General features: G+C 64.4%; 113 protein-coding genes, 1 tRNA gene and 1 pseudogene (2 of these 115 running past the window's edge). 44 read left to right on the forward strand and 71 right to left on the reverse strand.

The genetic code is table 11. The features are described 5' to 3' along the window. Window positions 1-426 carry the 3' portion of a DNA-binding domain-containing protein gene (locus tag GGD67_RS17945; RefSeq protein ID WP_179734650.1) on the forward strand. The gene continues 357 nt to the left of window position 1, outside the view, so 426 of the gene's 783 nt are visible here — the last part of the coding sequence; its start codon lies beyond the left edge, outside the window; it ends in the stop codon at window positions 424-426. Continuing rightward, window positions 423-932 (forward strand): DoxX family protein, encoded by a 510-nt coding sequence (locus GGD67_RS17950; RefSeq protein WP_179734652.1) that lies wholly within the window; start codon window positions 423-425, stop codon window positions 930-932. Before GGD67_RS17945 ends, GGD67_RS17950 begins: the two co-directional genes overlap by 4 nt. A 59-nt stretch (window positions 933-991) precedes the next feature. Here GGD67_RS17950 and GGD67_RS17955 read toward each other — a convergent pair whose 3' ends face one another. The 3 genes from GGD67_RS17955 to GGD67_RS17965 are packed head-to-tail and all read right to left on the reverse strand — an operon-like array spanning window position 992 to window position 3,075. After that, window positions 992-1,837, reverse strand: a complete 846-nt coding sequence (locus GGD67_RS17955; RefSeq protein ID WP_179734654.1) for an SDR family NAD(P)-dependent oxidoreductase — start codon at window positions 1,835-1,837, stop codon at window positions 992-994. A 1-nt stretch (window position 1,838) separates the two neighbouring features. After that, complete coding sequence (locus tag GGD67_RS17960; protein ID WP_179734656.1) at window positions 1,839-2,399, reverse strand: carboxymuconolactone decarboxylase family protein; 561 nt, start codon at window positions 2,397-2,399, stop codon at window positions 1,839-1,841. Further along, window positions 2,377-3,075: a TetR/AcrR family transcriptional regulator gene (locus tag GGD67_RS17965; RefSeq protein ID WP_179734658.1), complete on the reverse strand. Its 699-nt coding sequence runs from the start codon at window positions 3,073-3,075 to the stop codon at window positions 2,377-2,379. The genes GGD67_RS17960 and GGD67_RS17965 overlap by 23 nt, the downstream gene beginning before the upstream one ends. Window positions 3,076-3,242: 167 nt before the next feature. On the opposite strand from GGD67_RS17965, the gene GGD67_RS17970 reads away from it, so the two are divergent. From GGD67_RS17970 to GGD67_RS17990, 5 genes are all read left to right on the forward strand, one after another. After that, the gene (locus tag GGD67_RS17970) at window positions 3,243-4,445 is read left to right on the forward strand and encodes an ABC transporter substrate-binding protein (RefSeq protein ID WP_179734660.1); all 1,203 of its coding nucleotides are present in this window, start codon (window positions 3,243-3,245) and stop codon (window positions 4,443-4,445) included. A gap of 3 nt (window positions 4,446-4,448) precedes the next feature. Then, entirely contained in the window at window positions 4,449-5,342 is an 894-nt protein-coding gene (locus GGD67_RS17975; protein WP_179734662.1) for an MBL fold metallo-hydrolase, read from the forward strand. An 11-nt stretch (window positions 5,343-5,353) separates the two neighbouring features. Continuing rightward, complete coding sequence (locus GGD67_RS17980) at window positions 5,354-6,322, forward strand: tripartite tricarboxylate transporter substrate binding protein (protein ID WP_179734664.1); 969 nt, start codon at window positions 5,354-5,356, stop codon at window positions 6,320-6,322. A 25-nt stretch (window positions 6,323-6,347) separates the two neighbouring features. Next, window positions 6,348-6,887, forward strand: a complete 540-nt coding sequence (locus GGD67_RS17985) for a VOC family protein (protein ID WP_179734666.1) — start codon at window positions 6,348-6,350, stop codon at window positions 6,885-6,887. Between the two features lie 82 nt (window positions 6,888-6,969). Further along, complete coding sequence (locus GGD67_RS17990) at window positions 6,970-7,782, forward strand: class I SAM-dependent methyltransferase (RefSeq protein ID WP_179734668.1); 813 nt, start codon at window positions 6,970-6,972, stop codon at window positions 7,780-7,782. A 34-nt stretch (window positions 7,783-7,816) separates the two neighbouring features. Here GGD67_RS17990 and GGD67_RS17995 read toward each other — a convergent pair whose 3' ends face one another. Together GGD67_RS17995 and GGD67_RS18000 are read right to left on the reverse strand one after the other, a co-directional pair. Further along, on the reverse strand, window positions 7,817-9,373 hold the full coding sequence (locus GGD67_RS17995) for a L,D-transpeptidase (protein WP_179734671.1): 1,557 nt from the start codon (window positions 9,371-9,373) through the stop codon (window positions 7,817-7,819). A 241-nt stretch (window positions 9,374-9,614) separates the two neighbouring features. Then, window positions 9,615-11,051, reverse strand: coding sequence for a lipopolysaccharide biosynthesis protein (locus GGD67_RS18000; protein ID WP_179734672.1), 1,437 nt, complete (start codon window positions 11,049-11,051; stop codon window positions 9,615-9,617). Between the two features lie 332 nt (window positions 11,052-11,383). Between GGD67_RS18000 and GGD67_RS18005 the strand changes: the two genes are divergently transcribed. Then, window positions 11,384-12,451: an endo-1,4-beta-xylanase gene (locus GGD67_RS18005; protein ID WP_179734674.1), complete on the forward strand. Its 1,068-nt coding sequence runs from the start codon at window positions 11,384-11,386 to the stop codon at window positions 12,449-12,451. A gap of 10 nt (window positions 12,452-12,461) precedes the next feature. Here GGD67_RS18005 and GGD67_RS18010 read toward each other — a convergent pair whose 3' ends face one another. The 5 genes from GGD67_RS18010 to GGD67_RS18030 form a co-directional block, all read right to left on the reverse strand. Beyond that, complete coding sequence (locus tag GGD67_RS18010; protein ID WP_018316967.1) at window positions 12,462-13,412, reverse strand: DUF6492 family protein; 951 nt, start codon at window positions 13,410-13,412, stop codon at window positions 12,462-12,464. 108 nt (window positions 13,413-13,520) lie between these two features. Beyond that, window positions 13,521-13,868, reverse strand: coding sequence for a DUF6036 family nucleotidyltransferase (locus GGD67_RS39405; RefSeq protein ID WP_246784374.1), 348 nt, complete (start codon window positions 13,866-13,868; stop codon window positions 13,521-13,523). A gap of 249 nt (window positions 13,869-14,117) precedes the next feature. Beyond that, a complete protein-coding gene (locus tag GGD67_RS18020; RefSeq protein ID WP_179734676.1) occupies window positions 14,118-14,498 on the reverse strand; it encodes a hypothetical protein in 381 nt (126 codons plus the stop codon). 96 nt (window positions 14,499-14,594) lie between these two features. Next, window positions 14,595-15,386, reverse strand: coding sequence for a protein-L-isoaspartate O-methyltransferase (locus GGD67_RS18025; RefSeq protein WP_179734678.1), 792 nt, complete (start codon window positions 15,384-15,386; stop codon window positions 14,595-14,597). A gap of 1 nt (window position 15,387) precedes the next feature. Then, window positions 15,388-18,849, reverse strand: coding sequence for an AAA family ATPase (locus tag GGD67_RS18030; protein WP_179734680.1), 3,462 nt, complete (start codon window positions 18,847-18,849; stop codon window positions 15,388-15,390). A gap of 142 nt (window positions 18,850-18,991) precedes the next feature. Between GGD67_RS18030 and GGD67_RS18035 the strand changes: the two genes are divergently transcribed. From GGD67_RS18035 to GGD67_RS18050, 4 genes are all read left to right on the forward strand, one after another. Further along, window positions 18,992-25,444, forward strand: a complete 6,453-nt coding sequence (locus GGD67_RS18035) for a non-ribosomal peptide synthetase (protein WP_179734682.1) — start codon at window positions 18,992-18,994, stop codon at window positions 25,442-25,444. A gap of 139 nt (window positions 25,445-25,583) precedes the next feature. Then, window positions 25,584-25,757: a hypothetical protein gene (locus tag GGD67_RS18040; RefSeq protein WP_177236989.1), complete on the forward strand. Its 174-nt coding sequence runs from the start codon at window positions 25,584-25,586 to the stop codon at window positions 25,755-25,757. Between the two features lie 234 nt (window positions 25,758-25,991). Beyond that, window positions 25,992-26,723 carry a 4'-phosphopantetheinyl transferase superfamily protein gene (locus GGD67_RS18045; protein WP_018316960.1) on the forward strand — a complete coding sequence of 244 codons (732 nt, stop codon included), beginning with the start codon at window positions 25,992-25,994 and terminating at the stop codon, window positions 26,721-26,723. Further along, window positions 26,720-27,700, forward strand: coding sequence for an LLM class flavin-dependent oxidoreductase (locus GGD67_RS18050; protein ID WP_179734684.1), 981 nt, complete (start codon window positions 26,720-26,722; stop codon window positions 27,698-27,700). The genes GGD67_RS18045 and GGD67_RS18050 overlap by 4 nt, the downstream gene beginning before the upstream one ends. A 136-nt stretch (window positions 27,701-27,836) precedes the next feature. Here the strand turns inward: GGD67_RS18050 and GGD67_RS18055 are convergent, their stop codons facing one another. From GGD67_RS18055 to GGD67_RS18065, 3 genes are all read right to left on the reverse strand, one after another. Continuing rightward, on the reverse strand, window positions 27,837-28,862 hold the full coding sequence (locus GGD67_RS18055) for a histone deacetylase family protein (protein WP_179734686.1): 1,026 nt from the start codon (window positions 28,860-28,862) through the stop codon (window positions 27,837-27,839). A gap of 115 nt (window positions 28,863-28,977) precedes the next feature. Then, the gene (locus GGD67_RS18060) at window positions 28,978-29,919 is read right to left on the reverse strand and encodes an SMP-30/gluconolactonase/LRE family protein (protein ID WP_179734688.1); all 942 of its coding nucleotides are present in this window, start codon (window positions 29,917-29,919) and stop codon (window positions 28,978-28,980) included. Then, window positions 29,876-31,894, reverse strand: coding sequence for a sorbosone dehydrogenase family protein (locus tag GGD67_RS18065; RefSeq protein WP_210286531.1), 2,019 nt, complete (start codon window positions 31,892-31,894; stop codon window positions 29,876-29,878). Before GGD67_RS18065 ends, GGD67_RS18060 begins: the two co-directional genes overlap by 44 nt. Window positions 31,895-32,156: 262 nt before the next feature. On the opposite strand from GGD67_RS18065, the gene GGD67_RS18070 reads away from it, so the two are divergent. Both GGD67_RS18070 and GGD67_RS18075 read left to right on the forward strand, forming a co-directional pair. After that, entirely contained in the window at window positions 32,157-32,390 is a 234-nt protein-coding gene (locus GGD67_RS18070) for a DUF6894 family protein (protein WP_018316955.1), read from the forward strand. Between the two features lie 9 nt (window positions 32,391-32,399). Beyond that, window positions 32,400-32,576 carry a hypothetical protein gene (locus GGD67_RS18075; protein WP_018316954.1) on the forward strand — a complete coding sequence of 59 codons (177 nt, stop codon included), beginning with the start codon at window positions 32,400-32,402 and terminating at the stop codon, window positions 32,574-32,576. Between the two features lie 144 nt (window positions 32,577-32,720). On the opposite strand, the gene GGD67_RS18080 is transcribed toward GGD67_RS18075, so the two are convergent. Beyond that, window positions 32,721-33,494, reverse strand: coding sequence for an enoyl-CoA hydratase-related protein (locus GGD67_RS18080; RefSeq protein ID WP_179734692.1), 774 nt, complete (start codon window positions 33,492-33,494; stop codon window positions 32,721-32,723). Between the two features lie 120 nt (window positions 33,495-33,614). On the opposite strand from GGD67_RS18080, the gene GGD67_RS18085 reads away from it, so the two are divergent. Next, on the forward strand, window positions 33,615-35,204 hold the full coding sequence (locus GGD67_RS18085; RefSeq protein WP_179734695.1) for a gamma-glutamyltransferase family protein: 1,590 nt from the start codon (window positions 33,615-33,617) through the stop codon (window positions 35,202-35,204). A 157-nt stretch (window positions 35,205-35,361) separates the two neighbouring features. Continuing rightward, window positions 35,362-35,592 (forward strand): hypothetical protein, encoded by a 231-nt coding sequence (locus tag GGD67_RS39410; RefSeq protein ID WP_179734483.1) that lies wholly within the window; start codon window positions 35,362-35,364, stop codon window positions 35,590-35,592. A gap of 55 nt (window positions 35,593-35,647) precedes the next feature. On the opposite strand, the gene GGD67_RS18095 is transcribed toward GGD67_RS39410, so the two are convergent. Genes GGD67_RS18095 through GGD67_RS18110 form a run of 4 tightly spaced genes read right to left on the reverse strand, consistent with a single transcriptional unit; the run spans window position 35,648 to window position 39,118 of the window. Next, window positions 35,648-36,934, reverse strand: a complete 1,287-nt coding sequence (locus tag GGD67_RS18095; RefSeq protein WP_179734696.1) for an FAD-binding oxidoreductase — start codon at window positions 36,932-36,934, stop codon at window positions 35,648-35,650. A 12-nt stretch (window positions 36,935-36,946) separates the two neighbouring features. Further along, on the reverse strand, window positions 36,947-37,678 hold the full coding sequence (locus tag GGD67_RS18100) for an amino acid ABC transporter ATP-binding protein (RefSeq protein WP_179734698.1): 732 nt from the start codon (window positions 37,676-37,678) through the stop codon (window positions 36,947-36,949). After that, on the reverse strand, window positions 37,675-38,328 hold the full coding sequence (locus GGD67_RS18105; RefSeq protein WP_179734700.1) for an amino acid ABC transporter permease: 654 nt from the start codon (window positions 38,326-38,328) through the stop codon (window positions 37,675-37,677). Before GGD67_RS18105 ends, GGD67_RS18100 begins: the two co-directional genes overlap by 4 nt. A 31-nt stretch (window positions 38,329-38,359) precedes the next feature. Beyond that, a complete protein-coding gene (locus tag GGD67_RS18110; protein WP_092253893.1) occupies window positions 38,360-39,118 on the reverse strand; it encodes an ABC transporter substrate-binding protein in 759 nt (252 codons plus the stop codon). 179 nt (window positions 39,119-39,297) lie between these two features. Here GGD67_RS18110 and GGD67_RS18115 point away from each other — a divergent pair, with 179 nt between their 5' ends. Further along, window positions 39,298-39,942: a helix-turn-helix domain-containing protein gene (locus GGD67_RS18115; protein WP_179734702.1), complete on the forward strand. Its 645-nt coding sequence runs from the start codon at window positions 39,298-39,300 to the stop codon at window positions 39,940-39,942. A gap of 63 nt (window positions 39,943-40,005) precedes the next feature. Then, window positions 40,006-40,563 carry an SMI1/KNR4 family protein gene (locus GGD67_RS18120; RefSeq protein WP_179734704.1) on the forward strand — a complete coding sequence of 186 codons (558 nt, stop codon included), beginning with the start codon at window positions 40,006-40,008 and terminating at the stop codon, window positions 40,561-40,563. Between the two features lie 284 nt (window positions 40,564-40,847). On the opposite strand, the gene GGD67_RS18125 is transcribed toward GGD67_RS18120, so the two are convergent. Both GGD67_RS18125 and GGD67_RS18130 read right to left on the reverse strand, forming a co-directional pair. Further along, the gene (locus GGD67_RS18125) at window positions 40,848-42,113 is read right to left on the reverse strand and encodes a D-amino acid dehydrogenase (RefSeq protein WP_179734706.1); all 1,266 of its coding nucleotides are present in this window, start codon (window positions 42,111-42,113) and stop codon (window positions 40,848-40,850) included. A gap of 70 nt (window positions 42,114-42,183) precedes the next feature. Then, complete coding sequence (locus GGD67_RS18130) at window positions 42,184-43,512, reverse strand: aspartate aminotransferase family protein (RefSeq protein WP_179734708.1); 1,329 nt, start codon at window positions 43,510-43,512, stop codon at window positions 42,184-42,186. A gap of 148 nt (window positions 43,513-43,660) precedes the next feature. Between GGD67_RS18130 and GGD67_RS18135 the strand changes: the two genes are divergently transcribed. Both GGD67_RS18135 and GGD67_RS18140 read left to right on the forward strand, forming a co-directional pair. Continuing rightward, the gene (locus tag GGD67_RS18135; RefSeq protein WP_008561958.1) at window positions 43,661-44,209 is read left to right on the forward strand and encodes a cupin domain-containing protein; all 549 of its coding nucleotides are present in this window, start codon (window positions 43,661-43,663) and stop codon (window positions 44,207-44,209) included. A gap of 191 nt (window positions 44,210-44,400) precedes the next feature. After that, window positions 44,401-44,553, forward strand: coding sequence for a hypothetical protein (locus GGD67_RS18140; RefSeq protein ID WP_018316943.1), 153 nt, complete (start codon window positions 44,401-44,403; stop codon window positions 44,551-44,553). A 42-nt stretch (window positions 44,554-44,595) separates the two neighbouring features. Here GGD67_RS18140 and GGD67_RS18145 read toward each other — a convergent pair whose 3' ends face one another. From GGD67_RS18145 to GGD67_RS18155, 3 genes and pseudogenes are all read right to left on the reverse strand, one after another. After that, a complete protein-coding gene (locus GGD67_RS18145) occupies window positions 44,596-46,857 on the reverse strand; it encodes a xanthine dehydrogenase family protein molybdopterin-binding subunit (RefSeq protein WP_179734710.1) in 2,262 nt (753 codons plus the stop codon). After that, window positions 46,850-47,904: pseudogene (locus tag GGD67_RS18150) on the reverse strand (FAD binding domain-containing protein). The gene GGD67_RS18145 and the pseudogene GGD67_RS18150 overlap by 8 nt, the downstream one beginning before the upstream one ends. Continuing rightward, complete coding sequence (locus GGD67_RS18155) at window positions 47,901-48,398, reverse strand: (2Fe-2S)-binding protein (protein ID WP_179734714.1); 498 nt, start codon at window positions 48,396-48,398, stop codon at window positions 47,901-47,903. Before GGD67_RS18155 ends, GGD67_RS18150 begins: the two are co-directional and overlap by 4 nt. Before the next feature lie 251 nt (window positions 48,399-48,649). Here GGD67_RS18155 and GGD67_RS18160 point away from each other — a divergent pair, with 251 nt between their 5' ends. Both GGD67_RS18160 and GGD67_RS18165 read left to right on the forward strand, forming a co-directional pair. Then, the gene (locus GGD67_RS18160) at window positions 48,650-49,288 is read left to right on the forward strand and encodes a TetR/AcrR family transcriptional regulator (RefSeq protein WP_018316939.1); all 639 of its coding nucleotides are present in this window, start codon (window positions 48,650-48,652) and stop codon (window positions 49,286-49,288) included. Window positions 49,289-49,354: 66 nt separating this feature from the next. Beyond that, the gene (locus GGD67_RS18165) at window positions 49,355-49,762 is read left to right on the forward strand and encodes a DUF4864 domain-containing protein (RefSeq protein ID WP_179734716.1); all 408 of its coding nucleotides are present in this window, start codon (window positions 49,355-49,357) and stop codon (window positions 49,760-49,762) included. Here the strand turns inward: GGD67_RS18165 and GGD67_RS18170 are convergent. After that, window positions 49,759-50,946 carry an MFS transporter gene (locus GGD67_RS18170; protein WP_179734718.1) on the reverse strand — a complete coding sequence of 396 codons (1,188 nt, stop codon included), beginning with the start codon at window positions 50,944-50,946 and terminating at the stop codon, window positions 49,759-49,761. The genes GGD67_RS18165 and GGD67_RS18170 overlap by 4 nt on opposite strands. Before the next feature lie 225 nt (window positions 50,947-51,171). On the opposite strand from GGD67_RS18170, the gene GGD67_RS18175 reads away from it, so the two are divergent. From GGD67_RS18175 to GGD67_RS18210, 8 genes are all read left to right on the forward strand, one after another. Then, window positions 51,172-51,612, forward strand: coding sequence for a hypothetical protein (locus tag GGD67_RS18175; protein ID WP_179734720.1), 441 nt, complete (start codon window positions 51,172-51,174; stop codon window positions 51,610-51,612). A 75-nt stretch (window positions 51,613-51,687) separates the two neighbouring features. After that, window positions 51,688-51,972: a hypothetical protein gene (locus tag GGD67_RS18180; protein WP_179734722.1), complete on the forward strand. Its 285-nt coding sequence runs from the start codon at window positions 51,688-51,690 to the stop codon at window positions 51,970-51,972. Between the two features lie 9 nt (window positions 51,973-51,981). Then, complete coding sequence (locus GGD67_RS18185; RefSeq protein WP_179734724.1) at window positions 51,982-53,421, forward strand: TolC family protein; 1,440 nt, start codon at window positions 51,982-51,984, stop codon at window positions 53,419-53,421. A 13-nt stretch (window positions 53,422-53,434) separates the two neighbouring features. Then, window positions 53,435-54,766, forward strand: a complete 1,332-nt coding sequence (locus tag GGD67_RS18190) for a multicopper oxidase family protein (RefSeq protein ID WP_179734726.1) — start codon at window positions 53,435-53,437, stop codon at window positions 54,764-54,766. Between the two features lie 31 nt (window positions 54,767-54,797). After that, a complete protein-coding gene (locus tag GGD67_RS18195) occupies window positions 54,798-55,250 on the forward strand; it encodes a plastocyanin/azurin family copper-binding protein (RefSeq protein ID WP_179734728.1) in 453 nt (150 codons plus the stop codon). Between the two features lie 16 nt (window positions 55,251-55,266). Beyond that, the gene (locus GGD67_RS18200; protein WP_179734730.1) at window positions 55,267-55,569 is read left to right on the forward strand and encodes a copper-binding protein; all 303 of its coding nucleotides are present in this window, start codon (window positions 55,267-55,269) and stop codon (window positions 55,567-55,569) included. Window positions 55,570-55,907: 338 nt separating this feature from the next. After that, the gene (flhA, locus tag GGD67_RS18205) at window positions 55,908-58,049 is read left to right on the forward strand and encodes a flagellar biosynthesis protein FlhA (protein WP_179734732.1); all 2,142 of its coding nucleotides are present in this window, start codon (window positions 55,908-55,910) and stop codon (window positions 58,047-58,049) included. A 294-nt stretch (window positions 58,050-58,343) separates the two neighbouring features. Next, window positions 58,344-58,544, forward strand: a complete 201-nt coding sequence (locus GGD67_RS18210) for a hypothetical protein (RefSeq protein ID WP_018316930.1) — start codon at window positions 58,344-58,346, stop codon at window positions 58,542-58,544. 1,196 nt (window positions 58,545-59,740) lie between these two features. Here the strand turns inward: GGD67_RS18210 and GGD67_RS18215 are convergent. The 6 genes from GGD67_RS18215 to fliI all read right to left on the reverse strand — a co-directional run bounded on the left by GGD67_RS18215 (window position 59,741) and on the right by fliI (window position 66,150). After that, window positions 59,741-60,958, reverse strand: a complete 1,218-nt coding sequence (locus GGD67_RS18215) for an NAD(P)/FAD-dependent oxidoreductase (protein WP_179734734.1) — start codon at window positions 60,956-60,958, stop codon at window positions 59,741-59,743. Window positions 60,959-61,092: 134 nt separating this feature from the next. Beyond that, window positions 61,093-62,052 carry an AraC family transcriptional regulator gene (locus tag GGD67_RS18220; RefSeq protein WP_179734736.1) on the reverse strand — a complete coding sequence of 320 codons (960 nt, stop codon included), beginning with the start codon at window positions 62,050-62,052 and terminating at the stop codon, window positions 61,093-61,095. Window positions 62,053-62,301: 249 nt separating this feature from the next. Beyond that, window positions 62,302-63,357, reverse strand: coding sequence for an anti-sigma factor domain-containing protein (locus tag GGD67_RS18225; RefSeq protein ID WP_179734738.1), 1,056 nt, complete (start codon window positions 63,355-63,357; stop codon window positions 62,302-62,304). A 37-nt stretch (window positions 63,358-63,394) separates the two neighbouring features. Next, window positions 63,395-63,940 carry a sigma-70 family RNA polymerase sigma factor gene (locus GGD67_RS18230; protein ID WP_018316925.1) on the reverse strand — a complete coding sequence of 182 codons (546 nt, stop codon included), beginning with the start codon at window positions 63,938-63,940 and terminating at the stop codon, window positions 63,395-63,397. 343 nt (window positions 63,941-64,283) lie between these two features. Further along, on the reverse strand, window positions 64,284-64,703 hold the full coding sequence (fliJ, locus tag GGD67_RS18235) for a flagellar export protein FliJ (protein WP_008138882.1): 420 nt from the start codon (window positions 64,701-64,703) through the stop codon (window positions 64,284-64,286). A gap of 121 nt (window positions 64,704-64,824) precedes the next feature. After that, on the reverse strand, window positions 64,825-66,150 hold the full coding sequence (fliI, locus tag GGD67_RS18240; RefSeq protein ID WP_018316924.1) for a flagellar protein export ATPase FliI: 1,326 nt from the start codon (window positions 66,148-66,150) through the stop codon (window positions 64,825-64,827). A gap of 450 nt (window positions 66,151-66,600) precedes the next feature. On the opposite strand from fliI, the gene ctrA reads away from it, so the two are divergent. The 4 genes from ctrA (at window position 66,601) to GGD67_RS18260 (ending at window position 69,457) form a co-directional block, all read left to right on the forward strand. After that, window positions 66,601-67,302, forward strand: coding sequence for a response regulator transcription factor CtrA (gene ctrA, locus GGD67_RS18245; RefSeq protein ID WP_008138878.1), 702 nt, complete (start codon window positions 66,601-66,603; stop codon window positions 67,300-67,302). 184 nt (window positions 67,303-67,486) lie between these two features. Next, window positions 67,487-67,891, forward strand: coding sequence for a DUF350 domain-containing protein (locus GGD67_RS18250; RefSeq protein WP_026201752.1), 405 nt, complete (start codon window positions 67,487-67,489; stop codon window positions 67,889-67,891). 1 nt (window position 67,892) lies between these two features. Then, a complete protein-coding gene (locus GGD67_RS18255) occupies window positions 67,893-68,294 on the forward strand; it encodes a hypothetical protein (protein WP_179734740.1) in 402 nt (133 codons plus the stop codon). Between the two features lie 2 nt (window positions 68,295-68,296). Further along, window positions 68,297-69,457, forward strand: a complete 1,161-nt coding sequence (locus GGD67_RS18260) for a glutathionylspermidine synthase family protein (RefSeq protein WP_179734742.1) — start codon at window positions 68,297-68,299, stop codon at window positions 69,455-69,457. A 159-nt stretch (window positions 69,458-69,616) separates the two neighbouring features. On the opposite strand, the gene GGD67_RS18265 is transcribed toward GGD67_RS18260, so the two are convergent. From GGD67_RS18265 to chpT, 6 genes are all read right to left on the reverse strand, one after another. Then, on the reverse strand, window positions 69,617-70,489 hold the full coding sequence (locus GGD67_RS18265; RefSeq protein WP_179734744.1) for a protein-glutamate O-methyltransferase CheR: 873 nt from the start codon (window positions 70,487-70,489) through the stop codon (window positions 69,617-69,619). Next, a complete protein-coding gene (locus GGD67_RS18270) occupies window positions 70,486-71,676 on the reverse strand; it encodes a chemotaxis response regulator protein-glutamate methylesterase (protein ID WP_179734746.1) in 1,191 nt (396 codons plus the stop codon). Before GGD67_RS18270 ends, GGD67_RS18265 begins: the two co-directional genes overlap by 4 nt. 75 nt (window positions 71,677-71,751) lie before the next feature. Then, window positions 71,752-72,117 (reverse strand): PleD family two-component system response regulator, encoded by a 366-nt coding sequence (locus GGD67_RS18275; protein WP_007600538.1) that lies wholly within the window; start codon window positions 72,115-72,117, stop codon window positions 71,752-71,754. A gap of 72 nt (window positions 72,118-72,189) precedes the next feature. Beyond that, window positions 72,190-72,663: a chemotaxis protein CheW gene (locus tag GGD67_RS18280; RefSeq protein ID WP_179734749.1), complete on the reverse strand. Its 474-nt coding sequence runs from the start codon at window positions 72,661-72,663 to the stop codon at window positions 72,190-72,192. A 24-nt stretch (window positions 72,664-72,687) separates the two neighbouring features. Beyond that, window positions 72,688-75,480 carry a hybrid sensor histidine kinase/response regulator gene (locus GGD67_RS18285; protein WP_179734751.1) on the reverse strand — a complete coding sequence of 931 codons (2,793 nt, stop codon included), beginning with the start codon at window positions 75,478-75,480 and terminating at the stop codon, window positions 72,688-72,690. A 197-nt stretch (window positions 75,481-75,677) separates the two neighbouring features. Continuing rightward, on the reverse strand, window positions 75,678-76,331 hold the full coding sequence (gene chpT / locus GGD67_RS18290; protein WP_026202749.1) for a histidine phosphotransferase ChpT: 654 nt from the start codon (window positions 76,329-76,331) through the stop codon (window positions 75,678-75,680). A 228-nt stretch (window positions 76,332-76,559) separates the two neighbouring features. On the opposite strand from chpT, the gene GGD67_RS18295 reads away from it, so the two are divergent. Beyond that, complete coding sequence (locus GGD67_RS18295; protein WP_179735089.1) at window positions 76,560-77,342, forward strand: 3'(2'),5'-bisphosphate nucleotidase CysQ; 783 nt, start codon at window positions 76,560-76,562, stop codon at window positions 77,340-77,342. A 6-nt stretch (window positions 77,343-77,348) separates the two neighbouring features. Here the strand turns inward: GGD67_RS18295 and GGD67_RS18300 are convergent, their stop codons facing one another. Then, complete coding sequence (locus GGD67_RS18300; protein WP_179734753.1) at window positions 77,349-77,834, reverse strand: YHS domain-containing (seleno)protein; 486 nt, start codon at window positions 77,832-77,834, stop codon at window positions 77,349-77,351. A gap of 139 nt (window positions 77,835-77,973) precedes the next feature. Here GGD67_RS18300 and GGD67_RS18305 point away from each other — a divergent pair, with 139 nt between their 5' ends. From GGD67_RS18305 to GGD67_RS18330, 6 genes are all read left to right on the forward strand, one after another. Further along, on the forward strand, window positions 77,974-78,579 hold the full coding sequence (locus tag GGD67_RS18305) for a DUF1134 domain-containing protein (RefSeq protein ID WP_018322430.1): 606 nt from the start codon (window positions 77,974-77,976) through the stop codon (window positions 78,577-78,579). Window positions 78,580-78,700: 121 nt separating this feature from the next. Next, window positions 78,701-79,999, forward strand: a complete 1,299-nt coding sequence (locus GGD67_RS18310; protein ID WP_018322431.1) for a hypothetical protein — start codon at window positions 78,701-78,703, stop codon at window positions 79,997-79,999. A 161-nt stretch (window positions 80,000-80,160) separates the two neighbouring features. Beyond that, a tRNA-Val gene (locus GGD67_RS18315) sits at window positions 80,161-80,235 on the forward strand. A gap of 487 nt (window positions 80,236-80,722) precedes the next feature. Continuing rightward, the gene (locus tag GGD67_RS18320) at window positions 80,723-80,950 is read left to right on the forward strand and encodes a hypothetical protein (protein WP_179734755.1); all 228 of its coding nucleotides are present in this window, start codon (window positions 80,723-80,725) and stop codon (window positions 80,948-80,950) included. Between the two features lie 249 nt (window positions 80,951-81,199). After that, complete coding sequence (locus tag GGD67_RS18325; RefSeq protein WP_179734756.1) at window positions 81,200-82,279, forward strand: ComEC/Rec2 family competence protein; 1,080 nt, start codon at window positions 81,200-81,202, stop codon at window positions 82,277-82,279. Continuing rightward, window positions 82,276-83,058 (forward strand): hypothetical protein, encoded by a 783-nt coding sequence (locus GGD67_RS18330; RefSeq protein ID WP_179734759.1) that lies wholly within the window; start codon window positions 82,276-82,278, stop codon window positions 83,056-83,058. The genes GGD67_RS18325 and GGD67_RS18330 overlap by 4 nt, the downstream gene beginning before the upstream one ends. On the opposite strand, the gene GGD67_RS18335 is transcribed toward GGD67_RS18330, so the two are convergent. Continuing rightward, complete coding sequence (locus GGD67_RS18335; protein ID WP_179734761.1) at window positions 83,055-83,507, reverse strand: hypothetical protein; 453 nt, start codon at window positions 83,505-83,507, stop codon at window positions 83,055-83,057. The genes GGD67_RS18330 and GGD67_RS18335 overlap by 4 nt on opposite strands. A gap of 402 nt (window positions 83,508-83,909) precedes the next feature. Between GGD67_RS18335 and GGD67_RS18340 the strand changes: the two genes are divergently transcribed. Together GGD67_RS18340 and GGD67_RS18345 are read left to right on the forward strand one after the other, a co-directional pair. Continuing rightward, window positions 83,910-84,212, forward strand: coding sequence for a hypothetical protein (locus GGD67_RS18340; RefSeq protein ID WP_179734763.1), 303 nt, complete (start codon window positions 83,910-83,912; stop codon window positions 84,210-84,212). A gap of 353 nt (window positions 84,213-84,565) precedes the next feature. Further along, window positions 84,566-85,132 (forward strand): RNA ligase family protein, encoded by a 567-nt coding sequence (locus tag GGD67_RS18345; RefSeq protein WP_312013729.1) that lies wholly within the window; start codon window positions 84,566-84,568, stop codon window positions 85,130-85,132. A 215-nt stretch (window positions 85,133-85,347) separates the two neighbouring features. Here GGD67_RS18345 and GGD67_RS18350 read toward each other — a convergent pair whose 3' ends face one another. From GGD67_RS18350 to GGD67_RS18490, 29 genes are all read right to left on the reverse strand, one after another. Next, window positions 85,348-85,677, reverse strand: coding sequence for a hypothetical protein (locus GGD67_RS18350; protein ID WP_179734765.1), 330 nt, complete (start codon window positions 85,675-85,677; stop codon window positions 85,348-85,350). Continuing rightward, window positions 85,674-85,796, reverse strand: a complete 123-nt coding sequence (locus GGD67_RS39770) for a hypothetical protein (RefSeq protein WP_283814130.1) — start codon at window positions 85,794-85,796, stop codon at window positions 85,674-85,676. The genes GGD67_RS18350 and GGD67_RS39770 overlap by 4 nt, the downstream gene beginning before the upstream one ends. A 79-nt stretch (window positions 85,797-85,875) precedes the next feature. Beyond that, window positions 85,876-86,376 (reverse strand): hypothetical protein, encoded by a 501-nt coding sequence (locus tag GGD67_RS18360; protein WP_179734769.1) that lies wholly within the window; start codon window positions 86,374-86,376, stop codon window positions 85,876-85,878. Then, window positions 86,373-87,281, reverse strand: coding sequence for an N-acetylmuramoyl-L-alanine amidase (locus tag GGD67_RS18365; protein ID WP_179734771.1), 909 nt, complete (start codon window positions 87,279-87,281; stop codon window positions 86,373-86,375). Before GGD67_RS18365 ends, GGD67_RS18360 begins: the two co-directional genes overlap by 4 nt. 68 nt (window positions 87,282-87,349) lie before the next feature. After that, the gene (locus GGD67_RS18370) at window positions 87,350-88,420 is read right to left on the reverse strand and encodes a contractile injection system protein, VgrG/Pvc8 family (RefSeq protein WP_312013733.1); all 1,071 of its coding nucleotides are present in this window, start codon (window positions 88,418-88,420) and stop codon (window positions 87,350-87,352) included. Then, entirely contained in the window at window positions 88,417-88,623 is a 207-nt protein-coding gene (locus GGD67_RS18375; protein WP_179734773.1) for a tail protein X, read from the reverse strand. Before GGD67_RS18375 ends, GGD67_RS18370 begins: the two co-directional genes overlap by 4 nt. After that, on the reverse strand, window positions 88,623-89,009 hold the full coding sequence (locus GGD67_RS18380) for a phage tail protein (RefSeq protein WP_179734775.1): 387 nt from the start codon (window positions 89,007-89,009) through the stop codon (window positions 88,623-88,625). The genes GGD67_RS18375 and GGD67_RS18380 overlap by 1 nt, the downstream gene beginning before the upstream one ends. A 1-nt stretch (window position 89,010) precedes the next feature. Next, window positions 89,011-91,569 carry a phage tail tape measure protein gene (locus tag GGD67_RS18385; RefSeq protein WP_179734777.1) on the reverse strand — a complete coding sequence of 853 codons (2,559 nt, stop codon included), beginning with the start codon at window positions 91,567-91,569 and terminating at the stop codon, window positions 89,011-89,013. Window position 91,570: 1 nt separating this feature from the next. Continuing rightward, entirely contained in the window at window positions 91,571-91,708 is a 138-nt protein-coding gene (locus GGD67_RS18390) for a hypothetical protein (protein ID WP_179734779.1), read from the reverse strand. A gap of 20 nt (window positions 91,709-91,728) precedes the next feature. Then, window positions 91,729-92,013 carry a phage tail assembly protein gene (locus GGD67_RS18395; RefSeq protein ID WP_179734781.1) on the reverse strand — a complete coding sequence of 95 codons (285 nt, stop codon included), beginning with the start codon at window positions 92,011-92,013 and terminating at the stop codon, window positions 91,729-91,731. A 66-nt stretch (window positions 92,014-92,079) separates the two neighbouring features. Further along, a complete protein-coding gene (locus GGD67_RS18400) occupies window positions 92,080-92,583 on the reverse strand; it encodes a phage major tail tube protein (protein ID WP_179734783.1) in 504 nt (167 codons plus the stop codon). A gap of 12 nt (window positions 92,584-92,595) precedes the next feature. Further along, complete coding sequence (locus GGD67_RS18405; RefSeq protein ID WP_179734785.1) at window positions 92,596-94,005, reverse strand: phage tail sheath C-terminal domain-containing protein; 1,410 nt, start codon at window positions 94,003-94,005, stop codon at window positions 92,596-92,598. An 82-nt stretch (window positions 94,006-94,087) separates the two neighbouring features. Then, the gene (locus GGD67_RS18410) at window positions 94,088-94,561 is read right to left on the reverse strand and encodes a hypothetical protein (RefSeq protein WP_179734787.1); all 474 of its coding nucleotides are present in this window, start codon (window positions 94,559-94,561) and stop codon (window positions 94,088-94,090) included. A 15-nt stretch (window positions 94,562-94,576) separates the two neighbouring features. Then, window positions 94,577-95,008, reverse strand: a complete 432-nt coding sequence (locus tag GGD67_RS18415) for a hypothetical protein (protein WP_179734789.1) — start codon at window positions 95,006-95,008, stop codon at window positions 94,577-94,579. A 158-nt stretch (window positions 95,009-95,166) separates the two neighbouring features. Beyond that, window positions 95,167-96,069, reverse strand: a complete 903-nt coding sequence (locus tag GGD67_RS18420; RefSeq protein WP_179734791.1) for a hypothetical protein — start codon at window positions 96,067-96,069, stop codon at window positions 95,167-95,169. Between the two features lie 6 nt (window positions 96,070-96,075). Beyond that, window positions 96,076-99,291 (reverse strand): DUF4815 domain-containing protein, encoded by a 3,216-nt coding sequence (locus GGD67_RS18425; RefSeq protein ID WP_179734793.1) that lies wholly within the window; start codon window positions 99,289-99,291, stop codon window positions 96,076-96,078. After that, window positions 99,291-99,989 (reverse strand): hypothetical protein, encoded by a 699-nt coding sequence (locus GGD67_RS18430; protein ID WP_179734796.1) that lies wholly within the window; start codon window positions 99,987-99,989, stop codon window positions 99,291-99,293. The genes GGD67_RS18425 and GGD67_RS18430 overlap by 1 nt, the downstream gene beginning before the upstream one ends. Further along, complete coding sequence (locus tag GGD67_RS18435) at window positions 99,973-100,824, reverse strand: hypothetical protein (protein ID WP_179734798.1); 852 nt, start codon at window positions 100,822-100,824, stop codon at window positions 99,973-99,975. Before GGD67_RS18435 ends, GGD67_RS18430 begins: the two co-directional genes overlap by 17 nt. Then, window positions 100,824-101,681, reverse strand: a complete 858-nt coding sequence (locus GGD67_RS18440) for a baseplate J/gp47 family protein (RefSeq protein ID WP_179734799.1) — start codon at window positions 101,679-101,681, stop codon at window positions 100,824-100,826. Before GGD67_RS18440 ends, GGD67_RS18435 begins: the two co-directional genes overlap by 1 nt. Next, window positions 101,681-102,094, reverse strand: coding sequence for a GPW/gp25 family protein (locus GGD67_RS18445; RefSeq protein WP_179734801.1), 414 nt, complete (start codon window positions 102,092-102,094; stop codon window positions 101,681-101,683). The genes GGD67_RS18440 and GGD67_RS18445 overlap by 1 nt, the downstream gene beginning before the upstream one ends. 57 nt (window positions 102,095-102,151) lie before the next feature. Further along, window positions 102,152-102,982 (reverse strand): phage baseplate assembly protein V, encoded by an 831-nt coding sequence (locus GGD67_RS18450; RefSeq protein ID WP_179734803.1) that lies wholly within the window; start codon window positions 102,980-102,982, stop codon window positions 102,152-102,154. Window positions 102,983-102,984: 2 nt separating this feature from the next. Further along, window positions 102,985-103,404, reverse strand: coding sequence for a hypothetical protein (locus GGD67_RS18455; RefSeq protein ID WP_246790829.1), 420 nt, complete (start codon window positions 103,402-103,404; stop codon window positions 102,985-102,987). A 109-nt stretch (window positions 103,405-103,513) separates the two neighbouring features. After that, the gene (locus tag GGD67_RS18460; RefSeq protein ID WP_179734807.1) at window positions 103,514-103,867 is read right to left on the reverse strand and encodes a hypothetical protein; all 354 of its coding nucleotides are present in this window, start codon (window positions 103,865-103,867) and stop codon (window positions 103,514-103,516) included. Beyond that, window positions 103,867-104,310 (reverse strand): hypothetical protein, encoded by a 444-nt coding sequence (locus GGD67_RS18465; protein ID WP_179734809.1) that lies wholly within the window; start codon window positions 104,308-104,310, stop codon window positions 103,867-103,869. Before GGD67_RS18465 ends, GGD67_RS18460 begins: the two co-directional genes overlap by 1 nt. Window position 104,311: 1 nt before the next feature. Beyond that, complete coding sequence (locus GGD67_RS18470) at window positions 104,312-105,370, reverse strand: major capsid protein (RefSeq protein WP_179734811.1); 1,059 nt, start codon at window positions 105,368-105,370, stop codon at window positions 104,312-104,314. A gap of 38 nt (window positions 105,371-105,408) precedes the next feature. Beyond that, window positions 105,409-105,771 (reverse strand): head decoration protein, encoded by a 363-nt coding sequence (locus GGD67_RS18475; RefSeq protein WP_312013739.1) that lies wholly within the window; start codon window positions 105,769-105,771, stop codon window positions 105,409-105,411. An 11-nt stretch (window positions 105,772-105,782) separates the two neighbouring features. Further along, window positions 105,783-107,114 (reverse strand): S49 family peptidase, encoded by a 1,332-nt coding sequence (locus tag GGD67_RS18480; RefSeq protein ID WP_179734813.1) that lies wholly within the window; start codon window positions 107,112-107,114, stop codon window positions 105,783-105,785. Further along, on the reverse strand, window positions 107,111-108,727 hold the full coding sequence (locus tag GGD67_RS18485; RefSeq protein WP_312013740.1) for a phage portal protein: 1,617 nt from the start codon (window positions 108,725-108,727) through the stop codon (window positions 107,111-107,113). Before GGD67_RS18485 ends, GGD67_RS18480 begins: the two co-directional genes overlap by 4 nt. Continuing rightward, on the reverse strand, window positions 108,724-108,930 hold the full coding sequence (locus GGD67_RS18490) for a hypothetical protein (RefSeq protein WP_179734815.1): 207 nt from the start codon (window positions 108,928-108,930) through the stop codon (window positions 108,724-108,726). The genes GGD67_RS18485 and GGD67_RS18490 overlap by 4 nt, the downstream gene beginning before the upstream one ends. 247 nt (window positions 108,931-109,177) lie before the next feature. On the opposite strand from GGD67_RS18490, the gene coaD reads away from it, so the two are divergent. Continuing rightward, window positions 109,178-109,672 (forward strand): pantetheine-phosphate adenylyltransferase, encoded by a 495-nt coding sequence (coaD, locus tag GGD67_RS18495; RefSeq protein ID WP_179734817.1) that lies wholly within the window; start codon window positions 109,178-109,180, stop codon window positions 109,670-109,672. Between the two features lie 138 nt (window positions 109,673-109,810). Here the strand turns inward: coaD and GGD67_RS18500 are convergent, their stop codons facing one another. The 4 genes in view from GGD67_RS18500 to GGD67_RS18515 are tightly spaced (at most 15 nt apart) and all read right to left on the reverse strand, a layout consistent with a single transcriptional unit that may run on beyond the window. Further along, the gene (locus GGD67_RS18500; protein WP_179734819.1) at window positions 109,811-110,083 is read right to left on the reverse strand and encodes a hypothetical protein; all 273 of its coding nucleotides are present in this window, start codon (window positions 110,081-110,083) and stop codon (window positions 109,811-109,813) included. A 15-nt stretch (window positions 110,084-110,098) separates the two neighbouring features. After that, on the reverse strand, window positions 110,099-112,045 hold the full coding sequence (locus GGD67_RS18505; protein ID WP_179734821.1) for a phage terminase large subunit family protein: 1,947 nt from the start codon (window positions 112,043-112,045) through the stop codon (window positions 110,099-110,101). Then, the gene (locus GGD67_RS18510; protein WP_179734823.1) at window positions 112,045-112,230 is read right to left on the reverse strand and encodes a hypothetical protein; all 186 of its coding nucleotides are present in this window, start codon (window positions 112,228-112,230) and stop codon (window positions 112,045-112,047) included. Before GGD67_RS18510 ends, GGD67_RS18505 begins: the two co-directional genes overlap by 1 nt. Then, a protein-coding gene (locus GGD67_RS18515) for a terminase small subunit (protein ID WP_179734825.1) crosses the window boundary here: on the reverse strand, window positions 112,217-112,514 show its 3' portion. It continues 287 nt past the right edge of the window; 298 of the gene's 585 nt are visible here — the last part of the coding sequence; the start codon falls outside the window, past its right edge; its stop codon occupies window positions 112,217-112,219. Before GGD67_RS18515 ends, GGD67_RS18510 begins: the two co-directional genes overlap by 14 nt.

Consider the following 112,514-nt stretch of genomic DNA (forward strand, 5'->3'; position numbering starts at 1 on the left):
CGGGCCTGGCTCGACTGCTACCATGCGAGCGATGCCGCCCCGCTGCCGGCGGACCGGCTGTCGGCGGTGACGCCTGGCCGATTGGCAGAGCTGGTGTTCGTTGCTCACCCGGCTGCCCGATGCCTGCGCTCGCAATACGCAGCCGTCACGATCTTTGCTGCCAACCGCGACGGTGCACCGCTTCTGCGCATCGATGCCTCGACGTCGGAGGACGCCCTGATCACGCGACCGGCATTCGACGTCACGGTGCGCCGCCTTCCGCCCGGCGGCGCGGTCTTCGCGAGTAACCTGATCTCGGGGCTATCGCTCGGCGAGGCCGCGGCGGCGGCGCTGGAGGCTGCGCCCGAATTCGACATCGCCGCGAACATCGTCGGACTGATCGAAGCCGGCGCCTTCATCTCGCTCGCTTGCGGAGACCCATCATGATCACGGACCAGCACATGACCACCGAAAGCGGACTGCCCTCGCCCTGGCTGCTCGTCGACAGGGCCAATCGCCTGATCCAGACGCTTGCCACGCCTTCGCTCGTTCAGCTCGTGCTGCGCCTCGCGCTGGCGGTGCCGTTCTGGCGCTCGGGCATGCTCAAATGGGGCGGCTTCCTCAGGCTGAACGACACCGCCGTGACGCTGTTCAGCGACGAATTCATGCTGCATCTGCCGGGCGGGCCCTATCACTTCCCGGCACCGACCGTGATGGCATTCCTGTCGGGCTCCGGCGAGATCCTGCTTCCGATCCTGCTGGTGCTCGGGCTGGGCACCCGGCTGGCCGCGCTCGGGCTGTTGTTCATGACTGTCGTCGTCGAGCTCACGGTGCCCGATGGCTGGCCGATCCACCTCACCTGGGCAGCGATGGCGCTCGGCATCATGGCTCACGGGCCGGGGAACATTTCGCTCGATCATTTGCTTTGTCGCGCGCGATCGCAGCCGCAGTAGATACCCGATTTTGTGTCTCCACATGCATGTGTGGTCAGCAGTAGCCCGAATGGCAGGCCTCACATCCCACTGAGACCACTATCCACTGCGAGTGTCTGCGCGGTGACGTAGACACTCTCGTCCGACAGGAAGAACAGCACCGCATAAGCGATCTCCCAGGCCGTGGCCTGGCGGCCGAACGGGACGTGGCCCTTGCCGCGGTTGGGGCGGCCGGCGCCGGCTTCGCGACCGTTCGGGGTATCGACGAGACCGGGATAGACGAGGTTGGCGCGGATGCCGCGGCGCGATCCCAGATGGGCGATGTTGCGCATCAGGCCGCCGAGTGCGGCCTTGGAGGAATCGTACACCGCCATCTGCGATCCAGCCTTCAAGGCGGCGATCGAGGAGATGAAGACGACCGAGCCGCCATTGTCGAATCGCGGCAGCGCGGCGCGGCAGCACAGCATGGGACCGCGGACATTGACGTCGTAGATCCTGTTCCACTCCTCGGGGCTGACGTTATCGAGGCCGGTCTTGCCGAAGGTGCCGATGTTCAGAACCATGCCATCAAGGCCGCCCATGGCCCGATGGGCTTCCTCGATCATGCGCTGGACGTCAGCCTCGGACGTCACGTCGGCCACGATGGCAAAGCCCTCGCCGCCTTCATCGGTGATGTGCTTGACGGTCTGCTGCGCGGAGGCATGGTTGAGGTCGGCCACCGCGACCCTCGCGCCCTCGCGTGCGCACAAAATGCTCATGGCACGGCCATTGCCGATCGGATCGCTGGCGGCGTCGAACACGCGCTGGCCGCCGCCGACGATCAGGATGCGGCGGCCTTTCAGCCGCCCCCTGCCCGGCGCTTCGCCTAGCGATTCCGCGCTCGGCGGACGAACATAGCGCTCCGGCTTGTTGTCAGTTTCCGTCATCTCAACCACCCGGCCTCTTGCCGCCGTCATAGACCGTCATCCCGGCCGCGGGATCGAGATCGGTTTCGGTCGCCTCGGTGAGACGGGCCATCATCATGTAGAAGCCGAGCGCGACGATGGACTCCACGATCTCCTGGTCGCTGAAATGTTTGCGGGCAGCCGCGAAGGTTGCCTCGGGCACGCGGACGTTCTCGACCACCTCGCGGCCAAACTTGAGCAGCGCACGCTCGGCCTCGCTCAGCGCGGCAGCATCGTAATCAGAACGCTCGACCGCATCGATCTGCGCCTGCGTGCAGCCGACGCCGAGCGCGATCGGCACGTGCTGGCGCCATTCATAGGCGCCGCCCTCGAGCTGAGCGGCCTGGAGGATCAGGAGCTCGCGGTTGACGGCCGAGAGCTTCTGCTTGTGCAGGATCGAATTGCCGAGCCGCATCGCCGGGATCATGTTGGCCTCGGCATGGGCCATCATGCGGAAGATGTTGAGCTTGACCGGCATGCGGTCGAACGAGGCGCGGATATCGCCGCTCGTCGTCTCCGGATCAATCAGGGGCAGCCTTGCCACGGTTCTCTCCCTTGGTTTTTCGTTTCTTGTTGTCGGTGTCCTCGCCTGCCGCGATCAGCGACAGGAAGAAGGCGAGATAGCGCTCGATCGCTTCGATCACCTTGGGCCGCGGCGAAGGTGATGCGCCCATCACGTAATGCTCGAGGCGGATGTAGATCAGGCCGGCCGCGAACAGCCGCGCGGTCTCGCGCGGGTCCGACGTCTTGACCAGGCCGGCGAGCGCGAAGCCGCGAAAATAGTCCGTCATCATGCTCTGCTCGCGCGCGTAGAAATGATCGGCGAATTTGGCGCGGATACCCGGCACGCGGTTACGCTCAGCCGTGATCACCTTCTGGAACTGGTGCTCGCGCGGATCGGACCATTGCTCGACGAGGTCGAGCGCGAACTGCCGGCAGAACGCGGCGGGCTGGCGCGCGAGCTGCTTGTAGCGCGGCTCCTCCAGCCGGCTCGCCGAGCTTGCCGGACCATGCTCGCTGACGATCGCCTCCAGGATCGCGGCCTTGCCGGGGAAATGATTGTAGAGGCTGCTCTCGCGGATGCCGACGCGGCGCGCGAGCTCCCGCATGGAGGCGCCGCCATAGCCGCTCTGGGCGAACAGGTCGAGCGCTTCGGTGAGGATGCGCTCACGGGTCGTGGGCGCAGCCGCTTCCGCCGCGCTGGAGGTGTGGACAGCCATGTCGGCTTGACTAACGAACGATCGTTCGTTAGTCAACCGTACGAACGATCGTTCGTTTGCCAGTCTGGCGACAACGGTCGCGGCCCGCAAGCCCGCTTGCGGGCGCTGTTCTCGCGTTTCAACTCCGCTCCTCGAGAGGCGGAGAGCAATTTTGGGGAGACGATTTCATGGCGCGCTTTGCCCGCCTTCGTGCGGCCTGCATCCTGTTGCCGCTGCTCGCAAGCAGCGCCGCCTCTGCCCAAAGCAAATACGATCCCGGCGCCGACGACAAGACGATCAAGATCGGCACCACCGCGCCGCTGAGCGGCCCGGTGTCGGCGTTTGCGCAGATCGCGAAATCGGCTGAGGCCTATTTCCGCAAGGTGAACGACGACGGCGGCGTCAACGGGCGGCGCATCCAGATGATCATCGCCGACGATGCTTATAGCCCGCCGAAGACGGTGGAGCAGACCCGGCGCTTGGTCGAGAGCGAAGAGGTGCTGCTGATCTTCGGCGGCGTCGGCACGCCGACCAACGGCGCCGTGCACAAATATCTCAACGACCGCAAGGTGCCGCAGCTCTTTCTGGGCTCGGGCGCCGCGAAGTGGGACGATCCCAAGAACTTTCCATGGACGGTCGGCTGGCAGCCGACCTATCGCGATGAGGCAATCGCCTACGCCCGGTACATCAAGGCAAGCCACGCCAATGCGAAGATCGGCGTGCTCTACCAGAACGACGACCTCGGCAAGGATTACCTGAAGGCGCTGGAGGAAGGCCTTGGCAGCGGCGAGGCCATTGTAGCGCGCGCCGCTTACGAGACCTCGGCGCCGACCGTGGACACACAGATTCTGCAGTTGAAAACCGCCGGCGCCGACGTGGTGTTGGTCGCGGCGACGCCGAAATTCGCGGCGCAGGCGATCCGCAAGATCGGCGAGATCGGCTGGAAGCCGGTCACCATCATCTCCAACGTCTCGGCCTCGATCAGCGGCGTGCTGGAGCCGGCCGGCAAGGACAATTCCACCGGCGTCATCTCCAGCCAATATCTGAAGGACGCAACCGATCCCGCCAACAAGGATGACGCCGGCTACCGGGAGTGGCTCGCCTTCATGGACAAGTACATGCCGGACGCCAACAAGAGCGACTGGCTCAACGTCTACGGCTACACCATCGCTCAGACGCTGGTGACGGTGCTGAAGGCCTCCGGCAACGATCTCACCCGAATCAACGTGATGAAGCAGGCGACCACCATGAAGGACGTGAAGCTGCCGATGCTGATCAACGGCACCGCGGTGAACAACTCGCCCGAGCGCTTTACGCCGATGACGAGCCTCCAGCTGATCCGTTTCGACGGCAAGCGCTGGGTGCCGTTCGGCGATCTCCTGAAGAACTGACGCATGCGGCAGGTCAAGATCGGCGGCATGCGGGTCGATCTCGTCAGCGAGATCCCTTCGCTTGCCTTCGACAAGAGCTGGCTGTTCGCCAACGTCACCGACGCGGTGATCGCGGAGAACCGGAGCTGGCTCGATCATCGCTACATCGAGCCAGAGACAGGACGGTTCATCCTCAGCCATCACTCTTATCTCATCCGCACGCCGCGCTGGACCGCGATCGTCGACACCTGCTGCGGCAATCACAAGAAGCGGCCACGCGTGCCGGCGTGGAACAACCTCGACCAGCCTTATCTCGAGAATATGCAGGCGCTGGGCGTTGCGCCCGAACAGGTCGACTTCGTGATGTGCACGCACCTGCATGTCGATCACGTCGGCTGGAACACGCGCCTGGTCGACGGCCGCTGGGTGCCGACCTTCCCCAATGCGCGCTATCTGATGGGCCGCGCCGAATATCGCCACTTCGAAGCCGCGCACAATGCGGCGCCGCGGAGCCCAGTGAACCACGGCTCGTTTGAGGATTCCGTGCTGCCGGTCGTGGCGGCCGGCCTTGCCGAATTCGTCGAGACCGATCATCGCCTGTTTAGCGATCGCGACGCTGCCTTGCGCTTTGCGCCGGCACCTGGGCACACCGCCGGCAACATGCAGATCCACCTCAACGGCGGCCACGATCACGCGGTGATGTCGGGCGACGTCATCCATCATCCGATCCAGTGCGCGGCGCCGTGGTTATCGAATGCCGCCGACGTCGATCCGGCTGCGGCGGTCGCAACGCGCATGGCGCTGCTGGAAGAGCTTGCGGATACGCCGAGCTATCTGCTCACCGGCCATTTTCCGGCACCGACCGCGGGACGCGTGGTCAGGCACGGCGATGCCTACAGATTTCGTTTCGAAGATTAGGGGGAAACATCATGAAGCTGCGCACGGTCACGCTTTCGTTTCTAGCATTGCTGTCGGCGGCCCTGCCGGCACGAGCCGAAGATCCCGCCGCCTACCCGACCCGCAAGATCCGGATGTTGCTGCCCTACGCGGCCGGCGGCGGCGGTGACGTGGTCGGCCGGCTACTTGCGGACAGGATGGGCAAGACGCTCGGACAGAGCATCTACATCGAGAACCACACCGGTGCGGCCGGCACGCTCGGCACGCAGATGGTCGCGCCATCCGCGAATGACGGCTACACCATCACCGTCGGCGGCATGACCACGCATGTGCTGGCTCCCGCGATCTATCCAAAACTGCCCTACGATCCGATCAAGGATTTCACGACCATCGGCCGCGTCGGCACCTCCTCGATCATGCTGGTCGCCACCAGGAATTTTGCCGCCAACGACATCAAGGGCCTGGTCGCGCTGGCCAAGAAGGGCGAGCCGATCCAGTACGGCAGCTGGGGCGTCGGCTCGACCGGGCAATTCTGCGCGGAGATCCTGATGCAGCAGGCCGGCATCAAGATGGACCACGTGCCGTTCAACGGCATCGCAAAACTCGCCGGCGATTTGCTCGGCGGCCACATCTCCCTTGCAACGCTCGACGTGGCGACGGCAACGCCGCTGGTGAAGGACGGTTCGATCAAGGCGCTGGCCGCCTGCGGCGAGCGTTCGCCGAGCCTGCCGGATGTCGCCAGCTACGGGGAGCAGGGGGTGCCGTTCGATCGCAGTCTGTCCTGGGCGATGTATGCGCCGGCGGGCGTCGCTCCGCCGATCGCACAGAAGCTCTCGGCGGCCCTGAAGGACGCGCTCGGTGACGAGGTGGTGAAGCAGAAGCTGCTGGCACTCGGCATCACCCCGCATTTCGTCCCCGGCGACGAGCAGCGCGATCTCAACGCGCGCGACATCGCGGCCTGGAAGCAGGTTGCCAAGGACGCAGGCATTGAGGTCAAGTGAATAGGCAAAGGACAGGAGCGCGGGCATGAGCCGCATCTTCGGCGCGGTGCGCCAGAACGGATATGTGGTGCGGGACATCCACGCTGCGATGAAGCATTGGATCGAGGTGATGGGGGTCGGCCCCTGGTACTACATGGACCGCGTCACCACCGACTGGTTTCGCCATCGCGGCGAGGACTCCGCCGTGGAGATGAGCATCGCGCTGGCAAATTCCGGCGACCTCCAGATCGAGCTGATCCAGCAGCGCAACGACGCGCCCTCGCTGTACAAGGAATTCCTCGACGCCGGGCACGAAGGCCTCCAGCACATGTCGTACTGGAGCCACGACTATCAGGCGCTCTACGATAAGGCGATCGGGCTCGGCTACAGGATTGGCCATGAGGGCCAGATCGGCGGCGAGAAGGGGCGCTTTGCCTATTTCGACACGCAGGACCATCCGGGCACGGTGATCGAGATCTCGGACATCAGCGGCACCAAGGGACCGTTCTTCGAGCGTGTCCGACAGGCGGCGTTGAGCTGGGACGGCACCCGGCCGATCCGCGAGGTCGGTGGCGGGAAATCGTAGGAGCTTTCGCCGGCTGGGCAGGCGCGTTGGCGGACAAACCATGGTACATAAGCCAGGTGTCCGAACCTTCAGCGAGGCAAGCATGTCCGACACTGACAAGGTTTTCGCCGGCTCGATTCCGAAAATCTACGACGAGTATCTCGTCCCGATGATCTTCTCCGTCTATGCGGAGGACATCGCAAGACGGATCGCCGCCCGCTCTCCTTCCGTGCTGCTCGAGATCGCCGCGGGCACCGGCGCAGTGACGCGCGCCGTGGCGGCGGCGCTGCCGCGCGGCATCCGTTACGTAGCCACCGATCTCAACGAGCCCATGCTCGCAGTCGCCGCGCAGCGCCAGAAGGACGATGATCGCATCAGCTGGCGCCAGGCGGACGGCATGGCCCTGCCCTTCGGTGAAGCCGAGTTCGACGTGGTCTGCTGCCAGTTCGGCGCGATGTTCTTTCCGGACCGCACCAAAGCTTACGCGGAGGTGAAGCGCGTCCTGAAGCCGGACGGCACGTTCGTATTCAACGTCTGGGATCGGATCGAGGACAATGTGCTGACGCATGAAGCGACGGTCGCGCTCGGAAAGCTGTTTCCCGACGACCCGCCGCGCTTCATGGTCCGCACGCCCCACGGCTATTACGACAGAGACGTCATCAGAGCCGACCTCGAACGTGCCGGCTTCCGCGATATCTCGATCGAGACGCGATCTGAAACAAGCCGCGCGCCATCGCCCGAATATGTCGCGCTCGCCCTTTGCCAGGGCACGCCACTGCGCAGCGAGATCGAGGCAAGAGACGCCAGCAAGCTTCAGGCCGCGACCGACATCGTCGCCGAAGCGATCCGGACGCGTCATGGCGCCGGACCGGTAGATGGCAAGATTCAGGCTGTGGTGATCGAAGCGCGTCCGTAACTGCAGGCTACGGTTCGGGTTGCCGCCCCGCGTCCTACCACCAGCTCCGCTGCATCGGCTCCGTCGATTGATAGTATTGGTACTGGCCGCGCTGCCGGCGCGGATTGGCCGGCTGTACATAGGGGTCACGCTGGTAGAAGAAGCCGAAGCCGTTACCGCCATTGTCCCAGCCGTCATCGCTGGCGATCATGGCAGGAGCGGTCGGCTTGCGCGTGATGAAGCCGCCTTGCGGTTGGTCGCTCAGCACCGCGACGAATTCAGTCCGGTAATTGGTTTCGCTGCTCAGCGGCTCGTCCGAGATGATGATGGAAGAACGTGGCAATGCAGTCGGCCCGATGCGATCCCAGACGTCCTGCGGGATGGTGATGCGGTCGAGCGCATTCCTCGCCTCATCGCCGTTCTCGATCGTGACCACGCTCCAGCGCAAGCCCGTAGCGGACTTCGCCATCGCCGTGAAGATATGCGTGCCGATCGGCTGCTCGGGATTGCGGATCGTAACGGGGACTTCGATGCTGGTGTCGAACACCTCACCGCCGCCATCGGGTGCTGGCTTGTGCGTGTTTCGCCGCACGTAGAGCTTCTGCGTCGAGCGGCTGATGTAGACCGAGACCGGCTCACCCGCGAGCTTTGCGTCGGTCGCAGCCTTCACGGCGTCGGCCTTCCTGGCCGCGGTGGCCTTCGCGGCCTCCTTCGTCGCGGCCACGGCATCGCGCTTCGGCTGCGCGGCGGCCTTGGCGGCGTCGAGCTGCGTCGCCGCGTCGGCGGCCTTGGTCGCCGCCTTCTGCTTCAACTCCTCGGCCTTGGCGCGGGCCTGATCGTTCTTGGCATTCGCGAGCGTCTTGTCGGCGAAGGCGAGCTCGGCGTCAGCGCGGGCCTTCTGCTGTTCCAGCTTGCGCAGCGCGGCAGGAAGCGACGCAGCTTCCTTGGCGGCGGCGGACGCAGCCTTCTTGGCCTCGTCGGCAGCCCTTGTGGCCTCGTCGGCCTCGACGGAGAGCTTGTCGGCCAGCCTGGGCGCTGCCGCGATCGCTTCCGGCTTCGGTACGAACAGCGAGGGGTGAGCGATATCGGTCGGGACCGTGTCGTGTGGCGAGATGATCACGCGCATCCCGATATAGGTCTTGTCGAACAGGTTCTCGGCAAAGCCGAAGGGCATGCGCACGCAGCCGTGCGAGGCGGCATAGCCGGGCAGCGGTCCGCCATGCAGCGCGATGCCGTTCCAGGTGATGCGCTGCATGTTCGGCATCCAGGCGTCGTCATACATGGTCGAGCGGTGGTCCTTGTCCTTCTCGACGACGGCGAAGACGCCGGCCGGCGTCTCGCGTCCCGTGGTGCCGGTCGACACCGGCGCGCGCAAGATCCAGCCATCGGCATCGTAGAACGTGACCTGCTGGCTCTTGATCGACACGATCGCCATGATGGGATCGCCGGCCTGGCGCTGCGCCACCGCCTCGGCCGGCTGCCGCGCCTGCTTGGCCGCACCGGCCGGCGCGACCGCCGCCAGGGCCGCAATTGCCGCCAATGTCACGATTCCGGGAGGCAACCGACGCCGCATCGCCTTGTTGGGTTGCGCCGTCGTCAGTCGGTTTTTCATGCCATCCTCGGTCGAAATGCCGGCCCGCTCGTGCCGATCATGTATCAGATTGCGGTCATTCAATTAAGAAAGCGCAGCCGCCATACGTTCCGTCTGTGGCGATATTCGGCCCGCTCCGGCGACAAATCCCTCATATACGACGGCCCGAGCCGGCGGAAGGTCGGTTGCAGCCGGGGTTGGTCCGAACCTGGTGGCATTCACTGCGGCAGAATGTCCGCCTCTGCCGGCAAGGACACGCCCGTCAGGCGCCCAGAGCCTTACGGTTGAAGCCTCGCAGGAAGCGCAGCGACAACGTCCGGACATTGGCGACGTTGAGCAGCCAGGCCGCTCCGACATAGGCAAGGCCGCCGGCGAGGCTGACGATGAGGAGCGAGACGAAGCCGGTGCCGCCCGCTTGCGACCGCGCCGCCAGGATTGCAGCCGCCATCGCCGCTGCGGAGGCCGCAATACCGGCGAGGCGGCCGAGGTCGAACGGGACCGGGTGGGCGCGATGCATCAGGACGACGGCGACGACGAAACCGAGCGCCTCGGTCGCAAGCGTCGCAAGCGCGGCGCCGTAGATGCCGTAGCCGGCGACCAGCGCGAACATCAGGACCACGCTGACCACCAGCGTGAGAAAGGACTGCGCCGCCAGCATGAAGGGCCGCTCGGCAAGCTGGAAGCTGATCTGGACGTAGAACTGGTTGGCAATACCTAAGAAGCGGGCGAGCACCAAGGTCGGCAGCAGCGCCGACACGCCGGCGCGGAAGTCGATGCCGACGAGCGTGCCGGCAACCTGATCCGCTGCAAGCGCGAGCCAGATCGCAACGGGGGTGACGACGACGAGCAGAAGCTCGAGGCTCTCGGTCAGCCGCTCCCGCGTCGCCTCCTTGCTATTCTCCGACAACGACCGGAACACCAGCGGCACGGTGGCCGCGGCAACGCTGGATGCGATCATGACCATGAACTGGCGCGGCAGGTCGGCGGCAACGCCGAAGATGCCGGCGGCGTCCTTGCCGAGCAGATACGCGACAATCAGGCGGTCGCAGGCCGAATAGACTGCAACGGAGAGCCCGGCCAGCGTCAGCGGCAGACCGTAACGCGCGAGCTGCATGAACTGGCTGCGCTCAAAGCGGGCGATTTTGGTGCGGTCGCCGACGAGGTTCAGGATGATGCCGGTGAGCGACCCCAGACCAAACGCGGCAAGCAGCCCCAATCCACCCCAGCCGAGCCAGATGCCGAGGAGGCCGAAGCCGACGCTCGACACGCTGCGCACGATCGAGATCGCGGCAAACCGGTAGGGACGCAACTTGGCGCGCTCGAACTCCTGGCCGACATCGACGGCATTGGCCATGACCGCGACGAACATGCTGGCGAGCAGCAGCTCGACACTGAGGTCGCTGCGGAACACGAAGACCAGCGGCGTCGTGGCGCAGAGCACCGCGACGGTGAGCCCGAAAGCCACCATCGCCGTGCCGCGAAAATCCACCTCCGCCGACATCGCCTGATAACGGGACACCGACAGCTTGATCCAGGCGAAGAAGATCGCGCCCAGAATGCCGGCGAGGCTGATGCCGACGACATAGACGCCGTACTCTGCCGGCGTCAGCAGCCGCGTATAGGCCGTGACCGCGAAGAAGCCCACCGCCGCAGGCAGGATGTAGGCGACGAGATAAATCGAAAAATGTCGGTTCAGCATGCGAGCACGGGACCGGCAGCGGTCTTGCGAGTGTGGCGGCCGTTCATCAATGGGGCCTTGAATGGGGCCTTAAATGGGGCCTTTGGCGGGGCAAACGAATGCGCCGCAGCATCGCTCAAGAGTGTCACATAAGTCTGCAGATCGGGCGGCGAATGAAGCCTGGGAGCCGCTTTCGCGCGTTAGCGTTAAATTTGCCCTTCCCTGAACGGCAAGGCGCGATCACGAAAAGGAACCATGACTTCCAGGCGGCAGAGGTTAACCCAACAAGGCGAAACCCCGGCGTCGCCGGGCGCCGCTTGGTACGATGGTGCGTTGGTTCGAAAAGGACGGCCGTGACCAGGCTCGACAGACGCGAATTTCTCCTCGGCAGCGCCGCAGCCCTCGCGGCGGGCGCATCCGCGTCGGCGGCGCCGGCGTCGAAACTTGCGCAGCGCCATCCGGGGTTCGGCGCAGCGGCCACGCTCTGGGACCTGCAGGCCGATCCCAGGCTCGGCGAAGCCATCAGCACTTATTGCACGCAGGTCGTCCCGGTGCTCGAGCTGAAATGGCCGATGCTGCGGCCGAATGCGCACACGTTCAATTTCGAGCGCGCCGACGCGATTCTGGATTTTGCGCGGGACAACGATCTGACGATGCGCGGCCACGCGCTGGCCTGGTATCACGACATTCCGGACTGGGCCAAGCAGATCAAGGACACACGCGGCGTCGAGCGCGCCTATGTCGACCACATCGGCACCGTCGTCTCCTACTACAAGGACAAGCTGACGTCGTGGGACGTCGTCAACGAGCCGATCCCGGACAATCCCCGCAGCCTGAAGGACCGGCGCGACACGTTCTGGACGCAGCATCTTGGTCAGAGCTGGATTCCGCTGGCGTTCCGCACGGCCGCTGCGGCCGATCCGTTCGTCAAGCTCGCGATCAACGAATATGATATCGAGTCGGCCAAGGATTCCTTCATTGCCAAGCGCGCGGCTTATCGCAATCTGATCATGGACCTGCTCGACCAGGGTGTTCCGCTGCACGCCGTCGGACTGCAATCGCATCTGCACGCCGAGCTCGAGATCGACACCCATGGGCTCGCCGAGTTCGTCACCGAGCTGCGCTCGTGGGGACTCGAGGTGTATGTCACCGAGCTCGACGTCGACGACCAGAAGCTGACGGGCAATCCGGCCGAGCGCGACGCCATCGTCGCCAAACGCGTCGACGATCTGCTGACGGCCATTTCAACCAGCGGCCCGGTGCGGTCGATCCTGACCTGGGGCCTCTCGGATCGCTACAGCTGGATCAACGGCACCTTCGCCCGCGCGGACAAGCAGCCGAACCGGCCGCTGCCGCTCGACGGCGAGTTCAAGCCGAAGCCATTCATGGACGTGATCAGCAAGTTCACAAAGGACGTTTGAACGCGCGAGCTTAGCTGCGCGTCTTCACCTCGAACTCGGCCGCGTCACCCATATCTTCGGGAGACAGGCTCGGAGCCCGGCGATCGCGCGAGCTGAGGCGGAACACGTCGCGGATGTCCTCGACCGAGGTCGAGGAATAGGACTGGATGCAGAGCGCGACCTGCCCGGGCGAAGCGGCACGCATCAGCGCTTCGATCGCCGGGCGGTCGAGCGGCGTGTCATCCCAATGCGAGACCGCGATGCTGTCTTCGGTGACCCGGTGGGCGGCGAGATACGCGGGCGAGTTCGCGACGAAATGGCCGTACATCAGATATTCCGAGAACTTCTTCTTCCGGCACAGCGCCAGAACCCAGTTCAAGCCGGTCGCCGACTTGATGGCGGCGGTCATCGCGCGCGCGGTGTCCTTGTCCCAGACCAGCGCATTGCCGACATAATCGTCGGCGGGAAACGAGCGATCCTTGATACCGAGAAGCTGATCGACGGTGCGCAGCCACAACCCGTGCAGCGGGTGGTCAGCGCGGATGTCCTTCGGCGTGACGAACAGAGGCGTCTTCTCAGCCCCGGCATATTGGCCGACGTCGAATTCGCGGAAGAACAGATTGTCCGAATCCAGGATGCAGACGCGCTGCTCGGGCGCATTGAGGACGCCGGCGATCTTCAGGATCTGCTGGATGTGCCAGCCATGCACCGGCGAGGACAGCAGCGACAGCCAGACGCGGCGCTTGCTGATGAACTGGAGCGCCGGCGGCAGCGCAAACAGCCATTTCGGCAAATAGCGCGAGGCCGGAACGATGACCCGCTTGTCGGAGGCGAAGCGCTCGAACAGCGGCACGTCTTCATCGTTAACGAGAACATAATGCCGCGTGTATCCCGAGAGCCATGTGTCGATGCTCTCGCTGAGCAGCGAAAAGCGTTCGATATCCTTGGCATAGCTGGCGGTCAGCAGGGCAACGGAATGCATGGAGCGCGCTCAAATGGCCATCAGGCCGTACTCATAGCGGCGCGGATAGAGACTGGAAACTCTCAACCTGAATCAAGGTAAAGCGAAATGGAGCGCGACACGGGAAATCTAGCTTTTGGATTTCAGGCTTCTGATGTAGGCGACCGCTCGCTCCGCAATAACCGGATCAAGGTCGGTTTCTCGGATTCTCCGTTCGATCAACTCCAGGTCCAACGGATGCGTCTCATGGATCGCGCCAACGAACCGCTTGTCCGTCTCATCCAATCTGGCGATTTTGGACACGACGATGTCTTCCGGCGCAGGCGCCACGCCGATTACCGTCCGTCCTTCGACTTCGGTCTGCTGTAACGGCGCGGTGCCGCCAGCCTCTCGGAAGCTTGGCCGTCGTCTCATCCACGCCGTCGATGTAGAAACCATGTGTTCGGTGAAAGTGGCTTTCAGATCCGAAAAGACCATCGATGTGCTCAGACGCAATAGGCTGCACACCGTCACGCGTGCGCTTGGCCTCCGTCATTTCCCAGACTTTCGCGTTTGCTGGAAACGCATCGATTTCCGGCGATTCCGTCGCCGCCTCCGGCGCGTCCGACATGGAAGCCAGAATCGCCTGGCTACCAACGATGAACACGGTGTCCGTCTTGAACTCCAAGGCAAGTGCCCTCACCACTCTGAGCAAATCCTCGAAATCGCGGAAGGGGCCACCAGGCATCACAGGCCTCGAGCAGAAGCGAGTTGAGTGCTCAAGCCGCGCTCGACGATTCTTCTCGCAGCCCTCCGTAGCCGGATCCTCGTGTCGTAATCGCCGAAATGAATGCCATCGGTGAGAAAGAACGGCGACGAATTGCGCAATCTGACCATCTCGCGATCGCGACTGATCAGTTTCACCGCCAACTCTCCGGTCGGAAGCGCCAGCAATTCCTGCCATTCCTGCACGAATGGCCAGTCGGTGAATTGGCCGGCCTGACGCGTGTGAGCTGCCTTGGCCTTGTCCACCAAAGTTGGGTCACGACGAAGTCTCCGCGCGATCAGCCGATGCATCATCAGCTTAGCGGTGTCGCCAACCACGCCTTCGTTCAATCCGTCACTCATCTGCTTGTCCGTGGACCGGACCAGAATATAGACAACCAACGCGAAACAAAAAAGAGCATGACTTCCAGATAGTTGCCACCTCGATTCCGGCAAGCCCTAATCCGACGGCAGTCCCTGCTCGATCCCGCGAAAGCGCAGCGGGGCCAGAGCCGCGGCGCGCTGCCACCAGTCGGCGACACGGTCGTCGAGCGCGGTCACACCACGGCCCTGGCCGGGGAAGATCCGGATCTGCTGCACCGCCTCGGCTTCGAACCCCCCGCCGCTGCGCGTGATCTTGAGGGCGGCGCCTTCACGGTCCCGCTGGGTCAGCGGCACCAACAGGCGGCCGCGCGGCCGAAGCGCCTCGAGCCAGAGCGGATGCGGATGCGAGAAGCCGGCGTGGATGATGATCACGTCAGCGGGCTCGCGGATCTCCTCACATCCGTCGCCATGGACCACCTCGACGTTATGATAAGTCTGAAGGAAACCTGCAGCGCGGCGCGCCAGACGCTCGTCGCATTCGATGGCGATCACCCTGCCCTTCGGTCCCACGATCCTCGACAACACCGCCGAGAAATAGCCGAGCCCGCAGCCGATCTGGACCACGCGGTGCTTCTCCTTGATGTCGAGCAAATCGATGAAATGCGCCCACAGGCTGGGCAGCCCGGTGTCGAGCTTGCGGCGCGCGTCGATTGCGACCAGCACGTTGTCATAGAGATGGACGGGATCGCCATCCGGCGTCAGCCGATAGCTGCGCGCCGCTTCACTCTTGATCCGCCAGGGCCCTCTCGGCAGAAAGTTTTCGCGCGGGATGGCGGCGAGCGCTTCGAGCAGGCGCTTTGAGACAATCCGCTCGCGCTTTGCAATCCTCTCCACATAGCGCGCACGCGCGGCGGCAAGATCGCTCATGTCAGGGGTCGGCGCGTTCGCGGACCGGCGCGTCCGCACCGAGCTCGTTGACGAGCTGCACCGCCTGCTTCAGGTCCGGCGTGTAAAAACCCTCGCTGAACTTGCCGACAACAGGCACGAGCAGCAGACGCGCGTGCTCGCGCCTGCCGGCTTGATGTGACAGGTGCGCGAGGCTGACGGCGGTGCGAAGCTCCCAGGACAACGCGCCCTGCTTGCGCGCGATCTCCAGCGACAGCGCGAACAGATCGCCGGCCTCCTGTGCCGAGGCCGGGTCTCCGTCCGACAGCGTGATCTCGCCCTGCAGGCGGTAGACTTCGGCGAGATAGGAATGATCGCCGGTCCGCCGCGCGGTCGCGAGCGCACCATCGAGCGCGCGCAAGGCGGCCTCGCGCATCCCGACCTTGGCGTAGGCCTCCGCAAGCAGGCAGCGGAACCAGCAGCCGGCGAGCCAGGAATCCATCGCCTCGTACTCGTCGAGGCCGAAGCGCATCTGGCTGAGGCCTTCATCGGCCTCGCCGAGTTGCGCCAGCGCCCAGCCGCGCAGGATCGCCGCCTGCTGCTTCCAATGCAGAAAATTATGCTCGGTGGCGATGATCATGGCGCGGTTGGCATGGTCGCGCGTGCCCTCGACGTCGCGCAAGTGCTGGCAGAGATACGCACCGAACACGAGCGCGAAGGCGAGCGTGAAAGGATGGCGGATCTTCTCGGCATTCGCGATCGCCTGCTCGCTGTGTTGGCGCGCCGCGTCGGGCCGGCCGAGGAACCACAGGAGGTAGCCGAGATAGGACAGCGAGACGACGCCGGGATCGATGCCATGCCGCTCCATCAGATCGGAGTGGAGATCCGGGCTGTAGAGATTGATGCAGCGGTGCAGATGATGTTGGGAAGCGGCAAAGCGGCCGCGATAGAGCATGGTCATCGCGATCGAGCGGTGCGCCTCGATCAGATAGCCGGTCTGCTGCGCCGGCTGTGCCCGCTCGTTGAGCCGCTCGCGCTTGGCGAATTTCAACAGCTCGACGCTGAGATCGTGCGCGCGGGTGAGATCGGCGCGGATGAAGTGACAGACCCAGAGCCCGCGGGTGGCGGCAAAGATCTTTTCGTCGTCGTCAAGCTGCTGGCCGAGCTCGAGCGCGCGGATGTAGTTCTCCTCGACCTCCTGGACCGCGTAGCCCTTGGCGGCGATCAGCGCGTTGCCGAGCGCAATGCGCAGCTCGAGCTCCATTTCGTCGGCGCCCTGCATCCGCGCATTGGCCTGCACGACGCTGAGGCCGCGGCGCAGATGGCCGATCGCCTCCAGATTGGCGCCGGTCTTGGCCGCCTGCTTGCCGGCCTTGAGCCAGAAGCTCGCGGCGCCCTCGCTCTGGCCGGATTCGGTCATGTGATGGGCGAGCAGCTCCGGTTCGCGCTCGGTCTTCTCCGGATACATCTCGGCAAGCACCTGGGCGATCCGTGAATGCAGCTTGCGCCGCTCGCTGTGCAGCAGGCTCGCATGCGCGGCGTTCTGGATCATGACGTGCTTGAAGGAATAGAGCGCATCGGGCGGAAGACCGCGGCGCATGATCAGCCCGGCCTGCTCCAGATGATTGAGCGCCGCCTCGATCTGTTCCGCCGGCGTATTGGCGACCGCGTGCAGCGTCTCGTAGGAAAACTCGCGACCGATGGTGGCGCCGATCTGCGCGATCCGCTTGAACGGCCCCATCCGGTCCAGCCGCGCCATCAGCGAGTCGGTCAGGGTTGCCGGGATCGCGAGCTGCCGCCACGGGCCCGACAGCACGTAGCGCCCTTGCCGCTCGGTCAGCAGGTTGGATTCGAGGACCGTCTTGGTCAGCTCCTCCAGGAACAGCGGCACGCCGTCGGTCTTGACGATGATCTCCTCGACGACCTCCTTGGGCAGCTCTCTGCCCGCGACGCGCTCCACCAGTGTGGCGCGCAGCTGCCGGCTCAGGCGGTTCAGCACCAGCGTCGTGATGTGCGAATGCGCGTTCCAGCTGGGCTGGAATTCGGACCGCGCGGTGATGATGACCAGGATCGGCCGGTTCTGCACCCGGTCGACCAGGAGGTCGATCACCTCGCGCGAGGTCGGGTCGATCCAGTGCAAATCCTCGAACGCGATCACCAGCGGCATCTCGCGCGCAAGGCCGAGGAAGTGATTGACCAGCGCCCCGACGGTCGCATCCTTCTGCTGCTGCGGCGACAGCTCGAGCCGTGGATAGCGGTCGCCGGTCGGTATCGACAACAGCGCGGCAAACAGCGGCGTGACCTGCTCGATGTCGCCATGAGCGGCGGCGATCGCGCTCTCCAGGCCCGCCAGCGACAGCGCGGACGCATCCTCGCGGTCGAGGCCGAGGTAGAATTTGAGCTGCTCGGCGAACGGATAGAACGCGGTGGACGTGTAATAGGGCGAGCACTGGAACGAGACCTGTCCATGCCGGTCGCCCGATATCCGCTCGAAGATTTCCTGGATGATGCGCGACTTGCCGATGCCGGGCTCGCCGAACTTGACCACGACCTGGCCGTCACCATCCTTGGCCTGCTCCCAGCGGCCCATCAACAGCGCGATCTCCTCCTCGCGGTTGACGAGCGGCGTCAGCCGCGTGCCCATGGCGGCGGCAAAACGGGTCTCCACCCGCGAGGCGCGCACCACGTGCCAGGCCTGCGTCTTCTCGGATATCCCCTTCAAGGCATGGACCCCGAGATTGCGGTAGTCGAACTTCCCCTTCAGCAGCGACTGGGTCGATGAGGAAATCACCACGCCATTGGGTGGCGCGAGGCCCTGCAGGCGCGCGGCGAGATTGACGGTTTCTCCGACCGCGGAGTCGCGCTCTTCGGTGCCCTGTCCGACGAGGTCGCCGACCACGACGAGGCCGGTCGCGATCCCGATGCGGACGGCGGGTGAGTGGCTGAGACCACCGCGCAGCTCGGTCGCGCGTGCGCTCGATAGCAGCCGCACGATCTCGAGCCCGGCGCGCACCGCGCGTTCGGCATCGTCCTCATGCGCGGTCGGATAGCCGAAATAGACGAGGATACCATCGCCGACGAAACGGGCGGCAAAGCCCTCGTAATGCTTGACCACACGGACGCAGGTTTCGCGGAAGCTCGCGATCATGTCGCGAACGTCTTCCGGATCGAACTGCACGGACAGCGAGGTGGAATCCACCATGTCACAGAACATGGTGGTGAGCTGACGCCGTTCAGCGCCGACCTCCGTGCGCGTTGGCGGCACCATTGTCGCGGGCGCCTCGGCCGTTTCCGCCTGAAACAGCGCCGCCATCGCCCGCTGCAGCCGCTTGCGATCGCCGAGCGGCAGTCCGAGCTCGACCAGATCGGATTCGGTCAGGTCACCCATGACGTCGAGATCGAGACGGTGCTGTACGAAGAGATCGGTGTAGTGGCCGAGGCCGACGCCCTCGAGCCAGCGCTTCAGCTCGCCTTCCCTTTCCGTGTCCGGCCCATTCTCCAGCATGGTGATTTCTGCCCGACCATAATTCCGTCGAAGGGCTTAGGGCCCCTCAACCACAGATTTTGGGGCCAAAACTTCACCTCAGACTGGACGCGTTCCCTGACTTCTTGGAAGAATAGCTCAATCGGATCAAAAGGGAACGGAATTGTCGGACGTCACACTCCCAGCCCCGGAGGAATCAAGCGGCACGGCGGCCGAAACGAAGACATTCGTCCATATCGGCGGCCTGCTCGATTTCTACGCCCGCAAGACGCCGAAGGCGCCCGCCCTCCTCGCCCCGGGTCGGCCCGTCCTCAACTACGGCGCGCTTGGCGAGGTGACGCAGGATCTCGTCGGCACGCTGCGCCGGCTCGGCATCACCTCTGCCGACCGGATTGCGGTTGCGCTGCCGCGCGGCGCCGACAGCGCGCTGGCGCTGATCGCGGTTGCCTCGAGCGGCGCCTGCGTCCCCGTCAATCCCGATCTGACCGCGGACGAGCTGCAGCGCTATTTCAGCGAACTGAAGCTGACCGCGCTCGTGACCCGGGCCGACATGAACTCGGCAAGCCGCGACGTCGCCAAGGCACTCGATATGGCGGTGATCGATTTCGTGCCGGGACCGCAAGACAATCTGGGCGGCGGCAAATTCATCGGTCCGACGGTCAGGCCGGCGGCGACCGGCGGCGCCTCGCGCGGCGACGACGATGCGTTCATCCTGTTGACGTCAGGCACGGCGGCGCGGCCGAAAATGGTACCGCTGACGCATCGCAATGTATGCCTGTCTGCCTACAATGCCGGCCACGTGCTGTCGCTTTCGTCCCGCGATCGCCTGCTCAACGTCCTGCCGCTGTTTCACGCCCATGGCCTGATCTCCGGCCTTTTGACGGCGCTGGCCGCGGGCTCCAGCGTGATCTGCACCGACGGTTTCGATGCACCGTCCTTCTTCGGCTGGATGCGGGAGCTGCAGCCGACCTGGTACACGGCGGTGCCGACCATCCATCGCGCGCTGCTGACGGCGGCGGAATCCGACCCGGACCGCGCCCGATCGTCGTCGCTGCGCGTGATCCGCTCGGCCTCGGCCTCGCTCGCGCCCACGATCCTCCAAGGACTGGAGGTGACGTTCGGCGTTCCCGTGCTCGAGACCTACGGCATGACCGAAGCGGCCTCGCAGATCGCGGCCAATCCGTTCGAGCAACGCAAGGTCGGATCGGTCGGGCGCGCCGCCGGCCCCGAGATCGCGATCATGGACGAGACGGGCCGCGCGCTTGCGAGCGGCGAGCGTGGCGAGATCATGCTGCGCGGACCGAACATGAGCCGCGGCTATTACAACGACGAGGCGGCGACAAAGGCCGCCTTCCGCGACGGCTGGTTCCGGACCGGCGATCTCGGCTATCTCGACGCGGACGGCTATCTCTTCATCGTCGGCCGCATCAAGGACGTCATCAATCGCGGCGGACAGAAGATCTCGCCGCTGGAGGTGGAAGAGGTCCTGCTCAGCCATCCGGCGGTGCTGGAGGCCGGCGTGTTCGCCGTCCCGCACGAAAAGCTCGGCGAGAACGTCGCCGCCGTCGTGGTGCTGCGACCGGATGCGGAGGCGACCTCGGATCAACTGCGCCAGTTCGCACGCAAACGGCTCGCGGCCTACAAGGTGCCGAGCTTGATCCGCAGCGTGGTAGCCCTGCCGAAAGGCGGCAGCGGCAAGGTCAAGCGCAACGCGCTGGCCGAGCTGATCGCCAAGCCGGAGAACGGCGACGAGGCACGGCTGCCGCGCAACGCGCTGGAGACACAACTCGCCGCGATCTGGGCCGGCCTGTTGGAGCTGCCGCAGGTCGGAATCGATCAGGACGTCTTCGCGCTCGGCGCGGATTCGCTCGCGGTGACGCAGATGCGCTCTCGCCTGCGCGAACGCTTCAACGTCGACTTCTCATTCGAGGACATCTTCGATTGCGCCACGGTCGTCGCGCTTGCAGCCCGGATCGACACCGCCGCAAGCCGGCACGGGGCGACACTGCCGGCCTGGCGGCAGGCGATGGAAGCAGACGCGCTGCTCTCGTTCCAGCAGCAGCGGATGTACGTGCTCTCGCGGCTCGATCCGACGCGCTACAATTACAACGTCGTCGAAGTCGCGGTGCTCAAGGGCCAGATCGACGTCGCCGCGCTTCAGGCGAGCCTTGCCGCGATCAGCGCACGCCACGAGGCGCTGCGCTCGGTCGTCGTCGAACGACGGGGCGAGCCGGCGCAGCTCGTGCTGCAATCGCCGCCGCGGCTCAAGCGGGTCAAGCTCAAGCCCTGTCCTGCCGACAAGCGGACCGCAGTGATCAGGCGCGAGGCGCTCAAGCTCGCGCAATACAAGTTCGATCTGGCGCACGAGCCGCCGCTGAAAGTCACCCTGCTGTCGTTCGACAAGACGAGCCATGCGCTGGTGGTCAATGTCCATCACCTCGTCACCGACGGCTGGTCGCAACGCCTGTTCTGGGAGGAGCTTGCCGCCCACTACGCCGCCGCTCACAAGAAGAGCGTGGCGGCATTGCCTTTGCCCGCTTTTCAATATCGCGACTTCGCGCTCTGGCAGCAGAGCTGGGCGCAGACGCCAGCAGCCAAGGACCAGCTCGACTATTGGCGAGGCCAGCTCGACGGCGTCACCACGCTGCCGCTGCGGACCGACCGGCCAAGGCCGGAGGTCTGGAGCGGTCACGGCGCTCGCCACTATTTCGAGTTCTCCAAGGCTCTCTCGGGCGATGTCCGAGCATTGAGCCAGGATCAGGGCGTCACGCCTTTTATGACGCTGCTCTCAGTCTTCCAGTGCCTGCTGTACCGCCACACTGGGCATGAGGACGTCGCGACGGGATCGCTGATCGCCAATCGCAACCAGATCGAGAGCGAGCGCCTGATCGGGCTGTTTGCCAACACCCTGATCCTGCGCAACGATTTTAGCGGCGACCCGAGCTTCAGCGAGATGTTGCGGCGGGTCCGGCAGGTCACGCTCGATGCCTACCGCAACCAGGACCTTGCGATCGAGGAGGTGTTGCGCGCATTGCAGATCGCACGCCGCAGTGACGGCAATCCGCTGTTCCGGATCATGTTCATCCTCCAGAACGCCTCGATCGAGGCGGCCCGCTTTCCCGGCCTCTCGACGCGGCGGCTGGAGATCGATCCGAAAGTGGCGCGCTTCGACATCACGCTCGAGCTGGTCGAGGCCGACGGTCGCTTCACCGGCTTCTTCGAATACGCCACCGACCTGTTCGACGCCGCGACGATCGACGGCATGGCGGCACAGTTCAAGTCTCTGCTGAAGGCCGTCATCGCCAATCCGGAGCAGCGCATCTCGCGCCTGCCGCTCCTCAACGAGGCCGAGCGCCGGCAATTGCTGGCGACAGGCCGGGGCGCGCCGGCGAATTTCGCCACAAGCGGCAATGTAAGCGAACGCTTCGACCACCAGGCCAGGACAATACCGAACGCCATCGCGGTGACGGACGGACACACCTCCCTGAGCTATCGCGAGCTGGCGCGCCGCAGCCGGTCGGTTGCGCGCTGGCTGGTGCGCGAAGGCGTCGGTGCCGAGAGCGTGGTGGCCTTGCTTGCCGATCGCGGCCCCGACCTACTCGCCGCGATGATCGGCGTGCAGCGCGCGGGCGCGGCCTTCCTCAATCTCGATCCCGATCAGCCGCCGGCGCGGCTCACGACCATTCTCGGATCGAGCTGCGCCCGCATGCTGCTGACCGGCCGCGCGCGGTCACCCATGGTCGGCGCGCTGCTCGAACCGCTGGTCGAGCGCATCCCGGTGGCCGAACTCGAAGATGCGATCGCCTCGGGATCGACCAAGCCGGCCCGCGCCGTACGGCGTACAGCCTCCGGCCTCGCCTATCTCATCTATACGTCCGGCTCCTCCGGCGCGTCGAAGGGCGTCATGATCGAGCAGCGGGGCCTGTCGAACCATCTGGCCTCGCTGATTGCCGAGCTCGGCCTCTCCGCTAGGGACGTGATTGCGCAGACCGCGCCGCAGAGCTTTGTCATATCGGTTTGGCAGTTCCTGGCGGGGCCGATGGTCGGCGCGCGCGTGCATGTCTGCGACAACGCGATCGTGCAGGACCCGATCCTGCTGGCGCGGGAGATCGAACGCGAAGGCATCACGGTGCTCGAGATCGTCCCGTCGCTTTTGCGCGTCATCGTCGAACGGATGAACGAGGCGCAGGTCCGGCGCGCCTTTGCGAGATTGCGGCTGCTGATCTCGACTGGCGAGCCGCTGCCCGTCGAGCTTTGCCAGGCCTGGTTCGCCCGTTGCCCAAAGGTGCCGCTGATCAACGCCTATGGCGCGTCGGAATGTTCCGACGACGTCTCCCTGCATCGCCTGACCAAAGCGCCGGCGAGCGCGACGAGCAACGTTCCGGTCGGCGCGCCGCTGCCGAACACCCAGCTCTACGTGCTCGACGCCAACCTCCAGCCGCAGCCGGTCGGCGTGACCGGCGAGCTCTGCATCGGCGGCGCCGGAATCGGCCGCGGCTATGTCAACGATCCCGCGCAGAGCCGGCAGCGCTTCCTGCCCGATCCGTTCTCGCGCCAGCCAGGCAGTCGGCTTTACCGCACCGGCGATCTTGCCCGCCGCCGTGCCGACGGGACGATCGAATGCCTCGGCCGCGCCGACCATCAGGTCAAGGTCCGCGGCTACCGTATCGAGCTCAAGGAGATCGAGAACGCGCTGGCCGACCATCCGGGCGTGCGGACCGGCATCGTCGAGCCGCGCCGCGAGGCGAGCGGCGACGTCAGGCTGATCGCCCATATCGTCGCAAAGCCCGACAGCCGGATCAGCGCCAGCGAGCTGCGCGAATTCCTGAAGAGCCGGTTGCCGGGCCACGCCATCCCGTCCGCATTCCTGTTCCTGGATCACGTGCCGCTCAATGCCCATGGCAAGATCGACCGGTCCGCACTGCTGGCGCCGACGCAGCAGGAGGCGCCCGGACCGGACGCGCCCGTGCCGGCGCGGCGCTTTACTGAAAAGGTGCTGTCCGACATCTGGATCGACCTGCTCAAGGTGGAAAGCCTGGGTGTCACTGACAATTTCTTCGACCTTGGCGGCCATTCGCTGCTGGCGGGCCAGGCGATGGCGCGCATCGCCCGCGCGCTCGGCGTGTCGCTGCCGATCAAGACCATCTTCGAGGCACCGACGATCGAAGGGCTTGCCCGGCGGGTCGACCAGGCCATGGCGGCGACGCCGCGCAAGCCTGCCGCAAGCGTGAAAAGTCTGGCTGAAGCGAGCCTGACCGATAGCAGCGGACCAACGCTCTCGATCGCGCAGGACCAGATGCTGCGGATCGAGCAGAACCTCCCGGGGTTGCCGCTGTTCAACCTGCCCTTCGCGTTCCGTCTGCAGGGTCCGCTCGATGCGGCCGCCCTGGCACAGGCGATCGAGGACGTCGTGCGCCGGCACGAATCGCTGCGGACCGCGTTCGGCTGGAACGGCGAGGAGCCCGTCAGCCGCATCGCCGCACCCGGCACCCTCGGCCGTGTCCTGACCATCGAGACGATCGGCGACGGTCATCCCCACGCCAACAAGCGGCGCAAGGCGCTGGAGCTCCGGAAGATCGATCTTCTGATCCAACAGGAGACCTCTACGCCCATCGACACGACGCGCGCGCCACTGCTCCGCGCCCGGCTGTTGCGGCTCCATGACGACGAACATGTGCTGCTGCTGACGCTGCATCATGCCATTGTCGACGGCTGGTCGATCGGCGTGCTGTTCGAGGAATTGTCCAGCCGCTATGCGGCGCTGGCCGGATATCAGTCGGTACCGCTACCGAAGCCGCCCCCGGCCTTTTCGGACGTCGCACGCTGGCAGCGCTGGTGGTGCGGCACGGACGCCGCCCGCCTGCAGGCGGCCGACTGGACGGAGAATTTGCGCGGCGCGGTGTCCGTTTTCGACGGCGAATCAAGCCCGGGCGCGTCGACCGGGCATCATCCGGTGAATCTGGATCGTGAGCTGATCAGCCGGCTCACGGTGTTCGCCGGCCGGCACAATGGCACGCTGTTCATGTGCCTGCTCACCGGTCTGAAGGCCCTGCTGCTGGCCCGGACAGGTCGCACCGACATCTCTATCGCGACCGCCATGGCCAATCGCGCCCAGCCGGACACCGACCGAATCGTCGGCCCGTTCGAGAACACGGTGATCGTCCGCACCAAAATCACGCCGGAGCTGTCGTTCACGCAGGCGCTAGCGCGGGTACGCCAGAGCGTGCTCGACGCGCATGCGCGGCAAGAGCTGCCCTTCGACATCCTGGCCGACCATCTGGAGCGGGAGGGCATCGATCCGGCCTCGCTGCTCCAAGTCTATTTCACGCTGCAAAATCCGCTGCGCCAGCCGCTCGATCTCCCGGACCTCGCGACAGGATCGATCGGCAACATCGCACGTGAAGGCCAGCCGGTGCTGCCGATCGACCAGACCTGGCTGTCGCTGATGCTCAAGGAGCGCCCGACCGGCATCACCGGCTCATGCAATTACAAGCTTGAGCTACTCGACGGCCGCAGGGTCGGCGCGTGGATGGAGGATCTCGTTGCGCTGCTGGAGGCCGCCGTCGCCCAGCCCAACACGCCGCTCGACCGATTACTCGCGCGCAACGCGGCGTGAGCGGATGACATCGCGGACTAATACGGGTTCACTCGTCAAAGCTGTGCATGACCAAGTTGCATCTTGATTATTTGGCGCCGTCGCGCAAGATTATTCCCGCGTTTTGATTTGGACGATTATTTTCCACCGGGGGAGTGTTATGGGTTTCATCAAATTTACAAAGGGCACGTCGTTGAGCGACAAGGACCGCAAGGCCCTCCAGAAGCTGCTCGGTGCCGAGAAGAAGAAGCTCCAGTCCGCGCTGAAGGACGTCGACGCCAGCCTTTCGGTGCTTGGCGGTTCGAAGAAAGCCAAGAAGAAGAAGAAGAGGTAAGATTCGTCGGCCGGGACGCCGTACGAATCTTTAGGGCTTCGCTTTTCGGGGATGGGCCGCTCGCGTGTCGAGTTGGGGTCTCGCACAAGCTTGCGCCTGTAAACCGGCCTGCAAATCGACAAGAATTCGCCCGGGTGGACCGCTAGAAGCGGTCCGCTTGATTGATTCTTGCTCAGTTGTTTCTTCCGTCGGGACCGGGGATCTGCCTTCGGCCTGACGCAAAAGGCCCAATTGATGGCGGACGACAGAATTGAACTCTTTGTCGGACTGATCGAGTCCATCGACGCGCCGGGCGCGGTCGAGGCCTGTCGACGGCTGCTCTCGGTCGACGAACGGGTCCGGGCCGATCGCTTCATGTTCGAGCGGCATCGGCGGCAGTATATTTTCGCACATGCGATGCTGCGCCTGGCGCTGTCGCAGATCGCCTCCAACGTCGCGCCGTCCGACTGGTCCTTTGCAGCCGGCCGCTATGGGCGGCCGTTTGTCGCAGCACCCGCGACCTCGAGCGCGCTGCATTTCAGCCTGTCTCATGCCGACGGCTGCGTCGCCTGCGTCGTGTCGAGACATGAGTCCGTCGGCGTCGACGTCGAAACCGTGTCGCGGCGGGTGGCGCCGCTGTCCACCGCGCTTCGCTTCTTTGCGCCGGAGGAGGTCGAAACGCTGCGCGGATTGCCCGAGCCCGCGGCGACCGAGCGCTTCTTCGACTATTGGACGCTCAAGGAAGCCTATCTGAAGGCCAGGGGCTTTGGGCTCAATCTGCCGCTCGACGCCTTCGCGATGCAGGTCTCGCGCGAGGCCATCGAGATCAGCTTCAAGCCCGATATCGCCGACGATCCCGACGGCTGGCGCTTCTCGCTGTGCTCGCCCTCACCCTCGCATCGCCTCGCGATCGCCGACGGCTCCCGTGCGGACGGTGGCCTTCCCATCAGCCGCAATGCCTGGCCGCTCCAGGAAGCGGCTGAATGACGCAGCCGCGGCTGCGCGTCTTTCCCGCGATTTCACGCAACCGCGACGCCGGAAAATATGTCGGCGAGTTGATGCGGGTGGCGCAGTTCGCCGACCGCAACGGATTCGAAGGCATATTGCTGTTCGAAGGCAACGACGTGTTCGTCGAGCCCTGGGCCATGGCCCAGCACGTCATGGCTGCGACGACGCGATCTTCGCCGCTGATCGCCGTCAATCCGGTCTACATGCACCCGTTCACGGCGGCGAAATTCGTCTCGTCCCTGGCGCAGCTTCACGGCCGCAAGGTCTATCTCAACATGATCACGGGGACCGCGGTCAGCGACTTGCAGGGGCTGGGCGACGACCAGTCGCATGCCGACCGCTATATCAGGCTCGGCGAATTCGTGGGGCTGATGCGGCAGTTGCTGGCAAGCCCGCGGCCGGTGAATTTCGAGGGCCGCTTCTACCGTGCGCACCATCTGCAGCTTCGCCCGCGCCTGCCGGCGGAGCTGATGCCCGAATTCCTGATCGCAGGCCAATCCGAGGCGGCCCAGCGCGTGGCGAAGGAGACCGGCTGCATCAAGATGCAGATGCTGCCGCCCGATCTCGATCGCGGCCTCAGCGTATCAGGCATGAATTTCGGCATCTTCGCCCGCGAGGGACGCGAGGAGGCGCGGCAGGCCGCGAAGCTGCGTTTCCGCGACAACCCTGACGATCGCGAGCTGCTCGTGCTCACCGTCGAGAACAGCGACTCCGTGTGGAAGCGGCACCTGTACGAGGGACAGACCGGCGAACTTCAGGACAATGGCTACTGGCTGCTGCCGTTCCTGACCTTCCAGGCCGACTGCCCCTATCTCGTCGGCAGCTACCGGGAGATCGGCGCGAAGCTGAAGGACTTTGCGGCCAAGGGGCTCACCACTGTTATGCTCGACATGGTGGCGGACGAGGCCGAGATGCAGCACGTCTGCATGGCGCTCGCGGCGAGCGGGATGTTTTGAGGACGGATCCTGTGCCTCCACATCGTCATTGCGAGGAGCCCTTGCGACGAAGCAATCCAGACTGGTGCCGCGGAGAGATTCTGGATTGCTTCGCTTCGCTCGCAATGACGGAGGATGGCGGTCTATTCGGCGAACCTCACCGCGCCTCTTCGAATCCGGTCAGCACCGAGGTCAGGTTCGCGCCCAGAATATCCGAGAGATAACCGCCCTCCTGCACGAACACGGTCGGCAGGCCCATCCTGGCGATGGCCTGGCCGATGCGCCGGAAGCCGGGCGTGGTGACGGCCAATCCCTTGAGCGGATCGTGCTCGGAGGCGTCCAAGCCGAGCGCGATAACGAGGGCACCGGGAGCAAAGGACTCGATCACCTTGCGCGCCACGTCCATCGCCTGGATGTAGCCGTCATCACCGGTGCCGATGGCGAGGGGAATGTTGAGATTGGTGCCGAGGCCGGGTCCCTCGCCGCGCTCATGGGCATAGCCCCACACATAGGGATAGTAGGCGATGGGATCGGCGTGGATCGACACCGTGTAGACGTCGGGCCGGGCGTAGAAGATACCTTGCGTGCCGTTGCCGTGATGGACGTCGACGTCGAGGATCACGACGCGCTCGTGCTTCTGCCGCAGATGCGCCGCGGCGATAGCGCTGTTGTTGAGGAAGCAGAAGCCGCCGGCCATGTCGCGATAGGCGTGATGACCGGGCGGACGGCAAAGCGCATAGGTCGCATCTTCACCATCCATCACCATCTGCGCGGCAGTGACCGCAACGTCGGTCGCAGCACAGGCCGCAGCCCAAGTGCCCGGACCGATCGGCGCCGCGGTGTCGGCGGTGTGCCAGCCGAGCTTGCCGACGATGTGGGTCGGGTAGGTCGCAGCGTGGCGCACCGGATGGATGTTGCCGATCATTTCGGGGCCGGAATCGCCGAGCGCGGTCCAGGCGTCCCAGGCTTCGCTCAGGAACGACAGATATTCCGGGCTGTGAATGCGCGCGCGAGGCCCCTGCCCGAATGTGGTCGGCTCGACCAATTGATGCTTGCCGTCCTTCAACCCCTTCAGCAGGCGGTCGGCGCGCTCCGGCTGCTCGGTGGTGCGTTTGACGACGCCGCGAACCAGGAAGAATTGCGGATCGTGGCTGCGGTGCAGTTCAGTATGGACGGCTTTCACTCAAACACTCCGTGGTCGCGTGCTCACAGACGTCTTGATCGCTGCGGCGGTCAGATGCAAGCAAGAAGAATGCCGTCTCGACTGCCCTGCGCCGGAAGCAGATCGCAACCGGCGCTCAGCAGCGTCCGCGCTGCAGGCAGTGCTCGCGACCCGCCTGATCGGTACGAAACGACTCGATGAAGCCGCCCTGACGCTGGGTGACGAAGACGGTCTTGCCGTCGCTGCCACCGAAGGCGAGGTTGGTCGGCTCCTTGGCCTTCAGCGCGATCTCCCGCTCGACCGCGCCGTTCGGCTTCATCAGCGCAATCGTGCCCTTGAGAATGCGCGCAACATAGAGCCGGCCGATGACGTCCGTGCGCAGCCCGTCGACGGTGTCGGGCTGAAATGCCTTGACGAGCTTTGCGCCGGTGAGCTCGTTGCCATTGATCGCATAGGACCAGATCTGGCCGCTGCTGGATTCGCCGACATAAAGCGTCTTGCCGTCAGGGCTGAGATCGATGCCGTTGGTGGTGCCCATTGCGCGCGGCGCCGACATGATCTGCCCCTGCACCGTGCCGTCGGCGGCTTTCGCGATCCGCCAGATATGGCCTTCGCGGCCCTTCCAGTTCGGATCGCTCGCATAGATCGTGCCCTCGCGTGCAATCGTAATGTCGTTGGGCTGGTTCATCTCGTCGGAGTGAAACCAGAGAGACGGCTCGGTCGCCCCCTTCGCAATCGCGAAGATGTTGTGCTTCTTGTAATCGGCGATGAACATGGTGCCGCTGCGGTCGAAGCGGATGGCGTTGCCGACACTGCCATCGGGCAGCGCCGTGAACGGCTCCGACGCGGTGGCGCCGGCTGGCAGCCGGCCGATGGTGCCGGGCTTGCCGAGATTGACCACGAACAAATTGCCGTCGAGGTCAGCCGCGGGGCCCTCGATGCCGAAGGTATATTCGCCGGGAGGCGTCACCTGCGCGCTCTCGAATAGTTTCGTCTCTGCCTGGGCGGATGCCGTCGCAACGGCGAGTAGGACGCTACCGCACAGGCACCAGAAACTCCTGCCGGATGTAATAGCCATCGCCGTCGGTGCACTCGCCATTCAAATAGGGATCGGCAGGCCGGAAGAATCGGCTGAAGCCGGGTTTGTCTACAGCGCTCCTTTGTGTCACGACAACGACCTTTCCGGCCGGTATTTCGCCGCATTCCTTGCTGGTTTTGCCAAAGAATTTGCGCTGCGGCGGGCCCGGCTTGATCCGCATCCGCGTGCCCGGAACCATTTTCGCGACGAGCAGATCCGCGGTGTCCAGCAGGCGTTTGTAGCCAGGCTCGGTCTTCGGCAGGCTCTCGCCGCCCGGCGGCATCAGCTTCTCCGCGCCGAGGCCGCGCAGTCGCGTGCGCAGCTTGCCGGCATCGGGATCGCCCGGATAGATCCAGCCGTCCTGCGACAGCATGAAGCGGAGCACCGCCGCGTCCTTCTCCGCCTCCGATTGGCTGCCCTTCAAACCGAAATCGGAATGGCAGCCGACGCAATGCTTCTCGACGAGGCCTTTGCGCAGCGTGGTCAGCCGGGCGCTGTTCTGCGCATCCCCGGCGACGAAGGCCGCGAGCTGGTCGATCATCGCCTGGCTGCGCATGTCGCACGGCAGCGGCTGTGGCGGATCACCCGCGGCACGATCGATGCGGATCACGGTCCGGTTCTTGTCCTCGACCAGCCAGATCGCGCCGTCTTCCGCGACCGTCATGCCGACCGGCGCACCTTGCGGCCGCGCGCCGTTGACGCGGTGCCAGCCTGCGATCAGCTCGTCGAACGGCGCGGCGGCGACCTCGCCGGCGTCTGTCTGAAAGCTGCGCGCCGGATCGGCGGCGCAACTGACGCGGTAACGCACCGGCGCCGGGGACGGCTTGGGGAAACCGCGATCGTCGACGTCGTAGACGAGGACACGGCTGCCGGTCGGACGATAGCCGTGGAGGCCGACCAGCAGCTTGCCCTCCAGCTCCGGAAATTTGCCACCGTGATAATAGAGCATCGCGAGCGGCGCGCCGTGCGGCGGCATCAGCGAGAGCGGCGGCTTGTAGAGCGCGTTGGCCGTGCAGAGCGATTTGTAGAGCCCACCTTGCAGCACGTTCCTGAATTCCGGGCTCGGCGTCGACAGATCGTAGCAATAGGGCCAACCATAATGCCTGCCCTGCTCTATCGCATTGATCTCCTCGTTCGGCTTGAAGATGTCGGGCAAGTCGCGGCTGTTCTCGCCCTGCAGGAAGGCGTAGCCGGCCTCGGGAAACTTCGGATGCAGCGCCAGCGCCATCGAGTTGCGCAAGCCCCGCGCATACACGGTGTGCGGCGGATCGGCATCGCCAGGCTTCAGCGCCGGGAAGACGCCACCCGTGGGCGGCGTGAACAGCCAGATCGCTGCCATCGCGGAAGCGCCCTCGGCCGCCGCGCAAGGCTTTGTGATCGGCGCCGGCGTGATGCAGTCGTCGCTGTGCGAGCCGACATTGACGAATAGCCGCCCGTTGTTGTCGAAGACAAACTGCTTGAGCGGATGCGCGCTCTCCTGGAGCCTTGTCCCGTCGGGCAGCGTGATCCGGCGGCCAGGCATATGACGGATGATGGTCTCGACCGTGCCGCGCGGATTGTCGGCGAGCGGGTCGAACCGGAAGATGGTCTCGGCGGTCGAGGCGTAGAGCTTTTTGTCCGGGCCGATGGTCAGGCCGAACGGATATTCGATTCCCGTCAGAAGCTCCCTGAACCGTTGGCCCTGGGCCGCGCGCGGGTCGAGCAGCAGCAGCCGTCCGTCGGTGTGGCCCCAGCCGCCCATGTCGGCCACCACGAACAGCTCCCGGCCCGGCACCTGGACAATCGCGCGCGGGAATTTCAGGCCATCCTCTTCGCTGGCGACGAGGCCGGCGCAAAATCCGGCCTTCATGTCGATCTGGATCCTGGGAAAAGCGAGATCGCCATTGCCGCAGGTTTCCGCGCCGACCGCATAGCCGCTGCGGCGGAGCGGCTCCGATGACGCCGCCGAGATGAGCCCAAGCAGGACCGCCAACATCCCCGCACATGCGCGCAGGCTTCGGCGTCCACGCCTGGATGTGAAGTAGCTCACGGCGGCCCCCAAGATTTCCCGCGAAACAGCTGTTTCATGCCGTCCGAACGCCGTCCAGCCGAACATCACTCGCCTGTGATTAAACCTGTAACGACCTCTGAGCCGACCAATATCCGTAGATTCCCTTACCGGGCTCGACCCGAATGTTTCGCGAAGGCTTCGGGTGGTATCGATTTGCCATCCAAGTTACTCCCGCCAGGAGGCGCATATGGTCCAGGTCTATTTTCACTGCTCCAACACCGAGGGCACGCTGATCGACCGCTACGGCGCCGCCGTCTCCAATCTCACGGAGGCGCGCGACCGTGCCTCCCAGATCATGAATTCGATGATCCAGACGCCCGGCGCTGAAGACTGGCGCGATTGGGTGATCCATGTCAGCGGCTCCGACGGCGAGGATCTGTTCGATCTTCCCTTCACCGCCATGCTCGGCAAACCGCATTGAGGTGATGTCATGTTGCTCGCTTCACTGAGCCTGTTCCGCCAGCCCGTGAACTTCGTCGCCGCCAAATGGCAGACGCTGATCAGGGTCGCGGGCGACCCCTACCGCCCGGAGCTGCACTACATGCGCGGGCCGGGCCCCAAATGGCGCGCCAAGTATCAGGCCAGCCGGCTGAACCGCTCGCTCTGAGAGCTGAGGCCTCGCGGCTTCCAATCTCCGTCTCTCCTTCGTCATGGCCGGGCTTGTCCCGGCCATCTACGTTTTGGGGCGTGGGCCAAAGACGGATGCCCGAGGCAAGCCCTGGCATGACGAGCAGGGCAAGCGTGCCCCACCTCACCTCCCCGTAAATCTCGCCTTGCGCTTCTCCACGAAGGCGCTGCGCCCCTCGACGGCGTCGGCGCTCTTGCGGATCACCGCCTGGAGTTCGATCTCGCGGCGGAACTGCGCCTCGTAGGTCGCATGCTCGCTCTCCTCGACGAGCAGGCGCGTTGCCACCAAAGCGCGGGTCGGTCCCTCGGCGAGGCGGCGCGCCAGACCCAGCGCCTCGTCCATCAGCTTTGCATCCTCGACGACCTGCCGCACCAGGCCGATCTCCTGGGCGCGTTCGGCCGTCAGCGGCTCGTTCAGCAGCATCAGCTCGAGGGCGCGCTGGCGGCCGATCAGCCGCGGCAACAGCCAGGTCGAGCCGAGATCCGGCACCAGCGCGATGCGGCTGAACACCTGGATGAAGCTCGCCGACCGCGCCGCCACGATCATGTCGCCGGCCATCGCCAGGCTGAAGCCGCCGCCGGCCGCGACGCCGTTAACGGCGACGACGACGGGCACGCGGCATTCGCGCAGCGCCTTGAAGGCGGGCCAGTAGAACCTCATGACGCCGGCAGCAAGATCCTCACCCAGCGCTTCCGAGGCCTTCAAATTCTGTCCTGAGCAAAAACCGCGCCCCGCGCCAGTGAGGATCAGGGCTCGAATACCCTCGTCCTGCGACATCTCGCCGATGGCGGCGGCGAGCGCACCGAGCAGGTCCGGCGTCATCGCGTTCAGGCTCGCCGGCTCGTCCAGCGTCAGGATTCCGACCGCGCCATCCCGCGCCTGTTTCACACCAGCCATGTCGCGTCTCCCTTTGGATTTTCTCGTTGGCGGCAATGTGCCATCCTTCGCAACATCAGCCAATGCTGAGCTCCCGCGCCAGCACAGCAACGCCAGAACAACAGAGATCAAGACGACATCATGCCTCATCAGTTCAGCCTCAACCAAACCATCCGCAAACCCGCCGTCAGCTCCAAGGGCGGCATCGTCGCCTCGCAATCGCGGCGGGCGGCCGAAGTGGGCGCGCAGGTGCTGGCGGCGGGCGGCGACTGCGTGGACGCGATCGTCGCAACCACCATGGCGCTGAACGTGCTGGAGCCCTGGAACAGCGGCATCGGCGGCGGCGGTGCGATGGTGCTCTACCGTGCCAAGGAAAATCGTTACGAGGTGATCGACTACGGCATGTGTGCGCCGCAGAGCCTGCGCGTTGCCGACTATCCGCTCAGCGGCGAAGGCGCTGCGTCCGATCTCTTCCCCTGGCCGCGGGTGAAGGACGATCGCAACATCCACGGCCCCGGCTCGATCGCCGTGCCCGGCGTCGTCGCCGGGATGGAAGAGGCGCATCGCCGCTACGCCAAAATGCCGTGGAAGGATCTGGTCGCGCCGGCAGCCAGGCTCGCCGGCGAAGGCTTGCTGGTCGATTGGTGGACCACGGTGACGATCTCGGGCTCGGCCGCCGATCTCAGGCGCTATCCCGCCAGCGCGGTGGCGTTCCTGAAGGATGGGCTGCCGCCGAGCGCGCCATGGGGCATCAAGGCCGAGACGCGACTGCCGCAGGACACGCTGAAAGCGACGCTGTCGCATCTCGCCGAGGCCGGACCGCGCGATTTCTACCAGGGCGATCTCGCCAGAAGCATCGCCTCCGACATCAAGGCCGATGGCGGTTCGCTGTCGGTCGAGGATCTCGCCGCCTTCCGCGCGCATCTGCGCGAGCCGCTGGCGATCCCGTATCGCGGCGGCAAGGTCTATGCGACGCCTGAGCTCACGGCCGGGCCCACCATGGCGCACGCGCTGCGCCTGTTGCAGCAGAGCTTGACGCCGGCAAGCGCGCCGGACGCGGCTGCCTATGTCGAATATGCGCTCGCTCTGCAGGCGGCCTTCCGCGAGCGGCTCAAGGACATGGGCGATGCCGACGGCAAACGCTCGCTCGGCGCCGAATATCTCGCACCCGCCTGCACCACGCATTTCTCCGTGGTCGACCGCCACGGCAACATCGCCGCGGTGACGCAGACGCTGCTCTCCTCGTTCGGCTCGAGATATGTGACGCCGCACACCGGCATCGCCATGAACAACGGCATCATGTGGTTCGATCCGACGCCGGGCACCACCAATTCGCTCGCGCCCGGCAAGCGCTGCCTCTGCAACTACACGCCGGTCATCGCCGAGACACAGGACGGCAAGCGGCTCGCGGTCGGCGCCTCCGGCGGTCGCCGCATCCTGCCCTCGGTGATGCAGCTCGTCTCCTTCGCAATGGATTTCGGCATGGACCTCGATGCCGCCATCCACCAGCCGCGCATCGACGCCAGCGAGGGCGCGGTGGTGATCGGCGATGCTCGCTTGCCGGAGGACGTGCGCAAGACGCTGGGCTCGCGCTTCGACTATGAAGAGACCCGCGTGCAGACGCTGCCGCAAAAATTCGCCTGCCCGAGCGTGGTGATGCGCGAGGGCGACACGAATTTTGGTGCGGTCGAGATCTTCCAGCCCTGGGCCGACGCGGTGGCGGAAGCCTGAGCGCATCGATCAATGCGGGAATGTGCCAGCGCGCGTTGAGTTCTCGCGCGATTACGCATCTGCGCGAGCGTCACGACTCCTCCACATTCGCAGGGAACTTACCTACCGGCCGTTCGTTGATTGAACGGACAAGTGCGCTCGCCCCAGTGGAGGACATATGAAGAAACTTGCGCTCGCCGCGTCGCTGATCCTTGCAGCCGGATTCACATTCACCAGTCCTGCCCTGGCCAAGGGCGGGCACGGTGGTGGACATGGGCACGGCCATGGTCATGGTCATTCGATGGGCCATCATTACCACGGCTCACCACCCGGATGGTCGCGCGGACGCAAGGTCGGCTGGCGCGGTCACGGGTGCCCGCCCGGCCTGTGGAAACAGGGCCGCTGCTGACGTCCTATATCTATCTATGATGCAAGGCGTCGCTCCTGACCGGGCGGCGCCTTCTTCACATGCCGAGCCGGTCCCGTATGCGGCCGGCGATCACGGCGGTCGTCACACCCACCGGCCAGAACGCGTGCATCGGGATCGGCTTGATGCCCGTGATGGGCATGTCGATCTCCGCCTTGGCCCCGCCGATCAGCCGACGCGCGAGCTGCGCGCCCATCGCGGTCGCGAGCGCGACGCCGCGGCCGTTGCAGCCGAGCGAGATCAGGATGCCTTCGGCCGGCTCATGCACATGGGGGTAATGATCCGCGGTGATGGCGAGCCGGCTATTCCAGCCGTGAGTCCAGGCAACGCCTTTCAACTGCGGCCATAGCCGCTCGGCATAGCGCATGAGATAGGCGACGTCGTTCGGCGACTTGATCCAGCGCATCGGGCCGCGGCCGCCCATCAAGAGACGATTGTGCTGATCGATGCGGTAATACACCGTGATGTGGCCGCTCTCGTAGAGCACGGACCGCGTCGGCATGATCGCGCGGGCCACCGTATCGGAGAGCGGCGCCGTGGCCGCGATCGAAGAGAACACCGGCACGATTGTGCGGCGGAGCGCCGGCCAGAGATCGTCGGTAAAACCGTTGGTGGCGAGCAGGACCTTGTCGGCATGAACCACCGCCCGCGGCGTCTCGATGCGCCAGCGGCTGCCATCGCGGCGCAGCGACAGCGCCGGCGTCTCGCCATGCACCTTCGCGCCTGCCGAGATCGCCGCACGCGCGAGACCGCGAGCATAGCTGAGCGGATGCAGATCGCCGCCGCGCGCATCCAGCATGGCGCCGATGTAGCGGTCGGTGCCGGTCATCTCGCGGAGCTGCTCGCGGTTCAGATATGTCACTGGCATGCCGCGGCGGATGCATTGCTGAGCGGTCGTCTTGATCGCGGCGGCGCTGGCCTCGTGATAGGCCGCGCGCAGCGTACCGTTCTGACGTGCCTCGCACGGGATCTGGTAGCGGCGGATCAGATCGTGCGTGAAATTCGTGGTGCCGTAAGAGAACTCGATCATACGGCGGCCGAGGTCTGCGCCGAAGTCCGCCTCGATCTGATCAGGATCGTGCTTCAGGCCGGGATTGGTGTGGCCGCCATTGTTGCCGGACGCGCCCCAACCCGGCTCCTGCGCCTCCAGCACCAGCGCCTCGACACCCTGCTCCGCCAGATGCAACGCCGTGGACAGGCCGATGTAACCACCGCCGACGATCGCGACCGAAACATTCCTGTCCGTATCGAGCGGCGGCGTGGCGGCCGGCGCGACGGCGGTGTCGGCATAGAGCGAGGGCGGCAGAGGCAGGCGCGCAGGCATGGCAAAGACCAATCAAAGCGGATGCAGCACACGCCGCAAAAAATCCTGCGTGCGCGGATGCTGGGGCTGGTTGAGCAGCGCCTTGGCCGGCCCCTGCTCGACGATGACGCCGCCGTCAATGAACAGCACGCGGTCGGCGACGTCGCGGGCAAAGCCCATCTCGTGAGTGACGACGACCATGGTCATGCCGTCGTCGGCGAGCTTGCGCATCACGCCGAGCACGTCGCCGACGAGTTCGGGATCGAGCGCCGAGGTCGGCTCGTCGAACAGGATCGCCTTGGGCTGCATAGCGAGCGCCCGCGCGATCGCGACGCGCTGCTGCTGGCCGCCGGAGAGCTGCGGCGGATGCGCATCGGCCTTCTCGGCAAGCCCGACCTGGGCAAGCAATGCGCGGCCGCGCTCCAGCGCCTGGGCACGCGGCTCCTTCTTCACAAAGAGTGGCCCCTCGATCACGTTCTCCAGCGCCGTCCGGTGCGGAAACAAATTGAAGCGCTGGAACACCATTGAGACCTGGGTGCGGATGTTCACGATCGACGGCGCATCGCGATCGACTTTCAGGCCCTCAACGCTGATCTCGCCGCGGTCGTAACTTTCGAGCCCGTTGATGCAGCGCAGGATGGTGGACTTGCCGGAGCCGGAGGGACCGACGATGCAGACCACCTCGCCCTTCTGCACGGAGGCCGTGATGCCCTTGAGCACCTCATTCTCGCCAAAGCTCTTGTGGACGTCTTTCAGCTCGATCATCGCTTGCCGGCCCGCTTCTCGAAGTGACGAACCAGCAGGATCAGCGGAATGCTCATGGTGAGGTACATCAGCGCCACAAGCGTGAACACGCTGGTGTTCTTGAAGGTCGAGGATGCGATCAGCTTGCCCTGCAGCGCGAGCTCGGCGACCGTGATGGTGGAGGCCTGCGAAGAGTCCTTCAGCATCATGATCATGACGTTGCCGTAAGGCGGCAGCACGATGCGCACCGCCTGCGGCAGCACCACGCGCCGCATGGTGAGCCACCAGCCCATGCCGATCGACTGCGCCGCCTCGATCTGCCCCTTGTCGATCGCCTCGATGCCGGCACGGAAATTTTCGGCCTGATAGGCCGAATAGGCGATGCCGAGCCCGAGGATCGCGGCCTGCAAGGCCGACAGCGTGACGCCGAGATCGGGCATCACGAAGTAGAGGTAGAACAACAGCACGATGATCGGGATACCGCGGATCACATTGATCAGGCTGGCGCTGAGCATCGACAGCGCCTTGATGCCGGACACCCGCATCATCGCCCAGATCAGGCCGAGCACCGTCGAGAGCAGCAGCGAGCCCACGGTGACGACGATCGTCAACACGACGCCGTTCATCAGGATCGGGAAGAACTCGACGGCGTCGTGCCAGAAGCCTTTCATCGGGCAGCCTTCATCGATCCGGATTTATCGATCAGCCCTGTGCCTTCAGGCCCCATTTATCGAGGATCTTGTCGATGGTGCCGTTGGCCTTCAGCTTGGCCAGCGAGGCGTTGATCTTGCCGAGCAGCGCGCTCTCGCCCTTGCGCACGCCGATGCCGACCGAGCCGACGGTGACGGGCTTGTAACCATCGACGAGCCGCACCTCGGGGAAGCCACCCTGCTTCAGATTGTAGGCGAGGATCGGATAATCGGCGTAGCCGGCCTTGAGGCGACCGGTGTTCACGTCGCGCAGGATGTCCGGAATGGTGTCGTAGGCCTTCACGTCGGCGAACAGGCCGGACTTCTTCAGCGCATCGACGAAGGCGGTGCCGACTTGCGCGCCGACGGTCTCGCCCTTGAGGTCGTCCTGCGTAGCGTAGGCCTTGGTGTCGGTCTTCGGCACCACCAGGCCTTCGCCGTAAGTGTAGATCGGATCGGAGAAATCGACGACTTCCTTGCGCGGTGCGGTAATGAACATCGCGGCGGCGATGATGTCGATCTTGCTCGAGGTCAGCGACGGGATCAGCGCCGAGAATTGCATCGGCTCGATCTGCACGTTGAAGCCGGCATCCTTGCCCACCTCGGTGACGAGATCGACCATGATGCCCTGGATGGTGTTGGTCTTGGTGTCGAGGAAGGTGAAGGGAATACCCGTCGGGGTCGAGCCGACCTTCAGCACCTGCTGCGCCGAAGCGGGCGCCACGGCTATCAGTGCGAGCGCCGCGACCGCGGCCAGACCAAAACGCTTCATCGCATCCCCCTTTGGGTCTGGCCGATGGCGGCGCTCGCGGGTGTCATGATCAGACGTTGCGAGCCGAGCCGTTTCGGCCTATTTTCACCAATATGAAAATTTGGTCACACTTTCGCGGACGATGCAAGCGGTTTTCATGCACATGAAGGAAGCGGTTTGACGTGAGCGGTGGCAAAAGAATGCGCAGACCGGCCGCGACAAAGCCGGTGAAGAAGGTAAAGGCCAAAGCCGTCGCCAAATCCGCTGAGCCCGCGATGGACGTCGCGGTCGGCCGCCGCATCAGGGATCTCCGGCGCGGCAGGCAATTCTCGCTGGAAACGGTCGCGGCGCGCACGGACCTGTCGATCGGCTTTCTCAGCCAGATCGAGCGCGGCCTGTCGTCACCATCGCTACGCGTGCTGGCGACGCTCGCCGACGTGCTCGGCGTCGGCATCGCCGCCCTGTTCGGCGCGAGCCCGAGCGCCGACGGCGCCTCCGATCAGGTCGTGACGCGTGGGCTGCAGCGGCCCGAACTGAAGCTCTGGCGCACCGGCGTCTCCAAGCAATTGCTCAGCCCGGCGAGCGCCGACAACCGGCTCAACCTGTTCCTGGTGCATCTGGAACCCGGCGGCTCCACCGGCGACGAGCTCTACACCCATGACGGCGAAGAGGCCGGCCTCGTGCTCGAAGGCGAGATGATGCTGACGGTGGACAGCGAGACCTGGTCGCTGAAGACCGGCGACAGCTTTCGTTTTGCCAGCCGCCGGCCACACCGGTTTTCCAATCCGGCCGAGGATGCGAAGGCCATGGTGCTGTGGGTGAATTGCGTGACGGGGGCGGGGTAGTTTGCCGGCACGCCGTCTGCTGGCATGATGTGAAGGCATTCTGCAGGACGAAGGGCCTCGTCGATGGATGACCTCATCATCGCTGCGATCCAGCGACGGCTGAAGACAAACCCAACCGATCTGGGCCGACCTCCGCGCGCGGCACTAATCCCCGCCAGGGCAGGCGACATTGTCTCCGACGAAGAGCATCTTCGTTTCCGGCTGCCACCCCTGTTGAAACGAATGTATGCAGATATCGGCAATGGAGGTTTTGGCCCCGGATACGGGCTCATTGGATTGACCAAAGGCGTTCCCGACGATACCGGCAAGACCGCTGTTGCGATCTACGACGTATTTCGGAGTGCGCCAGAGCTGGCTTGGCCGGATGGCCTTCTGCCGATCTGCCATTGGGGATGCGCCATCTATTCGTGCGTCGATTGTCTCGACCCGGATTTCCGGATGCGGGTTTTCGATCCCAACGGTCATGATGGCGATGACTGGACCGACGCATTCTTCGAGGACGCTCCCAGTATCGAAGACTGGATTGGATCGTGGGCCTCTGGCGTCAATCTGTGGGACGCAATGTATGGCGACGAAGGCCATATCGCCCGGACCATATCTGCGCGCCGCAAGCGGCCTTGAGCCAGGCGCCACCTAGTTTCCCGTCATCCTGAGGCGCGAGTGGCGCGATGCGAGAGCATCGCGTAGCGAGCCTCGAAGGATGAGCGGCCCCGATAGAGCCGGGCCGTCACCCTTCGAGGGCCGCTGAAGAAGCGGCCACCTCAGGGTGACGGTGATGGATTTTGGACGCGCGCTACCTCCACATCGCCATTGCGAGCGTAGCGAAGCAATCCAGACTGTCTCCACGGAGGGATACTGGATTGCTTCGTCGCAAAAGCTCCTCGCAATGCCGAACGGAGAAAGTCCTAGCCAAACCGGTGCTTATACCGGTCCACCGTCAGCGCACTCACGTCGATGTCCGGCTTCTTGCCCGACAGCATGTCCGCGAGCACGCGACCCGAACCGCAGGACATGGTCCAGCCGAGGGTGCCGTGGCCGGTGTTGAGGTGGAGGTTGGCGAATTGCGTCGGGCCGATCACGGGCGGGCCGTCCGGCGTCATCGGACGCAGGCCGCTCCAGAACGTCGCCTTGGCGAGATCGCCGCCGCGCGGAAACAGATCGGACAAGGAATGATCGAGCGTGGCGCGGCGCGCGTCGTAGAGCTTGTCCGAATAGCCCGAGATTTCGGCAGTGCCGCCGACCCGGATGCGATTGCCGAGCCGCGTGATCGCGACCTTGTAGCTCTCATCCATCACGGTCGATTCCGGCGCGCCGGAGGCCTCCTTGATCGGCACCGTGATCGAATAACCCTTCACCGGATAGACCGGCAGGGAGATGCCGAGCGGCGCAACCAGCCGCGACGACCAACTGCCAAGCGCGAGCACGTAAGCATCAGCCTGCAACATGCCGGCGCTGGTCGCGACGCCGCTGACGCGCGCGCCGTCGGTGACGATGCGGTCAATGCCGGTGTTGAACATGAAGCGCACGCCCAGCGCCTCGGCATGCTTGGCCAGCGCCTGCGTGAACATGTGGCAGTCGCCGGTCTCGTCCTGCGGCAAGCGAAGCCCGCCTACGAACTTCTGCTTCACGCCGGCGAGTGCCGGCTCGACCGCGATGCAGCCCTCGCGACTCAGCACCTCGAAGGGCACGCCATATTGCTTGAGCACGGCGATGTCTTCGGCGGTGCCGTCGAGCTGGGCCTGGTAACGGAACAGCTGCAGCGTGCCTTGCGAGCGCTCGTCATACTGGATGCCGATGTCGCGGCGCAGATCGCGCAAGGAATCGCGGCTGTATTCCGCGATCGGGATCATCCGGCTCTTGTTGACCGCGTAACGTGCGCTGGTGCAGTTGCGCAGCATCTTGAGCAGCCAGACCCACATTACCGGATCGAGCTTCGGCCGGATCACCAGCGGGCCGTGCTTCATCAAAAGCCACTTCACCGCCTTCACCGGCACGCCGGGGCCGGCCCAGGGCGAGGAATAGCCGGGCGACACTTCGCCGGCATTGGCGAAAGAGGTCTCCAGCGCCGGCTCGGGCTGGCGGTCGACGACCGTGACCTCGTGGCCGGCACGCGCAAGGTAATAGGCAGAGGTGACACCGATGACACCGCTGCCGAGGATCAGAACTTTCACGCTTGGTCAAACTCCCGCGGCATCACGCTCGCCGCTGCAAGGAAACAACTTGCAACGGCGAGAGCAATTATCAGGCCACCCGCTTGATGGCGTCACCCAGGATCGACACGATCTCGTCGATGTGGCTCTTCTCGACGATCAGCGGCGGCGACAGCGCAAAGGAGTCGCCGCTCATGCGGAAATACAGCCCGCGATTGAAGCAGTCGACCATGACGTCGTAGCCACGCGCACCGACCGCACCGTCGCGCGGCGACAGCTCGACCGCGCCCATCAGCCCGCAATTGCGGATGTCGATGACGTTGGGCAGGCCCTTCAGCGAATGCAGCGCATCGCGCCAATATTCGGCGATCGAGGCGCCGCGCGTCAGCAGGCCTTCATCCTTGTAGATGTCGAGCGTCGCAATGCCGGCGGCGCAGGCGGTCGGGTGCGCCGAATAGGTGTAGCCGTGGAACAGCTCCATGACGTTTTCCGGGCCGATCATCATGGCGTCATGCACCTTGCGATGCGCGAACACCGCGCCGCACGGAATGGTGCCGTTGGTGATGCCCTTGGCGGTGGTCATCATATCAGGCGTGACGCCGAAGAAGTTGGCGGCGAACGGCGTGCCGAGGCGGCCGAAGCCGGTGATGACCTCGTCGAAGATCAGGAGGATGCCATGCTTGTCGCAGATCTCGCGCAGGCGCTGCAGATAGCCCTTCGGCGGCGGCAGCACCGCGGTCGAACCGGGGACCGGCTCGACGATGACGGCAGCGATCGTCTCGGCGCCGTGCAGAGCCACCAGACGCTCGAGATCGTCGGCGAGCTCGGCGCCATGCTCCGGCTGGTCCTTGGCGAAGGCGTTGCGGCTGAGATCGTGGGTGTGGCGGATGTGGTCGACGCCCGGCAGCAGGGTGGCGAAGGCGCGGCGGTTGGCGACCATGCCGCCGACCGAGGTGCCGCCGAAGCCGACGCCGTGATAGCCGCGCTCACGGCCGATCAGGCGGGTGCGGCTCGCCTGGCCGTTGGCGCGGTGATAGGCGAGCGCGATCTTCAGCGCGGTGTCGACCGATTCGGAGCCGGAATTGGTGAAGAAGATCCGGTCGAGGCCCTTCGGCGCGATCTCGGCGAGGCGCTCGGCGAAGTCGAAGGCCAGCGGATGGCCCATCTGGAACGACGGCGCGAAGTCCAGCGTCATCAACTGGCGCTCGACCGCAGCCGCGATCTGCTTGCGGCCGTGGCCGGCATTGACGCACCACAGGCCGGCGGAGCCGTCGATCACCTTGCGGCCGTCGACGGTGGTGTAGTGCATGCCCTCGGCCGAGGAGAACAGGCGCGGCGCCTTCTTGAACTGCCGATTGGCCGTGAACGGCATCCAGAACGAGTCGGTCTTGATAGTGTTCGGAATCTGATGAAGGGTCACGGCCGCGCTCCTTTGCTGACCCTCTAGCAGAGCCACGGCTTCAAAAGCGCAACAAGTCCTTTTCTGGTGACCTGCAAGCCATTGATTTGTCTGGGGCCGCCGGTCCATATTTGCGCGATCCGCAACACCTGCAACACAGGACTTGGCTATGAGCGTCGACATCGGTGGACGGCTGCGATTCATCCGGGCGCGCCACAAGCTGTCGCAGCGCGAACTGGCCAAGCGCGCCGGGGTCACCAATTCGACCATTTCGCTGATCGAATCCAACCAGATGAACCCCTCGGTCGGCGCCCTCAAGCGCATCCTCGACGGCATCCCGATGGGGCTCGCCGAGTTCTTCGCGCTGGAGCCGGAAAGCCGGCGCAAGATTTTCTACCGCGCCGAGGAGCTGACCGAAGTCGGCAAGAAGCCGATCTCGTACCGGCAGATCGGCGACAATCTGTTCGGCCGCAGCCTGCAGATCCTGAAAGAGCGCTACGAGCCAGGCAGCGACACCGGGCGCGTCCACCTCGTCCATGACGGCGAGGAAGGCGGCATCGTGATCTCGGGCAAGCTCGAAGTCACCGTCGAAGACGAGCGGCGCATCCTCAACCCGGGCGATGCCTATTATTTCGAGAGCCGCCGCCCGCACCGCTTCCGCTGCGTCGGCGGCAAACCGTGCGAGGTGATCTCGGCCTGCACGCCGCCGACGTTCTGAATCGCGAACAGTCACATCCGGAAGGTTCCGGGCGGCCACCGGTATCTTACGGTGGTTGAGCCATCTCAATTTCCGCGCGCCGGACCGCTATATATTACGAACCGTAGCCGAGCAGCCTGGCTTAGAGGTGCTGAGGTTATGGCCCCGGACTCCTGGGTACTCCGGGGCCGCTTCGTAATAAGGGCTCGCGCATGAAGACCACTCTTGCAAATGCGGAAGCCGCGCTCGACGAGGTCCTGCGTGACACTGACAAGCTCCATTCGCGCGAGTTGCGCAAGACCATCGCGAAATACATCGAAGTGCAGAAAGAGCAGATCAAGGCTCTCCGCAGGATGATGAACTGATCGTCCGCCGCGGAGCGAGCGGGCCTCGCTCCGCCTGCCGCCTCAACGCTGCGTCAGCAACTCCTCAATCCGGATCGGGAATTTGCGGACGCGCACACCAGTCGCATGCCAGACCGCGTTCGCGACCGCGCCGGCACTGCCGGTGATGCCGATCTCACCGACGCCCTTGATGCCGAGCGCATTGACGTGCGGGTCGTGCTCCTCGACCGTGATCACGTCGAGCGGCGGCACGTCGGCATTCACGGGAACGTGGTACTCGCCGAGATTGGCGTTCATGATCCGGCCGCTGCGGCGGTCGGTGACGGCCTCCTCGTGCAGCGCAAAGGAGAGGCCCCAGATCATGCCGCCGAATAGCTGGCTTTGCACCATACGCGGGTTGACGATGCGCCCGGCAGCAAAGGCGCCGACCATGCGGGTGACGCGGACCTGACCGAGTTCGGGATCGACCTTCACTTCCGCGAACACCGCGCCATGGGCATGCATGGCATATTCCTCCATCGCCGCAGGGTTCGGCGCACCGGTGCCGCGCGCCTCGACCTCGGCGACGCCGGCGCGCGCGAGGATCTCGGCATAGCTCTCGCCGCGGCTCTCGTCATCGCGCCGGATCAGTCTGCCGTCACGCGCGATCACGCCGGCATTGCCGGCGCCGAACAGCGGAGAGCGCTCGTCATTGGTGGCGAGATCGGCGAGCTTTGCGATCACGGCCGCGCCCGCGCCGTGGATCGCCGCTCCCGCGGTCGCGGTGTGCGCGGAGCCGCCGGCGATGCCGGCATCGGGCAGGTCCGATGTCCCCGCCTTGAACGTGACGCGGTCGACATCGAGGCCGACGGCGTCGGCCGCGATCTGCGCCAGTGCCGTCCAGGCACCCTGCCCCATGTCGTGTGCGCCGATCTCCATCACGCCCGAGCCGTCGCGGCGGATCGCCGCGCGTGCTTCGGCCTGGAACATCAGCGCCGGGAAAGTCGCCGTGCCCATGCCCCAGCCGACCAGCAGGCCGGCATCGTCGCGCATCTGACGCGGCTGCAGCGGACGCTTCGCCCAGCCGAAGCGCGCCGCGCCCTGATCGTAGCAGGCCCGCAGCGCCTTTGACGAGAACGGTTTTCCCGTGATCGGCTCGACCTCGGCATAGTTCTTCAGGCGGAAGGCGAGCGGATCGATGCCGCAGGCCCAGGCCATCTCGTCGATCGCGCTCTCCAGCGCAATCGAGCCGGTCGCCTCACCGGGTGCGCGCATGAACAGCGGCGTGCCGGTGTTGACGCGCACGGCGTCATGCGAGGTGCGGATGGCAGGCGCCGCATAGAGCGTGTGCGAGGCATCGGCCGCGGGCTCATAAAAATCGTCGAACGTGCTCGATACGGTCCGCGCATGGTGATCGAGCGCGGTGAGGCGCCCCTCTCCGTCGGCACCGATGCGCAGGCGCTGGCGCGTCGGCGCGCGATGGCCGACCGGGCCGTACATCTGTTCACGGCGCAGCACCAGCTTGACCGGCTTGCCGACCAGCTTCGCCGCCATGATGCCGAGGACCGGCGGGCCGCCCATGAGCCCCTTCGATCCGAAGCCGCCACCGAGGAACGGGCTGCGGATGTGGATCTTGTCGTGCGCAATGCCGAACAACTCGGCGATGCGCGCGAGCGACAGCTTCAGGCCCTGGGTCGGCATGTCCACGGACAGCTTGTCGCCATCCCAGTGAGCCACGACCGCATGCGGCTCCATCGCGTTGTGATATTGCGGCGGCGTCTCGTAGGTCGCGTCGATCTGCGTCTCGGCCGAGGCAAGGCCCGCCTCGACATCGCCGCGGTGATTTTCGGTGGGGTTGCCGACGCCGACGACGGGCGGCACAAAACTCTCGCCGGCATCGAGGCCGATGAGTGCAGGCAGCGTCTCATAGCGCGGCGCCAGCAGCGCCGCACCTTCCGTCGCGGCTTCAAGCGTCTCGGCGATCACGACCGCGATCGGCTGATTGGCGTAGCGGACCTCGTTGCTCTGCAAAGCCTCCATCCGAAACACGAAGGGATTGGTCTTGATCTCGGGGTCGATGGCGAGGGGTGGCTTGTGGTCGGACGTCATGACATCGACGACGCCGGGATGGCGCTTGGCGGCGGCGACATCGAGCGACGCCACACGTCCGCGCGCGATGCTGGAGGTCGCGATCACCGCAAACAGCATGCCGGGCGGATGATTATCGGCAGCATAGGTTGCCTGCCCCGTGACCTTGAGGACGCCGTCACGGCGGGTCAGCGGCTGGCCGATGTTCGAGCCGTGGCGCAGATGGGCAGGCGCGCTGGTGAGGTTGAGCTCAGGCATGGATGGCTCCTGATGTCGAGGCAAAGGGAGAGGCCGGCAGTGCGGGCAGGCGCGCGGGCGTACCGGCGGCAGCGAGGGTCAGCGCGCGCACGACGATGCGGGTGCGAGCTCGATCTTGAAGGCGTTGTCGCCGGACGGTTTTGCGTCGGTGAGCGCACGCCAGGCGGCTTCCTGGAAGGCATCGGCCGTGGGCGCGACGCCCTTGAGAACGTCCTCCGCAGCGCGGGCCCGCCAGGGCTTTGCGGCGACGCCGCCGAGCGCAAGCCGCGCTTCGGCGATCCTGCCGTTCTCGATCCGCAACGCAGCAGCGGCCGAGACCACCGCGAAGGCGTAGGAGGTGCGCTCACGGACCTTGAGGTAGCGCGCATGCGGGGCAAACTCGCGCGCCGCCGGCGGCAGGCGCACCGCAACGATGAGATCGCCCGGCTCGAGCGCGGACTCGCGCTCGGGCGTATCGCCTGGCAGGCAATGCAGTTCCTCGAGCGCGATCTCGCGCCGGCCCGCCCGCCCCTCGATCTCGACGACCGCACCGAGCGCGACCAGCGGCACGCAGAAATCGGAGGGATGCGTGGCGATGCAGCTCTCGCTCCAGCCAAGCACCGCGTGGGTGCGGTTCTCGCCGCCGCGCGCATCGCAGCCGCCGCCGGCCTCGCGCTTGTTGCAGCGGCTTGCAGTGTCGTAGAAATACGCACAGCGCGTCCGTTGCAGCAGATTGCCGCCGACGGTCGCGGCATTGCGCAACTGCGCGGATGCCCCGGAGAGAAGGGCTTCGGCGACGGCGGGATAGGACCTTGCAAAGTCCGCATCATGCGCGAGATCGGCGTTGCTGACGAGCGCACCGATGCGCAAGGACCCATCGGCGAGGCGCTCGATGCCGTCGAGCCCATCGAGATGCGTGACGTCGACCAGGCGATCCGGACGGTTGACGCCGCCCTTCATCAAATCGAGCAGATTGGTGCCAGCGGCGAGATAGACCGCGCCCGGCTGGGCAGCGGCGGCAACCGCCTCAGTGACGGTGGCAGGCCTGACGTAATCGAACGGTTTCATGCGGAGCGCCTCTGATCGCTTTCGTCCATCTGTCCTTGCGCATCGAGCACGGCATCGACGATGCCGGCATAGGCGCCGCAGCGGCACAGATTGCCGCTCATGCATTCGCGGATGCGTTCGGGATCGTTGCCGGCCTGGCCTTCGCGCATCATGCCGATCGCGCTCATGACCTGACCCGGCGTGCAGAAGCCACACTGAAATCCGTCATGCGCGATGAAGGCGGCCTGCACGGGGTGCAGCTGGTCGCCGCGCGCAATGCCTTCGATGGTGAGGATGTCGGCGCCGTCATGACTGATCGCGAGCGCGAGGCAGGAGTTGATGCGCTTGCCGTCGACCAGAACAGTGCAGGCGCCGCACTGGCCGCGGTCGCATCCCTTCTTGGTTCCGGTGAGATGGAGGCGCTCACGCAAGAGATCGAGCAGCGTGACGCGTGGATCGTCGAGGACGAAGTCGCGCCGCGCACCGTTCACGGTGAGGCTGATGGAGTGGTTCATACAAGGCTCCGATCAGATTTGGACATGAGTGATCGCGCAGCGCGCCACCGCCGTGGCCGCCGTCGATCCAAATTGGCCGGGCAGAAGCCGGCCAACATCGAGGCGAAGATACGGAGGCTCCCTCCGCTTAACAAGGGCCAGTGGAAAAATATTGGAATTGGTCAAAACCCCGTGCGCCTCCAACGCGATGCAGCCCGGCAAGGGTTCAACGAGGGTTCAATCTAACCAATTCGTGATCTACATTGCCTGATATGGACGACCACACCGACCAGACCCGGAAGCCCCGCGCCGATGCCGTGCGCAATCGCGAGCGCGTGCTCGAAGCCGCCAAGGCCGTGTTCAACGCGGGCGGCCCGGAGGCGAGCCTGGAGGCCGTGGCCAAGCGCGCCGGCGTCGGCATCGGCACGCTCTATCGGCATTTCCCAACGCGCGAGGATCTGTTCGAAGCCGTATACCGGCGCGAGGTCGGGCAGCTCAGCGAGCTTGCCGAGCACCTGCGAACCGCAAAGGATCCGGTCGAAGCGCTGCGGCGCTGGCTGCGGTCCGCCGTCGAATTCGTTGCCACCAAGAAAGGCATGTCGGCCGCACTGGCGCTGGCGTATCAGAGCTCGTCGGAACTTGCCGTTTTCTCCATGGAGCGGCTGACCAAGGCGATCGGCTCGCTGCTCGCGCGCGCGGTCGCAGCCGGCCAGATGCGCGCCGATATCAGCCCGGAGGACCTGCTGCGGGCGTTTTTCGGGATGTGCTACATGCACGATCAGCCGGGATGGCAAGCCTCGGTGCTGCGCCTGCTCGACGTGTTCGTCGACGGATTGCGGGTGCAATCCGCTGCCAAGGCCAAGGCGCGCGCGGCCAGGCCAGCCAAGCCCGCGGTGAAACGGAAGCGATAGCGCGCCCGTATTTCCCTGAGGTCATGCTAGGATCAGCATTGCCGGGATTTCAACGCGGAGCCTGTCATGCGCATTGCCGCCTTGCTGGTCGCTCTCAGTATTGCCTTCAATCCCAACTCAGCACGCGCCGACGATGTCGCGACGGCGCAGGGCGTGATCCGGGCCCAGGAGCAGGCCTTCGCCCGCGACGATGCGAGCGCGGCCTATTCCTTTGCCGCGCCGGCGATCAAGGAGATCTTTCCCGCGCCGGACATCTTCATGGCCATGGTGCAAAGCGGCTACGCGCCGGTCTACCGGCACAAGAGTTTCGAGTTCGGCGAGAGCAAGATCGAGGGCGGTTGGATTGCGCAGCGCGTCCACATCGTCGATGCCAATGGCGAGGCCTGGGAAGCCCTGTACACGCTCGAGCAGCAGGCGGACGGCAGTTACAAGATCACCGGCTGCTCGCTGATGAAGGCGGGACAGGCGGTTTAGGTTGCGAAGCCCGGTCCGGTCCTGACCGACTTCATCCGCGAGCGGATCAACAGCAACACGACGATGCCGATATTGAGCGCGTTCCACGCCACGCCGTTGGCGAACGCCGCGGCGTAGGAGCCGGTGGCATCGAAGATGATGCCCGACACCCAGCCGCCGAAGGACATGCCGAACACCGAGGCGAAGATCACGATGCCAACGCGCGTTGCGGCTTCGCTCGCCGGCATCGCCTCGCGCACGATGATCGCGTAGCTCGGCACGATGCCGCCCTGGAACAGGCCGAACATCGCGGAAATGAGATACAGCGAGGCGAGGCTGTCGAAGAACAGATAGAACACCAGCGCGAAGCCCTGCGCCACCGATCCAACCAGCAGTGTGCGGATGCCGCCGATCTTGTCGGCGAGGAAGCCCGAGCCGATTCGGCTGACGATGCCGCAGGCCATCATCAGCGACAGCATCTCGGCGCCGCGCGCCACGCCATAGCCGAGATCGCCGCAATAGGCGACGATATGCACCTGCGGCATCGCCATGGCGACGCAGCAGGAGATGCTGGCGATCGAAAGCAGCACCGTCAGCGTGTTGGTCGAGAGCTTGAGGTCGACGCGCGGCGGCGGCGCATTGGCGTGATCCTGGACCTTGTCGTCGCCCATCTGCGCACGCAACACCAGCACCAGCATCGTCATCAGGCTGACACAGACGATGCCGATGCCGATATGGGTGTGGCGCCAGCCAACCTCCTGCATGCCCCAGTTCACGATCGGCGGCCACATCGTGCCGGCGAAGTAATTGCCGCTGGCGACGATGGTCACGGCAAGGCCGCGATAACGCTCGAACCAGTGCGAGGCCTCCGCCATCAGCGGCGCGAAGGTCGCCGACGTTCCGAGGCCGATCAGGAAATACGCCGCCACGAACTGCCAGAGATGCGCGGACAGCCCCGCGAGCACATTGGCAACGCCGAGGAAGGCGATGCTGATCGCCATCGCGGGCACGATGCCGAACCGGTCGGTGATCTTGCCGGCGATCACGCCGCCAAGCCCGAAACCGAACATCATCAGCGTGAAGGCGAGCGACACCGCGCCGCGTGTGGCACCGAATTCCGCTTGCACCACGGGAATCACGACCACGACCGCCCACATGCCGACGGCGCCGATCGAGCCGATCACAAGCGCAATGAGCAGCCGCATCCAGGCCTGACGGGAATCAGGGCTGAATGAATCAGAGCTTTGTCCTGGATGATTGGGCGCGTGCACGCGCGGAACATGTTCGCGGATCGCCTTGCGGTCAAGCATCGTGGCGCGATATTGGGCATGCGCGGTGCACTGCGGTAATAAGTTCTTGGCGAACGCGCGTTTTGCGATTAGTTTGCAATCTGCGTGAGCAAATCGCCGCGCGGAACACATGTCGGCGGAATGTTGCTGCGTTTGACACGAGCGATGCGGATCAGGGTGGGGCGGATCATCGCCCTCGCCTATCTGTTCTGCGTGCTCGCGCCGGCCGCAAGTCTCGCCTTGGGCAGCGGCCCGGCGCCGTGCCTTGACGAGGCCCTGCTGGCAGATCCCGCACCGGTCCATCATCAGATGGCGGCGGGTCATGCGCACGACGGCGCATCGCACGACCACGCGGGGGTGCACGCGCATCACCAAGCCAAGCAGGACGCGCCGGCTCAGCATGACCATGGCGGCAAGGGAACAGTCGGCCCCTGCTGTGCGATGATGTGCGTCAGCGCGTTGCCGGCCGATCTGCCGGTCGTCGCGACGCCGGTCCAGCCAATGTCCACCTGTGCGGCCGAGATCGTGGCCAGCCTGCACAGCGCGGCGCCGCCCCTGCACTACCGTCCTCCCATCGCCTGATCTGACACGACGATTTCGGGCCGTTGCGCGCTTTTGCGCGCGCGGACCTGTGGTCTTTCAGATCAGGGATGAATCATGCTTACGCTTTCCGGGGCGAAGTTCGCCGCCGCATCCGCGGTGGGTGGACGACATTTTCGATTCCATTGGCCGCTGCTGGCCGCACTTTCGCTGGCGCTCTCCGGCTGCACCCCGGCAACGACGCAAGTCGCCGGCGCCGATCCCGCCGATCCCTCGGCGAAGGTCGCGCCCGTCGGCTATCGGTCGACCATTGCGCCCTACACCAGCCTGCGGCCCGCAGCGCCGGCGCCGTGGCGCGATCGCAACGACGCCGTCGCGCCGCGGCCGAAGCAGGACCGGTAGGAGCGCGCCATGACCCATCAATTCGCGCCAAGCCTGCTCGTTCTCGCCGCGCTCGGCCTTTGCGCACCCGGACTTGCCGGCTGCGCCGTGTTCTCGCCCGACAGCGGCATGAGCGCGGTCTCCGAGCTGACGAGCCAGACCATCAACAAGGATGTCGCCTTCGTTCGCACGCCCGAGGGAGCGGGCGCGGTTGACGCGCGCGTTCGCCATTTATTGTCGCGGGCGCTGAGCGTGGAGGCCGCCGTTCAGATCGCACTGCTCAACAACAAGGGATTGCAAGCCGCCTATAACGAGCTGGCGCTGGCCGAGACCGATCTGGTCGAGCAGAGCCTGCCGCCCAATCCCGTGTTCTCGATCTCGCGGATCTCGGGCAACGGCGCCAGCGAGATCGAGCGCCAGGTGGTCGGCGACATTCTTGCGCTCGCCACCCTGCCGTTCCGCTCCGACATTGCCCGCGACCGATTCCGACCGGCGCAGCTGCGCGCGGCGCTGGCGACCTTGCGGCTCGCCGCCGACGTCCGCGGCACTTACGTGCGCGCTGTCGCCGGCAACGAGATGGTGGCGCTGCTGACGGATGCGAAGGCGACGGCGGAATCGACCGCACAGCTTGCGGTCAAGCTCGGCGAGACCGGCTCGCTCAACAAGCTCGACCAGGCCCGCGAACAGGTGTTCTACGCCGAGACCACCGCCGACCTCGCCTCCGCGCGCCAGGCGGCGACGAGCGCGCGCGAAAGGCTCGCGCGGCTGATGGGATTGTGGGACGGCGGCCTCGACTTCCGTCTGCCCAATCAATTGCCGCCGCTGCCGCGCCGGCCGCAGGCACTGCCCTCGATCGAGGCCGATGCGGTGGCCCATCGCATCGATCTGCAGATCGCCCGGCTGGAGCTGACGGCGCTGGCGAAGTCGCTGAACCTCACCGAGGCGACGCGCTTCGTGACGCTGCTCGATCTCGCCGGCATCTCCCGCCGCACCCGGGATCCCGAAGGCGCGCCATTCCGCGAACGCGGCTTCGACGTCCAGTTCCAGATCCCGATCTTCGACGGCGGCGAGGTGCGGATGCGACAGGCGGCAGAGATCTACAATCTCGCCTTCAACCGCCTGACCGAGCGCGCCGTGAACGTGCGCTCGGAGGCGCGCGATGCGTATCGGATTTACCGATCCACTTACGACATCGCCAGCCACTACCAGCGCGAGATCATCCCCTTGCGCAAGATCATCACCGAGGAGATGCAGCTCCGCTTCTCCAGCATGCAGGTCGACATCTTTGCGCTGCTCACCGAAGCACGACAGCGTCTGGCCTCGCTGCGCGGCGCGATCGATGCCCGGCAACGATTCTTCCTCGCCCAATCCGACCTGCAGACCGCCGTCAATGGCGGCGGCGCGCCTGCTGCGGGCGGCGACACTTCAACCACCATCGCCGCGGCAGCGCCTGCCGACGGCGGCCACTGAGATGGAGGCCGGCATGTTTTCCCGCAGAGGATTCTTGGGCACCGCCGCGCTCGTCGGCGCATCCGCGGTGCAAGGCCGCGTGCAGGCGGCATCGATCCCGGAAGCTGCGCACATGGACAAGGTGGTGATGCAGCCGCCGCTGCACCCCGTCAGCGGACCGGACTATCGCCCCGTCGTGACGCTGAACGGCTGGTCGCTGCCGTTTCGCATGAACGGCGACTGGAAGGAATTCCATCTCGTCGCCGAGCCCGTGGTGCGCGAATTCGCCGAGGGCATGAAGGTGAATCTGTGGGGCTACAACGGCCAGTCGCCGGGCCCGACGATCGAGGCGGTCGAGGGCGACAAGGTCCGGATCTTCGTCACCAACAGACTGCCCGAATACACCACCGTGCACTGGCACGGCATGATCATTCCGAGCGGCATGGACGGCGTCGGCGGGCTGACCCAGCCGCACATCCAGCCGGGAAAGACCTTCGTCTACGAATTCGAGATGAGGAAGAGCGGGACCTTCATGTACCACCCGCATTCCGACGAGATGGTGCAGATGGCGATGGGCATGATGGGCATGGTCGTCGTGCATCCGCGCGATCCGAACTTCCGACCGGTCGACCGCGACTTCGTCTTCGTGATGAGCACCTATCGCGTCGATCCCGGCACCTATCTGCCGCTGGTCAACGAGATGACCGACTTCAACATGTGGACCTGGAATGCGCGGGTGTTTCCCGGCATCGACCCGCTGCCGGTGCGGCTCGGCGACAAGGTACGCGTGCGCATCGGCAATCTCAGCATGACCAACCATCCGATCCATCTGCACGGCCACGCCTTCGCGGTGACCTGCACCGACGGCGGCTGGGTTCCGGAGAGCGCGCAATATCCGGAGACGACGACGGACGTGCCGGTCGGTGCCGTTCGCGTGTTCGACGTGCTCGCCGACAATCCCGGCGATTGGGCGTTCCATTGCCACAAGTCGCATCACACCATGAATGCGATGGGGCACGAGGTGCGCAATCTGATTGGCGTGTCGCGCAAGGACCTCGCCAAGGCCGTCGGCAAGCTCGCGCCCGACAGCATGGCGATGGGCTCGACCGGCATGGCGATGGGCAACATGGAGATGCCCGCGCCCGACAACACGCTGCCGATGATGACCGGCACCGGTCAGTTCGGCCCGATCGAGATGGGCGGCATGTTCACGGTGATGAAGATCCGCGAGGACCTCGCGAGTGACGATTATCGCGATCCGGGCCCGTACAAGTTTCCGCAAGGCACCGTCGCCTACGAGGTCGAGGCGCCCGATGCGGCACCAGTGCGGCAGCCGGGCAAGCCGACGCACAAGATGAAGATGTGAGCGTTCGATGAACCACCAACTGGAGATGACGATGAAGACGATCAAACTCGGCCTCGCGCTGGCGGCGCTTTTGACCGCGCCGGTCCTTGCTCACGACAAGCACGGGCATGGGACCTTTTCGGCCGGCGAGCCCGGCGATCCCAACAAGCCCGCGCGCACCATCGAGATCCTGCTGAACGAGATGGACTACGCGCCTGCCAAAATCGAGGTCAAGCGCGGCGAACAGGTCCGCTTCGTGCTGCGCAATGTCGGCAAGGAGGACCACGAATTCCTGCTCGCCACCACCAAGGAGAATCTCGCGCATGCCGTCGAGATGAAAAAGCATCCCCACATGGAGCACGACGATCCCAACGGGGTCAGGCTCGCACCGAACAAGACGGCCGAGATCCTCTGGAAGTTCAACAAGCCCGGCACGTTCGAATATTCGTGCCTCATTCCCGACCACCGCGACTACGGCATGGTCGGCCATGTCACCGTGAAGTAGCGACAAGGAGACTCCCATGAACCGCATCATCCGCATTGCCGCAGCGCTGACGCTGACTGTCGGCCTTACCACTGCTGCCCTCGCGGCCGGGGCCGCCTCGATCAGCGGTGAGGTCAAGAAAATCGACGAGGGCGCCGGCAAGATCACGCTCAAGCACGGGCCGGCCAAGAGCCTCGGCATGGAAGATCCCATGACGATGGTCTACCGCGTCAAGGACCCCGCAATGCTCAAGCAGGTGAAGGTCGGCGACAAGGTGACCTTCGAGGCCGAGGAGGCGGCCTCGGGGTATACGGTGACCAGGATGGACAAGGCGAAGTAGGAGCCTTCCACTCGACTGTCATTCCGGGGCGCGCCGCTTGGCGCGAACCCGGAATCTCGAGGTTCCGGGTTCGGCTCTACGAGCCGCCCCGGAACGACGGCGCCTACCCGCGCCCCCGAAACACACCGGTCCGCCCCGCTTCCCGCCCCCGCGTTAACCCTTTGCTAACCATACACCGGGCAAAAATTGCCGGGTGAAGTCGAGTGTCGTCAGCCGCGTAGAACGGGAGGAACCCCGTGGACGCCAGTGCGGTGCCTCACTTTCGGAACGGCGGCCCTTCGGCCGCCGCGCAGACGTTTGGGGCGCGCGGACGGCAGTCGCGCGGGGAGGCAGCTACCATGGTCGACGTCACCGCGGGACAGGGCGTAGGCACCGCAAGGCCCTCGATTCCCTCCCTCAACGAGATCGTCAACGTCCTCAAGCGCGGCGACATCGCGCTGGCGCTCGGCATCCTCACCATCCTGGTAGTGCTGATCCTGCCGCTGCCGGCGATCGTGCTGGACCTGTTCCTGGCGATCTCGATCACGCTGTCGATCCTGATCCTGATGACCTCGCTGTTCATCCAGACACCGCTGGAATTCTCGGCCTTCCCGACCATCCTGCTGATCTCGACCATGCTGCGCCTGTCGCTCAACATGGCTTCGACCCGGCTGATCCTGTCGCACGGGCACGAGGGCACGGCCGCCGCCGGTCACGTCATCGAGGCCTTCGGCAGCTTCGTGATGGGCGGCAATTTCGTCATCGGCATCATCGTCTTCGCCATCCTGATCATCGTCAATTTCGTCGTCATCACCAAGGGTTCGGGCCGCATCGCCGAAGTCGCCGCCCGCTTCCACCTCGACGCCATGCCCGGCAAGCAGATGGCGATCGACGCCGACCTCGGCGCCGGCCTGATCGACGAGAAGGTCGCCAAGCACCGCCGCAAGGAGCTGGAGGACGAGAGCGGCTTCTTCGGCGCCATGGACGGTGCCTCCAAATTCGTCCGCGGCGACGCCATCGCCGGCCTTTTGATCGTCTTCATCAACGTCGTCGGCGGCATGATCATCGGCGTGGCGCAGCAGGGCATGTCCTTTGCCGACGCCGGGCGCAGTTACACGCTGCTGACCGTCGGTGACGGCCTCGTCACCCAGGTGCCGGCGCTGATCGTCTCGACCGCCGCCGGCCTGCTCGTCTCCAAGGCCGGCGTCTCCGGCGCCGCCGACAAGGCGCTGATGAAGCAGTTCTCCGGCTATCCGCAGGCGCTCGCGATGTCCTCGGCGGTCATGCTGGTGCTGGCGGCCCTGCCGGGCATTCCGACCATCCCCTTCCTGGCGCTCGGCGCCGGCGCCGGCGCGCTGGCCTGGCACGCCCGCAACCACAAGCGCACCGCCGTCAAGGCCGAGGAAGCCGCCATGGCCGCGCCGGTCGCCGGCCAGCCCGGTGCGCCGGGCGCTGCGGCGGCCGAAGAGCCGATCTCGGCGGCGCTCAAGATCGACGATCTCAAGATCGAGCTCGGCTATGCGCTGCTGCCGCTGGTCAACGGCCCCGACGGCACCGACCGCCTGACCGAGCAGATCAAGGCGCTGCGCCGTTCGCTCGCGATCGAGATGGGTTTTGTGATGCCGGCGGTGCGCATCCTCGACAACGTCCAGCTCGAGGCCAACACCTACATCATCAAGATCAAGGAGGTCGACGCCGGCACCGGCAAGATCTGGCCGAACCAGTTCATGGTCATGGACCCCGGCGGCAGCCAGGTGCAGGTGCCCGGCATCCACACCACCGAGCCGACCTTCGGCCTGCCCGCGACCTGGGTCGACGCCAGCCTCAAGGAGGAGGCCTCGCTCAAGGGCTACACCGTCGTCGACGCCGCGACCGTGCTCTCGACCCACCTCACCGAGTTGCTCAAGGCCAACATGTCGGACCTGCTCTCCTATGGCGAGGTGCAGAAGCTGCTCAAGGAGCTGCCGAAGGAGCAGAGCGAGCTGGTCAAGGACATCGTGCCGGGACAGGTCACGGTCTCCGGCATCCAGCGCGTGCTGCAGCTCCTGCTCGCCGAGCGCATCTCGATTCGCGATCTCTCCACCATCCTCGAAGGCATCGCCGATTCGCTCGCCTTCTCGCGCAATCCCGCCACCATGGTCGAGCATGTACGGGCCCGCCTGGCGCGGCAGATCTGCGCGCAGAACACCTCCTATGCCGGCTATCTGCCGCTGATCGCGCTGTCGGCGCGGTGGGAGCAGGCCTTTGCCGAATCCATCATCGGCCAGGGCGAGGAGCGCAGCCTTGCGATGCAGCCCTCGAAATTGTCGGAGTTCATGACCGGCGTGCGCGAGGCGTTCGAGCGCGCCGCCCGCGAAGGCGAGGCGCCGGTGCTGGTCACCTCTGCGGCAATTCGTCCCTTCGTCCGGTCCCTGGTGGAGCGGTTCCGGGCCCAGACGACGGTGCTGTCGCAGGCCGAGATCCACCCCAGGGCGAGGTTGAAAACGGTCGGAAGCATCTGATTTGCCTTAAGAAGCCGTGTGTTTTTCGGCCACAGGCAAATGGTTTTTGAGTTCCTGGCGCCTTGTGGACCAACCCTCGGCAAGGCGCCTGAGAAACACATTACAGCTTTGAAATAATTACCAAAACGCACGATCAAGGATCGCTTCTGATCGCGATCTTTCACGTCCTGTCACGCTCTTGTGATGGCCTCTTGGGAACGAATCCCCCCAATACTAGGTTGTTGGGCACCGGAAGCATGAACCTGCCTGAAACGGCCGGCGACTACTTCGGGTAGATGGCGGCAGGAGGCTTCCATGAACCACTCGATCTACAGCGCAGATCGCGCGACCCATTTGAAAGTCGTGGTCGTCGCCCTCGTCGCAGGGATCGCGGTGGCGGGCCTCGGCATCACGGCACGCACGGGTTCGGATGATGGTCTGACCCAGAGCGCCCGCGTCATCAAGGCCGACAAGCCGGTTGTTATCACCAGCGCGAATGCGTCCCTCGTTCGCTAAGGAGATCTGACGAGTTTTGTGAATTCACGCGGCTCTTTACCAGCCCCCCAAAGTCGCCACGTGGATATGTAGACGACCCCAACCCCAAGTCGACTACAGAAAGCGCCCGCCCCCCACGGGCGCTTTCTCATGTCTGGGGTAGGGATTGATAGAGTGCGAGAAGCAGCGGCATCCCCTGCTCATGTCCCGGACGCAGCGCGCGAGCGCAGCGAAGCAATCCAGAGTCTTCTCCGCGGAGACAATGTCGATCCCGTTATCCTGAGGTGCGAGGCATGCGATGCAAACGCATCGCATGCGGAGCCTCGAAGGATGAGCGGCCGAGATACAGCGGGCTGTCGCCCTTCGAGGCCTCCGCTTCGCTCCGGCGCCTCAGGGTGACGGTCACAGATGAGAGCTCGCAGTACGTGGGCATTCGCATCTTCATTGCAGACACACGTTCGCAGACACACGTTCGCATCCTCGCGGCGCATCTCGCCCGAGCTTTGCTTGATCTCTTCACCCTCATTGAAAGAGGGCGCAGGGAAGACCGGGAGCCCGCTGGCACCCGCGGTCCACTGTGCGAAATCTGCGTAACAAGAAGCTGCACAGCGGCATACAGGTGTAGCCAGGACATCCCGGCCTTCCCTGCGCAGTGGCTTTACGGCTTATGTCGTGCTCTCCCCGGGGAGCGTTGCACTATTGCCCCCGTCGCCTTGCGGATGGCTGGCGGATGCGTCCGGTTGGACGACACCCATCACCACAAGACTTGGCGCACAGACCCCGGGCGCCAGGACGACACGATTTTGCCGTACGCGGATCACACCGGTCGTGTGCGCGAGGTCTTCGCTCACGGTTACCCGCCCTGCGAAGCTGTTCGCGCCGATGTCACCTGCGTCCACCGCCGCCCGGCCCGCGTTCGTGACGATCGCGATACGCCCCTCTTCCTTGGGCCGGGTTAAGGCGACACATACGTGATTTCCGAATTTCGGTAAAGTGGAATATTTTTGTCGCCCTGCGTTGACCCAGGGCTCGCGTGTTTTGCCCGTCGACCGACGCAAGGGCTTGTGGCAAGGATACCGGGATGCCTCGACAAAACCCCCGTTGTCATTCCCCGCGAAGGCGGGGAATCCAGTACGCCGCAGCTTCTCCGTACCACACCCCTGTCTCTGGAATACTGGATCGTCCGCTTTCGCGGACGATGACACCGATACTTGGAGCTACCGCGCCCCATAGCTCGGCGGCGGTACCTGCACCGTCGGCGCAGCGGCGGCGAACAGCTCTTCCTTGCTGCCGGTCAGCGGCGGATAGATGCGCTTGCGGTTGATGATGTTCTTGGTCGCCTTCGCAGCCTGACCGGTCGCCCTCACCTCGCGATCCCACCCTTCGGTATAGAGCGCGCCCCAGCCGCCGAGATCGAGCACGGTCACGTACCAGTCGATCCGCAGCGGCAGCATCGGCAGGCCGGCGAGATCGGCGACCACGTTGTGGCCGGCGAAGCGGCCCATGGGGCGCGCGAACTGGCAGGACATCACGGTCGGATGCAACCCGTCGACCACGCTCGAGGCGACGTCGCCGGCCGCGAACACGCCGCCGACATCCGCAACCCGCATGAAGGGATCAACCAGCAGGCGCCCGAGCCGGTCGCGCGCGTCCGGAAAACACGCAGCCAGGGGGCTCGCACGCATGCCCGCGCACCAGATCACGGTCTGCGCCGGAATGAACTCGCCGGAGCTCAAGCGAATGCCGGCCGCCTCGACCGAGACGACGCGCACGCCGAGGCGCATCTCGACGTCGAGCGCGGCCAACGCCGTCTCGATGACGGGACGCGCCGGCGTGCCGATGGTGGCGCCGGCCGCGGCGTTGGGATCGACCAGGATGATGCGGCGGCTGCCGGTGATGCCCGCGCGCGCCAGCCTGTCGGGCATCTCGGCCGCAACCTCGATGCCGGTAAAGCCTGCGCCGACCACCACCACCGTCGAACGCCCTGGCGACGGCGCGCTGCGGCCGAGCGAGACGAGATGATCCTCGAGGTGAAGCGCCGCGGTATAGGTATCGACATCGAAGGCGTGCTCGGCAAGGCCTGGAATGTCGGGACGCATCACCTCGCTGCCGAGCGCCAGCACCAGGCGGTCATAGACCAGCGTCTGCTCGCCGCTGCTCGTGACCAGCGAAATTTCGTGCCGGACCGGATCGATGGCTTCGACCTCGCCGATCTCGTGACTGACACCGACGGGATCGAGCAGCTGCGGCAACGGGATCGCGACCTCGCTGAGATCGACCTCGTAATTGCGCACACGGATGTTGTGATAGGGATTGCGATCGATCAGGCAGATCTCGATGTCGCTGACAGCGCCGATCTCGTCGCGCTTGCGTGCGGCACCTATGGCCGCCCACAGGCCTGCAAATCCGGCGCCGAGCACGACGATACGCGCCATGTCCGTTGACTGCACTTTCCCAATGGAACGACAAGGGAACGACAAGCGATCGAGCGGTGTACCCGCACAGGTAGATATAGCTCATCGCCGCGAATGGGCCAACTGTGATCCGCAGGACGAAACCGGGGCGCGCCTCACGCCTCGCGCATTTCCGACGGTGTCGCGCCAAAGCGCTTGCGGAACGCACGGTTGAAATAGGACAAATCGGAAAAGCCCGAGGAATGCGCGATGTCGCTGATCTTGCGCGCCCTGGCGCGGGGATCGCCGAGCAGCTTGCGCGCCTGCAGCAGGCGCTGCTCCAGCACGAATTCGGTGAAGGTCGTGCCGGCCTGCTCGAACAGGCGTTGCGCCTGGCGTGGGCTCAAGCCCGAGCGCGTCGCGATCTCGGACAGGCAGAGATCGTTGCGGCCGAGCGCGGCCATCACATCGGCGCGCATGAGGTCGAGGCGCGCCGCCGCGTGGCCGCGGCCGCGCGCAAGACTTGCATGCTCGGCATCGGTGCCGAGCAGGAGGCCAACCAGATCGACCATATGCTGCGCGGTCAGGCGCTGGCCCACCGCGTCGAGATGCGGCGCGTGATTGGCGGCGAGCGCGTGGTAGCGGAAGATGGTCTCGGCGACCGCACCGTCGCTGAGCACTTGCGACAGCTTGTCCTCGGTACGCGGATTGATGTCGAGCAACGCGCGGCGCGGCATGCGGATGGTGGTGAAGCGGTTTTCATCGGTGTGACCGACGGTGCCGGTGATGCTCATGTCGACGAGCACCATCTGCGCGGGCGCAAGCTCCACGGTGTGGCCATTCTGCCCGACACGGACGAGGCCGGCATGTGCGGCGATCAGCATGAGGTCGTCGCTGCCGTCGGCAAGGTGGCTCTGGGTGCGGGAATATTGCGCGGAGGCGCCTTCCGGAATGGCGAGCGCGATATTGTCGACCACGCTGATCTGGAGCCGGCAATCGATGCTGTCGCCATGGCTCGGCCCGATATCGAGGCCGCAGGCACCGAAGGCCCGCTCGCGCCAATGCTCGAACGCAGGACCGTGCGGCAGTCCGGTGTATTGGTGAATGAAGATGCCGGGCGTTTTCGCTGCATCCATTTGTTTTCTAGCCCCTCTTTCGGCTCCGCGATCGGCGGCGCCGACTGCAATTTCCGGGAATTTGACGCCACGAATTGCGGCAAGGTTCAAATCGGGGGCGGATTCAAGGCGACTTGTCGGGATGCGACGGCAGGATGGACCGTGGCGACAGGGACGCAGCTTCGTAGCCCGGATGCAGCGAAGCGTAATCCGGGGTTGTCGCCTGATGGCGCGGTGGTCCCGGATTGCGCTGCATCCGGGCTACGGGACCTACTTCTTCGCCGGGGCGGGCGCCTGCGGCTGGGACGGCGGTACGGTCTCGATCAGCTTGCCGGAAAAGATGGGGGCCGAGGTCGGCTGGCCGTTGGGCGAGCCGCCGGCCTGCTCGACCGTGACCGCATAGGTGGCGCCGTTGACGACCTCGGAATCATAGGAGGCGAGCAGCGGACGCGCGGTGAATTCGCCGGCGCCGATCACACCGAGCGAGCGCGGGCGCGGCAGCTTGTCGGAGATCAGCCAGAGCTCGAAGCTCTTGCCGGGCTCCGGCGTCGCGCCGACCTTGCGCACGGTAAAGTTCTTGGTCGCGCCATCGATGGTGAGGATGAAGGCGGGGCCGCCGCCCTGGCCCTGCAGCAGCGCGACATATTGCGCGGCGGCGGTGAGCGGCGCGGCCGGCGTCTTCACTTCCACCGTCTGGATGCGCGGCGCGGGACGTAAAGCCCCCGGCAGCGCGTCGGGCAGGACGATCTGAAGCGACAGCGTCACCAGCAGCGCGGCCGCGAGCGCGCCGACCGCGGATGCGATCGAGCGCCAGCGCTTCACGCGGCCCTCGAGGCGGATCACGTTGGTGTCGTCGGCGATGGGCACCTGCGGCGTCCGGACGACCTCGGGATCGGGCGCGTGGACCTGCGGCATGAACACCGGCGCGATGTCGGGTATCGCATCGGATCCGGAGCGCGTCGGCTCGGGCTGCTCTGCTTCGGGAGGCTGCGGCTCTGGTTGCGGCACCTGCTCCAGCGGCGCTTCCGGCGGTGCGGCTTCGACGGGCAGAATGCGCGGCGGTACGACGTCGGCCAGAACAGGCGGCTGCTGCGCAAGCACGGTGCGCGCGATCTCGGACCTGATGTTCTCCCACACGACCGGACGCGGCTCGACCGAGCCGACCATCTGGTTGAGGGCGCCGAGCCGATGGGCCCAGGCCTGCACGATGTCGGCGAACGCCGGGTCCACCGCCATCATGGTCTCGACCTGCGCGCGCTCATCGGCCTCGAGCGTACCGAGCGCATATTCCGCGGCGAGCGCGATATGGTCCTCCGAGTAGGCCATCACATGCAGTCCAGAACCACCCTCACCGTATAAACCTTCATAGTCCGAGGCACTCCCGGATATCCAACATGCTGCGCCGGAGCCACGTCTTCACCGTGTTGACGGGAGCGGCGAATTTCTCCGCCAATTGCTCGCGGCTCCAGCCGTTGTAATAGGCGAGAAGCACGAGCCGCTGACGGTCGGGCTCGAGCCGGCCGATGCATTCCAGCAGCCGCTTCAACTCCTCGGTCATCTCCCGGCGCGCCAGCGGATCGGGGCTGTCGGCCGCGACCTCCATCGCCTGCGGCTCCTCCTCGATCGAGACCTCCGACTTCTTGCGCACGATGTCGATCGCACGGTTGCGCGCGATCGAGGCCATCCACGTGATCGGCGACGACAGCGCGGGATTGAACTGGCCGGCACTGTTCCAGATCTTGACGTAGGTCTCCTGAATGACCTCCTCTGCGAGATCCTGTCGGCGCAAGATACGGAGCACGACGCCATAGAGTTTCGCGCGCGTGGCGGCGTAGAGGCGCTCGAAAGCCGCCTGATCGCCCTTCGCCACCGCCTCGATCAACCCGACCAGCTCTGCTGGCGTCAGCATTCAGCCCCCCAACCTTCCTCCCTCTCCCCCGCCTGCGGGGTCGGGACGAGCTACGCTCGCCCTGAGAGGGTCGGGGTGAGGGGGAGTCTCCGCAAGGGAGGTTGCAGACGGACCCGCGGAGAGTCCCCCTCACCCGGATCGCGCCGGACGATGCTACGCATCGCCGGGGCAATCCGACCTCTCCCCTCAAAGCGGGGCGAGGTAAACCATCCACCACCATAGCGCGTGGCCAAGCCGTCCACCAAGGGGTGCGGCGCCACACTGTGGATAGCACATGCGAAAACCCGGACCTTGCGGGTCCGGGTTTTACAAATTCTCGGCGGTTTGGCCGCTGGCTGTGTCTTTAGGCGACGGCGCCGATGCGGGCGCGCATCAGGCCGATGCTGTCGAGGTCGGCCTGCTCGCGGGCATTTTCCTCGGCGCGCTCGCGGGCCTGGTCGCGTTCGTCCAGGAGCTCGACCTTCTTGAGCTCCTCGAAGGCCTCGGCCAGCGCGGCCTTGGCTTCGTCGAGCTGGCCCTTGAGCTCGTCGGCCGAGCGGGTCAGGTTCTCGCGGCGCTGAATGGCGGCCTTGGCATAGGTCGGATAGGCGAAGTGCGAGGGATCGTTGATCCCGGCACGCTCCTGCTCGGTCGTGATCTCGCGTTCAAGATCGGTCGACATCCGCTGGAAGTCGGCGATCATGGTCTCGATCTGGGTGACCCGGCGGCGCTTCTCGTCGACCTGAAACTTCTTCAGGCGGATGAGGGTATCTCGTGACTTCATCGACTCATACTCCCCAGAAGTCCCCTCGCTGCACGTGGGACGTCACCGGTCTCCCCACAGGCCCGACTGGGGCCAAGACCGGCTCTGCTACTCTGTGGGATGGGATGATGACCTGACAAAGTTAGCGTTCCGTTTCCAAATTACCGAGGATATGCGCCAATTGGCGATAGCCGTCAGCCAGAGACGCATTTTCGTCCTTGCGCTGGCGCAGGAACGCCTCGAGCGGTTCGTGCAGGCGGATCGCCTCGTCGACCTCGGGGCTGGAGCCGGCCCGGTAGGCGCCGAGCCGGATCAATTCCTCCATGTCGGCATAGGTCGCCATCACCGCCCGCGCCTTCTGGATGGTCGGCCAGAACTGCGGATCGGCCGATTTCGGCATGGTGCGGGAGACGGATTTGAGGATGTTGATGGCGGGGTAGCGGCCGCGCTCGGCGATCGAGCGCTGCATCACGATGTGGCCGTCGAGGATGCCGCGGACGGCATCGGCGATCGGCTCGTTATGGTCGTCGCCGTCGACCAGCACCGTGAAGATCGCGGTGATGGCGCCCTCCCCCAGGCCCGGCCCGGCGCGCTCCAGAAGTTTCGGCAGCTCGGTGAAGACGGTCGGGGTGTAGCCCTTGGCCGTCGGCGGCTCGCCGGCGGACAGGCCGATTTCGCGCTGGGCCATGGCAAAGCGCGTCACCGAATCCATCAGGCAGAGCACATCCTGGTTCTCGTCGCGAAAATATTCGGCGACCGCGAGCGTCAGATACGCCGCCTGGCGGCGCATCAGCGCCGGCTCGTCGGAGGTTGCGACCACCACGACCGAACGGGCGAGGCCCTCCTCGCCGAGGTCATCCTGCAAGAATTCCTGAACCTCGCGGCCGCGTTCGCCGATCAGCCCGATGACGCTGACCGCGGCATCGACGTTGCGCGCGAGCATCGACAGCAGCACCGATTTGCCGACGCCGGACCCTGCGAAGATGCCCATGCGCTGGCCGCGGCAGCAGGTGAGGAAGGTGTTCATCGCGCGCACGCCGAGGTCGAGCGGGGCGCCGACACGCTTGCGCGAATGCGCCGGCGGCGGCGCATTGCGGAACGGCATCGGCGAAGCGCCTTGCGGCAGCGGTCCCTTGCCGTCGATCGGCTCGCCCAGCGCGTTGACGACGCGGCCGAGCCAGGCCGACGACGGCCGCACCAGATTGGCGGCATTGGCGATGACGGCCTTGCAGCCGCGGCGCACGCCGTCGAGGCCGGCGAACGGCATCACCACAGCATTGTTGCCGGAGAAGCCGATCACCTCGCAGGGAATCGAACGGTTGGCGCCGGTCTCGATCACCAGCCGCGCGCCGACTGACATCGCGTGGATGGGGCCGGCCACCTCGACCATCAGGCCGCGCACACCGACGACGCGGCCGTAAATATTGATGCCGTCGATATCGCCGATCTGTTCGGCAAGCGCCTTCATAAGACAGCCTTCATCAGGAGCGCGCTTTCATATGAGGCTTCATAGAATGGCCGCCCGCTTTCGTGAGCCCCGGGCCTTCACGGGGAAAACCTTAAGTTTCGCCATATTTCTGAACGGCGCTTAACTTCGTGTTTACCCGCATCATTAATCATTGCGTCACTGTCTTTGTGACTGAGCGTGACTCCCCTTCAGAAGAAGGCTGAGTCGCGGGAGTCGGTTAGGCCCGTCTCTTAAAGTGGAACTTGAACAGAACCGGGTGACGAAAGCTGCTTCGTACACAAGACCTTAGGGCGATTCGACAAAAATTGCACCCGGGGGACTTGCGTTCCAGAATCAGGATTTGTTAACCATCTGTTGTCAGGATCCGAATCAGTTGTTCAAAGGCGTTTTGTTGAGTGCCGCGAATGCGGCCGACCTGACGCCCAGGAGCGGCGACTATGGGGAACTGGCATGCGCGTTTTGCTGATTGAAGATGACAGCGCCGTCGCGCAGTCGATCGAGCTGATGCTGAAGTCTGAGAGCTTCAACGTCTACACGACCGATTTGGGGGAAGAAGGCGTCGATCTCGGTAAATTATACGATTACGACATTATCCTTCTCGACCTCAACCTGCCCGACATGTCCGGCTACGACGTGCTCAAGCAGCTTCGGGTCTCCAAGATCAAGACACCGATCCTGATCCTCTCCGGCCTCGCCGGCATCGAGGACAAGGTCAAGGGTCTCGGCGTCGGCGCCGACGACTACATGACCAAGCCCTTCCATAAAGACGAGCTGGTGGCCCGCATCCATGCGATCGTGCGCCGCTCCAAGGGTCACGCCCAGTCGGTCATCCAGACCGGCGACCTCGTCGTCAACCTCGACACCAAGACGGTGGAAGTCGGCGGCCAGCGCGTGCATCTGACCGGCAAGGAATATCAGATGCTGGAGCTGCTCTCGCTCCGCAAGGGCACGACCCTCACCAAGGAAATGTTCCTCAACCATCTCTATGGCGGCATGGACGAGCCCGAGCTGAAGATCATCGACGTCTTCATCTGCAAGCTCCGCAAGAAGCTGGCCAACGCTTCCGAGGGACGCAATTTCATCGAGACCGTCTGGGGCCGCGGCTACGTGCTGCGCGAGCCCCATGAGCACGAAGAGCGCATTCCCGCCTGATCTTCTGGGTTTACGTCGCAAGCCCTCCCGGGCTTGCTCCTCCCAGCCTGGACCCCGCCGCAAATGGCGGGGTTTTGTTTTTTGGGGATGCCAAGGCGGGTTCAAAGGCGGGTTCATCGCCCTCCCGCCATTGAACCGCTATCCTCCTCCCATCGACGAATGGTCGCTGCACGATGGGGGAACGATGATCCTGCAATCACTGGCCGGCCTGCCCGCCTTCCTGGTCTATTTCTGCACCGGGCTGATCGCGATCGTGGCGTATCTGTTCGTCTATACCCGCATCACCGCGCATAACGAGTTCCAGCTGATCCGCGACAACGAGCCGGCGGCGGCGATCGCGCTCGGCCTCAGCCTGCTCGGCTTCGTGGCGCCGCTGGTCAGCGCCATCGCACATTCGGCCAACGTGCTGGACTGCCTGATCTGGGCGATGATCGCACTGATCGTGCAGGTCATCGTGTTCTTTCTCGTGCGCGTGCCGGTGCCGAACCTGTCGGCGCGGATCGCGGCCGGCGAGCTGGCGCCGGCCATCTGGCTCGGGCTGTCCTCGCTCGCGGCGGGACTGCTCAACGCCGCCAGCATGATCTATTGAGATGGCCGACAAACCTTCCAACAAGCAGTTCGGCAAGCGCCGGCCACGCCTGCCACAGCCATTGCCGTTGCCGGCCAAAGAGCCGGTGAAGCGCTCCGGCCATGTCGCGCTGCTGGTGATGGGCACGCTCGCGGTCGGCACCACCGCGTACACGATGATGCCGCGGCAGAATTGCGAGCCCCCTCCGCCCGGAACGGACCCGGCGGTGCAGACAAGCACCAATTGCAGCAGCAGAAGCAGCTCCTCGAGCAGCGGCAGTTCGCGCTGGTCGTCACGGTCGAGCTTCTTCAGCAGCGATTCCTCGAGCCACTCCTCATCGGGCACGTCGTCCGATTCCGGCCACAGCAGCGTCAGCCGCGGCGGCTTCGGCTCGTTCGGCCATGGCTTCTCGGGTGGAGGCTAACAATGCAGCGCATCACGTGCCTGGAGCGCGACGACTGGCGGGAAACCGCGGCGCAATGCGGCTTCGTCTTCCACACCATCGACGGCGAACGCTATTGGGACGAGCGCGCCTATTACGGCTTCACGCTCGACGAGATCGAGCGCGGCATCGAGACGCCGACCGCCGAGATCGAGGCGATGTGCCTGGAGCTTGCCGGCCGCATCATCGGCGAGGAGCGGCAGCTGCGGCGCTTGCAGATTCCGGAAGCGTTCTGGAGCCTGATCGCCGAGAGCTGGCAGCGCGACGACCGCAGCCTCTATGGCCGGCTCGATTTGAAGTTCGACGGCAAGTCGGCGGCAAAACTGCTCGAATACAACGCGGATACGCCGACCTCGATCTTCGAGGCCGCAGTGTTTCAATGGACCTGGCTCGAGCAGGCGATCGAGCGCCGTATCGTCCCTGTTCGCGCCGATCAGTTCAACTCCATCCATGAGCGACTGATCGCGGCGTGGAAGGAGATCGCCGCGGGCCGTCACGTCCATCTCACCGGCACCACCGACAACTCGGAAGACGCCGGCACGCTCGCTTATCTCGAAGACACCGCGCGCCAGGCCGGCCTCTCGACCAGGCTGCTCGACATCGAAGAGGTCGGCTGGCGCGATGAGCCTGGCGGCTTCGTCGATCTCGACGAGGCCGACATCGCACTCGCCTTCAAGCTCTATCCCTGGGAATGGATGTTCCACGATTCCTTCGGCGCAAAGCTGAAGGACGCAGCCACGCGCTGGATCGAGCCGCCGTGGAAGGCGGTGCTCTCCAACAAGGGCATCTTGCCGCTGCTCTGGGAGATGTTTCCGAACCATCCCCATCTGCTGCCAGCGTTCTTCGAGGATGACGCGCGGGCAGCGGAGCTCGGAACATCCTACGTACGCAAGCCGCTGTTGTCGCGCGAAGGCGCCAACGTCACGATCGTGTCCGGCGGCGTATCGCTCGACGAGCAGGAAGGTCCCTACGGCGCCGAAGGTTTTGTGCGCCAAGCGCTCTCGCCGCTGCCGAATTTCTCAGGCTTTTATCCGGTGATCGGAAGCTGGTTGGTGAATCACGAGCCGTGCGGCCTGTCGATCCGCGAGGACGAGAGCCCGATCACCGGTAACCGCTCGCGATTTCTGCCGCATGCGATTTTGTGAGTGCAATGGCGCATGAGACGTATCTCTCGGCGCAATTGAAAGTATCGTAGGGTGGGCAAAGCGAAGCGTGCCCACCATTTCTGTTGCAGTGTTGGATCGATGGTGGGCACGGCGCAAGTGCGCCTTTGCCCACCCTACAATTCCGGACTCGCGGAAGGATCACCGCGCCGCGGCAACCTTCAACGACGGCGGCATCAATCCGCCCATGGGGCGGCCGGAACGTGCGGGGTTGAGCTGGTAGAGACCGCGGCGCTCGGCGATGGGACGGAACGCATCGGTGATGCCGACGACCGATTCCGCAGCACCCAGCAACAGCGTGCCGTCGGCCTCCAGGCCCTTCGCCATCCGCTCGAAGATCACCGCCTTGGTGTCCTGGTCGAAATAGATCAGCACGTTGCGGCAGAAGATCACGTCGAAGGTGCCGAGATGGGAGAAGTCCTGCAGCAGATTGAGCTGGCGGAACTGCACCATGGCGCGAATGTCGGCATTGAGCTGCCAGGTTTCGCCGGATTGCGTGAAGTACTTCATCAGGTGCTGGATCGGCAGGCCGCGCTGCACCTCGAACTGGCTGTAGATTCCGGCCTTGGATTTCTCCAGCACCTCCTGCGACAGATCGGTGGCGACGATCTCGATGCGCCAGCCGGCCAACGCCGCCCCCATCTCCTTCACGCACATCGCGATCGAATAGGGCTCCTGGCCGGTCGATGACGCCGCCGACCAGATGCGCAAGCTCTTGCGCGCCGCGCGCGCCTTGATCAGGCCCGGCAGGATGGTGTCGCGCAAATGATCGAACGGGATCTTGTCGCGATAGAAGAAGGTCTCGTTGGTGGTCATCGCTTCGACCACGTCGGTCGCAAGCCGGCCGTCGCCGTTCCTGATCTTCAGCACCAGATCGGGAATGCCTGATAGACTCGCCTTGCGCGCCAGCGGCAAGAGCCGGCTCTCGACCAGATATTGCTTGTCGGGGGACAGATCGAGGCCGGAGCGCTCTTTCAGGAACTTGCGCAGATAATCGTAATCAACCGGCGTCACGCGCGATCTCCCGCGAACAGGCGGTTGACCTTGGCGCCGATCTGGTTGAGCGGCAGGATCGCCGCGCAGATGCCGGCATTGGCCGCCGCGCCCGGCATGCCCCAGACCACGCTGGAGGCTTCGTCCTGCGCGATGACGCTGCCGCCGGCCGCAACGATGTCCTTGCCGCCGCGCATGCCGTCCGAGCCCATGCCGGTCAGGATCACGGAGAGGATGCTGCCGTGCCAGATGTCGATGGCGGAGGTGAAGAGCGGATCGACCGCGGGCTTGCAGAAATTGACGGCGGGGCCGTCGTCGAGCGCGATCACGATGTCCGCACCGCTGCGCGCCACGCGCATGTGCTTGCCGCCGGGCGCGAGATAAATCCGTCCCGGCTTCACCGGCTCGCCGTCGACCGCCTCGGCGGCCGGCTTACGGCTCGAACGCGCCAGATGCTCGGCAAGGATGGTGGTGAAGGTCGGCGGCATGTGCTGGGTGATCAGCACCGGGAAGCGGTCGATCACCGGGCCGAGCTCGGTGACGAGCGCCATCAGCGCCTGCGGACCGCCGGTCGAGGAGCCGATTAGCAGCACCTTGGGGGTCTGAGTGGAGAACGGGCGCATGGTGAGCGCCCCGGATGACGCAGCAGGCACCGCCGGAGCGGGCACTGCGGGCCGCGCAACAGGACTACGCGGGGCCGGAGCCGGGCTCGCCGGCGCCAGCGGCGGGCTTGCCACCGCGGCCTTGCGACGCAGCCGCGCACCGAGATGGCGGATCTTCTGGATCAGGTCGTGATGAAAGATGTCAGCGGCCGACGCCTCGCGCGTCGATTCCGGCTTCGGAATGTAATCGGCGGCGCCGAGCGACAGCGCCTTGAAGCTGATCTCCGCGTTACGGCGGGTCAACGTCGAGGCCATGATGATGACGAGATCGCGCTTCTTCGCAAGCAGCTGCGGCAGCGCCGAGATGCCGTCGAGCTCGGGCATTTCGATGTCGAGCACGGCAACGTCAGGATTGATGCGTTCGATCTGGTTGACCGCCTCGAGCCCGGTGCGCAGCGAGGCAGCGACCTCCATGTCGTGCTCGGCGCCGATCCACCGCGAGATCAGACCGCGGATGACGACGGAGTCGTCGACGATCATCACCCGCAGCGGCCCCGCTTCGCGCGAGCCGGTCGTGGCCGAATTACCTGCGAACGCAACACTCATTACTCACCAACTCAGACTGAAAGGGTACAGTTGAAAACATGCGCCGAAGAATCGCTTCGGACTCAGGCAGATCGCTCAGATAAGGCCGACTTCCTGGAATTTCGCCGTCACGATGTCCTTGTCGAACGGCTTCATAATGTACTCGTTGGCGCCGGCATGCAGCGCGCGCGCGATATGCGCGACGTCGTTCTCGGTGGTGCAGAACACCACCTTGGGCTGGTCGCCGCCGGGCATGCGCCTGAGATGGCCGAGGAACTCGTAGCCGTCCATCACGGGCATGTTCCAGTCGAGCAGCACCGCATCGGGCAAGCCGCGCTTGCAGGCCTCCAGCGCCTTCTCACCGTCCTCGGCTTCGAGGATCTGGAAGTCGAGGCCCTCCAGGATCCGGCGCGCAACCTTGCGGATGACGCTGGAATCATCAACGACGAGACAAGTTCGCATGTGAACCTCTGCTTCCTCCCCCTTTGCGGGGGGCACTTCCAATTACTGGCACGTCGGCGGCGAGCCGCCGTATCAGGCCGCCATCATTTCCGGCGCGAGCTCGAGGACGCGATCGACGTCGAGGACGACCATGAGCTGGCCCTCGAGGCGGTGGACGCCGCCGGCGAGCTTGGCCATGCGGGGGTCGAGGTTGACGGGATTTTCTTCCATGCCGGCTTCGGGCAGGCGCAGCACCTCGCCGATCTGGTCGATCAGCAGGCCATAGGATTCCCCGCGGAGGTCGACGCCGACCGCCATCGGCACCTTGCCGTCCTCGGGCTGCGGCAGGCCGAGCCGGGCGCGCATATCGACCACGGTGACGATGCGGCCGCGCAAGTTCAGCACGCCCGCGATCTCGCGCGAGGACAAGGGCACGCGGGTGACGCGTTCGGGCATGAACACGTCCTGGACGCGGGAGATCGGCAGCCCGAACAGCTGGCCGCCGATCATCGCGGTGACGTATTCGACCATGGCGCCTTCGCTGGACTGGGTCTTCTTGCTGGTCATTAGCGTATCTCCTGGTCCCGTCCCTTACGCCGCCGCCCGGTTCAGCTCGGAGGCGCCGGCGGCGCCCGCGGTCTGCTCCTTCAGCGCCGCGATCAGACCGGGACGGTCGAACTTGGCGACATAGTCGTGGAAGCCGGCCTGACGGCCCCGCTCGATCGCCGCCGGCGACACCAGCGCGGACAGGCCGATGATCGGCATCGAGCCGAGATTGTTGTCGGAGCGGATAACTTCCGCGAACTCGAACCCGTTCATGTCGGGCATCTCGATGTCGGTCAGCACCACATCGAAGCTCTGGGCCCGGAGCGCAGCCAGGCCCTCCTGCGCGGTCGGCGCGGTGCGGACGCGGTAGCCGGCGGCTTTCAGCACCGGCGCCAGCATGTTGCGGAAGAAGGCGCTATCGTCGACCAGCAGCACCGACTGCGAGTGCATCGACGGCTTCATCTCCTTGCGGGTGAACCAGTCGGCGAACGCCATCGGGAGGAAGTGGCCGACGTCGATCACCTCGGTGGCCTGGCCCTTGATCACGGCCGAGCCCAGGATGCCGGAGGCGGAGCCGCCGACCTCGATGTTGAGCCGTTCCTCGACGATGTCGATGATCTCGTCGACGACGAGGCCCATGGAGCGGCCGTCATCGGCGAACACCAGGATCGGCTGGGCGCCCTGGCTCGCAATGGTGACGCCTTCCATGGCAACGAGCGGCATCAGCTGCTCGCGGTACTGCACCATGTAACGGCCGTTCGAGAACTCGATCTTGTCGGCGGGCAGCTCTTCCAGGCGGGTGACGAGGCCAAGCGGGACCGCCTTGGGCTGCGACGAGCCGGCGCGGAAGACGAGGAGCGAGGTGGTCTGCTCGCCCGAACCGATGTGATGTGCGCCGTTCTCGTCGCCCATGTCATGCGCCGAGGAGCCGGCGGCGCCGAGCGCCTTGGCAATGCCGTTGGGGTCGATGATCATGATCACCGCGCCATCGCCCAGAATGGTGTTGCCGGAGAACATGTCGATGTGACGCAGCTTGGTCGACATCGGCTTGACCACGATTTCTTCGGTGTGGAACACGCCGTCGACGACGATGCCAAAGGTCTGGCTGCCGACTTGCGTCACCACGATGAAGCCGTTCTCGGGATCCGAGGCCGCACCGTCGTCGATCTTGAGCAGCTTCTTCAGATGGATCAGCGGCAGCAGCTTGTTGCGCAGACGAAGGACCGCGGTGTCCTTGATGCGCTCGATGCGGTGCTCTGAATTGGCGCGGGCCCGCACCAGCTCGACCACCGAGAGCTGCGGGATCGCAAAGCGGTCGCCGGCGGCTTCGACGATCAGGGCGGAGACGATCGCCAAGGTCAGCGGGATCTTGATGGTGACGGAGCTTCCCTCGCCGGCCACGCTCTTGATGTCGATGGTGCCGCCGATCTGGTCGATATTGGTGCGCACCACGTCCATGCCGACGCCGCGGCCCGAGACCGAGGTGATGGCCGCCGCGGTGGAGAAGCCCGGCGCGAAGATGAACTTGTGGATCTGGGCTTCGCTCATCTTCTCGAGCTCGGCCTCGGTGACGAGGCCGCTCGAGATCGCCTTGGCCTTGATCTTCTCGGTGTTGAGGCCGCGGCCATTGTCGGCGATGCAGATGATGATGTGGCCGCCCTCGTGATAGGCGGACAGGCGGATGGTGCCCTGCTCGCCCTTGCCGCTGGCGAGACGCTCGGCGGGGGTCTCAAGGCCATGATCGGCGGAGTTGCGCACCATGTGGGTGAGCGGGTCCTTGATCAGGTCGAGCACCTGGCGGTCGAGCTCGGTGTCGGCGCCGTGCATCTCGAGTTCGATCTGCTTGCCGAGTTCGCTCGAGAGGTCGCGGACGATGCGGGGCAGCTTCTGCCAGGCATTGCCGATCGGCTGCATGCGCGTCTTCATGACGCCTTCCTGCAGCTCGGCGGTGACGTTGGACAGGCGCTGCAACGGCACCTTGAACTCGGTGTCCTCGTTGCGGCGGGAGATCTCCAGCAGCTGGTTGCGGGTCAGCACCAGCTCGGAGACCATGGTCATCAGATGCTCCAGCGTATCCACGTTGACGCGGATCGACTGGTTGGCGATGCGGTCGCCTTCGGATGCGCCCTCGTCGGCCATCGACTTCTTCGGCGCGGCCTTCTCCTTGGCGGGCTTTGCTTCCTTGGCGGCGGGTGCGGGCGCTTCAGCGGCCGGCGCGGGCTCGACCTTGGCTTCAGCCTTGGCAACGGGCGCGGGCGCCGGCGCCTCGATCGCGGTCTCGCGGAAGGCGCGCTCGAGCTCGTCGAGCGAGACTTCGCCCGGACGCAATGGGCGCTCCAGGGTCTGCTCGATCAGCGAACCCGTGGTCATGTTTGCCGGCGCAGCAGCGGCAACCGGGGCTTCCGGCACCAGCGGCGGGGCCTCAGTGACGGGAGCAGCGGTACCTGCAGCCATTGCCGCCATGCCCTGCTCGACCATCGCTTCCAGCTTGTCGATGAGATCGCGGTCGTTCCCCTCCGGCTCGGCTTCGGTGGCTTCCAGGCCGGCCAAAATTTCCTTGATGCGGTCGATCGAGGACAGGATCACCGTCACCGCCTGCCCCGTCACCGGCATGCCGTCACGGAATTTGCCCATCAACGTCTCGCCGGCATGCGCCAGCGCTTCCAGCCGCGGCAATCCGAGGAAGCCGCAGGTGCCCTTGATGGTGTGGACCAGGCGGAAGATGTTATCCAGGATCTTGGCGTTGTTCGGCTCCTGCTCGAACTTCACCAACTGGTTGTCGACGGTGTCCAGGCTCTCGCTGGTCTCCGTCAAAAACTCCCGCAACAGATCATCCATGAAAACAGGCCTTCATACAGGGCGGGCACGCACGAATTGTGATGCGCCTATTCGGAATGGGGCCAGCTTCACCGCAAAGCGTTTAATATTGGTTGAGTATGTGCAAAAGAACGGAACCAACAAAGAGATAAGGCGCTCCGGACAAGCCGAAGCGCCTCGTAAAGATTTGATTAAGATGCCGAGCGCGCTGCGCGCGTTTACGAAGCGGTAATGATGATGGCTTCGCCTTCCGGCTTGAGCGTCACGGTGAGCCCGCAGGCCTGCGCCAGCAGCCGCGTATAGTAAGGCTGGATCGCATGCGCATCCGCAGCAGGGCCGCGCTCGCCGCTCAGCAGCTCGGAGATGTTCTGCGGCAGACGCGCATTATGTCCGGTCGCGGTGATGCGGAAGCTCATCGTCTCGCCCTCGCCGATCGGGTCGATCGTCAGCATGCCGCCGCGCGGGATCGTGTGCTGGGACACGACCAGCATGTTGAGCAGCAGCTTGACGCGATTCTTCGGCAGCAGGAGCCGCGGCAGATTCCAGGTGATCGAGCACTTGCCATCCTCGATGTGGCCGCGCGCCATGGTCTGGGCATCGCCGAGATCGATCTGCGCGCCGGAGGAGCCGGCGGCGCCGAAGGCGAGACGGCAGAACTGGAGCCGGGCGGAGGCGGTCTTGGCGCTCTTGCGAATCAGGTCGAGCGCGAATTCGCGATCTTCCGGCTTGGGATCGTCGTCGAGCACTTCGAGCCCGTTGACGATGGCGCCGACGGGGCTGATGAGATCGTGGCAGACCCGCGAGCACAATAGTGCTGCGAGTTCGAGCATATCGGGAGCAGTAGCGGTCGCGGGCGACGAGGCGTCAGACATATAAAGGGGTCCTGGAGGGTTCCTGAAATGCACGGCGCTGGACGCCGCGAATCACGCATGCTTGACGGATGCTGCGGGTTCTAACATTCGCCAGCCCGTGGCAGCTAGCTTGCGATAGGTTCGAAGCGGCCATAAAGGGCTGCGGGCGAATCAACTGAGGGGACGAAACTTGCTGACGAATGAGGCACACAGGTGAGGATCATCGACGCCGAGGCCGCATCCCGGTTGATGGAGCCGCTCACCGCGCTGGTGGTGAAGGCGGGCGAGGCGATCCTCAGCGTCAACCGCGCGGCGATGCGGATCGACGGCAAGCAGGACGGCTCGCCGGTCACCGAGGCGGACCTTGCCGCCGACCATATCATCGCGGACGGCCTGGCCCAGCTTGCGGGCGACGTTCCGACCCTCTCGGAAGAGCGGACCGAACTCGCCTCGCCCTCGTTTGATGGCAGCTTCTTCCTGATCGACCCGCTCGACGGCACCAAGGAGTTCGTCGCCGGTCGCGACGAGTTCACCGTCAACCTCGCTTTGGTGACAGCAGGCGTGCCGCTGCTGGGCATCGTCAGCGCGCCCGCGCTCGGCCTGCTCTGGCGCGGCATCGTCGGCCGCGGCGCCGAGCGCGTGAGCTTTGACGGCGCTACCATCGGTGCGGCCGAGCCGATCCACACCCGCAGGCTGCCGGCGCAAGGCGAGCCCTGGATCGCGGCGGTGAGCCGCTCGCATGGCGACCCCAGGAGCGAAGCGTTCATCGATAACAGGCCCAACGCCGTCAGGCGGATGGTCGGCTCGGCGGTGAAATTCGGCCGGATCGCGGAAGGCAGCGCCGACATCTACCCCCGCTTCGGGCCCACTTGTGAATGGGACGTCGGGGCCGGCTCTGCGGTCGTAACCGCGGCCGGCGGCAAGGTGACCGACGGCAAGGGCGGCGAGCTCCGCTTCGGCGAGCGGCACGCCAGCGGCTTCATCATCCCGGAGTTCATCGCCTGGGGCGACCCGCAGGCGGCAAGACTCTGAAGTCCCCTACTGACCGAGCCTGTCCTGAAGGGCGGGCCAGCGTTTGCCGACCTCATAGAGGAACCGCTCGGGATTGGCGGCGAAGGCGTCGCGGTTGGCTTCCCGGCTGAACAGATAGAGCCGCTGCGCCACGATCGCGAAGAAACGGGGATTGCCGGCGACGGTGACCCCGCGGGCGATATCGGCGGGGTCGTAGCCGCCGAATTGCGGCCCATAGATTTCGGGATGGGCCAGGAAGGAAGCGCGGTTGCCCTCGTTGCGAAAGCGCCAGACCGCACCCCAGAGGTTCGCCTCGAACTCCGCCGTGCCCCGCAAGGCCCGACCATCGACGAAATAGGCGACGGGGTCGAACCCTTCGATGGCGACGCCGGTGAAGCGGTTGACGACGACCCGCTCGGTGGTGGCGGCCCCTGCCGGCGTGACCGGGCCGGTGAGCCATAGGCCCGACAGCAGGCCGACGAGGAGGCCGATCAAGGCAATTCCGGGGCGCAAAGGGCTATCTTCCTGCCGTTGTGCCGTCATAGTTGCTGCGGATAACATCCGAGTCGAGGGGACATCCGGCGCAACCTAGAGCCTCGCCTGTTGGCGTCAGGTTAAGGAAGCGACCGGTTTCGGTACCAGGGGTTCTTTTATGACTTTCGCATCACGCCTTGCTGCGCTCGCGCTTGCCGCGATGGTCGGCTGGATTGTGCCGGCCTCGGCCCAGCAGGCGCCGCCGCCCAATCTGCCGCCGCCGCAGCGGACCCCGACGCCCAGCACCTACGGGCCGGATGAGCTCGTCGGCGCCGGGCACCGTTTCTTCGGCAACGTCTCGCGCGGGCTCGCCTCCATCATCGAGAAGGCGATCAGCCAATGGGGCCTGCCCAACGGCTATATCCTGGGTGAGGAAGGTTCCGGCGCATTCGTCGCCGGCCTGCGCTACGGCGAAGGCACGCTCTACACCAAGAACGCCGGCGACTTGCGCGTCTACTGGCAGGGCCCCTCGCTCGGCTTCGACTGGGGCGGCGACGGCGCGCGCACCATGACGCTGGTCTATAACCTGCCCGCCACCAACGCGATCTACCAACGCTTCGCCGGCCTCGACGGCTCGGCCTACATCATCGGCGGCTTCGGCATGACGGCGCTCACCGCCAACAACATCGTGCTGGTGCCGATCCGCTCCGGGCTCGGCCTCAGGCTAGGCGCCAATATCGGCTATCTCAAATACACGCCGCGTGCGACCTGGAACCCATTTTAGGGTTTTCCTCTCCCATCGGGCTTACGGATCAAGGTTAACGACAGGCCGGGGCTGGCTTTTTGCCGGGCCGCCATGGCATGGTCGTTGGTGAATTTTTCCTTAAGCTTGGGAGTTCTGCCCCATGGTCGAACCGATCATGTACCTGGCGATCGGTTTCCTGCTGTCGATGCTGTGCGGGCTCGCGATCGTGCCGCTGGTGCATAACCGCGCCGTGCGCCTGACCACGCGCCGATTGGAGGCCGCAACGCCGCTGTCGATGGCCGAGATCCAGGCCGACAAGGACCAGCTCCGCGCCGAATTCGCCATGTCGGCGCGGCGGCTCGAGATGAGCGTCGACCAGCTCAAGAACAAGACCACGAGCCAGCTCGCCGAGCTCGGCAAGAAGAGCGACGCCATCAACCGCATGAAGATCGAGCTCGGCGAGAAGAACGCCACGATCTTCGCGCTGGAGGCGCGCGAGAAGGCGGTGAAGGAGCAGCTCCGCGCCACCGAAGAGGAATTCAACGCCAAGACCGAAGCCCTGCGCGCGGCCGAGAACGCCCTGACCGACAAGCAGAACGAGCTCGCCAAGATCAACTCGGAACTATCCGACCGCTCGATGATGGCGGAGAGCCGCCAGGTCGAGCTGGTCGCGGTGCGCGCCCAGATCGAGGAATTGAAGAACCGCGTCGGCGATGCCGAGAAGGAATTTGCCGCCACCCAAGCGCGCCTCGCGCAGGAGCGGACCGAATCCGAGACCGCCTCGCGCGAGCTCGGCGATGCCCGCGGCCGGGTCGAGAATCTGAGCCAGCGCGTCACCGAGCTCGATCGCCAGCTGATCGGACAGGTGAAGGAAGCCGAGATGCTGTCGGGCCGCGTCGCCGACCTCGAGGGACGGCTCGCGACGCAAGGCAAGCTGCTCGCCGAGCGCGACTATGAGAACAACCAGCTCCGCCAGGCCCATGAGGGCGATGAGCGCACCATCAAGGAGCTGCGCGTCCAGATCGCGGCCTTGAGCGGCGGCAAATCCTCGGCCGCCATGGAAGCGCTGCGCGCGGAAAAGACCGCGCTCGAGGAGCAGCTGCGCACCGCCCGCGACGAACGCGCCAAACTCCAGCGCGACATCAACGCGATCCAGCAGCAGGCGGAAAGCTCCTGGGCGACCGAGCGCATGGAGAATGCGCTGCTCCGCGAGCGCATCAACGACATCGCCGCCGAGGTGGCGAAACTCGCGATGCAGCTCGAAGGCCCGAACTCGCCGATCGAGGCGCTGCTGGCGGCCGAGGCCGGTCAGCCGCCGAAGCCGGCGCCGCGCCCGGCCAACGACGCCGCGACCAACGGCGCGGCCGCAGGCAGCCTGCCCGAAGGCGGCGGAACGCTGGCCGAGCGGATCCGGGCGCTGCAGGCCCACGCCTCCCGCGCCCGCCAGCAGGGCGCGTAACCAGCCCAAAATCCGGCTTCCCCTCGCGAATTTGCGCGACCGGCCAAGGTTTTCCGCCCCCGCGGCGCCTGGAAACTTGACACCTTAAGCCCGCACTTCTAAATCGCGGGCTCCGATGCGCCGGCCGGCCGAACAGGTCCGGCCGTCTGCATGATGGTCCCGGGCGCATAGCTCAGCGGGAGAGCGTTCCCTTCACACGGGAGAGGTCCAAGGTTCGATCCCTTGTGCGCCCACCATCCAACGCTCTGAAATCCCTCGCAAATTAGCCCTGCCCCTGGAATGCCAGAGCGCAACCAAGCGCCTCTAAGGGCAGATCAGAGTAAGAACATCTGTGCATATCCGTGCATTCTACGTGCAAAATCCGGGCAGCTTGTTCCCCGCCTGTTCTCGCAAAACAAAGCCCGCTCGGGTGGCCTTATTTTTGCCAAATGCGAAGCGCGATGTTCGGTTGCGGCCCTGATGATTGCAATCGCAGGGGCCTTACTAGTCGAGACTGAGTTAGGCCAGCGGCCCGAAACCTACCACGACCCCCAAGAGGGTCAGACTGGGGATACTCAACTCGGCTTCACCGAGGCTAACCGCGCAAAGCATTATGGTTTTGGGCTAACCACCCAACAGCAATCCTAACTAGGTTGTATTGCCTGATCAGCAATAAGGCGCCCGGAGTAGTTCCCGGGCGCTTTTGCTTTTAGTCCCACGCATTCAAATGGATTGGCGGTCCCAATGGCCAAATCGGAAATCCAGCGCGGCAGCTTTTTCTACGATTTGAATGGGCGTGAATTTCGCGGCTCCTACCGCCTAGAGCAGGGTCATTTGGATGTAGACACCCCACACGGGAAGGCCCACGCCGCCCTAAACATCCAGAGCATGGAGCAGATCATTCAGATGCTCTTATCCCTGCATCTGGGGGGCGGTAGGCTAATTAAGACAGTGGCGCTCGGCACCAATTGAGAACGGCCTGTTCCGGGTGGCGTGTAGGGCCGGGCTCGAAAGCATCGTCTCGAAGCACCGCGACACCCGCCACCGGCCCCGTACATGCGATTGGCGGAAGATCAAGAACCGCGAGCACCCCGCTTCTCGCGGGAGTTTTAGGGCGCGACGTCCGTAGCACCAACTCCAAGTAGAGAGTTCCACTTTCTGGTTGACACCTTGCGGTTCCGGGTTGAAACGATCGTGCATTACTCGCCAAGGAGTTGCAGAATGTCGATTGAAATCGAGTTTCTGCCCTGCAGTGACGATCACGGCGACGCTATTTGCGTCCGGTTCGGCAACGATCAGCAGGGTTACCAAGTTCACCTTATCGACGGCGGTTATGCCAACACTGCCGATACAATCATTGAACACATCGAATCGCATTACGGCCGCAACATCACAATCGCGAACGTTGTGCTTACGCACGCTGATGATGACCACGCAACAGGGCTTGCAAAAGTCATTGAGCGCTTCCCGGTGCAGAATATCTGGATGAACCGGCCATGGCTCTATGTGCGCGAGACGATCCAGCACTTCCATAAGAACTTCGGCGAGGAAGGTCTCTACAAGAAAATGCGGGATCTGCACCCGTACCTCATCGATATCGAGAACGTGGCGGCCAAGAAGAACCCTCGGCCACAGATCAACGATGTGTTTCAGGGGACGATGATCGGGCCATTCCTCGTGCTCGCTCCCTCGCGCAATCGCTATATCGAAATGATCCCCTTCATCGAAAAGACCCCTAAAAACTACAGCGCACCCGCCAGCCAGACCTTACTTGGCGGGCTCTTCGCCGAAGCGAAGAAGGCGGTCCAAGAGTTTATCGACGAGAAGTGGCACATCGAGACGCTCCCGGAGAATCCCCAACCACCAACGTCCTATTCGAACGAATCGTCGGTGATCCAGTACGGAATCATCGAGGGCAAGAATATCCTACTCACTGGAGACGCCGGGCCGGTTGCGCTCGCGGAGGCGGTGAACTATGCCGCTCAGCGGGGTCTTCAACGTCCTGATTTCATTCAGGTGCCGCATCATGGCAGCAGGCACAACGTCACGCCTACGGTCCTCAACGCGTGGCTCGGAGCTGCACAGGGAGAGAACGATCCCCGTCGCGGCGTTGCAATGGCCTCAGTCGGCACGAAAAAGCTAGACTATCCACGCGGGCAAGTAATCAACGCCTTTAAGAGGCGCGGTTACCCAATCTGGACCATGCGAGGAAAGGCGCTCTGCATGCCTTACAACCGGCAGCATCGTCCCGGTTGGTCCTCCTCTGAGCCAGAGGCATTCCGCACGAAAGTCGAGAAATGAAGATCAACCTCAGTATGCCGGATGCCTATTCGCTGCGCGCGCGTCTGATTCCGGCGATCATCGCAGGCGCGCCGGCATTCGCTCTGGCTGCAATCCTTGTGTCGTGGAGCTCGTTCAACTTTACACAGCTCGTCGCTGCCCTTGGCTTGACGGCTCTGTTTTCGGTGTTCTCAAACGTCGCACGCGTGCGCGGCAAAGCGATTGAAACAGGGATATTCGAGCGGATGGGTGGTATGCCGAGCACTGTCATGCTCCGACACCGCGACACAAGCTTCGACTCGGTCAGCAAAGGGAAAATGCACGCCTTCCTCGCCCAGAAGCTCAACGAACAGGCTCCCACAAAACAGCAAGAGGAAGCTGACGCTGCGTCGGCTGATGGCTTCTATGTTCGGGGCGGCAACTGGTTGCGTGAAAATACCCGCGACACGAAAAAGTTTCCGATCGTGTTCGGCGAAAACATCAATTACGGCTTTCACCGTAATCTACTTGGGTTGAGGGTGCCGGGCTTTGCGCTCAATGCATTGATCGTGATCCTCTGCGGTTCCTTGCTATACTTTCGCCTTCCAATCGATTTCTCACGCCGGTTCGATCAGGCGCTTCTTACCGTCCTCGGCGTCGCAGTTCTGCACGCGTTCTATCTCGCATTCTTTGTCAACGAGGCAAACGTCTTCCTGGCCGCGCGCCTCTATGCCCGCCAGCTTCTCCTCAGCATCGATAAGCTCGATAAGCCGGTAACACGGGCAGCGGCGGCGAGCCCGCGCAAGAAGAAAGACGCCTAACGACGCGCCCGCTTTGCAGGTGCCCTAGGCGGCTCGGTACAGGTGCCCGGCACACATAGGCAGATCAGGTTCGGCCGCCGCGTCGCGCCGGTCTCGATCCGGCAAGGTTGGCAGAAGAGCACTCTCCCAAGCGAGTGGATCGGCTTCTCGCGCGGCCAGACGAGATCGGGCAAGGACACGCGCTCGAAGTGGCGGCAGGCCCCGCACTTCACTTCGAGCAGCGTGAAGCCCGCCTGGATCGCCGCCGCGATGGTCGGTGAAGGATTGGCCTCGCCGCCCAGGAAGCGCCGCGCGTTCCACTCTTCGCAAGCCAGCCGGTGCGCGACATCATAGGCCGCGACCATCTTCTTCTCTAACTCGGCGTGCAGTTGTTCGGTGCGCGCAAGCTCCCGCGCGTAGTGCTTACGGTCGCCGCCTGAGAGCGGCATCATGCGGATGATGCGGGCCATGTGCCGATCCTACCGCCGGAAGAACGCGAGTCCCAGCCGCTAGGTTTCGTGGTTAATGCGCCGTCCAAATACAATGAGACCCGCTCGGGTCTCCCCGGCGGGTCTCTCAAAGCCGTGTCGCCCACGGCCCCCTTATCGTTCTCAAGGCATTTTTGCGGATCGCGGTCGTCGGAACGGTTGCGACACTGTTGCTTGCCGGGCGGGTACGAAGGCCGCCGTCAGAACGAGATCGGGTCTCGGATCAAGAAGTTCGATTTAAGGTAAGCATGAGAAGGGGTTTACTTCTTCATGACTGTGCTCCAAGTCAGTTGCGGAAGTCGTTCCGCCTCAACGGCGATGGCTTACAGTAGCGATTAGAAGGCCCGTGACATGCCCATTCGAGTAGCCCTTGCAACCGCCGCCGTGATCGCGACGGTCGTCTCCGCGCACGCGGCAAAGCGATTAGAAGTCGGGCAATCCGGCGTGCTGCACACGACCGCCTTGGCCTGCCCTACACTTGAAGGTTTGCAGGCCGTGTTGAATACGGCGAAGGCGGACTTTGATGCCGGTCTCGCGAAGGGCGCGGCCGAAGGATGCAAGTCCTACGGCAAGGGGCTGGATATCTTCGTTGTCGAAGTCCCCAACGCCTTCGTCGCCTGCGTTCGGCCGAAGGGAGAGAAGTCCTGCGTCTGGACGACGCAGGATCGCGTTCACGCAATCGACTGATTAGGCTCCGGGGCGAGCGGCGTATTCGAGCGCCGCCGCTCCGAGGTTCACGGCGAGAGCCGTCCCAACCACGTTGACAATGTTGTCCGGCGACATGGTGCCGCGACAACTCCGGATGGTACGACACGCTACAAGATCACAGAGGTTTTGGAATTTACACCGGCGGAACAGCGAATCGCGATGGAGTTGAAAGAGCCCGTGGCAAGCGACGCGGCGGGTCAGCCCAGCGGTGAAGAATCTCCCGGAAAAGACTCGGATTCTTGCCCGCATTGCCTATATTTCCCGGCATGCGATGGCGATCGAGTTCAATTGTACGCCCCGCATCCGGCTTCATCGAACCGTGCATCCCGACCGTGGCAAAGCTCGCTCCGGTGGGGCCGGATTGGGTCTACGAAATCAAGCACGACGGATACCGGCTCATGGTGCGTAAGCACGATGACCGTGTGCGTGTGTTCACTCGCCGAGGTGCCGATTGGACCGCACGCTTTCCACGGATCATCCAAGCTGCGCGGAAGATCAAGGCCACATCGTTCCTGCTCGATGGCGAGGGGATCGTCTACGACGGCAAAGGGATGCCAAACTTCGCGCTGTTGCACTCCCGAGAATACGACAACGAAGTTTCGCTCTGCGCGTTCGATCTGCTCGAATTAGCAGGGACCGAAGTACGCAAGCAGCCGCTCGATGAGCGTAAATCGCTGCTGGCTGATTTGCTCATGAAGGTAAAGGACGGCGTAGAGTTCAACGAACATATCGAGGGCGCTGGCCCGATGATCTTCGAGCACGCCTGCAAGCTCGGACATGAGGGCATCGTGGCAAAACGAAAAGACCTGCCGTACGAAAGCGGCAGGTCTCGTCGCTGGTTGAAGATCAAGAACCCGCACTCGCCCGCTGCCAAGCGCGTGGAAGATGGGAGCTTCTGATGAATCCTATGAGCACGTTCGACCCGCAACGCCCCTGCATGGTACATGACCGTCTCAACGATCAGACGATCGCGTGGAAGCCTGAGTGGGCCGACGACTATCGGCAGTATGGCGAGCCGTACGATAATCCAGACGTCATCTCTTGGGATGGGCTGCTGCTTGACGGGTGGTCGCCCAAACTTAGCTAAGTGGCGCGGGCTTTCCGAAAGCGACGATCACTTCCCATTCTGACTCAGAAACTTGTCGAACCGCTCGCCGATTCGATCCAGCGATCGCACCAACCGCTCTTCCAGGCGGTCGATCAAATGAATCGTCGCGTATTCCTGCGCGACCTTCTCGCGGAACTGAGCGAGATCACGTTCGATGGATGCGGCGAGGCGCTGCGCTTCGGCAGCGGCCATCTTCGCCTCATTAGCGATGGCCTGCCCCGCTTTCGCAGATGCCTCGTTCCTCGTGTGCAAGACCGCGTTGCGAATGAGCACGCCGATACCAGAACCGACGAGACCTACGATGCCGAGCACGACACCTTCTTCGAGAGTGATCATTGAGCTGAGGCCGATGCTTTGAGGCGCACATTGCGCACGTTGTTGCGAGAGACGCGGAGCCGCTTGTTCGCTTCCTTGCGGGCCGCTTCTTCGAGCTTCCATGCCACGCGCGCGTCCATGCCGGGCTTCACCTTCGGAGCGGGCACTTCGTCGAGAACGAGAGTCGACTCGTGCGGCACGGCGAAGTCGGGCGACGGCCTAGCGCTTTCCGTGGTCTTGCACGCCGCCAGTGAAATCGTCAGGAGTGAGCAAGCAAGCAGCGTTCGGGCGAGCCTTGAGGCGTTTTTCATAGTCATCGATTTCGTCCTGTGCTTCCAAGGCGCGCTGCGCCGCTTCGTCTCGCTGCTTGCTCGCGGTCTCGGCAGCATCGAGCGCCATTTCGAGGCTCGACTTCTGCCGTGCGATCACGTCGTCTCGCGCCGAAATCTGATCTCGAAGGATCTTTGCTTCAGTGCGGTTGTCGGCAGTTCTGAAGCCGAGCAGGAAGACGAGGGCCGCGAGGGCCACGATGAAGACGAGCTTCGCGGTCTTGGCGTAGCCGCCAAGCAGCGTGCTCACGATTGGCAGGTAGCCGACCCCTGCGGCCACGACGATCAGCAGCCCGAGGGCGGACAGCGCGATCTCGGAAGTCGCAGCCGCCCAAAGGAAGTCGCTAATCGCCGTGGACGCGAAGGCGTCCATGAACCACTGCTTGATCATTTCTTCTCCAACCAAATCCAGAGAGCGAGGCCGATCAGGATGAAGGTGCCCAGGGCGACGATCACCTTCCAATCCTGAAGCAGGCCCAGGAAGGAAGTGATGGACAGGCCGCCGAACAGGCCGGACGCCGCCGTGATCTTGCTCTTGATGAACGCCTTCAGCTTGCCGGGAGCGGTCGCACTCTCGTCACGAACATCGCTCTGCGGTTCGAGCGTGACCTGCTCTTCGCCGGACTCGTCGGAGTCGTGGCGCTCGCCGTCTTCCGGCGCCGCCATCAGCGCCACCGGATGGTACGGCAGCGCCGACGCCTTCAACTGATCGAGCGGGTACAGCGGATTGGTGTCGATCTTCCGACCGGGCGAGATCATCCAATGCGTGATGATGTCCTCGATCTTGAAGGTCTCCGCGAGCGCAGCGCAGAGGTCGGTGACAGCGGCGATCTGCTCGGGGCTGTAGTGCAGCCAGTAGCCCGCACCGTGCGCCGTGGTCTTCGCATACTCGACCTTCAAGGACGGGTCCTTGTTGGTGTCGATGGTGCAGATTTCGTTCTTGTAGACGCCGTCCGACACCTTCTGAAGCTTGCCGGGGTTGTCGATCTCGATGCCGACCGCGTAGCTGTTCATGAACTTCAGCCCCTTCCATTGGGACTGCCCGGCGTGCCACGCCACGACGTTGAACAGCACAAGCTGGGTGATCTTGCCCTGGCGGCTCACGACGACATGCGCCGAGACCTTCGCTGCCGGGTTGGTCAGCCACGAAATGTCGCCGTCGTCCTTGAGGCCCGACGCGGTGTCGTGGATGACGATGAAGCGCGGCTTCAGCGCGCCGCCATGGTTCGGGCTCTTCTTGAACGGCAGCGCTACGCCGTTCCGATAGCCCATTCCATTCTTGATGGTGATCGACATGGATGCCTCCGTTTGCTGAAGACATCATTGCCAATCGTTGCATTCCGCGCAGGGCCGTTCGAGTCGCCCTACTCCCCGCCGCCACCGCCCCAAAATTCGTCGCTTCCCTCGCCCGCAGTCTCGCAAGAGATGCGCGTCGTGAGGCCCTGATCGTTCAGCCGGTGCGTCGCCGACTTGATCGTGTAGCTGCCGTCGCAGTCGGGATCGAAGCCGATGGCCGTCAGACCCGCACCGGCGAACATCTCAGTGCGCCCCAGGAAGTTGGCGGCGAAGACCTTCTTGCCGCGAGCGAGCGCGCCCTTCGTTGCCTTGGCCTGCGCCTCCGCTTCTTCTTTCGTCTTGAAGAGCTTGCGGCTGCGATAGACCGGAGAGCCACCGCCTTCCTTCACCCACTCGCGCTCGCCCTTCTTGATGTTGTGCCACGCCGCCTCGACCGACTTGTAATCGCCGCGCGTCGAGCCGGTGCAATCCCAATCGGTGACGCCGACTTCGGTCAGCATGAAGACAGGGGCCGCGCCGCCGCTAGGAAGCACGCCAGAGCCCGCTTTGTTGAAGATGACCTTCTCGTCAGCCAGCTTGAAATTCGCGCCCACGCGGCCCGCCAAGCGCGTCAGGAAGTTCAGGTCGGACTCGCTCGACTGATCGATGTGGTCGATCTTGATCCCGCCGACCTCGCCGTTGACGATGGCCGACAGGCCGTTGCGACCGGCGATGTACTGAACGATGTCGTCCACGCTCTTCTCATGATAGGAGCGCGACTTCGGCGACTTGATCTCGGTCGTGAGACCGGCGGCCTTCGCCGTCACGGTCATGATTTTCGGCCGCCCCTTCTTCGTCCACGAGTCGATAAGGAAGGTGCCCATGTAGTTGACGCCGGTCTCTAAGAAGCCGAGCGAGACCTGAAGCTTCGAGCCCTTGCCGGGCGCGGGGATGTACTCGCGATTGTCGATCTCAAGCTCGCAGCTATCGGACTTCTTGCCCTCATTGTCCTGAACGGTCAGCGAGAGCAGCGGCCCGCCGCCCAGGACGCCGCCGGGGATGACATGGCCGCCGCCTTCCAAGGGCAGGCCGAAGGGTGCCGGGATCAGGTTGGCCGTGATGTCGCGACCGTCGAGCAGGATGCGTGCAGCGGGCGTCACGACCAAATCCTCGCGGCCGTCTTGGCCTTCTTCACGGTGAAGGCCGGGATGTTGATCGTCATCCCCTGGGGCAGCTTCGTCCCTGCCGCAGCGAGGCCGGGGTTGGCGCGCAGGATCGCCTCCGTCGCGCCATGCGTGACGCCGAAGCGACTGTAGGCGATCAGGTCAACCGTATCGCCTTCGATGGTCAGGTATTGCTCCATCAGACGTAAGCCTTCAGATCAATCGTGAACTCGATCTTACGAGGCGCGCCGTCTGACATCAGGGTCTCTTGGCCCTCCCTGATCTTCTCGATCACATAGTTCCCGAGATACCGGCCGAAGCCGGTGACAAGCGGGAGCGGCTGCCCAAGCCCGGCCTGCGCCCGCATCATATCGACCTGCCGCAACCCGCCGCGATAGTGCGGATAGATCACGCCATCGAGAGTGATCGTGTCCTCGCCGGGGCCGACGTACTGCGGAGCCGGGGCCATGCCGATGCGCTCCGTTGACGGCCAGCGCCATGCAGAGGTCCGGTCGAACTTCTGATAGGCGGCGTTGTTGATCGAGAAGCGGTACGCGCCCAGCGCGAGAAGAACGGTGCTCTGCATATCAATCGCTCAAGAGTCCACGCTGCTCGGACTCGAGCCGGGCGAAGGCCGCGTAGACCGCGTCTTCGGCCGCCCGCCGAACATCGTTGGGGTTGCCGCCGTTGACTTGGACGGTGATCTGCGCGGTGTTGCTGCGCGAGACCGTCGTGCTGTTCTCGCTCGAACTGGCGACCGCTGCCGCACCGTCAGCCGTCAGGCTGCGGAGCCTATTGTTCGGCTCGATGCGGCCGGGCATGCCGGGCACGAAAAGCTCGGGGCCTTGCTCGCCGACAAGATACGGCTTGCCGAAGCTCACGGGTCCGCCCTTTGCGCGAGCGCCAGCGATGGGCGCAGGGGCAGCGCCGCCCGCCGGGGCTCCCTTGCTGCCGCCACTGCTAAAGATGCCCTTGATCGCGCTGCCCAAGGACATCGCCTTGTCGATGGCGGTCCCGAAGAAACCAATGAGGCTTTGGATCGCGGAGATCACCGAGCGGACGCCCGAGGCCGCGACACCGCCAACCGTCTCGCCCCACTCGCGCCACTTCGCGTTGGTCGCATCGAGCGGCCCGAGCAACTGCGACATCCAATTGTAGACCGACGCCAAGCCATCGGCGATTGCCTTCACGGCCGGACCGGCGGGGCCGAGACCTTCCATGAAGCCCTTGCCGAACCCGGCGAAGAACTCCTTGACGCCCGCCCAATTGTTGTAGACCCACACGCTAAGGGCCGTCAGGGCGACGACCAGCGCCGTGATGATCAGGCCGACCGGGTTGGCGACAAGCGCCCACATGGCGAGGCCGATGGCGCGCAGAGCCGTCAGGGGGAAGAGCAGGATCGACCGCCCCAGGGCGAGCAGAGAGCCGCCCAGGGCCGACAGCGTCGCCCCTGCCCCAAGAGCCGTCAACATTCGGAAGCCCACTGCCATGGCCGCCAAGCGGCCTACAGCGGCAGCCCCGACGCCAGCGATCACACCGGCGAGCAGACGGAAGGGCAAGAGCATCCCGAGCACGGCGAAGTTCATGCCGCGCATGGCGAGCATCGCCACGCGGCCGAGCGCGCCCAGGACAAAGAGCAGCGGACCGGCTGCCGCACCGGCGGCGGCCAGATAGACGCCGGTCTTCAGCAAGGCCGGGTTCGAGTCCGAGAGCTTTTGCAGCGTGTCGGCGATCTTCGTAAAGGCGTTGGCGATGTCGTTGCCTACCGTCTCGACGATGGTGTTGCGGAACTTCTCCCATGCTGCGCCGAGCTTGAGCAGGACGGCGGGCAAGCCTTGGTTGGCGATCTTGTATTGCTTCTGCGAATAGCCTTCCGACTTCTCTTCGACCTCTTTGATCATCGCGGGCAGATCAGCCTTCAGCAACGCCATGTAACGCGAGATGTGGCGCGCTTCGAGAATCTGCGCGATGTCGCCGGTGGTCGCGACACCGTCGTCCATCTTCTTCTTCAGGTCGGTCATGAACTTCGTGATGTCCACCTTCGACCCGGCAGCCGCGACGGCGTCGTTCACGGATTCGGAAATCTTGTCGGCATCGACCGCCGACGAACTGCCGATCGCTCCCTGAACAGCCTTCGTGATCGCGGCCGACAACCCGGCGTGATCGCCCTTGTTGTTCTTGATCGCGTCGACGATCTGGCCCTTCACGCTGCTCGCGTCGATGCCATCGGCCTTCAGGTTCTCAAGGACCGTGTCGGCCGTGACGGGGCGCGCCTGGGTGTAATCGGACAGGTTCATGCCGATCCGGCTCAGCGCCTTCATGCCACCCTTCGGCATCTTGACGAGACGGACGATGGCAGAGCGAAGCGCGACGCCCGCTTCGGAGCCGAGCACACCGGCCTTCGCGAACGCCATAACCATCGCCGTGACGGAGTCGAGCGAGTTGCCGGTCGTCGCCGCGACGCCGCCCGCATACTTGAACGACTCCGAGATGTCCTTCATGGACGCGACCGTTGACACGGCGGCGTAAACCATGCGGTCCGTGACGACCTGCGAAGACTTCATCGCCTGCTCATAGGTCTTCATGGGCATGCGGAATTGCGTGATGGTCTTGCTCAACGACGCGCCGACATCGGCAGGCGTCATGTCGCCCGCCAGTGCAGACGCGGCCAAGACTTGTTCGAGCGCACCCTTGGCCTGCTCGAACGTGAAGCCAGCCTTCAGAAGCTCGGTCGCCGACTTCATGATGCCGGTCGCGCCACCGGCGTCATACCGACCGGCCATTTCCTGCGCCATCTTCGAAAGCTCGATGCGCTGTTCTTTGGTCGCTTCGCCCAACGCCTCGACCATGTTGCCAGCCTTGGCGAACTCGGCGGCATCCTTGATCATGCTCGCGCCGAACCACGCAGCGGGCGTCGTGACACCAAGGGTCGCGTTGCGACCATGCCGCTGGATCGCGGCCATGCGCTTCGACGTGTTGGCGAGATGATTGTTCACGGCCGCGAACGGCGCGTTCATTTTTGCAGCCATGCCAGCGAGCGAAGCTCCCAGGCTGTTGACCTGGGTCTTCGCTGCGTTGACTGCGGCGTTCAGGCTGGGGCTGACCTTGCCCCCGATATTGACGAATACGGAGAAGCCGGTCGCCATGTTACTTTGCCTTCATCGCCTTGTTGATGTCGGCCTGAAGCTTTGTCGCGTCTTCAAGCCAGCCGTAGAAATCGTCGAGGGACATTTCCTCGACTTCCGAGATCGAGAAGCCGCCTTTGGTCAGCCGAATGAGCGTCAAAATCCCCTTGCGGAGATCGCTTAGCTCGACTGACCCCCACGAAAAGCGTCGAGTTGCGCCCCCAGCTTCATGGCGTCGATCTCGTCAAGCTCCGCGATCACGTCCGGCGAGACGTTGCAGAGGTCGGCCAGAAGCAAGATGCCCTTGTCGGCATCGTGGCCCTTGAACTTGGCGGCCTTCAGCGAGTCCTTCGTCTTCGGACGGCGCATCGTCAGCGACGTGTAGTTCTTGCCATCCACGTCGAACGGAAAGTCGAGCGTGATTTCCGCCGACAGCCGCATGTCCTTCTTCACTTCATCAGTCACAGTCTAGTTCTCCCGCTTAGTTGTGGCCGACCCGCCGTAGCGAGGTCGGCCGTTGGTTGTGGTTGGTTACATGCCCATCGCGGTACGGATAGAGGCAAGCTGATCCACGCCGTTGACCACGCGGATCATGTTGTCGATGTCAATCTCGACGACGACGGTGTCCTGAATCTGAATCTTCAGATACCGGATGGACATCTCGGCTTCGTTCTGCGTCAGGTCGCCTGCTTTCCAGGTGCCCAGCGTGTTCTTCTTGAAGCCGCCGTGCAGATCGACGGTCATCGGGACCGCAGTCTCGCCGTCACGCTGAAGCGCGCCGCGAAGCTGGATACGGGCGGCGTTGCCGTCCATGTTGCCCCAAAGGCCGAGAATCTGGTTGGCATACTCGCCGAAGGTGAACTTGGCGCTCAGAGTCTCCAAGCCCATGTCCAACTCGACATTGCCGTCCATACCGCCGCCGCGATACTCTTCGGTCTTCACCGAAAGCTCGGGCAGTTCGACTTCGGAAATGCGTCCGGCATAGCCGACGCCGTTCACGAAGCTGTTGAAGTTGCGAAGTACGCGCGGGATCATCTTTCGTCCCCGTTATGCGAAGAGGTTGCGGATGTAGTCCGAGACGAGATGCGACCGGAAGGTCACGCGCTCGGCCGGGTACGGCGGGGTGAAGTCATACGAGAACGTCACATGACCCTGGGAGATGTCGGCTTCGGTGTTGAACTCGGGATCGACCCAGCAGTCACCACCGAGGATCGCACCGCGCACGCGAAGCTGGCGCATGTACGCCTTCACCGACGCAGTCACGTCCTCGAAATACTGCTTGGTGATCGAGCGATCCACCGCCCAGCGATGGGCCTTCGCGATGGAGATGTCGATCATGTCGCCGGTACGCGAGACAGACAGGAAGGCGAACTTCGGATCGGCCGAGCAGGTGCGGTTGCCCCACAAGTACCAACCTTCGTCGCGGATGAACGTCGCGATTTCATTCTCGTTGAGAATGTTGGCGCGGCTGTTCTTGTCGCCGTAGGCGTAGTCGATGGGACGACCGAGGCCGCCGATACCATAGACCTCCTTGTTCGAGGGGGACTCCCAAAAGCCCTTCTCGTTGTCCACGCGCGAGATCAGGCCAGCCACTCGGGCCGACGACCGTTCAAGCGCGTAAGTGTTGGTCTTCACGGACCAGCCGGACACGGTCGGATCGACGATGAAGACGCGGCGCGTGCCGTGGTCCTGCCGATAGGCGAACGCGGCGGCATCGGTGGTTGAGGGACCATCGGCGATGATGTGCGCCTTGAAGCCATCGGCCAGCGACTTCAGTTCGTTGACGACCGGGTTCGCCGATGCGCCGATCTGAATGGTCACGGTCGCGCCGTTGCCGTCGCCGTTGATGGTCGCGGTCAGCGGCGAGACGATGCCGTAGCCGAGCGAGTCGAACTCAAGGCCGGTGATCTTGCCGCCGGTGATGATCGGCTTTGCGGTCGGGAGCACCGCACCCGCACCGCCGCCCGTGAAGGCCACGGTCGCCTGGGTGTAGCCGTCGCCCTGCGCGGTGACGGTGTGACCGGCGACGCCGAGCGGACGCTGATGCGTGAAGCCGGGCGCGATCAGGATCATCGGGGACACACCACACTCGGCTTCGGCTGCACGGAAGCAGTGAATGCCGGTGAATGCGCCGGTGACGGCATCGACACCGCCGATAACCTTCGAAAGCTGTTCGTTCTCGTCCACGTCGTCTTCGACGCGGACCACGACGATGAGCGCACCGCCCTGATCGTAAATCGAGTCGATGGCTTGCGGCAGCGTGCCAGCAGCGCCGATCATAGCCGCCGCCTGACGACGGTTGACGAGCACGGGGGTATTGAGGGGGAACGCCACATCGTTTGCGGCGGGAGCGGTGCCGATCAATCCGATGACGGACGAGCGGACGGTCTGGATCGGCCGGGGGCCGCTATCGACGACGACAGTCTCGACGCCGTGAAGGAAATCGGTAAGGGACATCTGTTCTCTCAATCCTCAGTATTGGGATTGAGCGTACCCTACCGATCACCCTGCCCGGCGTCGGGACCGTTTCGGTATCCCTTCAGAAGGTCTGCGCGAGCAGGAAAAGCGCACGCAACTCTTCAGTGCTCTTGTTCAACTGCTCGGCCGCTCCGACGACGAAGGGGTGCGTGCTTTCGAACTCGGTCGTCCACTGCCAACTGTCCTGCACGTCGCGCGATTGCGAGGCAACGTACTCTTCGATGTCGTCACGCAGCCCGGTTGCGTTCATTGCCAGCCGGAGTTGGCGTGCGCTCGCCTTCAGAACGGCCGGTTGCGTGATGACGACTTGCTTCACCACGCCGTCAACGCGCTCGATGTTACCGCTCACGACTTCCTCGCCAGCGGGCACCATCGCCGGTGACAGCTTGAAGATGCCGATCTGTGCAAGCTCTTCGTCGGGCCAAAGCTCGACAACTTGCCAGCCGTGTTGCACGTCGCCGACAGTGAACGACTGCCCGATGGCAAGCTGGGTGAAGGTCCCGACCGGGGACTCCTGAACGACGATGCTATTCACTGATGCTCCGATCAATTAGGTCCAAGACATGGTTGCAGATGCGTTCGCGCCGCCAGTTGCGGGCGGGCTGTAGACGTAGAAGCGGCTGGGTCCGCCCCCGCCGCCGGTAATGAGCGCGTAGCTCGACCCTGCCACCGGAGCGCCGGGGTCAAACCAATTCCACGTCCTACTGACGAAGCCGCCGCGACCGCCATTGCCGCCGTAGTATCCGACAATAGGGCCTGCGCCCGAGCCCCCCGCGTTGCCGCCGCCGGTAGTATTGGTGGTGCCACCGCTGGCGGTGCCCGGCGATCCGTTCGCGCCGTTCGCCTGATAGTTGAAGTTGCCGTTGCCGCCGCCGGTGCCGCCGTTGGCGATAAGGGTGACCGCCGGTGCCGCAAAGTAGCTCTGCCCGCCAGTGCCGCCCCACTCTTCGTTGGGTCCGGTTGAAGTGTCGGTGTCGAGCATGTTGCCGCCACCACCACCCGCCCCCCAAATTTGCATCGTGAGCGTCTTGTAGACGGGGATCACAACACTTCGCGATCCCGCTCCCCAGCTTTGAGAGCCAGGCACGGAAGGCGGTTCGAGACCGCCCACCCGAATGCGACTGAGGAAGGGCAACAACATTAGGTAACCTTCCAACCTGCACCAAGCCATTGGGCATAGAGCGAATTGTAGACACCCGTGAAAACGAGCGCCCAACCGTTCGCCGCAGTCGCCACCGTGGGCGCGGTGCCATTCGGAAAGCGGATGTTGCTGTTCCAGCTTAAGGTCCGGCCACCCGTCGCATCTTGGACGAACGCTACGTCAACGTTCTGACCATCTTTCGCGTTGATGAAGCTGACCGCGACGTTGCCCGTGAGAACTACGCGAAAGCGCGATCCGATATTGCAGTCGATCTGCAAAGTGCCAGAGCCGCTGTTGCCCAGGTCAACGAACCCCGCCGCCTGCCACGCCTTGTCGGTCGTGACAACGCCCTGCCCCGTGCCGGAGCGGAGATCGGCCAGCACCACGCCATTGGCGATTGCGATGTTGCCGAGCCCCAGGTTGGCGCGGCCGTTCGCTTGCGAGGTCGCGTCCAAGCCCTGCGCAGCCGTGTCGACTCGCAGGCGCTTCGCGAGCGAGTCGAGGATCGCGTTGATCTGCGTCATGTCGGTAAGCTTCGCAGCGATCTCGACAAGCGTGTCATAAGCCGGATCGACACCGGCCTTCAGGTTGTTGATCGCCGTCGTGATCGCCGCCCCGTACTCGCCGACGATGGTCGTGTGAAGCGCCGTCGTGACAGACGTGATCATGTCCTTCACGCGCTTCACAACCGGCACCGCGTCCGTGGCCGTGCCGCCGGTTGCTTCGGCATCCGTGGCGAGGCGGACGCCGCCAAGCTCGGTCTCGGTCGCGGGCTCAACGCCCATCGAGTCCAAGTCTTCGCTGATCGCTGCGAGAGCGTCGCGAATACGTTGCGCGTCTTCACGCGCAACGTTGTCGGGGTGCGGGAGCGGATAACCGCGCGTCGTGATGTCGTTCGGCATAGCCTATTAACCCGTGGTGGACTTGACTGCGACGGCGCGGATGTTGCGAGCGTTCGAGCGAGCGGCGGGTCCGCCACCGATCTTCACGTAGGCTCGCGACACCGCCAGATTGACGTGGTCGAGCATGTACTGGCGCTCTTCCCAGCCGTCGCCGAGCGGCGTGGCCTTTTCGAGCGTCAGCGCATTCGATGCCGACCACACCGGCAGGCCAGCGTTGACGCCGGTCTGGATTTTCGCCTCGATGGTCGAGTTGCCGGGCAGGTAAACGTCGAGGATCAACCGGACCTTCGAGTCAGTGCCCGCCTCGAAGGCGCGCGTGATGTAGTCGCCGGTCGGCTGGATCGCGCCAGCGACGACCTGAACGTAGGGCAGCATGATCGGCCAGAGGTTCGCCGAGCCCTTGACGCGGAGACGGACCTTCAGCGTGCCGGTGATGGCCTGGGGCAGCGAGACGTTCACGGCCGGGGCCGTCACATACTTCGACCCATCGGGGGCCTCGAACTCGATCTCGATAGCCGTGCCTTCGGGGCGCTCGGCCGCGAGCAGCGGCATCAGGTCCGAGCAGGACACGACCGGCAGATCGCCGACTTCGATGGTCTTCACGGCCTGCGCGAACTTGGCGCAGCGCAGACGGAAGCCGAGCGAGCGGCCGGGCTTCGGCAGCCAGGTACGCGAGTCCGAGCCGTCGAGGAAGGTGCCCAGCGGGAAGGCGTTGGAAGTCACCCAGCCGTTGATCTGATCGAAGCCGCCCAGGTCGGCGATAGCGACCGAGTGCGTCGGGTCTTCGGTCAGAAGCGTGATCGCGTAGCTGCGATCCTCGCGCAGCGTGACGGGGCGTTCGAACGCGGCGAAGGTCCAATCGCTTTCGACGCGCGGAGCGACCGAGAGCGGGTCGATCACCTTGACGGTGTTCATGTCAAGGATGCACTCCGCGACAACGCGCTCGGTCGGAAGGCCAAGCTCGACCTCACGGATTTGGACCCGTACCGGCTTGCTCTTGTCGCCGACCTTGGTGAACTTCACGTCCACGCCGAGCGCCTGCCGGGGCTCGCTCAGACGGAAGGTCTGCGCAAGCGGATCGGCGCTGTACCAATAGGTGGTGACGACGGTGCGTTCGTTGGTGACGGTGGTCAGCCAGCCATAGGCCGTATAGAGCGCGTTGGCGGACGAACCGCCCATGCCCTCGAAGGCGACGTGCTTCACGCCGACCGGCACGTTCGCCGGAATCTGGAACGCCGAAGTCAGCGTGCCGTTTTCGTCGGCGCGGATCGTACCCGCCGGGGTCACGTCGATGTCGTCGAACGTCACCTTCTTCAGGACTTCGTTATAGCCCCACTTGTGGATCGTGAAGCCGACCGACCGCTGGCGGATGGTCTCTTCTGCCGTCGTCGCGCTGTTGACGATGCGGTCCGTGGTCTCGGTGGTGGTGCCGATCAGCGGGCCAGCGGCGAAGTTGGTGCGCTGCCACGCCACGCGCGACGTGAAGACCGAGGTCCAAACGTCCTGCGTGTCGGTCCAAAGATCGACGGACGGGTTGAGCGCGACATCGGTCGCCGGGGGACCGAACGAGGCGTAGGGGTTGATCTTCGACTCGCCGGTGATCTGGCGCTGCTCGAACACGTTGTCGAACGTGTAGGTAAGCGCCGTGTCGGCGGGCATCGTCGTGACGGTCGGAATGATCGGCAGCCAGAGCAGACCGCCGAAGATCGCGCCGGTCTGCGGGAGGCCCTGATCGCGCATGTCGTCGTCGAGCAGCGGATCGACGAACACGCCGCGCTTCGAGGCGACTTCCTTGCGGTCCACGTCACGTTGAAGCCGCTCTTCCGCGACCAGCGCGTAGAGGTCGCTGACCATCGTTTCGAGGCTGCGCAGATCAGCGAACGGCATGCGGACAGTCGCGACCTGCTTGATGGTCGGGACAAGACCCCAATTGTTGTAGACATCGGCGAGCTTGTGCAGCGTCGGCGCGACGGTCGTCGGCTGCGGCGCGTAGAGCGAGCTAATGCCCTTCAGGTAGGAGATCGCGCCTTGCTGATCGACCACGATGGCGTCATAGCGCGGCAGCTTGGTCTCGTACTTGATGAAGGCGGTCGTGTCGTCGGCAGCGCCGGTGATGTTGAAGCCATCGCGCGTGATGTTGGTCGGCTCGGCGTTGGTCAGGTAGCGATACGTGACCTGATAGGTCGAGCCGGGCGCGACCTCTGCACCGCTCGGCGACCAATCGACGGCCGCGCCGGTCAGCTTGTAGTCGGCAGTGGGCGCGTAGACGGTCGCGCCCTGCTTGACCTCACGGATCGAGAGCACGGTCGGATCGGGCAGCGTGTCCGACACGCCGGTATAGGTGCCGTGGGTCAGCGTCACCGTCTTCTCGGCGATGATCGTGACTTCCTTGATCGAGGCGATGGGGGCGAAGCGGACCTTGATCGTCTGCGTGCCGGAATTGACGGCGTGCGGTTCGTCGTCGAGCAGCATGATCTCGGGCTCTTCCGTCACGCGCAGGCGCGCGGAGGCAGGCCGGGTTCGCTTGTAGCCCCAAACGTTGATGGTGCCTTCCGAGATCGTGAAGTTCTGCTTGCCGTTCTCGTCGAGCCCCAGGGCCTTGACGTTGAAGCCCTCCACGACATAGCCGCCGTGCGCCTCGCGGTCATAGCGCGCGAGCAGGTTCGCCCAGGCGTCGTCCATGCCCGGTTCGTTCGGCGTGTCAATCGTGCCGTCCTTGACGGTATAGATCGGGAAGAAGTCGCCTTCCTCGCCGTCGCCCTCGAAGCCCCAGCGACCGAGCATCGCCAACGCCGAAGCGCCGGGCTCGCCCTGCGCGCGCGTACCGGGGGCCTGCCCCTTCAGGGTCGGGTCCTGCTCATAGGTCACGGTGAAGGTGCGCAGGCGAATGCCAATGACGACCGTACCGACCGCCGAGATGACGAGATTGCGGGCTTCGATGTCATGCACCGCGCCGCGAATGTAGACCTTGGCCGCCGCCAACTGCGCCTCGACGGTCGCGTTGATGATCGGCCCGAGCACGATGGCACCGCCGCTGACCAGCGATCCATCGCGCCAGAACGCATCGGCGACACCCTTCAGGCGGTTCGCTTCGATGTCCTGAATGATGTTGATTTCGTTCGAGGTCAGGAAGCGGTCGTAGTGCGCAGCGAGACGCTGATAGCCCTTCGTTTTGTCGAAGGTGTTGATGTAGGCCGGAAGTTGGTCGCGAGCGTCTGCCATTAGATCACCAGAACGTATGAGAATCCCTGCCGCTCACTCGGGGAGCGAACCTTGCCCGCGAAGCGGTCGAGCAGGAGCAAGTATCCCGGTTCGGCGACCTGATCGGGAGTCAAGTACAGTTGCCCTTCAGGCACCCCGGCCTTGCGCGTGCCGTCCACGAAGATGCCGACCTCGCGGATCGTTTGATCGGCCGCTTCGAGGTAGTCGAAGAGCACGCTGCAATAGAGGTAGCGCGTCGCGGTGGTCGAGATCGTCCACCGCGCGCCGCCGGGCGTGCTGATGTTGCCGTTGTCGTCGGGAACGACGAACTCGACCGTCGAAGCGATGCGCCGACCCACTTCGTTGACCAAAGCGGTCTCGCCCGATCCCAGGGCGGGCGTGCCGTACTGAACCTGCGCCTGGACGGTTGCGCCGGGCGCGATTTGGCCGCCGTTGACCCGCGTTACCGCGCCGGTATTGGCATTGAACGTGAAGTCGCGCGGCGCCTCATAGGTCAGCGCGTTGCCGGTGTCCTTCAACGTGAGCGCAGAGATCGGAGTGTGATCGAGCGTGAAGCGCTCGGGCGATCCCGAGAACGTCTCATTCTTGATCTCCGTCTGACCCCACCATGCGTCGCCTCGCCCCCAGGCGAAGAACATCGTGCGAGCTTTCAGCGCGGCGGCGAGACCTTCGCGCCCGCTATTAACCAGAAGTGCCATCGGGTCCTCCGTAAATCGTGAACTGTTCAATGTTGGAATAGGTGACGCTCGGCCACGGCGCGCGCGGCCACGGCATCAGAACGTCCTTTGCGAAGTCGATCTGTTCGCCCAAGAGCGAAGCCTGAATGGCAACCACGGAAGGCTCGACAACTTCGCCGTCGAGCATCGAGCGGTCGAGCACGAAGCCTTCCTCGAAGCGCGCGACGCCTTCGACCGACGTGAAAACACCGCCGTCCATCTCGACGTTGAAACTAATCTCTTCGCCGTGCCGCGCCCCAAAAGAGAGCTTCGGCTTGATGCCCGGCAGATACACGCCGGACCAATCGTCGAGCATCGCGCCGTCGAGACGCATCATGTCGAGCCGAATCGGCCGGATATCATAGCCGCCATAGATGCGGCCCAGGACGCTCGACGCCTTCTTCGAGAGGTTCGCCAGCCCGATCAGGTTGAGCAGCGTGTCTTGGTCGGGGCGCTCCGTGAGACCGATCTGGAACAGGCCCCAGCGCACGGCCTCGTGGTCGCCGCGCTCATAGAAGCCGTCGAGACCGAGCCAATCGAAGACGATCTCATAGGCTTCCACGCGCCCACGGAGCGTCTGCCATCGCTTGCCTTCCTTGTAGAGGCGCTGATGGTCGTTGACGAACTCGGCCGCGTCTTCGAGCCCCCAATGGCGCAGCAACCACGGCAGAACGTCTTCGGGGATCACGTCGAGATAGCGCACGTCGATGATCGACTGCACCAACGCGGCGTAGCGCGAGCGCGAGTCGATGGTCTGCACAACGGACCGCTGAAGCGGCGTCGTGTTGCGCGGGACGATGTCGATCAGCTCGGTCATCAGTAGGACCGACCCTTGAAGTTGAGCTTGACCGTGCCGAGCGCCACGGCCTCATTCGGCTCCGCTCGCGTGTAGTCGTCGGCTGCGGGCGTGATCATGACGATCCGCCGGACGCCGGACGTGCGCAGGGCCGCGATCACGAAGTCGGCGGTGAAGTCCCAGCCCAGGCGGCGAGCGGCGGCGAACTCGGCCTTGAGCCGGTCTTCCGCCGCCTGCATCTCGGTGACGGGCGCTTCAGGAAGAAGCCAAATGTCGGCCTCCACGTTCACAACGCGGATCACCGCCGGGATGACCTCGACATGGTCGTTGTCGCCCAGGACAAGCGGATCGTTCAGCGCGGCGGTCACGACCGCGAGCAGATCGTCGCTCGGGACGCCGTTGCCTTCGGTGGACAGGATCGAGACCTTGACCCCGCCCATGGCATCGCCCGTAACGCCCACGTCGGCCACACGGAGCGGGTCTGCGGCGAAGGCGTACCTTTTGTACCAATTGTCGGTGAAGCCGCCCTGACCCTTCTTACGCTCACGCAGACGCCGTCGCAGATCGTCGATGGTCTCGCCATCGGCCTGGGTCATGCCCCAATCGCTGGCCTGCGCGATCAGGTCCGCGCCCTGTCCGAAGTCGAGTAAGGTCGCTCGGAACGTGTCGTTCAGAGACGTGACATAGAGCAGATCGCCATAGGCAGCATGGCGACAGAAATTGTTGATCGGGTCCGACCGCAGCATGTAGGTGTCCCAATCAAGACCGGCAGTCTCAAGCAGGCCACGCATCTGCGCAACGCGAGCGTCAAACAATGCCTGGAACGCGGGCTCGCGCTCGATGACGGGCAGCGGCAGGTTCGGGAGCGGCGCGTCCATCAGACGTAGCTCCCGACGACAAGGTTGTCAGAAAGGACCACGCGGCCACGCGCATCTCGGGCCTCCGAATAGTCGCCGAGATGGCCTCGCGGGTAATAGATGCCTTCGATGTCGAATTGGGCGTTGCCCTGATCGGTCATGTCGGCAAGCTCCATCTGAATGATGCGGAAGCGCGGCTCTTCGGCCATCAAGGATTCGGGGCTCTTCCGATTGATCGCTTCCGGCACGGCCGCGTAAAAGTCGATCAGCGTCACCGGCGACACGGCATGGTCAACAAGGCGCGGCATCTTCGAGCCGAAATCGCGGGCCATAACGAGCGACTTCAGCGAAGTGCTCAGAATGGTCGCAATCGACTGCCAGACATCGTCGATGCCTTCGAGAGGCTTGCCGGTGTTGAGGTCAATGGTCGCCATAAGGCGCACCGTGCCGCGTAGGCACGGCCGCTTACAGCCTGATCCGGTCGCCTATTGTCAGCCCTTCTTCGCGAAGGTCCTGAGCGCCGGGATGTCGCTGACGACTTCGACCTTATCTTGCGGGCGCTCGCTAGTATCTTCGAGGCCCAGGAAGGTCGCGGCGGCGACTGCGAACACGTCGGCCTCATGGAGAGACTGCCCGGTCTTCGTCTTGATAGTGTCTTCCGCCTCGATCTCGGCGTTCTCTTCCATTTCGACCTTGAAGTTCTTCGCCGTGAACGTGATCGTGCCGTCCTTCATGACCATCTTGCAGCCCGAGCCTTCGAGCGTGATCGAACCCTTGTTCTTGATGCCCTTGATCAGCCAATCGCCCGTGTTGCGGTCATAGCTGATCTCGCCAAGGATTTCGTCCTCGCCTTCCTCGCCCTCGCCGCCTTCCTCGCCGCCGCCTTCGCCCTCGCCGCCTTCGCCACCCTCGCCGTCGTTGCTCTTCGGCTTGTTGAAGATTTTGCGCCAGACGCCCGCCTTGTCGGTCGTTTCCTTCTCGTCTTCGTTCTCAGGCGTGTACGTGCCCGCCGGATAGACCTGCGCAGTCGCAAGCTCGCCGCCTTCGGCAAGCAGCACGACCTTCTCGCCCTTCTCAAGGAAGTGCGTCTCGCGGTCGCCCTTCGCGCGCATGCCGCCAGCCGGGAGCCAATCCGTGATGTTGTGATTGTCTTCGTCGTTCTCGTCACCGATCAGGACGCGGTAGGCCGGGGGCTGCCGCTTGTAGTCCACTTCCTTGATCTTGCCGAACTTGACGACATCCTGCGCGCGCCGGTCGATGTCCGACGCTTCGGGGTCAGCAACGCCGCCGGTGCTCGCGGGATCGCGGAGAAACTTGACCATGATTACCTGCCCGCCAGAAAGTCCGCCATGTCGGCGTCGAGATTGTCGGCCGTCGCGCGCGGACGCCATGCGGTCCGATAGATGACCTGCCAAACGAGGCCGATAGCGCCAATGGGCCGCTTGACCTGCTCGGTGATCACGTCGATGTCGGACTCGAGCAGGCGCAGGCGAGCGGACTCGAATCCGGGGATCACGAAGCCCTCGAACGCGGCTTCCATCTGCTCTGCGATGTCGTCGAGCTTGTCGTCAACGGTCTCGCCGCCGAGCAGCATCGCTTCCGTGACAAGCGTCAACTCGCGCTCGATATAGGTCGCGTCGCCCTCGACCCCGTAGTCCTTCTCGGGGTTGTACTTCTCCATGCGCGCGTAGACGAGAATGGCCGGGCCATCCTCTTTCAACTCTTCCTCGCTCACGGGAGCCATGCGGCTCGCATACACGCGGCTCTGCGCGTCCGTGCGGTACGCGCCGTCAACGCTATCAGCAAGCCGGGTTCGGAATGCGTCGCGGATGCGCTTGCGAGGATGGGCCATGTCAGTCGTTCGCCATGAGCAAGAGCAAGGTCAGGCCGGTGCCGTCCGGTCGCTTGTCCTCGATCCGATATTCTTGGCCCTTGATCGTCAGCTTCTCGCCCTTGCGACCGCCCTTATTCAGGTCGGACGTGCGGCAGAGAAACGTCGGGCCGGTTGACGTGACGCTCGCGCCCATCTGCATCTGAAATTGCGTCCCGTTCCAACGGTTCGGATTCCAGTTGCTTCCTTCGTCGTCGAACTGGCCGGGGATGTCCTTCGGCTCGACGGCTGGATCGCGGCTCACATAAGACGCCTCAACCCCGAACTCTTCGGGGTTGAGGAAGATCAGGAGATCGTTGTCGGTCTCGACCGGCATCACACGCCCGAAGCGCGCAAAGCCAGAGCAGCGTCGATTTCGGCGTCGGTGACATCGAACCCGACGATCTCTTCAATCGGCTTCTGCTTCGGCTTGCCCTGACGAGCGCCGGACTTGAAGAAGTCCTTCTTTTCGTCGAGCAGGTCGATGGCGGACGCGATGTCCACGACGCGAGTGCTCGCGCCGTCCGTCTGATGCGAGGCGGGAGGGACTTCATCAGCGGACGGCGCGTCGCCGGGGGCATCACCGGCGGACTCGGAGCCAGCGAGCGTGCTGGCCGAATCCAGAGCGATCTCGGCCACGGCCGAGACGACACCTTCAGCGAGCTTGACGCGAGCAGGCCCGAGGGCTTTCGCTTCATTCTCGCTCATTTCGATGGGCGTGCCGGGCGGAATATACCTCCCGTCACGCTTGATCGTTACGAGGCCGCGATACAACGGCATCTTACTTCACCTTTGCGCCCAAGGTGCCGTTCACGCGGTAGGGCGCGATCAGCGGGGCGGACTGGCCGAGGATGTACCGCACGGACGGGTCCTCTTCCTCCCAGGACTTCACGAAGAAGTCGCGGGCCTGGATACCGGCCTTCAGGTCCATGATCGCGCCGAAGTGACGGACGCCCTCGATCTCGCGCGAAGCCATGACGACTTCACCGGCCGGGAGCACTTCCTTTTCCAACCCGTCGAGCGGATCGATGTACTTGTCGGCGTGGACCCACAGGCGATAGTCGCCGAACACGGCAACCAGACGCACGCCGGGGGTGATCAGGATCGGGCCGAGAGAGGCACGGGCCGACTCCAGCGTTTCCTTGGTCGTGTCGATCTGAAGGCGCATCGCCCGGCCGACTGCGTCGGTGTCGGGGGTCGCCATCTTCTCGCGCACGGTCTTCCACACGTCGCTCGCCATGAACACGTCACGGCAGGTCAGCGCGGAGGCGTCGAAGATCATCTGACCCCAATCTTCGATGTCGTTAAGCGGGTTGACAGCGGCGTTGTCCCACTTGTCGGGGCCCGTCAGGACGATGCTCAGTTCGGCTTCGCGCTCGAAGTCCACGACCTGCTCGGGATAGTCCTCGCCCTTCAGAACGAGCTTGCCGGTGCGCAGAACTTCGGCCGACATGACTTCGAGGCGGCGAATCCACATCTCCAACTGCTCGTTGACCGCGAAGCCGACCGACGCCTGAAGGCGCTGCTCGGGGGTCAGCGTGCCGCCGATCTTCTCGCCCGCACGGCGCTTGAACTGGCCGGACGGCTTGAAGACGCGCTTGTCCTTGATGTAGGCGGGCGCGAGCGACTGAGTCTTGTAGCCAGCTTCGCGGATCACCTTGCCCGCGACGACGGGCGAGACGAGCGGCGAGATCAGGCGGCGGCCCTTCACCTTGTCGAACTTGACATCTTCGGTGTCAGAGGTCTCGACGGTGGTGAAGAAGGTGTTGAGGAAGAACGCCGGGTTGAGCGGCAGTTCCTCGACAACACGGTTGAGGGCGGTGGTCGAAAAGAGGTCCATAGTAGGGCTTCCCGTTGCTTTCTTCGAGGTTGTCTCGGTTAGCCCATCGGCTTAACGAGCCAGATCGACTTCGTGCGGAAGACCGCATCCACCGATCCGAGGGTGTGTCCGGCACCGAGGATCAGCTTGTCCTGATCGACTTCGCCAGCGATGTAGACGATGGCCTCCACGTCAGCGGCGGTCGCATCGACCGACTCACTCAGGATCGCATCGGGGACCTGCGAACCATCGTTCGCGGCCAGGATGGACTTCAGGTACTTCTTGTCGGCCGTGACCTGACCGAGCACAGTACCCTCGCCGAGCACGCCTGCGCCCGACTTGATCGTCACCTTGCGCGCGCGGTGATGACCGAGCATGAGCATGCTCGGGACGTATGCGCCTTCGTTCTCAAACTTCGCCACGTTGAGGCTCCTTACTTGCCGGTCGCGAGCTTCATCGCGCCGAGAATTGCGTTAGCGGCGGCTTCGTCGCCCTGCGCCTGTTCCTGACCGGCAGACGGAGCGACGCCAGCGTTGGCTTCGGTGTCCGACTTGATGTCAGCGGCGCGCTCGGTGCGCTTGGCCTTTTCAGCGGCTACGATCATGGCCGAGAACTCATGAGCCGAAGAGCCCGTTTCGATAGCCTTTGCGGCAGCGGCCTCGTAACCCGGCAGGGTCAGGCCCATGATCTCGGTGACGCGCTTGCGCTCGACAACGACGGGATCGCTGGCGGCTGCGGCTGCGGCTGCGGCGGCTTCCTCTTCGGCTTTCGCCTTGGCGTCGGCATCCGCCTTTGCCTTGGCATCGATCTCGGCCTGCATTTCAGCGCGAACCTGCGCTGCGAACGCAGCCTTCTCTTCTTCGGTCATCTCGACTTCTCCACTTTGGCCGTGCGCGGCCGGGTTAAAACCGAAGGAAGCCTTCGGACTTTCGCCGCGAGCCAAGCTCGCGAGAACCTGTTCGAACGTCGCGACGCCATCGGCCATCCCGGCATCCACCGCCGCCTTGCCGATCAGGACATCGCCCTGCCCGAAATGTTCGAGTGCATGTTCGACGCTCACGCCGCGATACTTCGCGACCGTCTCGACGAACACGGCGGCCATTGCGTCAACGCGCGCTTGCACGCGGTCGCGGCCTTCCTGGGTGTTGATGTCCACGCGCTTGTAGGGCGACTGCGAAGACACAAACTCGATGGTCTTGATGCCGCGCGCCGCATCTTGCGCGGAAGTGTCTCTGTAGCCCGCGACGACGCCCATCGAACCGAGCGCAGCGGTCGGCCCGATCAGGAACTCGTCCGACGCGGTGCCCAACCAGAACGCAGCGGAGGCCGCCTGATCGCCCGCATAGGAGAGGATGCGCTTACGGCCGCGCACTTCGTTGATGGCCGTGGCAAGCTCCGCAACGCCAGCGGCTTCGCCCCCAGGCGAATGGATGTTGAGCAGGATCGCAGTGATCGAAGCGTTGTCCATTGCGGCCTGAAGGTCGCGACGCACCGTCTCGTAAGCAGTCGCGCCGCAGAACGTCGTCATGAGGTTCGCGCGCTTGAACAGAGGGCCAGCCACGTCGATCACGGCGACGTTGCCGCGCCGGGTCGCACGGTCCGCGCGCTCAAGCTCTTGGCCGCGATAGGCTTCGAGCATCTGCGGCGTGATTTGGTTCTCGCGCGCGGCGATCTCCATGATCTGGCGCAGAGCGACTTCTTCCATGGCCCAATTCGCCGTGAGAGCGGCGTCGAAGATCAGCGGGTTGCGAACGTTGACGGTCATTGCTTCTTCTCGGGCTTCTTCGGCGTCGGGGTCTCTTCGTCGTCTTCGCGGTTCTCGCTCACGTCTTCCTTGACTTGCGAGCCCATGCCGGACGGCGCGAGGATTTCGGGTTCGAGCTTCGCAGCCGCGCGGGCCTGATGCTCGCGGGCGCGCTGCGCCGTGGTCTGCTCGAAGTCGTCGCCACCGCGCTCGATGATGACCTGCTCGATGGTGCGTGCGCCCAGGCCGACCGCTTCAGTCTCGGCCTTCCATTCCTTGAGCGGGTCGAGGATGATCCGCGCGGGGCCGATCCACTGAGCGCCGAGCCAAGCTGCACGCTTCACGGGATCGTTGAAGAAGCCGGGAGCCTCAATCAGGCCAGCGTTGATCGCGTCGGTCAGGAACCACTCGTAAACGGGGACGCAGAGGTTGCGGACGAGCCAAATGCGGCGGTCGCGGAAGAACTGCGCGGCCATCTCAAGCGACGCCCTCGACGCGCTGTAGCTCGCCGTGAAGTGCATCATGAGCAGTTCGAACGGGATCGACAGCGCGACGCCAATCTGCCTCACGACGGATTGGAAGAACGGATCGAAGTTCGCGGTGTTCGCAGGCTGCGCCGTCTGAATCTCTTCGTCGGTGCCGATGTCAACGATAGTGCCAGGTCCCATCGTGACATCGTTCGCGCCCATGCCGGGATACGCGCCCTGAATGGCCGGTGCGATCCCATCGTCGCCCTGGGTCTTCAGGAAGACAGTGAAGAACGAAGACACGACGGCCTTCATCAACTCGGCTTCGCTGTAGCGGTCGAGTTGCTTCAGGATTTCGATGACGGGGGCAAGCTGCGGAATGCCACGGTTCAGGCCGGGGCGCATGCGCTCGAAGATATGGAGCACCATCTGCTCGCCGGACTTCTTGCCGAAGGCCGGGACTTCCGTGAAGCCGTTGATCGTGTACGTGACGCGCTCGCCGGGGTGCTCATTGAGCACAAAGTAGCTGACCGGCGCGCCGTCTTCGTCGATCTTGACACCGTCGCGGATCAGGTAGTCGCCCTGCAACTCGTTCGGCGTTCCGACGCGATCGGCCTCGACCACGTTGAGCGCGAGCGGCACAACGGCGTTCGGGCGCTTCGGCGTGCGGCGCAGGACGAACGTGTCACCGGATTCGAACACGGCGTTGAAAACGAGGCCCTGAAGCTCATAGAAGTTCTGCGTCAGGGTGATGTCGCAGAGCTTGGACTGCGCCCAAAGGTCGAACAGCGTCTCGGTCTTGCGCTCCCACAACTCGGCGGCTCCCGGCGAGAGGCCGAGCAGCTTCGGGTTCAGCTTCGAGCGAACGCGCAGGCCGGTGCCGACGACGTTGCTCTTCGAGGTTTGCTTCGCACCGGCGGCGATGGGGTTGTTGCGGCCGAGATCGCGCGAGCGGCTGCGCAGCGCCGGGAGATCGCCCAGCGAGTCGGAATCGGCCGAGCCGGGATGCGTCTTCCACGCCTTCAGGGCCGCACGGTTCGACTTCGCACCGGCATATTGGCCCATGTAGTTGAGCGAGAGGCGCGCATGGTAGCGGCGCGTCGCGAAGTTGGGCGCGACCCCCGCCAGAAAGCGGTCAATCAGAGTCGGGGCGACGGGCTTAATCACAGCGGGATCACCCGCTGAATGCGGAGACCGCCCCGCTTGGCGCGCTCAGCCTGCTTTTCGAGGCGCTGAGCGCGTTGATCGAGTTGGCGCAGATCGGCGCGCCAAAGCTCACGATCCTTGATCGTGTAACGCTGACCGTTCTGCTCGACCGTGTTGATCGAGGTTAGGGTCTCTTCAAGCTGCTCTTCGACGGTCTTTGCCATGACCCGAAGCTACGGGACATGGCTCGCTCGCAAGAGATCGTTCCGATCTCCCTTAGCGTGACCTCAATTCGTGCGGGCTTCCGCTTTCCGGGGCTGACCGGAAATGTTGAGCTTATCCAGGGTCTTGCCGCTTTTGACCACAGCGGACTCATGAACGCCCCTAGCATGATAGCGAGCTACAGCACATGATATAGGTCGGGTGGACGTGTTTTTGAGGTAGCAGATGTGTGTAGTCGAGGAGAGCAGGATGCGGATTGCGCTCTACCCGGGGACGTTCGACCCGGTGACCAATGGGCACCTCGACGTGATCCGCCGGGCCGCGGCATTGGTTGATCGACTAGTGGTGGCTATTGGCATCAATCCCGGCAAGAAGCCGCTATTTTCGAGCGAGGAGCGGATCGAGATGGTGCAGGCGGTGATCCTGCCAGTGGCGGCTCAAGTTTGCTGTGAGATTGACTGCATAACCTACAATGATCTGGTGGTGACCACGGCGAAACGTGTTCACGCCTCGATTCTGATCCGGGGCTTACGCGACGGCTCCGATCTCGACTACGAGATGCAGATGGCGGGAATGAACGAAACTATTATGCCAGAGGTAAAGACCGTATTTCTCCCAGCATCGCCGATGATGCGCCCCATCAAAGCAACCTTGGTGCGGCAGATCGCGGGAATGGGCGGCGACATCTCCAATTTTGTTCCGGAGCTTGTGGCCTCACGTCTTAGGATAAGGTTTGCGAAGTGATCGCTCTCGGCCGCTGTAGCGGCTTTCGCAAAGGAGGTGTCCAAAACGGCACAAGTGGCCCATCTTGGACATTCCTGTCTATGCCAACGACCGTCCGCTTACAGCGCACAGCCGGAAGTTTGTTGCCGAAAAGACCACCTAGCGCGCTCGCTTTGGCGTGTCTTTGAAGATCACGACATCGTCCGGCGGCACTCCACCGGCGAGATAGATGCGCAGAAGCATCTCAATCGTGCCGGACACGGCCGATTTGCCCTTTTCCATGTTGTAAACATGGTCGGTGCCGTGGTCTTCGGACAAACCGAGGGCGCGCACAAGCTCTTGCGCCGTCAGCGGGCCGCCGCCCGGCTTCCACATCTGGCCCAACTTGATGCGGGCGGCTCGGACATCGTCCTTGGTCATCATGCTTTTCATCTAGCGGCTCATTTCTTAAGATTCAACGCCACGACTGCGGATGCGACGCCGGCCAGGGGCGGCCTGCGGAGGCGCAGGAGCCGGTTCATCAACCTGAACGGACGGTCGCGGCGCAGCATTCAGCGCATTTGCAGCCGCCATGCGCAAAGCCATCAATCGGCGCTCCATATTGATGCCGAGCGAGAGCCGCGCCGCGATATTGTAGACGCGGAGATCGAGCGGTTCGTTGCGCTGATGGACCTTGTGCCATTCCTTCGTGACGAAGCCCTTCCTATCGGTCTTCAGCACGGCCTTTTCGGCGGTCAGGCCCTCGAAGAACTTCTTGTCATAGTTTTCGAGCAGCGGGAAATGGCAGTAGCCGGGACCGGGCTCTTTCACTTCGAGCCGCTTATAGTGCATATCCTTGGCCTGATCGACGCCCAGGACGAAGATCGTGACGTTCTTCGCCTTATTGACGGTGCCCTTCACCGGCCAGATCGGGCGGCCGGGTCCGCCGATGCCCTTAATGGCGTAGACGCGGCGAGCGATGCGCGGCCTGACAAAGTTGTACACGTGCTGCGTGAAGTGGCCGCCAGAGTCGATGCAGGCCGCTTCTACGCGCATCTCGACGCCAGACGGATGCTTGAACGTCCGCAGCAAGGCGTTATCGACGACCTCCCAAAAGCCGGGAGAGTTGGGCGCGCCATAGTGGACCTTGTAGTCGAGCGACCACGATTCATCGTCCTGGCCCCAACCGCACCACTCGATTTCGGCGCGGTCGTCCTGAATATCCACCGATCCAGTGATGCAGCCGACACCGGCCGGGAGGATGATCGCGGCGTCATACTCTTCGCGGCGGGCATAGATCGAGTCCGGGTTAGCGCGCTCGCCGCGCTCTTCCCACGTCTCCGCGAGGCGCGTGTTCACCCAAGTCTTCAGACGCTCGGGATGCTTCTTGACCAACACGAAGTCGCGCGCCATCTCGCCAAGCGCACGCCAAGGCGACGCGATACGGTTCAGATGGAAGCCCGCATGGCCCTTTACTTCCGGCTTCGTGGCGATCCACACGCCGCGCTGGATAGCCTTCAGCCGCTCGGCCTCGCTCCATCCGTGATCGCACAGTTCGCCAGTGTCGGGATCGCTGTATTCGCAGTGATAGCGCGCCGACATCGGGTCGTTGTCGGGCCATCGAACCTGCGCCCACCGCAGATGTTGCATGTGGCCGCACTTCGGGCACGGCACAAAGAACCGGCGCTGATCGCTTTCCTCATAGGAGGACTCGATGCGCGACGCGCCCTTAATGGTCGGCGTCGAAACGAGCGCGATCTTGCGATTCCAGAACGTCGTCGTTCGCTCGATGGCGAGCGAGACCGGGTCGCCTTCCTTACCGGCGCTCGCCTCATAGCGATCAACTTCGTCGCAGAGCAGAATGCGGATCGGACGCGACGCGAGCGATGCAGGCGAGTTTGCGCCCGCCATGGTGATATGGCCGCCCGCATATTTCTTGTGAAGGATCGTGTCTTCGGAGTCGCGCGCGCTGTTGCCAAGCTTCGCCGCGAGCGGAGGCGTGTCGCGGATCATCGGCGCGAGACGATCCTTCGAGTAGGCTTCGGCCATCTGCAACGTCGGTTGCAGAATGAGCATCGGGCAGGGGTCGAGATGGACGTGGAAGCCAGCCACGTTGTTGATGACTTCCGTCTTCACCGTCTGCGCCGCGACCATACAGGTGATGATCTCGATCTCGGGATCGGCGAAGGCATCCATGATGCCGCGCGACGGCTCGACCCGAGCAGTTGACCACTTGCCCGGCTCGGAAGACGCTTCCGGCGAGAGCACGCGGTATTCGTCCGCCCACTCCGAGACGGTCAACTTCGGCGGCGGACTGAAGCTCTGCGCAATAATCTCGCGGACCTGCGCACGAAGCCGAGCTTCATACGCAGCGTCCTCACGAAATTCATCGACGACGGCGACGGCGGAAGTCATTAGGCATCCGGCTTGCGCTGATATTCGGGGCAGCGCTGACGCGCATCGGTGGGCTGGTCAAAATGGATCGAGGCGGCACGCTGACACACGCCATACCACTCCCCTTCCCGTTTCCAGGCGGTGCAGACTTCGCAACTGTTAGGCGGCCACTTCATCCACGAAGGCTTGAACTCACTCGTCGTCATCTTCTTCTTCGTCCTGCTCGACAGGTTCGGACGGCGGCTCGACGTGAGGCTCATCCTCGACCGGATCATCCGCCGACATCTTGATTTCGTTCAGTGCTTCGAGGATCAGCCGCTCAACTTCGTTGACCAGCTTCTTCGTGCCTTCGGGCGCGCCGACTTCGAGTTGGATCGCAGGCCGTAGTTTGGATGGGATGCCGAGCAGGCGCGCGCGTGCGTTCGCGATCTCATTCGAGAGCACCTTGGCAACCATGTCGATGGGGCGCACAAGCTCCATCTTCGTCGCC

It is taken from the genome of Bradyrhizobium sp. IAR9 (assembly GCF_013408065.1).
Taxonomy (GTDB): domain Bacteria; phylum Pseudomonadota; class Alphaproteobacteria; order Rhizobiales; family Xanthobacteraceae; genus Bradyrhizobium.

Coding starts and splice junctions, on each gene's coding strand:
- ctrA (WP_008138878.1), top strand. CDS start 66,601: ATGCGCGTTTTGCTGATTGAAGATGACAGCGCCGTCGCGCAGTCGATC.
- GGD67_RS17980 (WP_179734664.1), top strand. CDS start 5,354: ATGAAGCTGCGCACGGTCACGCTTTCGTTTCTAGCATTGCTGTCGGCG.
- GGD67_RS18105 (WP_179734700.1), bottom strand. CDS start 38,328: ATGAAAGGCTTCTGGCACGACGCCGTCGAGTTCTTCCCGATCCTGATG.
- GGD67_RS18220 (WP_179734736.1), bottom strand. CDS start 62,052: ATGGATGCAGCGAAAACGCCCGGCATCTTCATTCACCAATACACCGGA.
- GGD67_RS18330 (WP_179734759.1), top strand. CDS start 82,276: ATGAAGATCAACCTCAGTATGCCGGATGCCTATTCGCTGCGCGCGCGT.
- GGD67_RS18060 (WP_179734688.1), bottom strand. CDS start 29,919: ATGGCTATTACATCCGGCAGGAGTTTCTGGTGCCTGTGCGGTAGCGTC.
- GGD67_RS18095 (WP_179734696.1), bottom strand. CDS start 36,934: ATGCCTGCGCGCCTGCCTCTGCCGCCCTCGCTCTATGCCGACACCGCC.
- GGD67_RS18335 (WP_179734761.1), bottom strand. CDS start 83,507: ATGGCCCGCATCATCCGCATGATGCCGCTCTCAGGCGGCGACCGTAAG.
- GGD67_RS18385 (WP_179734777.1), bottom strand. CDS start 91,569: ATGGCGACCGGCTTCTCCGTATTCGTCAATATCGGGGGCAAGGTCAGC.
- GGD67_RS17950 (WP_179734652.1), top strand. CDS start 423: ATGATCACGGACCAGCACATGACCACCGAAAGCGGACTGCCCTCGCCC.
- GGD67_RS17975 (WP_179734662.1), top strand. CDS start 4,449: ATGCGGCAGGTCAAGATCGGCGGCATGCGGGTCGATCTCGTCAGCGAG.
- GGD67_RS18020 (WP_179734676.1), bottom strand. CDS start 14,498: ATGAGTGACGGATTGAACGAAGGCGTGGTTGGCGACACCGCTAAGCTG.
- GGD67_RS18115 (WP_179734702.1), top strand. CDS start 39,298: ATGCGCAGACCGGCCGCGACAAAGCCGGTGAAGAAGGTAAAGGCCAAA.
- GGD67_RS18215 (WP_179734734.1), bottom strand. CDS start 60,958: ATGGCGCGTATCGTCGTGCTCGGCGCCGGATTTGCAGGCCTGTGGGCG.
- GGD67_RS18380 (WP_179734775.1), bottom strand. CDS start 89,009: ATGCAGAGCACCGTTCTTCTCGCGCTGGGCGCGTACCGCTTCTCGATC.
- GGD67_RS39770 (WP_283814130.1), bottom strand. CDS start 85,796: ATGGACGCGCGCGTGGCATGGAAGCTCGAAGAAGCGGCCCGCAAGGAA.
- GGD67_RS18445 (WP_179734801.1), bottom strand. CDS start 102,094: ATGGCGACCATTGACCTCAACACCGGCAAGCCTCTCGAAGGCATCGAC.
- GGD67_RS18225 (WP_179734738.1), bottom strand. CDS start 63,357: ATGGCCTACTCGGAGGACCATATCGCGCTCGCCGCGGAATATGCGCTC.
- GGD67_RS18440 (WP_179734799.1), bottom strand. CDS start 101,681: ATGGACGCGCCGCTCCCGAACCTGCCGCTGCCCGTCATCGAGCGCGAG.
- GGD67_RS18190 (WP_179734726.1), top strand. CDS start 53,435: ATGTTTTCCCGCAGAGGATTCTTGGGCACCGCCGCGCTCGTCGGCGCA.
- GGD67_RS18270 (WP_179734746.1), bottom strand. CDS start 71,676: ATGAGTGTTGCGTTCGCAGGTAATTCGGCCACGACCGGCTCGCGCGAA.
- GGD67_RS17990 (WP_179734668.1), top strand. CDS start 6,970: ATGTCCGACACTGACAAGGTTTTCGCCGGCTCGATTCCGAAAATCTAC.
- GGD67_RS18135 (WP_008561958.1), top strand. CDS start 43,661: ATGAGCGTCGACATCGGTGGACGGCTGCGATTCATCCGGGCGCGCCAC.
- GGD67_RS18325 (WP_179734756.1), top strand. CDS start 81,200: ATGTCGATTGAAATCGAGTTTCTGCCCTGCAGTGACGATCACGGCGAC.
- GGD67_RS18180 (WP_179734722.1), top strand. CDS start 51,688: ATGCTTACGCTTTCCGGGGCGAAGTTCGCCGCCGCATCCGCGGTGGGT.
- GGD67_RS18295 (WP_179735089.1), top strand. CDS start 76,560: ATGGAGCCGCTCACCGCGCTGGTGGTGAAGGCGGGCGAGGCGATCCTC.
- coaD (WP_179734817.1), top strand. CDS start 109,178: ATGCGGATTGCGCTCTACCCGGGGACGTTCGACCCGGTGACCAATGGG.
- GGD67_RS18075 (WP_018316954.1), top strand. CDS start 32,400: ATGTTGCTCGCTTCACTGAGCCTGTTCCGCCAGCCCGTGAACTTCGTC.
- GGD67_RS18405 (WP_179734785.1), bottom strand. CDS start 94,005: ATGTCCCTTACCGATTTCCTTCACGGCGTCGAGACTGTCGTCGTCGAT.
- GGD67_RS18510 (WP_179734823.1), bottom strand. CDS start 112,230: ATGACGACGAGTGAGTTCAAGCCTTCGTGGATGAAGTGGCCGCCTAAC.
- GGD67_RS18110 (WP_092253893.1), bottom strand. CDS start 39,118: ATGAAGCGTTTTGGTCTGGCCGCGGTCGCGGCGCTCGCACTGATAGCC.
- GGD67_RS18435 (WP_179734798.1), bottom strand. CDS start 100,824: ATGACCGAGCTGATCGACATCGTCCCGCGCAACACGACGCCGCTTCAG.
- GGD67_RS18050 (WP_179734684.1), top strand. CDS start 26,720: ATGACGCAGCCGCGGCTGCGCGTCTTTCCCGCGATTTCACGCAACCGC.
- GGD67_RS18425 (WP_179734793.1), bottom strand. CDS start 99,291: ATGGCAGACGCTCGCGACCAACTTCCGGCCTACATCAACACCTTCGAC.
- GGD67_RS18260 (WP_179734742.1), top strand. CDS start 68,297: ATGCAGCGCATCACGTGCCTGGAGCGCGACGACTGGCGGGAAACCGCG.
- GGD67_RS18170 (WP_179734718.1), bottom strand. CDS start 50,946: ATGCGGCTGCTCATTGCGCTTGTGATCGGCTCGATCGGCGCCGTCGGC.
- GGD67_RS18010 (WP_018316967.1), bottom strand. CDS start 13,412: ATGCATTCCGTTGCCCTGCTGACCGCCAGCTATGCCAAGGATATCGAA.
- GGD67_RS18045 (WP_018316960.1), top strand. CDS start 25,992: ATGGCGGACGACAGAATTGAACTCTTTGTCGGACTGATCGAGTCCATC.
- GGD67_RS18280 (WP_179734749.1), bottom strand. CDS start 72,663: ATGACCAGCAAGAAGACCCAGTCCAGCGAAGGCGCCATGGTCGAATAC.
- GGD67_RS18500 (WP_179734819.1), bottom strand. CDS start 110,083: ATGAAAAGCATGATGACCAAGGACGATGTCCGAGCCGCCCGCATCAAG.
- GGD67_RS18490 (WP_179734815.1), bottom strand. CDS start 108,930: ATGGCAAAGACCGTCGAAGAGCAGCTTGAAGAGACCCTAACCTCGATC.
- GGD67_RS17965 (WP_179734658.1), bottom strand. CDS start 3,075: ATGGCTGTCCACACCTCCAGCGCGGCGGAAGCGGCTGCGCCCACGACC.
- GGD67_RS18145 (WP_179734710.1), bottom strand. CDS start 46,857: ATGCCTGAGCTCAACCTCACCAGCGCGCCTGCCCATCTGCGCCACGGC.
- GGD67_RS18155 (WP_179734714.1), bottom strand. CDS start 48,398: ATGAACCACTCCATCAGCCTCACCGTGAACGGTGCGCGGCGCGACTTC.
- GGD67_RS17970 (WP_179734660.1), top strand. CDS start 3,243: ATGGCGCGCTTTGCCCGCCTTCGTGCGGCCTGCATCCTGTTGCCGCTG.
- GGD67_RS18415 (WP_179734789.1), bottom strand. CDS start 95,008: ATGCTCGACACCGACACTTCAACCGGACCCAACGAAGAGTGGGGCGGC.
- GGD67_RS39410 (WP_179734483.1), top strand. CDS start 35,362: ATGAAGAAACTTGCGCTCGCCGCGTCGCTGATCCTTGCAGCCGGATTC.
- GGD67_RS18120 (WP_179734704.1), top strand. CDS start 40,006: ATGGATGACCTCATCATCGCTGCGATCCAGCGACGGCTGAAGACAAAC.
- GGD67_RS18250 (WP_026201752.1), top strand. CDS start 67,487: ATGATCCTGCAATCACTGGCCGGCCTGCCCGCCTTCCTGGTCTATTTC.
- GGD67_RS18470 (WP_179734811.1), bottom strand. CDS start 105,370: ATGGACCTCTTTTCGACCACCGCCCTCAACCGTGTTGTCGAGGAACTG.
- GGD67_RS18350 (WP_179734765.1), bottom strand. CDS start 85,677: ATGATCACTCTCGAAGAAGGTGTCGTGCTCGGCATCGTAGGTCTCGTC.
- GGD67_RS18275 (WP_007600538.1), bottom strand. CDS start 72,117: ATGCGAACTTGTCTCGTCGTTGATGATTCCAGCGTCATCCGCAAGGTT.
- GGD67_RS18030 (WP_179734680.1), bottom strand. CDS start 18,849: ATGCTGGAGAATGGGCCGGACACGGAAAGGGAAGGCGAGCTGAAGCGC.
- GGD67_RS18285 (WP_179734751.1), bottom strand. CDS start 75,480: ATGGATGATCTGTTGCGGGAGTTTTTGACGGAGACCAGCGAGAGCCTG.
- GGD67_RS18420 (WP_179734791.1), bottom strand. CDS start 96,069: ATGCCGAACGACATCACGACGCGCGGTTATCCGCTCCCGCACCCCGAC.
- GGD67_RS18175 (WP_179734720.1), top strand. CDS start 51,172: ATGTTGCTGCGTTTGACACGAGCGATGCGGATCAGGGTGGGGCGGATC.
- GGD67_RS17985 (WP_179734666.1), top strand. CDS start 6,348: ATGAGCCGCATCTTCGGCGCGGTGCGCCAGAACGGATATGTGGTGCGG.
- GGD67_RS18085 (WP_179734695.1), top strand. CDS start 33,615: ATGCCTCATCAGTTCAGCCTCAACCAAACCATCCGCAAACCCGCCGTC.
- GGD67_RS18400 (WP_179734783.1), bottom strand. CDS start 92,583: ATGATCCCGCGCGTACTTCGCAACTTCAACAGCTTCGTGAACGGCGTC.
- GGD67_RS18480 (WP_179734813.1), bottom strand. CDS start 107,114: ATGACCGTCAACGTTCGCAACCCGCTGATCTTCGACGCCGCTCTCACG.
- GGD67_RS18360 (WP_179734769.1), bottom strand. CDS start 86,376: ATGATCAAGCAGTGGTTCATGGACGCCTTCGCGTCCACGGCGATTAGC.
- GGD67_RS18455 (WP_246790829.1), bottom strand. CDS start 103,404: ATGGCTCCCGTGAGCGAGGAAGAGTTGAAAGAGGATGGCCCGGCCATT.
- GGD67_RS18365 (WP_179734771.1), bottom strand. CDS start 87,281: ATGTCGATCACCATCAAGAATGGAATGGGCTATCGGAACGGCGTAGCG.
- GGD67_RS18025 (WP_179734678.1), bottom strand. CDS start 15,386: ATGAGCGATCTTGCCGCCGCGCGTGCGCGCTATGTGGAGAGGATTGCA.
- GGD67_RS18505 (WP_179734821.1), bottom strand. CDS start 112,045: ATGACTTCCGCCGTCGCCGTCGTCGATGAATTTCGTGAGGACGCTGCG.
- GGD67_RS18040 (WP_177236989.1), top strand. CDS start 25,584: ATGGGTTTCATCAAATTTACAAAGGGCACGTCGTTGAGCGACAAGGAC.
- GGD67_RS18195 (WP_179734728.1), top strand. CDS start 54,798: ATGAAGACGATCAAACTCGGCCTCGCGCTGGCGGCGCTTTTGACCGCG.
- GGD67_RS18000 (WP_179734672.1), bottom strand. CDS start 11,051: ATGCTGAACCGACATTTTTCGATTTATCTCGTCGCCTACATCCTGCCT.
- GGD67_RS17955 (WP_179734654.1), bottom strand. CDS start 1,837: ATGACGGAAACTGACAACAAGCCGGAGCGCTATGTTCGTCCGCCGAGC.
- GGD67_RS18465 (WP_179734809.1), bottom strand. CDS start 104,310: ATGCCGTTGTATCGCGGCCTCGTAACGATCAAGCGTGACGGGAGGTAT.
- chpT (WP_026202749.1), bottom strand. CDS start 76,331: ATGTCTGACGCCTCGTCGCCCGCGACCGCTACTGCTCCCGATATGCTC.
- GGD67_RS18210 (WP_018316930.1), top strand. CDS start 58,344: ATGAACCACTCGATCTACAGCGCAGATCGCGCGACCCATTTGAAAGTC.
- GGD67_RS39405 (WP_246784374.1), bottom strand. CDS start 13,868: ATGGTCTTTTCGGATCTGAAAGCCACTTTCACCGAACACATGGTTTCT.
- GGD67_RS18070 (WP_018316955.1), top strand. CDS start 32,157: ATGGTCCAGGTCTATTTTCACTGCTCCAACACCGAGGGCACGCTGATC.
- GGD67_RS18140 (WP_018316943.1), top strand. CDS start 44,401: ATGAAGACCACTCTTGCAAATGCGGAAGCCGCGCTCGACGAGGTCCTG.
- GGD67_RS18185 (WP_179734724.1), top strand. CDS start 51,982: ATGACCCATCAATTCGCGCCAAGCCTGCTCGTTCTCGCCGCGCTCGGC.
- GGD67_RS18230 (WP_018316925.1), bottom strand. CDS start 63,940: ATGCTGACGCCAGCAGAGCTGGTCGGGTTGATCGAGGCGGTGGCGAAG.
- GGD67_RS18255 (WP_179734740.1), top strand. CDS start 67,893: ATGGCCGACAAACCTTCCAACAAGCAGTTCGGCAAGCGCCGGCCACGC.
- GGD67_RS18160 (WP_018316939.1), top strand. CDS start 48,650: ATGGACGACCACACCGACCAGACCCGGAAGCCCCGCGCCGATGCCGTG.
- fliJ (WP_008138882.1), bottom strand. CDS start 64,703: ATGAAGTCACGAGATACCCTCATCCGCCTGAAGAAGTTTCAGGTCGAC.
- GGD67_RS18430 (WP_179734796.1), bottom strand. CDS start 99,989: ATGGCACTTCTGGTTAATAGCGGGCGCGAAGGTCTCGCCGCCGCGCTG.
- fliI (WP_018316924.1), bottom strand. CDS start 66,150: ATGAAGGCGCTTGCCGAACAGATCGGCGATATCGACGGCATCAATATT.
- GGD67_RS18100 (WP_179734698.1), bottom strand. CDS start 37,678: ATGATCGAGCTGAAAGACGTCCACAAGAGCTTTGGCGAGAATGAGGTG.
- GGD67_RS18305 (WP_018322430.1), top strand. CDS start 77,974: ATGACTTTCGCATCACGCCTTGCTGCGCTCGCGCTTGCCGCGATGGTC.
- GGD67_RS18310 (WP_018322431.1), top strand. CDS start 78,701: ATGGTCGAACCGATCATGTACCTGGCGATCGGTTTCCTGCTGTCGATG.
- GGD67_RS18165 (WP_179734716.1), top strand. CDS start 49,355: ATGCGCATTGCCGCCTTGCTGGTCGCTCTCAGTATTGCCTTCAATCCC.
- GGD67_RS18080 (WP_179734692.1), bottom strand. CDS start 33,494: ATGGCTGGTGTGAAACAGGCGCGGGATGGCGCGGTCGGAATCCTGACG.
- flhA (WP_179734732.1), top strand. CDS start 55,908: ATGGTCGACGTCACCGCGGGACAGGGCGTAGGCACCGCAAGGCCCTCG.
- GGD67_RS18065 (WP_210286531.1), bottom strand. CDS start 31,894: ATGTTGGCGGTCCTGCTTGGGCTCATCTCGGCGGCGTCATCGGAGCCG.
- GGD67_RS18450 (WP_179734803.1), bottom strand. CDS start 102,982: ATGGTCAAGTTTCTCCGCGATCCCGCGAGCACCGGCGGCGTTGCTGAC.
- GGD67_RS17995 (WP_179734671.1), bottom strand. CDS start 9,373: ATGAAAAACCGACTGACGACGGCGCAACCCAACAAGGCGATGCGGCGT.
- GGD67_RS18375 (WP_179734773.1), bottom strand. CDS start 88,623: ATGGAGCAATACCTGACCATCGAAGGCGATACGGTTGACCTGATCGCC.
- GGD67_RS18460 (WP_179734807.1), bottom strand. CDS start 103,867: ATGCCGGTCGAGACCGACAACGATCTCCTGATCTTCCTCAACCCCGAA.
- GGD67_RS18200 (WP_179734730.1), top strand. CDS start 55,267: ATGAACCGCATCATCCGCATTGCCGCAGCGCTGACGCTGACTGTCGGC.
- GGD67_RS18320 (WP_179734755.1), top strand. CDS start 80,723: ATGGCCAAATCGGAAATCCAGCGCGGCAGCTTTTTCTACGATTTGAAT.